101 protein-coding genes and 6 pseudogenes (1 of these 107 running past the window's edge) are annotated in these 109,891 nt (G+C 66.5%); 55 read left to right on the forward strand and 52 right to left on the reverse strand.

Going from position 1 to position 109,891, the window contains the following annotated elements:
* From ACQI5H_RS07500 to mrf, 4 genes are all read right to left on the reverse strand, one after another.
* Positions 1–457, reverse strand: partial view of a DUF4383 domain-containing protein gene (locus ACQI5H_RS07500; RefSeq protein WP_427078759.1) — the 5' portion only. Its footprint begins 299 nt before the window's first position; 457 of the gene's 756 nt are visible here — the first part of the coding sequence; it begins with the start codon at positions 455–457; its stop codon lies beyond the left edge, outside the window.
* 83 nt (positions 458–540) lie between these two features.
* Positions 541–2,100, reverse strand: a complete 1,560-nt coding sequence (locus ACQI5H_RS07505; RefSeq protein WP_427078760.1) for an AMP-binding protein — start codon at positions 2,098–2,100, stop codon at positions 541–543.
* On the reverse strand, positions 2,097–2,984 hold the full coding sequence (locus tag ACQI5H_RS07510; RefSeq protein ID WP_427078869.1) for an SDR family NAD(P)-dependent oxidoreductase: 888 nt from the start codon (positions 2,982–2,984) through the stop codon (positions 2,097–2,099). Before ACQI5H_RS07510 ends, ACQI5H_RS07505 begins: the two co-directional genes overlap by 4 nt.
* A 131-nt stretch (positions 2,985–3,115) precedes the next feature.
* On the reverse strand, positions 3,116–4,312 hold the full coding sequence (mrf, locus tag ACQI5H_RS07515; RefSeq protein WP_427078761.1) for a ribosome hibernation factor-recruiting GTPase MRF: 1,197 nt from the start codon (positions 4,310–4,312) through the stop codon (positions 3,116–3,118).
* Between the two features lie 112 nt (positions 4,313–4,424).
* Between mrf and rpmB the strand changes: the two genes are divergently transcribed.
* The 4 genes from rpmB to rpsR are packed head-to-tail and all read left to right on the forward strand — an operon-like array spanning position 4,425 to position 5,382.
* Positions 4,425–4,661: a 50S ribosomal protein L28 gene (gene rpmB / locus ACQI5H_RS07520; protein ID WP_427078762.1), complete on the forward strand. Its 237-nt coding sequence runs from the start codon at positions 4,425–4,427 to the stop codon at positions 4,659–4,661.
* Positions 4,661–4,825, forward strand: a complete 165-nt coding sequence (rpmG, locus tag ACQI5H_RS07525) for a 50S ribosomal protein L33 (RefSeq protein WP_427078763.1) — start codon at positions 4,661–4,663, stop codon at positions 4,823–4,825. Before rpmB ends, rpmG begins: the two co-directional genes overlap by 1 nt.
* The gene (gene rpsN, locus ACQI5H_RS07530) at positions 4,825–5,130 is read left to right on the forward strand and encodes a 30S ribosomal protein S14 (RefSeq protein WP_427078764.1); all 306 of its coding nucleotides are present in this window, start codon (positions 4,825–4,827) and stop codon (positions 5,128–5,130) included. Before rpmG ends, rpsN begins: the two co-directional genes overlap by 1 nt.
* A complete protein-coding gene (gene rpsR, locus ACQI5H_RS07535) occupies positions 5,131–5,382 on the forward strand; it encodes a 30S ribosomal protein S18 (RefSeq protein ID WP_427078765.1) in 252 nt (83 codons plus the stop codon).
* On the opposite strand, the pseudogene ACQI5H_RS07540 reads toward rpsR, so the two are convergent.
* Positions 5,379–6,431 (reverse strand): annotated as a pseudogene (locus ACQI5H_RS07540) (aldehyde dehydrogenase family protein); the annotation flags it as partial. The gene rpsR and the pseudogene ACQI5H_RS07540 overlap by 4 nt on opposite strands.
* Before the next feature lie 62 nt (positions 6,432–6,493).
* Positions 6,494–7,006, reverse strand: a pseudogene (locus ACQI5H_RS07545) (SDR family NAD(P)-dependent oxidoreductase); the annotation flags it as partial.
* 238 nt (positions 7,007–7,244) lie between these two features.
* Between ACQI5H_RS07545 and ACQI5H_RS07550 the strand changes: the two are divergent.
* Both ACQI5H_RS07550 and ACQI5H_RS07555 read left to right on the forward strand, forming a co-directional pair.
* Positions 7,245–7,589, forward strand: coding sequence for a hypothetical protein (locus tag ACQI5H_RS07550; RefSeq protein ID WP_427078766.1), 345 nt, complete (start codon positions 7,245–7,247; stop codon positions 7,587–7,589).
* Positions 7,583–8,221 (forward strand): annotated as a pseudogene (locus ACQI5H_RS07555) (amidohydrolase family protein); the annotation flags it as partial. The gene ACQI5H_RS07550 and the pseudogene ACQI5H_RS07555, both read left to right, overlap by 7 nt.
* On the opposite strand, the gene ACQI5H_RS07560 reads toward ACQI5H_RS07555, so the two are convergent.
* Entirely contained in the window at positions 8,218–9,147 is a 930-nt protein-coding gene (locus tag ACQI5H_RS07560; protein ID WP_427078767.1) for an oxygenase MpaB family protein, read from the reverse strand. The pseudogene ACQI5H_RS07555 and the gene ACQI5H_RS07560 sit on opposite strands and share 4 nt — an antisense overlap.
* 101 nt (positions 9,148–9,248) lie before the next feature.
* Here ACQI5H_RS07560 and ACQI5H_RS07565 point away from each other — a divergent pair, with 101 nt between their 5' ends.
* From ACQI5H_RS07565 to ACQI5H_RS07575, 3 genes are all read left to right on the forward strand, one after another.
* Positions 9,249–9,842, forward strand: a complete 594-nt coding sequence (locus tag ACQI5H_RS07565; protein WP_427078768.1) for a TetR/AcrR family transcriptional regulator — start codon at positions 9,249–9,251, stop codon at positions 9,840–9,842.
* A gap of 42 nt (positions 9,843–9,884) precedes the next feature.
* A complete protein-coding gene (locus ACQI5H_RS07570) occupies positions 9,885–11,270 on the forward strand; it encodes an adenylate/guanylate cyclase domain-containing protein (protein WP_427078769.1) in 1,386 nt (461 codons plus the stop codon).
* Positions 11,271–11,412: 142 nt separating this feature from the next.
* Complete coding sequence (locus ACQI5H_RS07575) at positions 11,413–12,153, forward strand: methyltransferase domain-containing protein (RefSeq protein ID WP_427078770.1); 741 nt, start codon at positions 11,413–11,415, stop codon at positions 12,151–12,153.
* A 3-nt stretch (positions 12,154–12,156) separates the two neighbouring features.
* Here ACQI5H_RS07575 and ACQI5H_RS07580 read toward each other — a convergent pair whose 3' ends face one another.
* The 6 genes from ACQI5H_RS07580 to ACQI5H_RS07605 all read right to left on the reverse strand — a co-directional run bounded on the left by ACQI5H_RS07580 (position 12,157) and on the right by ACQI5H_RS07605 (position 16,674).
* Complete coding sequence (locus ACQI5H_RS07580; protein WP_427078771.1) at positions 12,157–12,963, reverse strand: SDR family NAD(P)-dependent oxidoreductase; 807 nt, start codon at positions 12,961–12,963, stop codon at positions 12,157–12,159.
* Positions 12,963–13,421: an SRPBCC family protein gene (locus ACQI5H_RS07585; protein WP_427078772.1), complete on the reverse strand. Its 459-nt coding sequence runs from the start codon at positions 13,419–13,421 to the stop codon at positions 12,963–12,965. Before ACQI5H_RS07585 ends, ACQI5H_RS07580 begins: the two co-directional genes overlap by 1 nt.
* A 135-nt stretch (positions 13,422–13,556) precedes the next feature.
* Positions 13,557–13,814, reverse strand: coding sequence for a hypothetical protein (locus tag ACQI5H_RS07590; RefSeq protein WP_427078773.1), 258 nt, complete (start codon positions 13,812–13,814; stop codon positions 13,557–13,559).
* Positions 13,815–13,865: 51 nt separating this feature from the next.
* The gene (locus ACQI5H_RS07595) at positions 13,866–14,726 is read right to left on the reverse strand and encodes an SDR family oxidoreductase (protein WP_427078774.1); all 861 of its coding nucleotides are present in this window, start codon (positions 14,724–14,726) and stop codon (positions 13,866–13,868) included.
* A gap of 11 nt (positions 14,727–14,737) precedes the next feature.
* Positions 14,738–15,502 (reverse strand): DUF2127 domain-containing protein, encoded by a 765-nt coding sequence (locus ACQI5H_RS07600; protein WP_427078775.1) that lies wholly within the window; start codon positions 15,500–15,502, stop codon positions 14,738–14,740.
* Positions 15,503–15,729: 227 nt separating this feature from the next.
* Positions 15,730–16,674 carry an IclR family transcriptional regulator gene (locus tag ACQI5H_RS07605; RefSeq protein ID WP_427078776.1) on the reverse strand — a complete coding sequence of 315 codons (945 nt, stop codon included), beginning with the start codon at positions 16,672–16,674 and terminating at the stop codon, positions 15,730–15,732.
* 44 nt (positions 16,675–16,718) lie between these two features.
* On the opposite strand from ACQI5H_RS07605, the gene ACQI5H_RS07610 reads away from it, so the two are divergent.
* The 5 genes from ACQI5H_RS07610 to ACQI5H_RS07630 all read left to right on the forward strand — a co-directional run bounded on the left by ACQI5H_RS07610 (position 16,719) and on the right by ACQI5H_RS07630 (position 21,416).
* On the forward strand, positions 16,719–17,771 hold the full coding sequence (locus ACQI5H_RS07610; RefSeq protein WP_427078777.1) for a zinc-binding dehydrogenase: 1,053 nt from the start codon (positions 16,719–16,721) through the stop codon (positions 17,769–17,771).
* A complete protein-coding gene (locus ACQI5H_RS07615) occupies positions 17,768–18,181 on the forward strand; it encodes a nuclear transport factor 2 family protein (RefSeq protein WP_427078778.1) in 414 nt (137 codons plus the stop codon). Before ACQI5H_RS07610 ends, ACQI5H_RS07615 begins: the two co-directional genes overlap by 4 nt.
* Complete coding sequence (locus tag ACQI5H_RS07620; protein WP_427078779.1) at positions 18,182–18,997, forward strand: SDR family NAD(P)-dependent oxidoreductase; 816 nt, start codon at positions 18,182–18,184, stop codon at positions 18,995–18,997.
* 241 nt (positions 18,998–19,238) lie between these two features.
* Positions 19,239–20,537, forward strand: coding sequence for a sodium:proton exchanger (locus ACQI5H_RS07625; RefSeq protein WP_427078870.1), 1,299 nt, complete (start codon positions 19,239–19,241; stop codon positions 20,535–20,537).
* Positions 20,538–20,597: 60 nt separating this feature from the next.
* Positions 20,598–21,416 carry an SDR family oxidoreductase gene (locus ACQI5H_RS07630; RefSeq protein WP_427078780.1) on the forward strand — a complete coding sequence of 273 codons (819 nt, stop codon included), beginning with the start codon at positions 20,598–20,600 and terminating at the stop codon, positions 21,414–21,416.
* Positions 21,417–21,429: 13 nt separating this feature from the next.
* On the opposite strand, the gene ACQI5H_RS07635 is transcribed toward ACQI5H_RS07630, so the two are convergent.
* The 3 genes from ACQI5H_RS07635 to ACQI5H_RS07645 form a co-directional block, all read right to left on the reverse strand.
* Positions 21,430–22,968, reverse strand: coding sequence for a flavin-containing monooxygenase (locus ACQI5H_RS07635; RefSeq protein WP_427078871.1), 1,539 nt, complete (start codon positions 22,966–22,968; stop codon positions 21,430–21,432).
* A 29-nt stretch (positions 22,969–22,997) separates the two neighbouring features.
* Positions 22,998–24,797, reverse strand: coding sequence for a flavin-containing monooxygenase (locus ACQI5H_RS07640; protein ID WP_427078781.1), 1,800 nt, complete (start codon positions 24,795–24,797; stop codon positions 22,998–23,000).
* Between the two features lie 66 nt (positions 24,798–24,863).
* Complete coding sequence (locus tag ACQI5H_RS07645; protein WP_427078782.1) at positions 24,864–25,484, reverse strand: TetR/AcrR family transcriptional regulator; 621 nt, start codon at positions 25,482–25,484, stop codon at positions 24,864–24,866.
* Positions 25,485–25,559: 75 nt separating this feature from the next.
* Here ACQI5H_RS07645 and ACQI5H_RS07650 point away from each other — a divergent pair, with 75 nt between their 5' ends.
* Positions 25,560–26,183, forward strand: coding sequence for a TetR/AcrR family transcriptional regulator (locus ACQI5H_RS07650; RefSeq protein WP_427078783.1), 624 nt, complete (start codon positions 25,560–25,562; stop codon positions 26,181–26,183).
* Here ACQI5H_RS07650 and ACQI5H_RS07655 read toward each other — a convergent pair.
* Positions 26,173–26,688, reverse strand: coding sequence for a YkgB family protein (locus ACQI5H_RS07655; protein ID WP_427078784.1), 516 nt, complete (start codon positions 26,686–26,688; stop codon positions 26,173–26,175). The two genes, ACQI5H_RS07650 and ACQI5H_RS07655, sit on opposite strands and share 11 nt — an antisense overlap.
* A gap of 135 nt (positions 26,689–26,823) precedes the next feature.
* Positions 26,824–27,294 (reverse strand): SRPBCC family protein, encoded by a 471-nt coding sequence (locus ACQI5H_RS07660; protein ID WP_427078785.1) that lies wholly within the window; start codon positions 27,292–27,294, stop codon positions 26,824–26,826.
* Positions 27,295–27,349: 55 nt separating this feature from the next.
* Between ACQI5H_RS07660 and ACQI5H_RS07665 the strand changes: the two genes are divergently transcribed.
* The 5 genes from ACQI5H_RS07665 to ACQI5H_RS07685 all read left to right on the forward strand — a co-directional run bounded on the left by ACQI5H_RS07665 (position 27,350) and on the right by ACQI5H_RS07685 (position 34,522).
* Complete coding sequence (locus ACQI5H_RS07665; protein ID WP_427078786.1) at positions 27,350–28,135, forward strand: mycofactocin-coupled SDR family oxidoreductase; 786 nt, start codon at positions 27,350–27,352, stop codon at positions 28,133–28,135.
* Between the two features lie 154 nt (positions 28,136–28,289).
* Positions 28,290–30,575, forward strand: a complete 2,286-nt coding sequence (locus ACQI5H_RS07670) for a heavy metal translocating P-type ATPase (RefSeq protein ID WP_427078787.1) — start codon at positions 28,290–28,292, stop codon at positions 30,573–30,575.
* 41 nt (positions 30,576–30,616) lie between these two features.
* Complete coding sequence (locus ACQI5H_RS07675) at positions 30,617–32,008, forward strand: alpha/beta hydrolase (RefSeq protein ID WP_427078788.1); 1,392 nt, start codon at positions 30,617–30,619, stop codon at positions 32,006–32,008.
* A gap of 230 nt (positions 32,009–32,238) precedes the next feature.
* The gene (locus ACQI5H_RS07680; RefSeq protein ID WP_427078789.1) at positions 32,239–33,048 is read left to right on the forward strand and encodes a polysaccharide deacetylase family protein; all 810 of its coding nucleotides are present in this window, start codon (positions 32,239–32,241) and stop codon (positions 33,046–33,048) included.
* Positions 33,049–33,235: 187 nt separating this feature from the next.
* Positions 33,236–34,522 (forward strand): lipase family protein, encoded by a 1,287-nt coding sequence (locus ACQI5H_RS07685; RefSeq protein WP_427078790.1) that lies wholly within the window; start codon positions 33,236–33,238, stop codon positions 34,520–34,522.
* 3 nt (positions 34,523–34,525) lie between these two features.
* Here ACQI5H_RS07685 and ACQI5H_RS07690 read toward each other — a convergent pair whose 3' ends face one another.
* Positions 34,526–35,134 (reverse strand): TetR/AcrR family transcriptional regulator, encoded by a 609-nt coding sequence (locus ACQI5H_RS07690; protein WP_076060095.1) that lies wholly within the window; start codon positions 35,132–35,134, stop codon positions 34,526–34,528.
* A gap of 68 nt (positions 35,135–35,202) precedes the next feature.
* Here ACQI5H_RS07690 and ACQI5H_RS07695 point away from each other — a divergent pair, with 68 nt between their 5' ends.
* Genes ACQI5H_RS07695 through fadD1 form a run of 3 tightly spaced genes read left to right on the forward strand, consistent with a single transcriptional unit; the run spans position 35,203 to position 38,485 of the window.
* Positions 35,203–36,033 (forward strand): alpha/beta fold hydrolase, encoded by an 831-nt coding sequence (locus ACQI5H_RS07695; protein ID WP_427078791.1) that lies wholly within the window; start codon positions 35,203–35,205, stop codon positions 36,031–36,033.
* A 32-nt stretch (positions 36,034–36,065) separates the two neighbouring features.
* A complete protein-coding gene (locus tag ACQI5H_RS07700) occupies positions 36,066–36,836 on the forward strand; it encodes an SDR family NAD(P)-dependent oxidoreductase (RefSeq protein ID WP_427078792.1) in 771 nt (256 codons plus the stop codon).
* 5 nt (positions 36,837–36,841) lie between these two features.
* Positions 36,842–38,485, forward strand: a complete 1,644-nt coding sequence (gene fadD1 / locus ACQI5H_RS07705; RefSeq protein ID WP_427078793.1) for a fatty-acid--CoA ligase FadD1 — start codon at positions 36,842–36,844, stop codon at positions 38,483–38,485.
* Here fadD1 and ACQI5H_RS07710 read toward each other — a convergent pair.
* The 6 genes from ACQI5H_RS07710 to ACQI5H_RS07735 are packed head-to-tail and all read right to left on the reverse strand — an operon-like array spanning position 38,430 to position 44,686.
* A complete protein-coding gene (locus ACQI5H_RS07710) occupies positions 38,430–39,077 on the reverse strand; it encodes a PadR family transcriptional regulator (protein ID WP_427078794.1) in 648 nt (215 codons plus the stop codon). The two genes, fadD1 and ACQI5H_RS07710, sit on opposite strands and share 56 nt — an antisense overlap.
* A complete protein-coding gene (locus tag ACQI5H_RS07715) occupies positions 39,074–39,499 on the reverse strand; it encodes a Zn-ribbon domain-containing OB-fold protein (RefSeq protein WP_427078795.1) in 426 nt (141 codons plus the stop codon). The genes ACQI5H_RS07710 and ACQI5H_RS07715 overlap by 4 nt, the downstream gene beginning before the upstream one ends.
* Positions 39,496–40,674: a thiolase family protein gene (locus ACQI5H_RS07720; protein WP_427078796.1), complete on the reverse strand. Its 1,179-nt coding sequence runs from the start codon at positions 40,672–40,674 to the stop codon at positions 39,496–39,498. Before ACQI5H_RS07720 ends, ACQI5H_RS07715 begins: the two co-directional genes overlap by 4 nt.
* Complete coding sequence (locus ACQI5H_RS07725; RefSeq protein ID WP_427078797.1) at positions 40,664–40,993, reverse strand: hypothetical protein; 330 nt, start codon at positions 40,991–40,993, stop codon at positions 40,664–40,666. The genes ACQI5H_RS07720 and ACQI5H_RS07725 overlap by 11 nt, the downstream gene beginning before the upstream one ends.
* A 1-nt stretch (position 40,994) precedes the next feature.
* Positions 40,995–43,334, reverse strand: coding sequence for a CoA transferase (locus ACQI5H_RS07730; RefSeq protein WP_427078798.1), 2,340 nt, complete (start codon positions 43,332–43,334; stop codon positions 40,995–40,997).
* Between the two features lie 2 nt (positions 43,335–43,336).
* Positions 43,337–44,686: an amidohydrolase family protein gene (locus tag ACQI5H_RS07735; RefSeq protein ID WP_427078799.1), complete on the reverse strand. Its 1,350-nt coding sequence runs from the start codon at positions 44,684–44,686 to the stop codon at positions 43,337–43,339.
* Between the two features lie 206 nt (positions 44,687–44,892).
* Here ACQI5H_RS07735 and ACQI5H_RS07740 point away from each other — a divergent pair, with 206 nt between their 5' ends.
* On the forward strand, positions 44,893–45,891 hold the full coding sequence (locus ACQI5H_RS07740) for a LacI family DNA-binding transcriptional regulator (protein ID WP_427078800.1): 999 nt from the start codon (positions 44,893–44,895) through the stop codon (positions 45,889–45,891).
* 141 nt (positions 45,892–46,032) lie between these two features.
* Positions 46,033–47,487 (forward strand): aldehyde dehydrogenase family protein, encoded by a 1,455-nt coding sequence (locus tag ACQI5H_RS07745; RefSeq protein WP_427078801.1) that lies wholly within the window; start codon positions 46,033–46,035, stop codon positions 47,485–47,487.
* Positions 47,488–47,505: 18 nt separating this feature from the next.
* Here the strand turns inward: ACQI5H_RS07745 and ACQI5H_RS07750 are convergent, their stop codons facing one another.
* From ACQI5H_RS07750 to ACQI5H_RS07760, 3 genes are read right to left on the reverse strand one after another with little or no spacing between them, the layout of a single operon-like run.
* Complete coding sequence (locus tag ACQI5H_RS07750) at positions 47,506–47,916, reverse strand: Zn-ribbon domain-containing OB-fold protein (RefSeq protein ID WP_427078802.1); 411 nt, start codon at positions 47,914–47,916, stop codon at positions 47,506–47,508.
* Between the two features lie 2 nt (positions 47,917–47,918).
* Complete coding sequence (locus ACQI5H_RS07755) at positions 47,919–49,127, reverse strand: thiolase family protein (RefSeq protein WP_427078803.1); 1,209 nt, start codon at positions 49,125–49,127, stop codon at positions 47,919–47,921.
* Between the two features lie 8 nt (positions 49,128–49,135).
* Positions 49,136–51,361, reverse strand: coding sequence for an acyl-CoA dehydrogenase (locus ACQI5H_RS07760; protein WP_427078804.1), 2,226 nt, complete (start codon positions 51,359–51,361; stop codon positions 49,136–49,138).
* A 123-nt stretch (positions 51,362–51,484) separates the two neighbouring features.
* Here ACQI5H_RS07760 and ACQI5H_RS07765 point away from each other — a divergent pair, with 123 nt between their 5' ends.
* The 3 genes from ACQI5H_RS07765 to ACQI5H_RS07775 are packed head-to-tail and all read left to right on the forward strand — an operon-like array spanning position 51,485 to position 54,383.
* On the forward strand, positions 51,485–52,063 hold the full coding sequence (locus ACQI5H_RS07765; protein ID WP_427078805.1) for a TetR/AcrR family transcriptional regulator: 579 nt from the start codon (positions 51,485–51,487) through the stop codon (positions 52,061–52,063).
* A gap of 50 nt (positions 52,064–52,113) precedes the next feature.
* Entirely contained in the window at positions 52,114–53,214 is a 1,101-nt protein-coding gene (locus tag ACQI5H_RS07770; protein ID WP_427078806.1) for a DUF1214 domain-containing protein, read from the forward strand.
* Positions 53,211–54,383 (forward strand): sulfotransferase family protein, encoded by a 1,173-nt coding sequence (locus ACQI5H_RS07775; RefSeq protein WP_427078807.1) that lies wholly within the window; start codon positions 53,211–53,213, stop codon positions 54,381–54,383. Before ACQI5H_RS07770 ends, ACQI5H_RS07775 begins: the two co-directional genes overlap by 4 nt.
* A 4-nt stretch (positions 54,384–54,387) precedes the next feature.
* Here ACQI5H_RS07775 and ACQI5H_RS07780 read toward each other — a convergent pair whose 3' ends face one another.
* The 5 genes from ACQI5H_RS07780 to ACQI5H_RS07800 all read right to left on the reverse strand — a co-directional run bounded on the left by ACQI5H_RS07780 (position 54,388) and on the right by ACQI5H_RS07800 (position 59,425).
* On the reverse strand, positions 54,388–55,281 hold the full coding sequence (locus ACQI5H_RS07780; protein WP_427078808.1) for a fructose bisphosphate aldolase: 894 nt from the start codon (positions 55,279–55,281) through the stop codon (positions 54,388–54,390).
* Between the two features lie 108 nt (positions 55,282–55,389).
* A complete protein-coding gene (locus ACQI5H_RS07785; RefSeq protein ID WP_427078809.1) occupies positions 55,390–55,983 on the reverse strand; it encodes a cytochrome b in 594 nt (197 codons plus the stop codon).
* Positions 55,980–57,110, reverse strand: coding sequence for a catalase family peroxidase (locus ACQI5H_RS07790; RefSeq protein WP_427078810.1), 1,131 nt, complete (start codon positions 57,108–57,110; stop codon positions 55,980–55,982). The genes ACQI5H_RS07785 and ACQI5H_RS07790 overlap by 4 nt, the downstream gene beginning before the upstream one ends.
* A gap of 99 nt (positions 57,111–57,209) precedes the next feature.
* Complete coding sequence (locus ACQI5H_RS07795; RefSeq protein ID WP_427078811.1) at positions 57,210–58,295, reverse strand: phosphotransferase family protein; 1,086 nt, start codon at positions 58,293–58,295, stop codon at positions 57,210–57,212.
* On the reverse strand, positions 58,292–59,425 hold the full coding sequence (locus ACQI5H_RS07800; protein WP_427078812.1) for a DUF7064 domain-containing protein: 1,134 nt from the start codon (positions 59,423–59,425) through the stop codon (positions 58,292–58,294). The genes ACQI5H_RS07795 and ACQI5H_RS07800 overlap by 4 nt, the downstream gene beginning before the upstream one ends.
* Before the next feature lie 124 nt (positions 59,426–59,549).
* On the opposite strand from ACQI5H_RS07800, the gene ACQI5H_RS07805 reads away from it, so the two are divergent.
* The 5 genes from ACQI5H_RS07805 (at position 59,550) to ACQI5H_RS07825 (ending at position 65,074) form a co-directional block, all read left to right on the forward strand.
* Positions 59,550–60,170, forward strand: a complete 621-nt coding sequence (locus ACQI5H_RS07805) for a TetR/AcrR family transcriptional regulator (RefSeq protein ID WP_427078813.1) — start codon at positions 59,550–59,552, stop codon at positions 60,168–60,170.
* 101 nt (positions 60,171–60,271) lie between these two features.
* Positions 60,272–61,408: a phosphotransferase gene (locus ACQI5H_RS07810; protein WP_427078814.1), complete on the forward strand. Its 1,137-nt coding sequence runs from the start codon at positions 60,272–60,274 to the stop codon at positions 61,406–61,408.
* Positions 61,409–61,526: 118 nt separating this feature from the next.
* Positions 61,527–63,287, forward strand: coding sequence for an N-acyl-D-amino-acid deacylase family protein (locus ACQI5H_RS07815; RefSeq protein ID WP_427078815.1), 1,761 nt, complete (start codon positions 61,527–61,529; stop codon positions 63,285–63,287).
* Positions 63,288–63,297: 10 nt separating this feature from the next.
* Positions 63,298–64,668: an aromatic ring-hydroxylating oxygenase subunit alpha gene (locus ACQI5H_RS07820; protein WP_427078816.1), complete on the forward strand. Its 1,371-nt coding sequence runs from the start codon at positions 63,298–63,300 to the stop codon at positions 64,666–64,668.
* Positions 64,669–64,693: 25 nt separating this feature from the next.
* Positions 64,694–65,074 (forward strand): hypothetical protein, encoded by a 381-nt coding sequence (locus ACQI5H_RS07825; RefSeq protein WP_427078817.1) that lies wholly within the window; start codon positions 64,694–64,696, stop codon positions 65,072–65,074.
* A 19-nt stretch (positions 65,075–65,093) separates the two neighbouring features.
* On the opposite strand, the gene ACQI5H_RS07830 is transcribed toward ACQI5H_RS07825, so the two are convergent.
* On the reverse strand, positions 65,094–65,750 hold the full coding sequence (locus ACQI5H_RS07830; protein WP_427078818.1) for a response regulator transcription factor: 657 nt from the start codon (positions 65,748–65,750) through the stop codon (positions 65,094–65,096).
* Positions 65,747–66,955, reverse strand: a complete 1,209-nt coding sequence (locus ACQI5H_RS07835) for a sensor histidine kinase (protein ID WP_427078819.1) — start codon at positions 66,953–66,955, stop codon at positions 65,747–65,749. The genes ACQI5H_RS07830 and ACQI5H_RS07835 overlap by 4 nt, the downstream gene beginning before the upstream one ends.
* A gap of 135 nt (positions 66,956–67,090) precedes the next feature.
* Between ACQI5H_RS07835 and ACQI5H_RS07840 the strand changes: the two genes are divergently transcribed.
* Both ACQI5H_RS07840 and ACQI5H_RS07845 read left to right on the forward strand, forming a co-directional pair.
* Positions 67,091–67,468 carry a hypothetical protein gene (locus ACQI5H_RS07840; protein ID WP_427078820.1) on the forward strand — a complete coding sequence of 126 codons (378 nt, stop codon included), beginning with the start codon at positions 67,091–67,093 and terminating at the stop codon, positions 67,466–67,468.
* The gene (locus ACQI5H_RS07845; protein WP_427078821.1) at positions 67,461–70,310 is read left to right on the forward strand and encodes an RND family transporter; all 2,850 of its coding nucleotides are present in this window, start codon (positions 67,461–67,463) and stop codon (positions 70,308–70,310) included. The genes ACQI5H_RS07840 and ACQI5H_RS07845 overlap by 8 nt, the downstream gene beginning before the upstream one ends.
* Here ACQI5H_RS07845 and ACQI5H_RS07850 read toward each other — a convergent pair.
* The 3 genes from ACQI5H_RS07850 to ACQI5H_RS07860 all read right to left on the reverse strand — a co-directional run bounded on the left by ACQI5H_RS07850 (position 70,291) and on the right by ACQI5H_RS07860 (position 73,952).
* Entirely contained in the window at positions 70,291–70,731 is a 441-nt protein-coding gene (locus ACQI5H_RS07850; protein WP_427078822.1) for a nitroreductase family deazaflavin-dependent oxidoreductase, read from the reverse strand. The two genes, ACQI5H_RS07845 and ACQI5H_RS07850, sit on opposite strands and share 20 nt — an antisense overlap.
* 32 nt (positions 70,732–70,763) lie before the next feature.
* Positions 70,764–72,371, reverse strand: a complete 1,608-nt coding sequence (locus ACQI5H_RS07855; protein WP_427078823.1) for a SulP family inorganic anion transporter — start codon at positions 72,369–72,371, stop codon at positions 70,764–70,766.
* 252 nt (positions 72,372–72,623) lie between these two features.
* On the reverse strand, positions 72,624–73,952 hold the full coding sequence (locus ACQI5H_RS07860; protein WP_427078824.1) for a sensor histidine kinase: 1,329 nt from the start codon (positions 73,950–73,952) through the stop codon (positions 72,624–72,626).
* 121 nt (positions 73,953–74,073) lie between these two features.
* On the opposite strand from ACQI5H_RS07860, the gene ACQI5H_RS07865 reads away from it, so the two are divergent.
* The 4 genes from ACQI5H_RS07865 to ACQI5H_RS07880 all read left to right on the forward strand — a co-directional run bounded on the left by ACQI5H_RS07865 (position 74,074) and on the right by ACQI5H_RS07880 (position 77,998).
* Entirely contained in the window at positions 74,074–74,841 is a 768-nt protein-coding gene (locus tag ACQI5H_RS07865) for an SDR family NAD(P)-dependent oxidoreductase (RefSeq protein WP_427078825.1), read from the forward strand.
* A gap of 64 nt (positions 74,842–74,905) precedes the next feature.
* The gene (locus ACQI5H_RS07870) at positions 74,906–75,517 is read left to right on the forward strand and encodes a TetR/AcrR family transcriptional regulator (RefSeq protein ID WP_427078826.1); all 612 of its coding nucleotides are present in this window, start codon (positions 74,906–74,908) and stop codon (positions 75,515–75,517) included.
* A 25-nt stretch (positions 75,518–75,542) separates the two neighbouring features.
* The gene (locus ACQI5H_RS07875) at positions 75,543–76,754 is read left to right on the forward strand and encodes an acyl-CoA dehydrogenase family protein (protein ID WP_427078827.1); all 1,212 of its coding nucleotides are present in this window, start codon (positions 75,543–75,545) and stop codon (positions 76,752–76,754) included.
* 26 nt (positions 76,755–76,780) lie between these two features.
* Entirely contained in the window at positions 76,781–77,998 is a 1,218-nt protein-coding gene (locus ACQI5H_RS07880; protein ID WP_427078828.1) for a GNAT family N-acetyltransferase, read from the forward strand.
* Here ACQI5H_RS07880 and ACQI5H_RS07885 read toward each other — a convergent pair.
* Positions 77,995–79,185, reverse strand: a complete 1,191-nt coding sequence (locus ACQI5H_RS07885; RefSeq protein ID WP_427078829.1) for a cytochrome P450 — start codon at positions 79,183–79,185, stop codon at positions 77,995–77,997. The two genes, ACQI5H_RS07880 and ACQI5H_RS07885, sit on opposite strands and share 4 nt — an antisense overlap.
* A gap of 16 nt (positions 79,186–79,201) precedes the next feature.
* On the opposite strand from ACQI5H_RS07885, the pseudogene ACQI5H_RS07890 reads away from it, so the two are divergent.
* Positions 79,202–79,297 (forward strand): annotated as a pseudogene (locus ACQI5H_RS07890) (FAD-dependent oxidoreductase); the annotation flags it as partial.
* Between the two features lie 9 nt (positions 79,298–79,306).
* On the opposite strand, the gene ACQI5H_RS07895 reads toward ACQI5H_RS07890, so the two are convergent.
* Positions 79,307–79,738: a winged helix-turn-helix transcriptional regulator gene (locus ACQI5H_RS07895; protein WP_427078830.1), complete on the reverse strand. Its 432-nt coding sequence runs from the start codon at positions 79,736–79,738 to the stop codon at positions 79,307–79,309.
* A 143-nt stretch (positions 79,739–79,881) separates the two neighbouring features.
* On the opposite strand from ACQI5H_RS07895, the gene ACQI5H_RS07900 reads away from it, so the two are divergent.
* The gene (locus ACQI5H_RS07900; RefSeq protein ID WP_427078831.1) at positions 79,882–80,367 is read left to right on the forward strand and encodes a tautomerase family protein; all 486 of its coding nucleotides are present in this window, start codon (positions 79,882–79,884) and stop codon (positions 80,365–80,367) included.
* A gap of 73 nt (positions 80,368–80,440) precedes the next feature.
* Here ACQI5H_RS07900 and ACQI5H_RS07905 read toward each other — a convergent pair whose 3' ends face one another.
* Entirely contained in the window at positions 80,441–80,722 is a 282-nt protein-coding gene (locus tag ACQI5H_RS07905; RefSeq protein ID WP_427078832.1) for a hypothetical protein, read from the reverse strand.
* A 250-nt stretch (positions 80,723–80,972) separates the two neighbouring features.
* Between ACQI5H_RS07905 and ACQI5H_RS07910 the strand changes: the two genes are divergently transcribed.
* On the forward strand, positions 80,973–82,199 hold the full coding sequence (locus tag ACQI5H_RS07910; RefSeq protein ID WP_427078872.1) for an MFS transporter: 1,227 nt from the start codon (positions 80,973–80,975) through the stop codon (positions 82,197–82,199).
* 1 nt (position 82,200) lies between these two features.
* On the opposite strand, the gene ACQI5H_RS07915 is transcribed toward ACQI5H_RS07910, so the two are convergent.
* Positions 82,201–82,596, reverse strand: coding sequence for a nuclear transport factor 2 family protein (locus tag ACQI5H_RS07915; protein ID WP_427078833.1), 396 nt, complete (start codon positions 82,594–82,596; stop codon positions 82,201–82,203).
* A 123-nt stretch (positions 82,597–82,719) separates the two neighbouring features.
* Here ACQI5H_RS07915 and ACQI5H_RS07920 point away from each other — a divergent pair, with 123 nt between their 5' ends.
* Both ACQI5H_RS07920 and ACQI5H_RS07925 read left to right on the forward strand, forming a co-directional pair.
* Positions 82,720–83,295 carry a hemerythrin domain-containing protein gene (locus ACQI5H_RS07920; RefSeq protein WP_427078834.1) on the forward strand — a complete coding sequence of 192 codons (576 nt, stop codon included), beginning with the start codon at positions 82,720–82,722 and terminating at the stop codon, positions 83,293–83,295.
* Positions 83,296–83,366: 71 nt separating this feature from the next.
* Positions 83,367–83,525, forward strand: coding sequence for a hypothetical protein (locus tag ACQI5H_RS07925; RefSeq protein ID WP_427078835.1), 159 nt, complete (start codon positions 83,367–83,369; stop codon positions 83,523–83,525).
* Here ACQI5H_RS07925 and ACQI5H_RS07930 read toward each other — a convergent pair.
* The 3 genes from ACQI5H_RS07930 to ACQI5H_RS07940 form a co-directional block, all read right to left on the reverse strand.
* Positions 83,522–85,006 carry an FAD-dependent monooxygenase gene (locus ACQI5H_RS07930; protein WP_427078836.1) on the reverse strand — a complete coding sequence of 495 codons (1,485 nt, stop codon included), beginning with the start codon at positions 85,004–85,006 and terminating at the stop codon, positions 83,522–83,524. The two genes, ACQI5H_RS07925 and ACQI5H_RS07930, sit on opposite strands and share 4 nt — an antisense overlap.
* A gap of 127 nt (positions 85,007–85,133) precedes the next feature.
* Positions 85,134–85,847 carry a PAQR family membrane homeostasis protein TrhA gene (gene trhA, locus ACQI5H_RS07935; RefSeq protein ID WP_427078873.1) on the reverse strand — a complete coding sequence of 238 codons (714 nt, stop codon included), beginning with the start codon at positions 85,845–85,847 and terminating at the stop codon, positions 85,134–85,136.
* A gap of 107 nt (positions 85,848–85,954) precedes the next feature.
* Positions 85,955–86,260 (reverse strand): hypothetical protein, encoded by a 306-nt coding sequence (locus ACQI5H_RS07940; protein ID WP_427078837.1) that lies wholly within the window; start codon positions 86,258–86,260, stop codon positions 85,955–85,957.
* A gap of 160 nt (positions 86,261–86,420) precedes the next feature.
* On the opposite strand from ACQI5H_RS07940, the gene ACQI5H_RS07945 reads away from it, so the two are divergent.
* Positions 86,421–87,827, forward strand: coding sequence for an ATP-binding protein (locus tag ACQI5H_RS07945; protein WP_427078838.1), 1,407 nt, complete (start codon positions 86,421–86,423; stop codon positions 87,825–87,827).
* Here ACQI5H_RS07945 and ACQI5H_RS07950 read toward each other — a convergent pair.
* The 4 genes from ACQI5H_RS07950 to ACQI5H_RS07965 form a co-directional block, all read right to left on the reverse strand.
* Complete coding sequence (locus ACQI5H_RS07950) at positions 87,809–88,477, reverse strand: response regulator transcription factor (protein ID WP_427078839.1); 669 nt, start codon at positions 88,475–88,477, stop codon at positions 87,809–87,811. The two genes, ACQI5H_RS07945 and ACQI5H_RS07950, sit on opposite strands and share 19 nt — an antisense overlap.
* Positions 88,478–88,481: 4 nt before the next feature.
* Positions 88,482–89,267, reverse strand: coding sequence for a hypothetical protein (locus tag ACQI5H_RS07955; protein WP_427078840.1), 786 nt, complete (start codon positions 89,265–89,267; stop codon positions 88,482–88,484).
* Positions 89,268–89,336: 69 nt separating this feature from the next.
* Positions 89,337–89,987: a TetR/AcrR family transcriptional regulator gene (locus ACQI5H_RS07960; RefSeq protein ID WP_427078841.1), complete on the reverse strand. Its 651-nt coding sequence runs from the start codon at positions 89,985–89,987 to the stop codon at positions 89,337–89,339.
* Complete coding sequence (locus tag ACQI5H_RS07965; RefSeq protein ID WP_427078842.1) at positions 89,977–92,217, reverse strand: MMPL family transporter; 2,241 nt, start codon at positions 92,215–92,217, stop codon at positions 89,977–89,979. Before ACQI5H_RS07965 ends, ACQI5H_RS07960 begins: the two co-directional genes overlap by 11 nt.
* Before the next feature lie 229 nt (positions 92,218–92,446).
* Here ACQI5H_RS07965 and ACQI5H_RS07970 point away from each other — a divergent pair, with 229 nt between their 5' ends.
* The 7 genes and pseudogenes from ACQI5H_RS07970 to ACQI5H_RS08000 all read left to right on the forward strand — a co-directional run bounded on the left by ACQI5H_RS07970 (position 92,447) and on the right by ACQI5H_RS08000 (position 104,262).
* Positions 92,447–92,902 carry a DUF6294 family protein gene (locus tag ACQI5H_RS07970; protein WP_427078843.1) on the forward strand — a complete coding sequence of 152 codons (456 nt, stop codon included), beginning with the start codon at positions 92,447–92,449 and terminating at the stop codon, positions 92,900–92,902.
* 288 nt (positions 92,903–93,190) lie between these two features.
* Positions 93,191–94,948 (forward strand): annotated as a pseudogene (locus tag ACQI5H_RS07975) (peroxidase family protein); the annotation flags it as partial.
* Positions 94,949–95,029: 81 nt separating this feature from the next.
* Positions 95,030–96,124, forward strand: a pseudogene (locus ACQI5H_RS07980) (catalase family protein); the annotation flags it as partial.
* 121 nt (positions 96,125–96,245) lie between these two features.
* Complete coding sequence (locus ACQI5H_RS07985; protein ID WP_427078844.1) at positions 96,246–98,843, forward strand: LuxR C-terminal-related transcriptional regulator; 2,598 nt, start codon at positions 96,246–96,248, stop codon at positions 98,841–98,843.
* A 405-nt stretch (positions 98,844–99,248) separates the two neighbouring features.
* Entirely contained in the window at positions 99,249–99,590 is a 342-nt protein-coding gene (locus ACQI5H_RS07990; protein ID WP_427078845.1) for a hypothetical protein, read from the forward strand.
* Between the two features lie 546 nt (positions 99,591–100,136).
* On the forward strand, positions 100,137–103,061 hold the full coding sequence (locus ACQI5H_RS07995; protein ID WP_427078846.1) for a hypothetical protein: 2,925 nt from the start codon (positions 100,137–100,139) through the stop codon (positions 103,059–103,061).
* A 115-nt stretch (positions 103,062–103,176) separates the two neighbouring features.
* A complete protein-coding gene (locus ACQI5H_RS08000) occupies positions 103,177–104,262 on the forward strand; it encodes a GGDEF domain-containing protein (protein WP_427078847.1) in 1,086 nt (361 codons plus the stop codon).
* 17 nt (positions 104,263–104,279) lie between these two features.
* Here ACQI5H_RS08000 and ACQI5H_RS08005 read toward each other — a convergent pair whose 3' ends face one another.
* From ACQI5H_RS08005 to ACQI5H_RS08015, 3 genes are read right to left on the reverse strand one after another with little or no spacing between them, the layout of a single operon-like run.
* Complete coding sequence (locus ACQI5H_RS08005) at positions 104,280–105,266, reverse strand: sigma-70 family RNA polymerase sigma factor (protein WP_427078848.1); 987 nt, start codon at positions 105,264–105,266, stop codon at positions 104,280–104,282.
* Positions 105,220–105,987 carry a DUF899 domain-containing protein gene (locus ACQI5H_RS08010; RefSeq protein ID WP_427078849.1) on the reverse strand — a complete coding sequence of 256 codons (768 nt, stop codon included), beginning with the start codon at positions 105,985–105,987 and terminating at the stop codon, positions 105,220–105,222. Before ACQI5H_RS08010 ends, ACQI5H_RS08005 begins: the two co-directional genes overlap by 47 nt.
* 60 nt (positions 105,988–106,047) lie before the next feature.
* Positions 106,048–106,353, reverse strand: a complete 306-nt coding sequence (locus tag ACQI5H_RS08015; RefSeq protein ID WP_427078850.1) for a hypothetical protein — start codon at positions 106,351–106,353, stop codon at positions 106,048–106,050.
* A 120-nt stretch (positions 106,354–106,473) separates the two neighbouring features.
* Here ACQI5H_RS08015 and ACQI5H_RS08020 point away from each other — a divergent pair, with 120 nt between their 5' ends.
* The 3 genes from ACQI5H_RS08020 to ACQI5H_RS08030 form a co-directional block, all read left to right on the forward strand.
* On the forward strand, positions 106,474–106,896 hold the full coding sequence (locus ACQI5H_RS08020) for a TIGR03618 family F420-dependent PPOX class oxidoreductase (RefSeq protein WP_427078851.1): 423 nt from the start codon (positions 106,474–106,476) through the stop codon (positions 106,894–106,896).
* Between the two features lie 119 nt (positions 106,897–107,015).
* Positions 107,016–108,956, forward strand: coding sequence for a serine/threonine-protein kinase (locus ACQI5H_RS08025; protein WP_427078852.1), 1,941 nt, complete (start codon positions 107,016–107,018; stop codon positions 108,954–108,956).
* A gap of 33 nt (positions 108,957–108,989) precedes the next feature.
* Positions 108,990–109,891, forward strand: a 902-nt coding sequence (locus tag ACQI5H_RS08030) for a serine/threonine-protein kinase (protein WP_427078853.1), incomplete at its 3' end; no start/stop codon positions are given.

The raw sequence follows: 109,891 nt of genomic DNA on the forward strand, positions 1-109,891 counted from the left end.
CCAACTCGTCGGGAATGAACCACATCAGCAGCCCGAGGTTGACCACCGCCAGCACACCGTGCAGCACGACGTCGGCGGCGTGGAACCCCACTGCCGTCGGCATGTCGCGCGACGTGGCGACGGCGCTGAAAAACAACAACACCATGTAGCCCACCGCGCTCAGCGCGGTCACCGCTACCGCCGCGCGGCGATGGCTGACCGCCGCAATCGCCGCCACCCCGAACGCCAGCAGGATCGCGCTGTGCGCCGGAGCCGTCGCCAGGCCGAGAACCGGGGCGCCGGTGGGCCCGGCATGCGGATGCAGGGCCGCCGAGACCAGCCCGGCAATGCCGAACGCGCTCACCAGCACGCCCTCGGCCAACAAGTACCAGCGCCCGTTACGGAAACGCTTCGGGTCCGTGCGGACCCGGCGCAACCCCGACGTCAACCCGGGAACGTGCCCCGCCGTAACCGGCATCGCACACCTCCACACGTGCACAGAAGTCTTGCGATGTCGGCTACCCACAAATGCGCGGCATTAACGCCGCTGGCGCGGCCCCGCTATGTCTCGAGCAGTTTGCTGCGGATGACCTTGCCGGCGGGATTGCGCGGAATGCTGCTCACGACCTGGATGTCCCGGGGCTGCTCGAAGCGAGAGACCTTGCCCTTCAAGTACTCCCGCAACCCTGCCTCGTCGATGTCGCGCCGCGCAACGATGAACGCCGCCAGTCGCCGGCCGAACTGCTCGTCGGGGACGCCGATGACCGCGGTCTCGGCGACGTCGGGATGGTCGGCCAGCGCGTTTTCCAGTGCGCGCGGATAGACATTCTCACCGCCGGAGACGATCATGTCGTCTTCGCGGCCGACGATGTAGAGCCGGCCCGAGTTGTCGAGGTAGCCCATGTCGCCGGTGCTGGTCATCCGGTCGATGACGGCCTTGGCGCCGCCGCCGGTGTAGCCTTCCGCGCCCAGTTCACCGCCCACGAAGATGCGACCGGTGACGCGCGGCCCAACCGGTCTTCCGTTCCGGTCGAATATCCGCACCGGGCATCCCGCGACGGGCCGACCCACCGTTTCCGGGGCGTGTCGCAGTTCGATCGGCGTGGCCAGAGCGCCGATGCCGACCTCGGTGGAACCGTAGCCGTTGTAGAGGACGTCGCCGTAGGCATCCATGAACCGACGGGCCAGGCCGGGATCGAGCCGGTCACCGCTGGATATCACTACCCGCAAGGACGACAACGGGTTTCGCGCCCGCACCCGTTGCGGCAGGTCGAGGATCCGCGCCAGCATGATCGGGACGACGCTCAACGCGTCGGCACGCTGCAGCGAGGCCCGCGCCAGGGTGGCTTCGGCGTCGAAGCGCCGATGGGTCAGCACGGTGCCGCCCAGGCTCACCGTCAGCATCAGCATGCCGAGCCCCAGGCCGTGAAACATCGGCACCGCCACCGCGATTCGCGATCCGACACGCAGCCCGGTGCGCTCGAGAATTGTCATGCCGACGCCGATGCCCGAGCTCATCCGCGGTACCCGCGGGACGCCCCTGGGCACCCCGGTGGTGCCAGACGTCAGCAGAACGAGCCGGCCCGAGTCGGCGACCTTGGGCCGGGATTCACCCGGCGCAGGCTCAACGGTTGCCGGGTCGATCGCTCTGATGGACTCGCCTGCGCCGCGTACTTGTTCGGCAAATTCGTTGTCGCAGAACACCGTTGCGATCTCGTGTGAGCTCAACGCGCCGGCCAGCGCATTGACGCGAAACTCCGTGTTCACCAGCACCACGTCGGCGCCGACCAGGGCGGCAGCGAAGGCCGCGGCGGCGAAGTTGCGTCCGTTGCGGCACATGATCCCCACCGCCTGGCCGGGCCCGACACCGTCGAGGGAGAGCCCGCGCGCCAGCGATTCGGTCTTCTCCTGCAGCTCGCGGTAGGTGATGGCGCCGTCGTCGTCGATCATCGCGGTGCGCGCCGGCCAGCGGGCCGCCGCGACGGCCAGCAGGGTATAGAGGTTCGTGCCGCCCCGATATACCTCGCGGGCCAGGCGCAGCACCCCGATCGGCGCGGGCGGGCTCAGCAGACCGGACGACAGCAGTGCCCGCGCCGTCGTGGCGACCACGCTGTCGGTCACGACCGGCCCTTGCCGCCGGTGTTGGCGAAGAACCGGCGGTGCCACAGCCGGGCGGCGCGCTCGGCGGGCCCGGCCAGCAGCACGGAGGCCAGCTCGGCGGGCCAGAGCCAGGGCGGTTCGTTGCTGCGGGGCCGCTCGATGATGGTTTTGGCGATCGCGTCGGCGGCCTCATCGGGGGACAGACCCGGAAGCCTGCCCAGGATCGGCGTGGGCGCGATCATCCGGGTGCGGACCAGCGCGAAGTAGACCGACGTCACGTCCACGCCGTCGGCGTGCAGTTCCGGCGCCACGCTGCGCAACCAGCGATCGAATGCCCCCTTGGACGCCTGGTAGGCGCCCCATTGCGGTCCGGGTACGACGCGCGCGGCGACGCTGGACACGTTCACGATGTGCCCGGCGCCGTTTTCGCGCATGGCCGGTAGCAGCCCGAGCAGCAACCAGATCGGCCCGAGGTAGTTGATGTCGATCGTGCGCTGGAAATCGTGCGGCCGGTCGTACTGGTGGTGCAGGGAGCGGCGCAGCGACTTGCCGGCATTGCTGACCACGATGTCGAGCGCGCCGTGGTCCTCGGTGACCTGTTTGGTCAACGCGCTGACGGCGGCCTCGTCGGTGAGGTCCGTCGGGTAAGCGACGGCCTTACCGCCGCCGGCGTTGATCGAGGCAGCGAGGTCGTCGAGCCGTTCCGCGGATCGTGCGACAACCAGCACGGTTGCTCCCGCCGCGGCCAGCCTGCGGGCCGTCGCCTCGCCGATTCCGTAGGAGGCGCCGGTCACCATCACGGTCTTGCCGCAGACAGCGGCGCGCAGCTTGTCGGGATCCGATATCCGCGCAGGATTGGCCAGTCGGTCGGTAGCTCTCTTAACGGCCTCTGCTATTACGTTCACCCTCACCGCATTCACCGAAATGGCTGACTAGTCCTGGTGGCGCGCTGTCGTCCCCACGCTACTCGACTCGTAACTACAGCTACCAGACCACATGTCGAGGCGGAATGCCCGGGCCGGGACGCGGTGTTATTTCACGGCTCTACGCGGCCGTCCCGATCTGAGGAGACTTCTTCGGACGCGCCAGGGGTGTCACCACACGGGTCCTCGTGCCAGTCACCGAACGGGTCGGGGTAACGGCTCCACTCCTGCGGTCTGGCCATCTCCTCGTCGGTCAGCAGCGCACCATTCAGGGCGTCGAGAATCTCGGCCTGTTCGGCCCCGCAGACCAGTACCGTCATCGCGGTGTGCCGATCGCCGAATCGGTACTCCCACTGCAGCTCGGCAAAGATGCGGCGCTCGGCGTCCACTCTGGCCGCCTCCTCAGTGGTCATGGCGGCCAGCCACTTGCCCGCGCAGGCGACCCGCAGACCACCACCGGCTGATTCCAGCCACATGACCTGGTCAGGTCGATTGGCCAGCCACAGTCGCCCACGGGTACGGACGACACCGGCGAGCAGCAGATCCACCGCGGCATGCAGGCGTTCGGCATGAAATGGGCGGCGCGCGTTGAACTCAACGATCCGGACCTGTCCATCGTTGCCCAGCGGAGGCAGGCCGGCCAACAACCACCCGTGCGGATGATCGCTGCGGCCGCGCCGGGAGTCGTCTTCCAGATTCGCCAGCGCCATCTCGATGCGGTCGAGCCCCACGGTGATCCGCGCTCGGGGAGCGAGCCGGCGCAGGACGGCCAGCGTCACGGGTTCCGGGCGGGTCAGCACGAGGAGGTCGGCGAACTCGGCTTGGCCGACTACGACCTGGGCCACCGTGCGCCCGTCCGGCAGATCGTCCTCCCCGAGGGCCCGGGTTAGCCAATTGCGGGAATCGACGCATGTCACCACCCCCGCGATTGCCACGTCCAGCGCGGCCGGGCCGTCGGGATAGCCGGGACCGATTCGGACGCGGACGTGATTGATCGCGACGCAGATGGGTTCGGGTTCGAGCCACGGGGCCAGATGTACGACGATGCGGTGGACACCGTCGCGGCGGTGCAGTGTGCGCAGCAGAAGCAGCAGGTCATTGCGCACGGTGCAGGCCACACACCCATGCGCCAGCTCGAGTGCGTAGTCGGTACTGGCTAATTCGCCAGCGCGCATCGTGATCGTGGTCCGCCGCACCACGTGCCCGTCGAAACGATGCTCGACGACCACCGTGCCCGGGCGGCGCAACAGCGCACCCGTCACCGCATCGGTATCGCCCTGGCCGGTCACCAACACCACGGGTGTCCGCATCACACCTCCATATTGAAAACGATTTTCAATAACGCCTAAATCACGGTACAGTTCCCGGGAGACCTTGTCGAAAATGATTTTCAATAACTGGGGTTCCGGAGGAGGTAGGGGTATGACGGCGCGCTGCCAAGTCACCGGCCGCGCAGTGGGATTTGGTAATTCGGTATCTCACTCGCACCGCAGAACACGGCGACGCTGGTCGCCCAACATCCAGACCAAGACGTATTACCTGCCGTCGGAGGGACGCCGCATAACGCTGCGGTTGAGCGCCAAGGGAATCAAGGTCATCGACCGTGACGGAATCGAGGCCGTCGTTGCCCGACTCCGCCGTTCGGGTCAGCGCATCTGATGGCGCGCAACGAGATTCGGCCCATCGTCAAGCTGCGCTCCACCGCCGGCACCGGGTACACGTACGTCACACGCAAGAACCGCCGCAACGATCCCGACCGGCTCACGCTGAAGAAGTATGACCCGGTGGCCCGCCGGCACGTCGAATTCCGGGAAGAGCGCTGATGGCCAAGAAATCAAAGATCATCAAGAACAACCGGCGCCGCGCGGTCGTCGCACGGTATGCGGAGCGGCGCGCCGAACTCAAGACGATCATCCGATCACCGGCAAGCAGCCCAGAACAACGATTGGCCGCGCAGCAAGCGCTTGCCCGCCAGCCGCGTGACGCCAGTCCGGTACGGCTGCGCAACCGCGACTCGATCGACGGCCGTCCCCGCGGGCACTTGCGCAAGTTCGGGTTGTCCCGCGTGCGGGTGCGGGAACTCGCTCACCGCGGCCAACTTCCCGGTGTGCGCAAAGCGAGTTGGTAGATGGCCGGCAGATCGAAGCGCCGCGCCCTGCAGCGGCCGCCGACGGACAAGAAGAAGAACCTGCTGCACAGCTTGGGCCTCGAGACTGTCGACTACAAGGACACCGGCACGCTGAGGGTGTTCATCTCCGAGCGCGGCAAGATCCGATCCCGGCGCGTCACCGGCCTCACGGTTCAGCAGCAACGCCAGGTGGCCACCGCGATCAAGAACGCTCGCGAAATGGCGCTCTTGCCGTACGTCAGTTCCCGCTAGTCCCCGATGAAACCCTTGTTGCGCATCAGGACGTCCGCCAAAAACCCGTCGTGCGGGATTTCGGGTGCCGAGTGGAAGGTCGGGTAACGGCCGCGGTACACGTTGGCCACCGTGGGTTCGGCGAGTAGGTCGTCGATCAGCTCGTCGTCACCCGTGATCGCGGTGACGACCAACGAATGCCGCAGCGGCTCCACACCGAACCCACGTGACCAGGGCGATACCCATACACACGGGAAGGGCAGCTCGACATTGAGCCTGTCGTCAAGCTTTCCCGAGCCGGGCCCGGCCAGCAGATGCACGGCCGGACGCAGTGCGGCAGCGCCGTCACGGAGGACGGCGACCACCTGATCGGCGCCGAGCAGTGGCGTCGTGCCCGCCGCCTTGGTCGCCAGGTAGCCCGCGATGGCTCGCGCCTTGTCGAGGGGTTGGGTGGGCAGAACGGCGCGTTCGTCGTCACTGGGCAGCGGCTCGATCGTCGCCAACTTCTCGGCGATCGCCCGGGCCAGTGGGCCGGGATCGCCCTCGTAGAGCACCGCGGTCGTGTTGACGCACGCCATCCCGCCCAGGTTGGCGATCGAGTCGGTGACCAGATCGATGTAGTCGCGCCAATCACGGTCGGCGGTGATCAGAATCTTCGCCCGCCCCGGCCCGTTGACGATGACACTCGGATCGTTGGCGTATTTGTCCGCCACGTCCCGGCCGCCGAACACCATGGCCAGGTCGGTCGCCCGGACGATCTCGTCCGCCCCGCCGTGGTCGGTGGGCAGATACGCGGCGTCTTCGGCGCGAAATCCCGCCTCGCGCAGGGCATTCACCAGCCGGTGCGCGGTCAGCGGCTCGCGGCGCGACGGGCGCACCGCGACCCGGTAACCCAGCGCGAGCGCCTGCGGCCACAGGCCGTGCACTCCCGGGCCGTTGCCGGCGGCGTGGACCGCGAACACTTCGCCGCGGCGCGCCCATACCGCGCCCCCGCTGTTGGCGGGCTCGTCGCGCCAGTCGAGGGCGGCACCGACGGGCCGACTCGGCCGCACCGCATCGAATGCCGAGGCGACCGCCGCGGCCACGCCGCGCGCTCCGGCGCAGTCGCTGCGTTTCCAACTGCGCGACACCTCTGCAACGCGGTCTGCACTTGCGGCGGAATGACTTCGATCACCTGTACGGAGGGCGAGCGCGGATTCGACCCGAACGCGATGCCGTTGGAGGAATACATCACCGAGACGATGTTGACTATCGCGGCGTGCGGTCTCCTCACCAGCGACGGCATCAGGGCCGAGGTCAGCCGGATGGGGCCCAGCAGATTGATGGCGATGGTCCGCTCGGCGGTGCCCACCTCGCCGTTGATGAGGTCCTCGACCCGCTGAATCCCGGCGTTGTTGATGACGACGTTCAGGTCGGGGTAGCGGTCGGTCAGCTCGATGGCGAATCGCCGGATGCCGGCCGGGTCGCTTTGGTCCAGCGACCAACTCTGCATGCCGGGGTTGGCCTGCGCGACAGCCTCCAGCAACTCGCGGCGCCGGGCCGCAATGATGACCTGGTTACCCAGCCGGTGGAATGATTCGGCCAGGCCGCGGCCGATCCCGCTGCCCCCGCCGGTGACCAGGACGGTATTGCCCGTCATCTGCATCGCGGTCTCCTCCTTCGGGTTTCGTCGCGGTCCGCTCACCCGACCGACGTTGCCGAATGCCCCAATGCGAAGCCGTCTAATCATCGACTTTTCCGCCTCGCCCAGCGCGGGTGCCAGACCGCGTGAAACTGCACCTCACCCAGCTCGCCGGGCGACGCGGCCGTCGATCATTTCACAAATTCTCGATCGTGACGCAGGCTCAACGGCGGAAGCATGCGACGCGCAGTAAGGAGTGCCGATGCGCTACATCGCCCTGGAGGAAGCGTTCTTCATTCCCGAGCTGGCCGATCTCCAGCCCGCCCATCAGCGGCTGATGCAGCATTTCCAGCCCGCGGTCCGCGAGGAATGTGAGCGCCGCCTGTCCGATTTCACCGAATACCGGCTACCGGACATGGACAGCGCCGGCATCGACATTCAGGTCTTATCCCTGACCTCCCCGGGGCTGCAAGTCGACCTGGACGCCGAGCGGGCGCGCGATAACGCGCGGTTCGCCAACGACTATCTGGCGAAAGTCATTGCCCGGCACCCCGATCGGTTCCAGGGGTTTGCCGCTTTGCCGTTGAGGATCCCGGCGCCGCGGTGACCGAGCTGGAGCGCGCCGTCACCCAGCACGGGCTGTGCGGAGCGCTGGTCAACGACTGCATCACCGGCCCCGGCGGACGTTATTTGGACGCACCCGAATACGACGAGCTGTGGTCGGCGCTGGAATCCCTTGGCGTACCGCTGTATTTGCATCCCGGCGCACCGCCGGCCGATCGCTGGCGTGTCATCGACGGGCGCCCGGAACTCTACGGTGCGACCTGGAGTTGGGCGGCCGAGGTCAGCGGGCACGCGCTGCGGCTGTTATTCGGCGGCGTGTTCGACCGCCATCCCGCGGCGACGCTGGTCCTGGGGCACATGGGCGAATTCCTGCCCTTTCAGCGCAGCCGGTTGGATTCCCGCTATGCCAGCGTCGCGACGACAAATCCGTTGCCACGCCCGCCGTCGGCCTACCTCGGCACCAACATCGTGTTCACCAACAGCGGGGTGTTCTCACCGGCGGTCATGCTGGGCGCGGTGCTCGAGGTCGGCGCGGACGCGATGATGTTCTCCATCGACTACCCCTACGAGTCCTCGCGGGAAGCGGTCGAGGGACTCGAGCGGACAACGCTGAGCGCGAGTGACCGGGAGAAGATCGCACACGGCAACGCCGAACGCCTGCTGCGCATCGGTTAGGCGGCGGGGCGGTTGTGCAGCCCGCGCGGGTCGACACCGGCGCGACGCCACGCCGCGGCCGCCCACGGCGTGTAGACGAACCAGAGCGGCAACCGGTTGACGACCGGGTTCAGCGCACGCACGACCGCCGCAAACCGCTGAAATCGCCTCTCCTTCTTGGCATCCCACTCCAGCGCGCATACCTCGCGCATTTGTGGCGGCATGGTTCCGACCAGAACGAGACGGGTGTAGGCGTTCAGCGGCGCGGACAAAGCCTGCCAAACCAGCTTGGGAATCCAGCGTGGCCCCGGTATCCCCTTCCGGATGTAGCCGGTGCCGTAGAGCACGGTCTTGTGCGGCACGAACCGCTCGAGCATGTCATCCCAATAGGCGACGAACTCGTCATAGGTCTGCGGCTGGTTGCGGGAACTGACTCCGTAGAGGCCGTACCAGACCTTGCCCTCGTTGAAGATCCGCTCCTTCTCCGCGCGCGACAGCCGGCGAATGAAGGTGTCGGTGTTGTAGATGACCTGGTCGACGAACGTGGCATGGGCCCAGTAGAACAACTCGGGATTGAGCGCGTGGTACCTCGAGCCGTCGCTGATGGTGCCCTTGATTGGCTTGTGGAAATCCCGGACCCTGCGGCCCCACTCGTGGGGCTCGTCGGAGTAGACGGTCTTCATCAGCGGCGGGGCGGTCCGCTTGGCCCGTCCCAGCGTGTCGCTGAAAACCACCGAGTGGTCGAGCACTCCCTGGGCGAGTTGCTCGATGCAGTTCTCGACGCCGGCCGTGCGCTGGAACCCGAAGAATTGGGTGCGGTGGTCGCCGTAGAACTTCCAGATCAGGGAATCGGGCCCCAGCCGCGGCAACGCGTCGGCGGTTTGGTCGTCAACGGGCATGGGCACCGCTTCGCGCACCCCGCTGTCGAAATCCTGTCCAGCGGTCATCGCAACCTCCTCACCCCGCGGTTGTGATACAGAGAAACAAACGAGTATCTTTGTGTCACGATAGCATCGACGCGCCGAGATTGCCCTGGAGGTCGTGATCCATGCAGAACCGCAGCCTTGACGGCAACCTCGATGAAATGACCGACCTCGAGCGCACCATCCTGGATACCGCGCGCGCGGTCTTCGAGACCTACGGCGTGCGTCGCGCGAACATCGAAGACGTCGCCGCGCGCGCCGGGGTCAGCCGCAGCACCGTCTATCGGCGGTTTCCCACCAAGGACGACCTGCTGGAACAGGTGGTACGGCGTGAGGCTGAACTGTTCTTCGCCACGCTGGACCGGGCCACCGCCGGCTGCGATCCGCGACAGGCCGTGATCGAGGCGTTCGCGCTCGGTGTGCGCCTGGTCCAGGACTCGCCGCTGTATTCGCGGATCGTCGACAGCGAACCGGAACTGCTCGGCATGTTCTCCCGATCGCACGCGTTTCCGATCCGCCAATTCGCCGACGGGATCGCCCATACCCTGCGCCGATGCGGGGCCGAGATTCCCGAGGCCGAACTGGCCGACATCGCCGACATCCTGCTGCGCGTCGCGCTGGGCATCATCGTCTTCCCCACCGACCGACTCGACATCTCCGACGACGCGGCCGTCCGCGGCTACGCCGCCCGCTATCTGGTCCCGATCATCGGCCGATGACGGGTGTTCGACTTGTCGGTGTGCTGATTTAGCCTTATAGCCGTGCCTGGGTTTTCTGGGACACCACGAACCCGATACGCCAGTTGCGGCGACACGGACATCGCCTACCAGGTGTTCGGCGATGGGCCGATCGACCTGGTGCTGCTACCCGGACCGTCGATTCCGATCGACTCGGTCGACGCCGAGCCGTCGATGTACCGCTTCCACCGCCGGTTGGCGTCCTTCGCCCGGGTGATCCGGCTCGACCAGCGCGGGATCGGGCTCTCGTCCCGCGTGCCCTCGATCGACATGATCGGGCCGAAATTCTGGGCGAAGGACGTCGTCTCCGTGATGAACGCCGTGGGATGCGAGCGGGCCACGATCGTGGCGCCGGGCTTCACCGGGATGACCGGGCTCGTGCTGGCGGCCGATTACCCCGAACGGGTCAGCAGCCTGGTGATCATCAACGGCGGGGCCCGCACCTTGTACGCACCCGACTACCCGATGGGCCAAGAACTCGACACCCTCGATCCCTACACGACGATCCTCACCGACCCCGACGCCGTCGAGCAGGGCTTCGACATGCTGCGCATCATCGCGCCAAGCGTCGCCGACGACGACGCGTTTCGCTCCTGGTGGGACACGGCCGGCAACCGCGCCGCCTCACCCAGCATGGCCCGCGCGATGATCACCACCATCCGGCATTCCGACGTGCGCGACACGCTGCCGCGCATCGCCGCGCCGACGCTGATCCTGCATCGCCGCGACTCCGACTTCACCCCGGTCACGCACGGTCAGTATCTGGCCGAGCACATCGCCGGATCGCGTTTCGTCGAGCTACCCGGCGAAGACACCCTGTACTGGGTCGGCAACACCGGGCCGATGCTGGACGAGATCGAGGAGTTCATCACCGGCATGCGCGGCGGCTCGGACGCCGAGCGCCTGCTCACCACGATCGTGTTCACCGACATCGTCGGCTCCACCGAACGCGCCGCGGAGCTGGGCGATAACCGGTGGCGCGACCTGCTGGACAACCACGACACCATCATTCGTCAGGAACTTCAGCGGTTCGGCGGGCGCGAGGTCAACACCGCCGGGGACGGATTCGTGGCGACCTTCAGCAGCCCCAGCGCCGCTCTCGCGTGCGCGGACGAAATCGTCGACGCAGTGCAGGTGCTCGGCATCGAGGTCCGGGTGGGTGTTCACGCCGGCGAGGTGGAGGTGCGCGGCGCGTTGAAAAACGACATCGCCGGCATGGCCGTGCACATCGCGGCGCGGGTGGGGGCGCTGGCCGGGGCCAGCGAAGTACTGGTGTCCTCGACGGTGCGAGACATCGTCACCGGGTCGCGCTACCGATTCGCCGACCGTGGCGAAAGCGCGCTCAAGGGCGTGCCGGGCCACTGGCAGTTGTGCGCGCTGGTGCGCGAGCACGCCGTCGTCAACCGTTAACGAACGTCACATTTTGAGCCGGTCGAAGCACCCGGCGCCCTCGGCGTAGGCTGCCAGTCAGGGGGCTGCGCCTAACTCGAAGTGCCGACGGCCCCCGGCTCGATTTTGGTGTCCGGCTTGGTATTTGAATGAAGGAAGACACATGACCGACGTGCACGTCTCGCTGCCCCCCGCGTTACGCCGAGCGCTTGAGCTACTTGCCGACCCGCCGGCGGAACCCGACGTGAGCAAGGGCTATCTCGATCTGCTTAGAGGGGCCAGCCACGAGGCCGTTCCGAAAAATACGGGTCCGATCCAGGCGGCGTGGGCATCACCGCTCGGCTCGGCGCTCTACGACAACGCCCAGGCCCTGTCGCGCCGGCTGATCAGCGCATGGCAACACCCGGTCGAGTGGCTGAACATTCCGCCGGGCGGAACCGCACTCGACGTGGGGTCCGGCCCCGGCAACGTCACCTCGTCGCTCGCAGCGGCCGCCGGGCCGGACGGGTTGGCCCTGGGCGTCGACATCTCCGAGCCGATGCTGACCCGGGCCGTCCGCAATGAAGCCGGCCCGCAAGTCGGATTCATCCGGGCCGACGCGCAGCGACTTCCCCTGCGGGACAACACCGTTGACGCGGTCGTCTCACTCGCCGTGCTGCAACTGATTCCGAATCCGGCGGCCGCCCTCGCTGAGATCGCGCGGGTGCTGCGACCGGGCGGGAGGTTGGCCATCATGGTCCCCACCGCGGGTCGCGCCGCGCGTCTGTGGCAGCTGCTGCCCAACGTCGGGGCGCACGCGTTCGGCGATGACGAAATCGCAGACATCCTGGAAGACAACGGATTCGCCAGCGTGCGGGTCAACACGTTCGGCACGTTCCAGTGGGTGCGCGGCAAAAACGGGTGAGGCTCAGTCGCGCTTCATGGCCGGGTGGCCGCGGGAGAGCAACGGCAGCAGCCACTCGGGGGGTGTGACCCGGAAAAGGGCCGAGGCGACCCGGTTGACGCGACCGGGGACGACGACGGCCTTGCCCGCTGCCAGCCCGTCGATGCCGGCTTGCGCCACCTTCTCGGCGGGAATCCACATGATGCGTGGCAGCGCCGCTTCGGCTTCTTCTTTGGAGAAACCGGCCGCCTCACCGAACCCGGTGTCCACCGGTCCCGGGCACAGCGCGGTCGCACCAACGCCGGTCCCGCGCAGCTCACCGCGCAGGCTGTGGGTGTAGGACAGCACGAAGGCCTTGGCGGCGCCGTATGCCGCTTGGCCGGGCAGGGGACCCAACCCGGCGATCGATGCCACATTCAGCACGGCGCCCCGGCGACGTTCGACCATTCCGGGCAGGAACCTGCTGCAGAGGTCGACCACGGCGGCCACGTCGACCTCGACGAGGTTGACTTCTTGCTCCGGAACGGATTTCGCGACCAGCCCGAGCGTGGAGAACCCCGCGTTGTTGATCAGGATGTCCGGAGTCAGGCCGAGCGCCGCGACCCGGTCGGGCAGGGCGGCGCGTGCGGAGCGGTCGGACAGGTCGGCGGGCAGCGGGTGCGCCTGCGGGCCCAACCGTCCGGCGAGCTCCTCGAGACGGCCGGCGCTGCGGGCGACCAGCACAACTTGGTGGCCGCGCCGCGAAAGGATCTCGGCGAAGTGCTCGCCGATGCCCGAGGAGGCGCCGGTCACGATGGCGGCGCGGTCGGTGGCCGGCGATGGAAGAGCCATTATTGCCCGGCCTGGGCGAGCACGGCGAGCTTGTCCATGGATTCGCGCAGCATCTCCGCCGTCATCGAACGGGCTTTCTCCAGCCGGGTCGGGTCGGTCAGCGCGCTCCAGTCATAGGTGTGGGTGACGTTGGTGAGGGTGGCGTTGATCTGATCGAGTTCCCAGCGCCACAGGTGACCGGGCGGCTGCTTTCCGGGTTCCGCTGGGCACCAGGCGATCTTGCTGCCTTCGATGAATTCGACCACGTGGTTCTCCCGCACCGCGCCATTGGTCAACGTCGTCTTGAACACGTCGCCGACCCCATGAACGCGCTGCCCCGGAGCGGAGGAGGCCAGGTTGTTGTTGCCGTCCCAGCTCGGCTGGCTGGACGGCTCGGCGATCAGCTCGAAAATTCTCTCCGCGCTGGCGGAAATTGCGCGGGTGGCTTTGACGATGGTTTCGGGTTCGGTGTCGGCCATGGGGCAATCCAAACACTTTGTGCGCGCCCGTGGGGGCCGGCCCGGTTTCCGGCCCGAACGTGCGTCCAGCCGCAGGCTCGGCGTCGAATGTGCGGCTGGCCGCACGCTCGGCTGTTAGTTAAAGGCGACTGGCGATCAGCAGCGCTCAGCGCCTCTGCGCATCAGCCTGAGCTCATCACCCGCCCGGCGCGACCTGCTTCCCAACACCGCGTGGAGCGCATCGCAGGCGCGCGCTTTGATGGGGGTGACGACGTCGAGGTTGGTAGGGCTCCGGTTGATCCGGCCCTGCACGGTTGCCACAATCTCGATCCTTTGTTTGTTCGGCCGGTGAGCCGACTGATCGAATTTGACCGCGGCTCTTTTACCAATGTGCCGCGAGCCGGTAAACGTCACGAGAAGCGTCGTTGTGGTGTCGGGCACAACGCAAGCGGCGCGCGTGGTCGGTCACACGTCATGCGTGCGGTTGCCGCTTCGGAAACGTCGGAGAAAGCCGAGCAGTCGATATGCCGGCACAGGTTTCGGCCAGTCGTCGGCCCGGAAATACGCGTCCGAACCTCCGTCGACGAAAACGACGCTGCCGCAAAGGAAGTCGGCGGCATCCGACAACATGAAGCACATCCAGTCGGCCATATGCCGGGCGTCGCCGAACCCGCCGACCGGAATCGGGAACGACCGGACCGCTTTGGCCTCGGTGGGATTCGACAGCTGCTCGGCCAGCAGCGGCGTCATGATGGCCCCGGGCGCAAGGGCGTTCAGTCGCACGCCCGAGCCCGCCCACTCCGGCAATACCGCATGCCGTCGAACCCAACGGCTGACAGCGATTTTCGAGGCCGCATACATCATGGCGGGCGCCGCCTTGCCGAACAGTTTCACCGAACGCACGGCCTTGTCGGCATCGTGCGCAAGCAACGCCCGCACGGCTCGGCGGGGAACCGCCGGGACCGTCGTCGTGGAGTTGCTGGCCACGACGACGGCCTTGGCGCGTTCCGCGGCGGCCAGCGCCGGCCGCCACGCGGCGAGCAACTCCACCACGCCGAGATAGTTGACCTGGGCGATCTGACGGGGACGATCCGGGCTCGGGCCGGGGCCCAGGCCGGCGGCCAGCACGGCACCTTCGAGCCTGCCGGCGGAAGCGGCCAGGACGGCCTGCGCGGCCTCGTGCCGCCCGTGTGGTGTGGAAAGGTCGGCGGTGACGTCGGCGTCTTTGATGTCGACGCCGATCACGGTGTGGCCCTCGCCCCGAAGCCGGTGCGCGGTCTCGCGGCCCATCCCGGAGGCCGACCCGGTGATCGCGTAGGTACCCATGCAGTCCCTCGTCAGCTCGTCATGGCGGCGCGTTCGACATCGAGGAGCTGCTCGCCGCGTCGCTCCTCGTCGTAGGCTTTGCGCCCGCCCCGCAGACCGAACAGCCGTTTGGAGATCAGCAGGTAGATCACCGCGAGGATGTTAATGGTGAAGGTCACCACGCGAGTCATCGTGATGCCCTTCGTCAGATCGTGTATCTCCAGCGGCAGGAAGACCGAAGTGGCTATCACCGCGAAGTATTCACCCCAGCGTTTCAGCAACCACAGGCCGACGCCTTCGATGACCTCGATCAGCGCGTAGACGGTCAGCATCAGCGTCAGCAGGGCCAGGGTGGACGGCTTGGCGGCCAACGCCTTTTCCAGTTCGTGCACGATGGTCATCTGATCGACCTTGAACCCCGCGGCGCGGAAAATGGGCAGGTCGCGATCGAGTGTGGCCTGGATGGCGCCGCGTGCCCCACGAAACTTCCACACCGCGTACGCCGCCAACACAATCACGACCGCGCGGAACAGGCGCTCCACCGCGAGCGTGCGAATGATGATGGCCTGGCGTAAGGCCTTGCCGCGCATGATCATCGGCGCATCTTCGGCATGGCCACGCCCGTGCGGCTCGCCGACGGTGAATTCACCGCAACGCAGGCAGCGCCACACCTCACCCAGTCCGGTGGTACCGCTCAGCCGGGCGGCGAGGGCCTCCTCGTCCGGCGCGTATGTGACGTGCCCCGCGAGCGCGCAGGTAACCAACTCCCACCGATTGATGCCGCGATCTTTGCGCATGGCCGATCATTCAATGCGGGCGGCGAGTCACGCAAGGGGGCACGCGGCGTCAGAAGCGGGGACGACTGCGCGGCCCCTGGGCCTGGGCGTGCACCGCACCCAGCAGTTCGGTGAGCCGCTCGCTCAGGTCCGCCTGCCCGGGCGCCGACGACAAAGCCGGCATGGTCATCCACAACGTAGTTATGTGCCATGACTTTTCACCTTCCGCGCGTCGGTACCTCCCTACGCTAGACGGCGCGATTCGCCACTGCCTCCTGCCGTTTGGATTCGCTGATTGCCGACGTTTCAGCGGTGAGCCTTTTCCCTATCGCTTCGATCTGCCGCGCCGTGAGGGGGCACAACGGATGCACGGCCACCATCAGGGCAGCGCGGCCGCGATGGTCGAAAACCGGTGCTGCGACGGTCACTACGGGCTGTTTACGCCGGCCCGGGTTGTCGTCGGAGAGAAAGCCGATGGTGGTGAACTCGACGAGCAACTGGTCCAGGATGTGTCGCACCGGTGTCGGCATTTCGTTGCTGTCCAACGTGCCCACCACCTGAACGGCCTGTGCCAGCGCCGGCGTCGTCCAGTCAACGTCGAATCCGCGGTTGCGGGTGTGCTCCAGTACGCGTTCCAGCCGCCGCGTGCGATCGGCGTTGCTGCCGGCGCCGCGACGGATCCACGCGCGCTGTTCCTCGTCGGTGTCCCAGGCCGCGAGCGCCACGCCGAACGGCGGTGCATACGGGATGCGATCGCCGGGTATGCCCGACGGCTGGGTGGCTGGGTCACCCTCGAAGGCGGTAACCACCAGTGAATCGCCGAATCGTTCGACCACAGAGCCGGCGTAGCCGACCTCGCCGGAGAGGCGTAGCGCCGCGGAACGCGCGGCGTGGGCGAGGGGCCGAGCGGTGTCCATCCGCGCGCTCACCACCGCCAGCGCGGGACCCAGCGTGAAGGTCTTGGTGACCGGATCGCGGCTGGCCCACCCACGATCACACAGCGTCTTGAGGATCGCGTGTGCCGTCGCCTGGGTGAGATCGAGTTCGCGCACGACGTCGGAGAATCGCAGCCGCGCGTTTCCGGACCGCGCCAGGAGCTCGACAACGTCGAGTACCCGGGCGGTCGGCGCCGAGGATGACCCGCGAATGCCTTGACTCCTTTGCGGCGGGATTCCTACAGTTGTAGCGAACATTCGAGATTATATATCGATTATTCGAGAAATGTGGAGAGTCTGCCTTGCGCGCTGCGGTGCTCAGAGACGGCCGGTTGGAGGTCCGCGAGACGCCGGACCCGCAGCCCGGCCCGGGCGAGTTACTGCTGCGGACGCTGAGCACCGCGATCTGTGCGTCGGACGTCCATTTCATGGACCACCCGGAACTCGCCATCGACGACCCGACCGGCCGCTCGCTGTATGACACGGACCGCGATATCGTGCTGGGCCACGAATTCGTCGGCGAGGTGATCGCGCACGGGGCCGGCTGCACCGACCAGTTCGAGGTCGGCTCGCGTGTGACGGCGATGCCGGTCCGCCTGGTGGACGGCGGCGCCGGCGGCATGCGGATCATCGGCCAGCATCCCGAGGCGCAAGGCAGTTTCGGTGAGCTCCTGGTGGTTTCGGAGGTGGCGGCCAAACCGGTCACCGGCGACGTGTCCAGCGATGCCGTCGCGCTGACCGATGCATTCGCCGTCGGCGAGTTCTATGTCAGGTCGGCGCAGATGCGGGAGGGCGAGATCGCCATCGTCATCGGCGCCGGAGCGATCGGGCTTTCGGCGGTCGCCGCATTGGCCAGTCGCGGTATCGCACCGATCATTGTGGCCGACTACAAAGCCGATCGCCGCGAGCTCGCCCGCGACCGCTTCGGTGCGCACGTGGTCGTCGATCCCGCCGAGAAGTCGCCATTCGACGCGTTCAGGGACGTTCGCGCCGAACGCGGCCTGCCCGGGCCGGCGGTCGTGTTCGAATGCGTCGGCGCGGCCGGGCTCATCCAGAAGATCGTCGAGTCCGCCGAGATGGCGACCCGCATCTATTGCGCGGGCGGTTGGTACACCGGTGACACGCTGGACATCACCACCGCGACGCGTCAGGGCGTCACCATTCAATTCGGCGGCGGGCCGCACCCACAGGATTGGTACGGAACGCTGGATGCCATCGCCTCCGGACGGCTGGACCCGCTGCCCAGCATCGGCAAGATCATCGGCCTCGACGACGTCCCGGCGGCGCTCGACCTGGCCCGTAAGTCCGACGGCCCACCGCGCATCGTGGTCCACCCGAACGGAGACATCGCATGACCGAACGTGAGGACCGCCAAGACATTTCGGATCTGCTGGTGCGCTATGCCACCGGGATCGACCGTCGTGACTGGCCGCTGTTTCGCACGGTGTTCACCGACGACTGCGAACTCGACTACGGCGAGATCGGCGTGTGGAACGGCGTCGACGCCGTCACGGAGTTCATGGACACGACCCACGCGATGGCGGGTCATACCCTTCATCGCTTGACGAACCAGGTCATCGCGGTCGATGGCGACAAGGCCACGGCCCGCACCTATGTCGATGCGGTAATCATGTTCGGCGACAACCAATCCGGCGTCAACGCGTGGGGTTTCTACGACGACGAGATCGTCCGGACCGCCGATGGCTGGCGCATCGCGCGACGCCGCTTCACCTCGGTACGTGTCGCCGCAGTGGGGAGCAACTAGATGACATTCGCAACCAAGTACGGGCCGTGGGCGCTCGTCGCCGGTGCCTCCGACGGTGTCGGCGCGGCGTTCGCTGCCGGCCTCGCCGAGCGCGGCGTCAACGTCGTGCTGCTGGCGCGGCGCCAAGCGGTGCTCGAGCAGGTAGCGGCCGAGATCAGCTCGCGGACGTCCGTCCAAACTCGGACCCTCGCAGTCGATCTTGCGCAACCCGGCACAGCATCGGCGATCGCGGCCGCCACCGCCGACCTGGAGATCGGCTTCCTCGTGTACTGCGCGGGTGCCGACCCGAATTTCCAACCGTTCCTTGCTAATCCGATCGAGGCCGCCGAGGCGATGGTGCATCGCAACTGCATGATGCCGATGCGGCTCTGCCACCACTTCGCGCCCGCCATGGTCGAGCGAGGCAGCGGGGGAATCGTGATCTTCGGGTCCGGCGCCGGATTCGCCGGCGGACCGAACATGGTTGCCTACGGCGCCTCCAAGGCGTTCGACATGGTCTTCGCCGAAGCGCTCTGGGCCGAACTGCACGACAAGGGTGTCGACGTCCTCGGCCTCATCCTGGGCAAGACCAACACCCCGGCACTGCGGCAACTCGAACACAGCCGCGGTCAGATCGACTCACCTGACGCCCTCCCGCCGGGCGCGGCCGCCGTGGAAGACGTCATCGCCGAGGCGTTCGACAACCTCACCAATGGCCCCACCTGGATCGTGGGCGAGGACATGCGCGCCGCCCAGCAGATGATGGCCTCGCTGACGCGCAACCAGCTCGTCGAGCTCTTCACCCAAGCCGCCGCCGCGGCGATGGGACCCGGATAACAAGCTGCCCGTGGCAAAACCGCACCCCAACCCCCGAGCAGGTTTGCCAAAATTTCGGATCAGCGTCGCCGAACTTTTTGATTAGCCAACTGGCCAGCAAAGACGTCCTATGGCGAGGCCTCGCCTTGCTCGTCCGCGACGTTGCTGGCGCGGACACCGTCGGGTAACTTTGGAAAGCAGTTCGCCCGGCCCGCGAGCCGAAGTAAAACCGATGATCGGCACCCCCGGACCGAAGGATGACATGCTCGCAACAGGCAGGCCGCCTGCCCGCGCCGCGACGGCGGCACACTCGCCGCGCCGCACGCTGACCCGCTCGGCGGTCTTCACCACGGCCCTCGTCATTCCAGCAGTGGTGGTGCGAATCGTCGGCCTGCATCCGGACCCCGTCGCCGCCCTACTGATTTTCGGGACCGCGGTTGTGGCGGCCAGCTTCGTGCTGGCGTGGGCGGCCGAAGCGGCGCAGATCGATGTTTCCGGCGGGCTTGCGATCGCGTTGCTGGCGTTGATCGCGGTGCTGCCCGAGTACGCCGTCGACCTCTACTACGCGTACGTCTCCGGCCACAATCCGGACTACACCCAGTACGCGGCGGCCAACATGACGGGATCGAACCGGCTGCTGATGGGCCTGGGCTGGCCGGTCGTGGTGCTGGTCAGCATCGCGGTGGCGCGAAAGGCCGGCGCCGCCAAGCCTGCCGCCTTGCGGCTGGCACCGGCCAACCGCGTCGAACTCGGCTTCCTGCTCATTGCCGGTGTGATCGCGTTCGCGATACCCGCGATCGGCCAGATCCATCTGGCGCTCGGGCTGACGCTGCTGGCCTGGTTTGGCTTCTACCTTTACAAGGTCAGCCACGGCGAGGTGGAAGAGCCGGACCTGATCGGTACCGCCGCCGCGCTCGGTGAGCTACCCGACCGCCGTCGGCGGATCGCCGTCGTCGGCCTCTTCGTGGCGTCCGGCGCGGTAATTCTGCTGTGCGCCAAGCCATTCGCCGACAATCTGGTCGCGGCGGGCACCGAGTTGGGCGTCGACCGCTTCCTGCTTGTTCAGTGGCTCGCCCCGTTGGCCTCCGAGGCGCCCGAGTTCATCATCGCGACGATCTTCGCGGCGCGCGGCAAGGGCACGGCGGCCATCGCCACGCTGATCTCGTCCAAGGTCAACCAATGGACGCTGTTGATTGGATCCTTGCCGGTGTCGCACCTGCTCGGGGGCGGCGGATTCTCCCTGGAGCTCGACTCCCGCCAAATCGAAGAGGTGCTCCTCACCGCCACCCAAACCCTGATGGGCGTCGCCCTGATCCTGGCGCTGCGCTTCCACCGGGCGGCGGCCTGGGCGCTGCTGGGGTTGTTCGTTGTCCAGTTCCCGATCGCCTCGACCCACGGGCGGCTGTTGCTTTGCGTTGTCTACACGGTGGTGGCCATCGCAGGGCTGATCATCAACCGCCACCACCTGGCCGCCACCATTCGGGCGGCGTTCGTCGGGAAGGCCATCCGTCATAGTGGTCACCCCCACCACTCGCTGGAGGGTTCCGGAGCCCCGACCTAGCGGGCGCGATGCCTTGTATAACATCGCGAGCTGACTAGCAACGACTCGGATGGAGTGGCCGTGGCTCGAGAAGTGTTGACCGTCATCGGCGTGGGAGGCATGGGCCAAGCGATTGCGCGCCGTCTGGGTGCCGGCAAGACCGTGCTGCTTGCCGACTACAACGAGGAAACGCTGGCGGCGGTGGCCGAATCGCTGACCGCGGACGGCCATCACGTCGAAAGCCGGGGCGTCGATGTCGCGTCGGCGGAATCGGTGCACGGGCTCGCCGAGTACGCGGCATCGCTCGGCAGCGTCACGCAAGTGGCGCACACCGCCGGGCTGTCCCCGTCACAGGCGCCCGCCGAAGCGATCCTGGCCGTCGACCTGCTCGGTGTCGCACTGGTTCTCGACGAGTTCGGTGAAGTCGTCGCACCGGGCGGCGCGGGTGTCGTGATCGCCAGCATGGCCGGGCACATGTTCCCGCCGATGGGCGCCGAGCAAGAGCGCGCGCTCGCCCACAACCCGCCCGGCGAGTTGCTGCAGCTGGACTTCATCAGCGGCATCACTGATCCGAATCTCGCCTATCCGATCGCCAAGCAGGCCAACCACATTCGGGTCCGCGCCGCCAGCGCCCACTGGGGACGGCGCGGCGCCCGCATCAACTCGATCAGTCCCGGCGTCATTTCCACGCCCATGGGGCAGCAGGAGCTGGCCTCCCCCGTCGGTGACGGCATGCGAGCGATGGTCGCCATGTCCGCGACCGGTCGCCTGGGTACTCCGGAGGACATCGCCGCCGCCACCGCGTTTTTGCTGGGGCCCGACGCCTCCTTCATCACCGGCACCGACCTGCTCGTCGACGGCGGGGTCATCGCGGCGATCAAGGCGGGCAGCGCGAGCTAGGAAGCCACCGATCTCAGTCAGCCGCGCCGGCAAGCGCGCGCTGTCCCGTGTCGGCCTGCCGGTCATTTGGGGCCGGCCCGATGCGGTGCACCCAGTCCCGCGGCCGCATCCGCCAGGTCCGCCGGGCGTATTCCAGCTCCGTGTACGGCCATTGGGTCACGATGCGCCCCGTGGGCGAACGAAAGTAGCTGTCGCACTGCGTCCAGATGGTGCGCTCGAGATCGGCGGAAAGCCGGTCGTTGTAGCGTTTTTCGGCCTCCGGGTGCACATCGACGTAGCCGCCTCGACGCGCCACCCTGCTCATCGCGCTGGCCACCAGGCGCGCTGCCGCCTCCAGGATGTAGACGATCGAGTTGCCGCCCTGGTTGGTGTTGGGGCCATAGAGCATGAAGAAGTTCGGGAATCCGCCGACGGCCACACCCAAGTAGGCGCTGGGATCGGGTCCCCACCGTTCGTGCAGGCTCTGCCCGCCGACCCCGATCACGTCGATGCCCGCGAGGTAACTCAACGTCTCGAATCCGGTGGCCAGCACGATCATATCGACGTCGACGGCGTGTCCGGCCGCGGTGATAACCGACGTCGCGGTGATGCGCTCGATGGGGTCGGTGACGAGCTCGACGTTGGGCTCCTGCAACGCCCGGTAGTAGTCGTCGCCCAGCAGCACCCGCTTGCAGCGGAAGGGATAATCCGGTGTCAGCGCGCCGCGCAACCGCGCGTCGTCCACGGTGCGCTCCAGGAACGATGTCGCGACGTGCGAGCGGGCGGCCACAATCGGGTCGTCGGCAAACGTGGCGGTGTTGTCGTGCTGGAATTTCCAGATCTGCCACCGGGTGCGGCGCATCGCCACTGGGTTGCGCCGAAACCGCGCCAATTCGCTTGCGCTGTATGGGCGGTCCTCCTTGGGCACCATCCAGGGCGGCGTGCGCTGAAACACAACGAGGCGATCGGCAACCTTGGCCAGTTCGGGAACGACCTGCACTCCGCTGGCGCCGGTGCCGATCACCGCGACCTTCTTGCCCGCCAGCTCGATGCCGTGATCCCACTGCGCGGTGTGCATGAGCACACCGTTGAAGTCGGCCACCCCTTCGATGTCGGGAAGCTTGACGCAGCCGAACAGGCCGACCGCGCAGACCACGGCGTCGGCCGACAGCGTTGCGGTCTGTCCGGCGCGGTCCACCAGGCAGTCCCACCGCCAGGTGTCGGCATTCCAGCGCACCGTGCGCACCCGGGTGCCGAGCATGAGGTGGCGCCGCAGGTCGAAGTCGTCGGCGACCGACTCCAGGTAGGCAAGAATCTCCGGCTGCCGGGCGTAGGTGCGGCTCCAGGATTTGTTGGGCGCGAACGAAAAAGAATACAAGTGGCTCTGGATATCGCAGGCGGCGCCGGGGTAGGTGTTACGGCGCCAGGTCCCTCCGATGCCGTCGTCGGCCTCGATGATCACCAGGTCGTCGATGCCGGCACGGCGCAACGCCACCGCCGTGGCGATGCCGCCGAAACCCGCGCCGATGATCGCGACCCTCGGAGAGCGCCGACGCCGGGTCGCCGCCCTCATCCGCCCGACGACGTACCGCCGGCGACGCGTCACGGCGCGGCCTGTCGGTCGCGGATCTCGAGGCCGTCCAAATCCCCTGCGGCACGCCACTTCTCCAAGATGTCGGCGTACTCCGTGGGTGCGCCGAAGAAGAAGCTGCCCTGCCGGGTCTTGGCGTCCGCTTTTCCTTCGCGGTTGTAGTAGCCGGGAGTGCACGTCTTGGCGCGCTCGGCGCTCGCGACCGACCGGGCGACGACGGTGTCGACCCAGGCGGCCTCGGCGCCGGGTGACGCCTCGACTTCGATGGCGTCGTGTTCCAGGGCCCACGCGATGATCCATGCGACGTGAGTCGCCTGCACGTCGAGCAAGTATGGAAAGTTCACCGTAAGGCCCGACTGGGCGATGCTTTCGATGAAGCAGTTCGGAAAACCGTTGGCGCACAGTCCCTGGAACGTGCGGACGCCGTCGTCCCACCGTTGGGTCAGCGTGACGCCGTCACGGCCGATCAGCTCGAACCCGGTGCGGCGGCAGTAGTCGGTGCCCACCTCGAAACCCGTTGCGAAGATGAGGCAGTCGAGGTCGTACGCCACGCCGTCGACGACGACGCCGGACTCGGTGATGCGTTCCACTCCGCGGCCCCGGGTGTCCACCAAGGCGACGTTGTCGCGGTTGAACGCTTGCAGATATTCGTCGTGAAAGCAGGGCCGTTTGCAGAAGTAGCCGTACCAGGGTTTGAGCGCCTCGGCGGTGGCGCGGTCGACCACGATGTCATCGACCCGCGCCCGGATCTCCTCCATCTTGGCGAAGTCGGCGATCTCGATGTCACGGGTCCGTTGTTCGGGGTTCGCAGTGCCGTCGGTGTCGTGGCGCATTACCGGAAGTTTGCGGGTGATGCTCGTCCAGGCATCGGCGACGAGATCTTCGGATGCCTGCCCGCCGGCCGTCAGGATCTGGAAGTTCTGTATCCGCTCGCGCTGCCAGCCCGGCTGTAATGTGCTGGCCCACTGCGGATCCGTGGGTTGGTTGGCTCGCACGTCCACCGACGAGGGTGTGCGCTGGAAGACGTAGAGCCGCTGTGCGGCCGCGGCCAAGTGCGGCACACACTGGATCGCCGTCGCGCCCGTACCGATGATCCCGACACGCTTACCGGCCAGGTTTTCCAGCTTCGCGCCGGTGTAGTCGTAGTCCCACCTGCTGGTGTGAAACGCCTTCCCGTGGAAGGCGCTGATTCCCGCAATGCCGGGCAGCTTGGGTTTCGCCTGATACCCGTTGGCCATGGAGACGAACCGGGCCCGTATCTCGTCGCCCCGGTCGGTGCGGATGATCCATCGTGAACTTGCCGCATCCCAACGGATCTCGTGTACATCCGTCTGCAGGCAGGCGCCGCGGTACAGGTCGTAGCGCTCGGCGATGCGCTGGCAGTGCGCGAAGATCTCGGCGCCCTTGGCGTATTTTTCGGTGGGGACGTAGCCGAGCTCCTCCAGCAGCGGCATGTACACATAGGACTCGACGTCGCAGGTGATCCCGGGATAGCGGTTCCAATACCAGGTGCCGCCCACGTCGGCCGCCCTGTCGATCAACCGCACACTTTCCACGCCGAGTTGACGCAGCCGCGCGCCGGTCAGCAGCCCTCCGAAACCCGCACCGATGATCGCCACATCAACCTGGTCGCGCAGCGGCTCGCGCGCGAATTTGCCGTCCACCCAGGGGTCGTCGCCGAACCGGGCGAACTCACCGGCGATCTCCACATACTGGGCGATCCCGTCGGGCCGTATTCGCCGGGCCCGCTCCGCGGCGTACTTCTGCCGCAGGGCATCGACGTCGAAGGCGCACCCCACGGTATCGGTCAAGGTCTCGGCTCCGCTCTACGTGAGCCCGACTCTATAATCAATCGCTTGATCATATCAAGCAGATCGCTACGATTGACCGAACAGCGCGCCCCTGACCAGCATCTTGGCCGAACTCAGAGCGGCCTGGTACTCCTCGGCGGGAAGGGTGGCGGCCAGCTCCGTCAGCCCGTAGATGAGCGCATGAATCGCCTCGACGGTGGCTCGCGGATCCGGCCGGTCGGCGAGCTCGCCACGCCGGTCTGCCTCGTCGATCACACCCCGGATAATCTCGCGGAAGGTCTCGAAGCCAGTATTCTGCGCTTCCCGCTCGCCCGAAGCCATGACGTTTTCCGCGCGGATCGCCCATTCGAACGCGGCGAGGTCCGGGTACTCGCGCATCAACTGTCCGCATTCGTCGAGCACCGCTTCGATTCGATCGATGACGTTGCCCGGGCGTTGTGCGGCCTGCCGCAAGCGGGGCATCGACGCGTCGGCCCGGGCCGAGATCGTCGCCTTGATCAGTTCCGACTTGTTGGGAAAGTAGTTGTACAAGCTGGAGCTCGTCACGTTCGCCATACGGGCTATCTCACGGATCGTGGCCTTCGAGTAGCCGACCTCGGCCACACACCTCATGGTTGCGACGATGATCCGCCGGCGAGTTTCCTCGCCACTGGCGCCCACGGGGCGGCCCAGCTGCGTTCGGGTCATGGTGGGTCGGGTCCTCGCTGATATGTGGTCGAATATATTCGACCGACCAACGACTTCCGGCTCCTGCGGAGGTGCATGACCGCCACGCCGTCGCAGCTCGGGCGTCCGGTGGGCGCGAATGCTGAGCAGACTCGCCGACGAATCATCACCGCGGCAATGCGCTGCGTGGCCGAAGTCGGCTATTCGCAAGCGACGATCCGCGAAATCGCCCGCGCGGCCGACATGACCAGCGGCAGTCTGTATCACTACTTCCCGAACAAGTCCGAACTGCTCAATGCGACGGGCGAGGAAATCGAGGAGATCGTGTCGCACCGCCTGCGCGCCGCCGCCGCAGACCGCGATGACGTCGTAGATCGACTCGATGCGGTGCTCGACGAATGCGGACAGTTGATGCGCGACTATCCGTACCTGACCCCGTTCCTGCGCGCGATGCGAGCCCAGAGCAATGCACAGTTGCGGCGTGGCAGCCCAAGATATCCGGGTTCCGAGGCCCTACGCGGCGTTGTCACCGAGATCATCGAGGATGCCCGGGCGCATGGGATGCTCGCCCCGAGCATCGGCACGGCGGCCACGGCGGAGACCATCTGCGCGCTGACGCGTGGTCTGTCGGAGCAAGCGGGCACTTTGCCGCCAACGGGCTACCACGCGATGGTGAGCTCGGCGAAAAAACTAATCAGGGGAACGCTTTTCACGCGCTGATCGGGGCGCGCTTGGCGTGCGAAGCGGCCACGGCCGCAAGCGAATCCCCCAGGGTCCACACGGCCACTCCGATCAGCACAAGATCCTTGAGCAGGAACTGGCCGGGTAGCGCCGATAGGACGGGAAGGCCCGCCGCGTGGTTCGCGACCACGCCCGGGGTGGTGAACAAAAAGCTCAGCGTCCCCAAGAACAGCACCATCGCCAGTGTGCTGCCGGCCGCCGACGCCCGGGGCCATACGGGCCGCAGCGCAATCAGAAGCGCGGCAACGATTTCCATCGTTCCGAGGCCGCGCGCGACGGTGGTGCCGCTGAGGAAGTCATAGATCCAGCTCATCAGTGGGCTGTGTTCGATCAGCACCCGGGATTCCATCTTCACGAACTTTCCGAACCCGATCCACGCCAAGACGACCACCAGGCCGTAACGGCTGATGAGCTGTCCCCAGCTGGTCAGCGATTGCGCCACCGGGCGAGACGTTACGCGAGGGGTCGGGCTGTTGTCGGTCATCGAGGGGCGTCCTTCCGGGACAAAGTGCTGAGGGCAATTGTTCCTAGAGGACACGACTGACGGCACGATTGGGTTCAGCGACCCAATCGCTCGAGTTCAGCGACGACCAGTTGCAGCCCGGAGATCCCGCCTGACCTAGCCGGCGTAGCGGTCGCGCAGGTTGGCCAGCGTCTTCTCTATTCCCGTCGCATTGGCCTTCCGGAAACCCATCCGTTCGTAATACTTCAGCTTGTTCTTGAGCGAGCCGGCGTCGCGATAGTCGAAGGTCTCGGTCACCTGGGTCAGGGTCGGCGAAAGTGCCTCGAATTCCCAGCGCCAGCGGTGTCCGAGCGGATGCCGCCATTCGACAACTTCGTTGGGTTTGAGTTCGGTGATCGTGCTGGTGATGCGGTAGGGCAGGCCGTACATCCGCATCTTCGTCGAAAACTTCGATCCCTCAACGAGTTGCGGCGGCACTTCTATGTTGTCGCGCACCGTGCCCGAGCCGTCCAGTTCGGGGTGGCGCCGGGGATCCGCGGCGAGCGCGTACAGGTCGGCGGCCGGCGCGGCGACTTCGACTCTGCGGCTCACCTGTCGGGGTCCTCGCTCAACGATCGTGACGGTCATGACGTCCTCCTTCCGGCTGTCCGGCAGCGCGAGGTCGAGGCTACGCTTCGGACCGATGAGCCAGTCACTCTCGGGGAAAGTCGCGCTGATCACCGGCGCCGCGCGCGGACAAGGGCGGGCCCACGCCGCGCGTCTCAGCGCCGAAGGCGCCGACGTCATCGCCCTCGATATCGCCGGACCCCTGCCCCCAAGCGTTCCCTACGATTCGGCGACTCCCGATGATCTGGCCGAAACGGCGCGGCTGGTAAGCGCCAACGGCCCACGCGTCATCACCGCGGCCGTCGACAACGCGGTCGGCGAGCTCGGCCGGCTCGATATCGTCGTCGCGAACGCCGGTATCTGCAGCCCGGCGCCGTGGGATCACATCACCCCCGACGCCTTCCGCGACACCATCGACACGAACGTGACCGGTACGTGGAACACGGTGATGGCGAGCGCTCGTCACATCATCGACGGGGGCCGCGGCGGCTCGATCGTCCTCATCGGCTCGGCAGCCGGCATCAAAATGGAGCCGTTCATGGTGCACTACGTGGTGAGCAAACACGCGGTCACCGGGATGGCGCGCGCCTTTGCCGCCGAACTCGGCCGCCACGGCATCCGCGTCAACAGCGTGCACCCCGGCGCCGTCGCCACACCCATGGGCGGGGGCCGGATGCGCGACGCAATCCGATCCGCCGCCGACACCTATCCGTACCTGCGGGGACTGAACAGGCCACTGCTGCCCGAAGGCACCGCCGAGCCCGAGGACATCGCCGACGCGGTCGCCTGGTTGGCGTCCGACCAATCCCGATTCGTCACCGGCACCCAGGTGTCGGTAGACATGGGCGTTTCCTACTGCTGAACCCTCACCAGGCACAATCGTGGTTGACCTCATGGGTGTCGCCGACCGACGCACCATTGGGCGCTTGCGCGCCGCGGACGGGCCGGTCCTGACGGGAATACCTCTCAGAGGCTTTTAGGTTATACCCCTATGGGGTATATGCGGAAGGAGCTTCATGACCACCAGCGACTACCGGCTGACCGGGCGCAGCGGCGGGCGGGCGCGCGATATCGAGCTGGAAATCGCAGGAATGACCTGCGCCTCGTGCGCCATGCGCATCGAAAAGAGACTGAACTCTCTCGACGGCGTCACCGCGTCGGTCAACTACGCGACCGAGAAGGCCGCCGTCACCGTCCCCGCCGGGTTCGACCCGCGGGCACTGATCGCCGAGGTCGCGAAGGCTGGCTACCGCGCGGCCCTGCCGTCACGGCACGATGAACCCGCCACCCGGCCGGCGAGTGACGACGCGGAGCTGGCCTCGCTCCGCAACCGCCTGATCGTCGCGACGGTGCTCGCCACCCCGGTGATCGCCATGGCGATGATCCCGGCGTTGGAGTTCCGCTACTGGCAATGGGCATCCCTGGCGCTGGCGGCGCCGGTCGTCGTCTGGGCGGGCCGGCCCTTCCACGCGGCCGCGTGGGCCAACCTCAAACACGGCGCCGCCACGATGGACACCCTCGTGTCCATCGGCACCCTGTCGGCGTTCGTTTGGTCGCTGTATGCCTTGTTCCTGGGTGCCGCCGGGGAACCGGGCATGCGCCACGGCTTCGAACTGACCGTCAGCCGTGGCGACGGCGCCGGCAACATCTACCTCGAAGTGGCTGCGGGTGTGACGTTGTTCGTGCTGGCGGGCCGCTACTTCGAAAAGCGCTCCAAGCGGCGCGCAGGGGCGGCGCTGCGCGCCCTGCTGGAGCTCGGCGCCAAGGACGTCGCGGTGCTGCGCGACGGGACCGAAATCCGCATCCCCGTAGACCAACTCGTCGTCGGCGACGTGTTCGTGGTGCGGCCCGGCGAGAAGATCGCCACGGACGGGACCGTCGTCTCGGGCTCCTCGGCCGTCGACGCCTCGATGCTCACCGGCGAGTCCGTCCCCGTCGAGGTCGGCCCCGGCGACACCGTCACCGGCGCAACCGTGAACGCCGGCGGACGCGTTGCCGTGCGCGCCACCCGGGTCGGCGACGACACCCAGCTCGCGCAGATGGCCCGGCTGGTCGAGGCGGCCCAATCGGGCAAGGCCGAGGTCCAGCGGCTCGCCGACCGGATCTCCGGCGTATTCGTCCCGATCGTCATCGCCATCGCCGTGTCCACCCTCGCGGTATGGCTCGTCGCCGGCTACCCGCTGAGCGCGGCGTTGACCGCCGCCGTCGCGGTGCTCATCATCGCCTGCCCGTGCGCGCTCGGGCTGGCGACACCGACCGCGCTGCTGGTCGGAACCGGTCGCGCCGCCCAATTCGGCGTCCTGATCAAAGGACCCGAAATGCTGGAGTCCACCCGCAGGGTCGACACGATCGTGCTCGACAAGACCGGCACCGTGACCGCCGGCAAGATGACCCTCGTCGACGTGATCGCCGAATCCCAGACAGACCGCCCGACGCTGTTGGCCTACGCCGGCGCCCTGGAAGACGCGTCCGAGCACCCCATCGCACGGGCGATTGCCGACGCGGCAAAGGCGGAACTCGGCACCCTCCCGGCAGCCGAAGACTTCGCGGGTGTCGAGGGCATGGGGGTCCAGGGAGTGGTCGACGGCCATGAGGTCGTCGTCGGGCGGGAAAGCCTGCTGGCCGATCGAGCCCAGCGCCTCGACGCGACGTTGTCGGCGGCGAAGGCCCAGGCCGAGGCCGAGGGTAAGACCGCCGTCGCCGTCGGCTGGGACGGCCAGACCCGCGGCATCCTGGTGGTCGCCGACACAGTCAAACCGACCAGCGGCGAAGCGGTCCGGCAGTTCAAACGCCTGGGGCTGACGCCGGTGCTGCTGACCGGTGACAACCAGGCGGTCGCCGAGCGCATCGCCGACGAGGTCGGCATCACCCACGTCATCGCCGACACGATGCCCGCCGACAAGGTCGCCGCCGTCAAGCGCCTGCAATCGGAGGGCAGGGTTGTCGCGATGGTCGGCGACGGAGTCAACGACGCCGCCGCGCTGGCCGCCGCGGATCTGGGGCTGGCGATGGGCACCGGCACGGATGTGGCGATCGAGGCCGCCGACCTCACGCTGGTGCGCGGCGACCTGCGCGTTGCCGCGGACGCGATCCGGCTTTCCCGCCGGACGCTGGCCACGATCAAGAGCAACCTGTGGTGGGCCTTCGGCTACAACGTCGCCGCGATCCCACTGGCCGCGCTCGGACTGCTCAATCCGATGTTCGCCGGCGCCGCGATGGCGTTCTCCAGCGTCTTCGTCGTCGGCAACAGCCTGCGGCTGCGCGCCTTCGCTACCACGATCGACGACGCTGATATGGGATAGTTGGTGTCCTCAACCTCCGGATCTAGCGAAGGTCGCGACTGTTGAGTCACTTCTTCGGACAGCTGTCCCTGCTGCGCGGCTGGTTCCCGATCGCTGCGCAGGCGATCGCGTTGCTCGTTGCCGTCACCGCCATCGGAGTGCGCAGGCGACGCTGGCGTAGCTGGGCATTGCCGGTGGCGCTGGGCGTCGCGGCCGCGGCGACGGCGCTGTCCTACTGGTACATCACGTCGCTGGGCGTGGCCGGCGATCCCGCGCCCGTGTCGCTGTGGCTGTGGCTGGCCATGAGTGGACTCGCGCTGGCGGTGCTTCTGCTGGGCTGGCCCGGCGCCCGTTGGTGGCGACGCGCGCTGGCGCTGCTGGCCGTTCCCCTCTGCATGTTGTGCGCGGCGCTGGCCGTCAACGGATGGGTCGGCTATTTCCCCACCGTGCTCGCCGCATGGAATCAACTCACCTCGGAGCCGCTGCCCGATCAGATCGATCGGCTCAGGGTCACCGAGATGCAAGTCGCGGGAACCAAGCCGGCCAAAGGCGTTGTCGTGCCGGTGAATATCAGCGCCGACGCGTCGCACTTCCCCCACCGCGAGGAACTGGTGTATCTGCCCCCGGCGTGGTTCAACAGCAATCCGCCGCCACGGCTGCCGACGGTGATGATGGTCAGCTCGGCTTTCAACACGCCCGCCGACTGGCTGCGCCCGGGCGGCGCCTTCACCACCATCGACGACTTCGCCGCGCGCCATCACGGCTTCGCCCCGGTGCTGGTGTTCGTTGATCCCACGGGTTCCTTCGATAACGACACCGAGTGCGTCAACGGCACCCGCGGCAACGCCGCCGACCATCTGACGAAGGACGTCGTGCCGTTCATGGTCTCGAACTTCGGCGTCAGCGCCGACCGGGCCAACTGGGGCGTCGCCGGGTGGTCGATGGGTGGCACCTGCGCGGTGGACTTGACCGTCATGCATCCGGACATCTTCAGCGCGTTTGTGGATATCGCCGGCGACCGCGGTCCCAGCGTTGGCAGCAAGGACCTCACGGTCGCCAAGCTGTTCGGCGGCAACACCGCCGCCTGGGCCGCGTACGACCCCATCACCGTCATGAACAAACACGGGCACTACACCGGGGTGTCGGGGTGGTTCGACATCCCGTCATCCTCGGATGCGCAAAACATGGCCGAGGCGACCAATCCCGCGCTCGCCACCGCCCGCACCGACCCGTCTGCCAACCCCGAAGGCCAGGACGCCGCCGCCAAGGCGCTGTGCGATGCCGCCTCCGCACACGGCATTAGCTGCGCGGTGGTGACACAACCGGGCAAGCACGACTGGCCGTTCGCCGCGCAAGCGTTCGCCGCGGCGCTGCCCTGGCTGGCCTCGACGCTGGGCACCCCCGGTGTCGAGCCCGTGCAGCTACCACAACGCGGCGCCGGGGAGCCGCATTAATCCGCGCTGCGAGCCCCGCCGCCGACAATTCACAGCTGACTCTCCCGTAACGAATCCGACATATTGGTGCTGGCAGTGGTACGGTTCGCTGCTGTGGTGGCTGCGCAGTTCGGCAAGACGGGCGTCTCGCGCGCCCGCGTGCCCGCCACAAACGACCTGCAAAGAATCGGGTCGGGTTACCAACCTCGAAAGCTGCGCGGCCGTGTGGGTGAGACCGTGCCATGTTTGAGATGAATCGCCGTCGTTTCCTGGGGTCGCTCGCCGCAGCGACCGTAGCGGGCGTGGGCGCGGCCCGGCTGGTGGTCGATCCGCAGCCGCGAACATTTGCTCAGGCGCCCGCGGCGTCCGTGGCGACGTCGGGTCCGACCGCCCCGGCGGCCCTGTTGCCGCCCCCGCCACCCGGCGCTCGCATCCCGCTGCCCGGCGGAGGAGCGCTGATGAAGCTTCCCGGCGAGGGCGACTTGCTCGCGCTGACGCTGGACGACGGGGTCAGCAGCGAAGTGGTCCGCGCCTACACGCAGCTCGCCAAGGACACCGGCGCGCGAATGACCTTTTTCGTCAACGGCGTGTACGACTCGTGGACCGAGAACCTGAAGATGCTGCGGCCGCTGGTGGATTCGGGGCAGATACAGCTCGGCAACCACACCTGGTCGCATCCGGATTTGACGACGCTGACCCAAAGCCAGATCGCGGAACAGCTCACTCGCAACGACGAGTTCCTGAAGAAGACCTACGGGGTCGGCGCGAAACCGTACTACCGGCCGCCCTATGCGAAGCGCAACGCCACCGTCGACGCCGTGGCCGCCGGGCTCGGCTACTCCGTTCCGACCTTATGGTCGGGTTCGTTGTCGGATTCCACGCTGATCACCGAGGAATACATCCTGAAGATGGCCGACGAGTACTTCACGCCGCAGTCCATCGTCATCGGTCACCTCAACCACTTGCCGGTCACGCACGTCTATCCGCAATTGATCGACATCATCCGCGATCGAAACCTTCGCACCGTGACGCTCAACGACGTTTTCCTCAGGACTCCGTAGCGGACAGCAACGTCAGCAACGTCGAGTTCGATTGCGCTGGAACGCATCACACGCAGCGCCTGCCGACCTCGCGGCGCCAGCTCGATGATTCGGGTCAATTCGTTGCCAAAGCCATCGCGGATGACTGCTCTCGGATATCTGGAGGGCCTGCCTTCCCCCGGCGCCGCCGCGTTGTTACCGTTTCGTGATGCGTCGGGTAGGGGGAGTCCTCGCTGTCCTGCTGTTGATCGGTTTCGCATTTTTCAGCCCCGGAATCGCGCGGGCCGACGGCGACGAACCGCAGTACGCGGAGTTCTACACCCCACCGGATCCGCTGCCGCCGGGCGAGCCGGGTGACCTGATCCGCACCGAGCCGTCGCGGCTGGTGTTGGAGCCGTCGGGTCAACTGGGCGCGATCATGGCCACCGGCACCCGAATCATGTACCGCAGCAACGACACCCATGGCAATCCGATCGCCGTGACCGGCACCTACTTCGAGCCCTACAATCCGTGGCCGGGCAACGGTCCGCGGCCGTTGATCAGCTACGCGCCCGGCACCCAAGGTCAGGGCAACCAGTGCGCGCCGTCGCGAATGTTCAACCAGGGCATCCACTATTCGGGTGGCTGGGACATCATGTTCAACTACGAGGAGCTATTTGTCGCCACGATGGTCGCCCGCGGCTTCGCGATCGTGATGACCGACTACGAGGGCTTGGGCACCCCCTCGATGCACACCTATGTGGGCCGGGTCGCCGAGGGGCAGGCCGTGCTCGACGCCGCGCGGGCGGCCATGCGTCTACCGGGAACATCATTGGATCCGCATGGGCCCGTGGCCTTTTGGGGCTATTCACAGGGTGGCGGCGCGGTCGCGTCGGCGGCCGAACTGGCACCGTCCTACGCCCCGGAACTCCATATCGTGGGCACCTACGCCGGCGCCCCGGTGGCCGACCTCAAGGAACTGCTGCCCTACGCAGATGGCAGCGCCCTGGTCGGCGTGGTGGGCTATGCAATCAACGGCGCCATCGCCACCTACCCGGAGAATGCCGACGTGATCCGCTCTAAGCTCACCCCGCGAGGTTTGGCCATGCTCGAGTCGGCCTCACGCCAATGTGTCGGACAAACGATCCTCGATTTCATGTTTCGCCACCTGCAGCCGTACTTCAACGACAACGTCTGGAAGGTCATCAACGAGGAGCCGTTTAGCAGCATGTTGGACGAGCAGCACGTCGGACGCTACAAACCCAATGCGCCCGTATTGATCGACAGCAACCGCTACGATCCGCTGGTGCCGTGGACCGCGGCCAACCAGCTTGGCCGCGACTGGTGTGCCCAGGGCGCCGACGTCGAATTTCGCACCAACGAGGAACCGCCGTTCCTCAACAAGCTCGTCGTCAACCACGCCCTGCCAATGCTCGTCGATGGCGAACCGGCGATGCAGTGGATCGCGGCCCGCTTCAACGGAGAACCCACCGCGCCCAACTGCGGGCAGTTCTAACCGTCAACGCTCGTCCAGCATCGCGTCGATGAGCCGGTGCAGCACCTGACCGGTTTCCCGTCGCGCGCGTTTCGGATCGTCGGCGGTGGCGATGACCATGGCGGCCTCGTCGAGGGCGCCGATCAGTATGTGGGCCAACGGCCGCATCGGTTGCCGGGCCAACTGCCCCGCCCGGACGGCCTCGGTGAGCAGCTGCTCGGTCATGCCCAGGCTGTAGCGCTGGGCGACGTCGCGAAAGGCGGGCCAGCCGAGCACGCTCGGCGCATCGAGCAGGATCAGCTGGCGCACCTCGGGATCACCGGAGACGTCAAGCCAGGCGTCGACCGCGGCCCGGATCGCGTCAGCGGGCGTCGCCGCCCCCGATTCGGCGACCAGCGTGGCCATCCGGGCCATCACGTCCTGCTCCACGGCCTCGACGACCTCGCCGAAAAGCGTTGCCTTGTCGGCGAATTGATGGTACATCGCGCCCCGGGTGACCCCAGCGGCCGCGGCGATCTCCGGCGTCCCCACCTCCGCGTAACCGCGCAGGCCCCACAGCTTGCGGGCGGCCGAGATCAGCGCGTCGCGGGTCGCCGCGGAGCGCTCCTCCTGGGTGCGTCTCTTGATTTCCATACAGTCTGTTGGTAACTTACGAACAGACAGCCTGTTTGTAAGTGTACCGTTCGAGGTAGGAGTTATCCATGTCGACGATCGACATTAGTGCGGGAACCATCCACTACGAAGCAACCGGACCCGAGAATGGCCGGCCCGTCGTGTTCGTGCACGGGTACATGATGGGCGGCGATTTGTGGCGCCGGGTCAGCGAACGATTGGGTGATCGCGGCCTGCGCTGCATCGCCCCCACCTGGCCGCTGGGCGCGCACCCCGAGCCCCTGGGCCCCGGAGCCGATCGGACGATCAACGGTGTCGCTGGCATCGTCGCCGAGGTGCTGGCCGCCCTCGAACTCGAGGATGTGGTGCTGGTCGGCAACGACACGGGCGGCGTCGTCACCCAACTCGTCGCCGTGCACCACCCCGAGCGGCTCGGCGCGCTGGTGCTCACGAGTTGCGATGCGTTCGAACACTTTCCGCCGCCGATCCTCAAGCCGGTGATCCTGGCGGCCAAGTCCAAGACGACGTTTAGGACCGTCGCCCAGGCCATGCGCGTGCCGGCGGCACGCAAGCGCGCGTTCGACGGCCTGGCGCACCGCAACATCGACAAGCTCACGGAGGCGTGGGTGCGCCCGGGGCTCTCCGACCCAGCCGTCGCCGAGGACCTGCGCCAGCTCACCCTGTCGCTGCGCACGGAAGTCACTACCGGCGTGGCCGCGCGGCTGCATGAGTTCGACAAGCCCGCGCTGATCGCCTGGTCGGCCGATGACATGTTCTTCGAGCTCGGCGACGGCGAACGACTGGCGGCGACCATCCCCAACGCGCGGCTCGAGGTGATCGAGGGCGCGCGGACGTTCTCGATGGTGGACCAGCCGGATCAGTTGGCCGACCTGCTGTCGTCGATCGCGGTGCGCGCCTAGCGGGTCGGCACGCGTCGGCTAGCGTCTTCGCTATGCCAGACGCGACACCACCACTGCATGGCCGGCGGATCCTGGTGACCGGCGGCGCTACCGGTATCGGTGCGGCCGCCGTCGGAGTCCTCACCGAGGCGGGGGCCAAGGTCGTCGCCACCTATCACCAAACTCCGCCGCCGGAAGGTCTCGCGGCCGCGTGGCTGCAGTGCGATGTGCGTGACGCCGGCGCCGTTTCGGCGATGGTGCAACAAGCCACCGACCGCCTCGGCGGACTCGATGTCCTGGTGAACGCGGCCGGGCTGTGGCAGGCCGGGGTTCCGGGATACATCGGGGACGACGAGATCTCGTTCCTGTTGGACACCAACGTGAAGGCGACCATCCTCACCAACCAGGCCGTGTACGCGGTGATGAGGGACCAAGATCCCAAAGGCGGCCGGATCATCAACTTCGGATCCTCCGAAGCCGTTATGGGCAGCCCGATCTCGGCCGTCTATGCCGCAACCAAGGGCGCGGTGCAGGCGTGGACGCGATCGGCCGCCAAAGCCTGGGGCGCCGACAAGGTCACCGTCAACGCTTTGGCTCCCGCCGTGCAGACACCCGGCTCGGACCGGTTCCGGGATTTCCTCGGCCCGGAAGCGAGCGCCCTCATCGACCAGCAGATGCAGATGATGATTCCGGTCGGCGGGGCGCTCGGGGATCCGGCGCGCGACGTCGGGCCGATGCTGGTCTTCCTGGCCGGCCCCGGTTCGGGCTTCATTACGGGCCAACTGCTTGCGGTGGACGGCGGCCTGATGATGGTGGGCGGATAAGCCCGATGGCCGACGACACGATGCAAGCGCTGCTGCGCAAGCGCCTGTCGGACTCGGCGGTTGCCGTGAAACACGGTGATTTGCAATGGAGTTGGAGCGAGTACCTCGGCAAGTCCGCGGCCCGGGCCGCGGCCCTGCTCGGCGCCGCCGATCCGCAACGGCCGATGCACATCGGCGTCCTGCTGGGAAACACGCCCGAGATGCTGGCCCAGATGGCGGCGGCCGGTCTCGGCGGATACGTGCTGTGCGGACTGAACACGACGCGGCGCGGCGCGGCGCTGGCCGCGGACATCCGGCGGGCCGACTGCCAATTCGTTGTCACCGACGCCGAACACCGGCCATTGCTGGACGGTTTGGACCTCGGGGGAACGCGCATCTTCGATAGCTCGACGCCGCAGTGGGAGGAATTCGTCCGCGGCGCCGGGGACCTGGTGCCCCATCGAAACGTCACCGCGATGGACGCGTTCATGATGATCTTCACGTCGGGAACCAGTGGAAATCCCAAGGCGGTGCCGGTATCCCATATGATGGCCGCCGTCGCGGGTCTGAGCCTGACCGACCGCTTCGGGCTTACCGAGCGGGACACGTGCTACGTGTCGATGCCGCTGTTTCACTCCAACGCGGTCGTGGCCGGGTGGGCGCCCGGAGTGGTCTCCGGCGCCGCGATCGTGCCGGCGAAGTTCTCGGCGCGCAGCTTCCTCGACGACATCCGCCGTTACGGCGCCACGTACATGAACTACGTCGGCAAGCCGTTGGCTTACATACTGGCCACCGCCGAACGCGGCGACGACGCCGACAACCCGCTGCGGGTGGCGTTCGGCAACGAGGCCAATGACAAAGACATCGAGGAGTTCTCGCGCCGCTTCGGCGTCCAGGTGGAGGACGGGTTCGGCTCAACCGAGAACGCCGTCATCGTGATCCGTGAGCCCGGCACGCCGACGGGCTCGATCGGCAGGGGCGTCGACGGGGTCGCGGTGTACGACAGCGAGACCGTCACCGAATGCGCCGTCGCGCGTTTCGATGCGCACGGGGCGCTCGCCAACGCCGACGAGGCCGTGGGTGAGTTGGTCAACACGACGGGATCGGGCTTCTTCACCGGCTACTACAACGACCCGGAAGCCAACGCCGAACGCATGCGCCACGGCATGTACTGGTCGGGGGACCTCGCCTACCGGGACGCGGAAGGCTGGATCTACCTCGCCGGCCGCACCGCCGATTGGATGCGGGTGGACGGCGAGAATCTGGCCGCGGCACCGATCGAGCGACTCCTGTTGCGGCACAGCGCCATCAATCGCGTCGCGGTGTACGCCGTTCCGGATGGGCGGGTCGGCGACCAGGTGATGGCCGCGATCGTCCTCAACGAGGGCCACGTCATCGACCCCGACGAATTCGAGGCATTCCTCGATGCACAACCCGACCTGTCCCCCAAGGCCCGGCCACGATTCGTCCGCATCGCCGCCGACCTGCCCAGCACCGCGACCCACAAGGTGCTCAAGCGCCAGCTGATCGCCCAGGGAACGGCCACGGGCGAGGGCGAAATCCTTTGGGAGCGCGAACCGCGTGGCACGGCCTACCGGGTCGCGTCGGACACGCCTAGTCCTCGGGTGCCCGGCGGCGGATCTGCCCCTTCGAACGTCGCACCCGCTTGATCGGATCGCGGGTTGTGCCGCTGGCGATCTCGTCACGCAGCTGCGCAATGTTGGAGATCTCCGCGTACAACCCGCGGATCGCGTAGTCGAGGACGGCGAAAGAGAAACGCTGCTCCGGATCGTCGGCGATGCCGAGTTCACGGGATCGCTGGCGCGACCACAGCGCCTCGTCCAACCTGGCCCGAGTCGCCTCGAGATGCCGCTCCAGCGCATCGATTACGTGCTCGGGATCGTCGCCGCGGGCAAGCCAGGTCTTGAGAATGACGGGATGCTTGATGACGACTTGGTCCTGGCCCGGAAAGTGCTGGACCCACCGGCGCAGCGCGTCGAGCCCGGCATCCGTCGTCGCGTACAACGTGATGGCGCGCTTGCCGGATTGCGCGGGGGACTCGCTGACCATGCCCCGAGCCAGCAACCGGGTCAGTTCGCGCCGCACGTGGCTGACCGACGGCGACCAATAGAAGTGCCCGACCGACAGCTCGGCGCGCATCTTGATCTCGCCGGCGGTGAGCTGCTCGTCGTTGGCCGCCAGCACGCCCAGGACGAGGTAGGCGGTTACCGGCAGTCCGTTGCTGGTGCGGGCGGGGCTCATGGAATCCCGGTGAAGTAGGGGAGGGTCACATCCGCCCCGACTGCGTGAAACTGCACCCGCACCCGCATGCCGACGACCAGCTCCTCGGGCGCGACACCGACGATGTTCGTCAGCATCTGGTAACCCTCATCCAGGGTGACGATCGCGGGTGCATAGGGCGGGGCGAACTCCGCGGTGACCGGCCTGTGCACCACCGTCCAGCTGTAGATCTCGCCGACGCCGCCGCTGTGCTCCCACCGCAATTCGTGTGAAAGGCATTCGCGGCAGTGCTCGGTGGGCGGGAAATTCGACTGGCCGCAGTCCTCGCAGCGTTGATATCGAAGCTCCCCCGTCTGGCATCCCTGCCAGAACGGGGAACTGACCGGACTGCTGGCATGCGGCACCGGACCGGTCTGCGGCCGCAGGGAATTTTCGGAAGTCATCGCGGTTCGTCTCCGAGGATCAGGACAGTGGTGAACAGCGCTCCCGCTCCCCCGTTGCTGCACAACGCGATACGCGCGTCGGGCACCTGCAGGTCGCCAGCGTCGCCGCGCAGTTGTTCAACGGCTCGAATGGCCCGCTGCATCATTTGTGGATTGGAACCCGCGTGGCTGAAGGACATGGTTCCTCCGTCGGTGGTGATCGGATGGCTGCCGTCGATGGCGATGTGGCCGTCGGCAACAAACGGTCCCCCCTCGCCCTCACCGCAGAATCCGAATGCCTCTAGCTGCCGGATGATTTCGAACGAGAATGGGTCGTAGAGCTCGAGCACATCCACGTCGTCGGGTCGAAGGCCGGCGTGGCTGAACGCACGCTCGGCGGCGCGCCGGCCGACAACGCCGTTAACGTGATCGCCCCGCCGGCCGACGAGGTCCCACGCGGGTGGGTGCTGATACGACGGGCCGTGGAAGTCCGCGCCGCTGCCCAACACGTAGATCGCTCGGGCCGCGGCGTCCACCTTGTCTGCTACTTTCTCCAAGTTGGCCACAACCAGCGCGCACCCGCCTTCGGACGTGGTGGCGCAATCGAGAAGGTGAAACGGATCGGCGACCGGCCGCGACGCGGTGATGTCATCGGTGGTGAACGGGCCACGTTGGTAATAAACGGCTTCGGGGTTTCGCGATCCGTTGTTGCGTATGGTCGCCGCCACCATGGACAGGTGTTCGCGGGTTGTCCCGTAGACATGCATGTGCCGTCGAGCGATGAGCGCGAACTCGGCGGCGGTGAACATCCCCCAGGGCGCGACGAATTCGTTCTCCGGCCTGGTCCATGGTGCGGTGGCCTCGTGATCGCGGTATTCACCGGCTTGGGCGGCGACGAGCAGCACCACGTCGGCCATGCCGTGCTCGATGGCCGCGGCCGCCTCGGTGATCATGCTCACCCCGAAGCCCAACCCCTGCCAGGCGGGGCCGAGGCGCAAGTCGTAGATCAGCGTCGCCGACAGCGGGCCGGCGCTGATTCCGTCGACGTCGTCGAGGCTCAGCCCCGCGTCATCGAGGGCACCGCGAATAGCCTTGAGCGCCAGGCTGCGTGACGTCTCACCCTCCAGCCGGCGGCCCTGCCGGGTGTTGTGCACCCCGACGATCGCCGCCGTGCGCTTCGAGGGGCTAGTTTTCATCCGCGACAACTCCCAGGTAGGTGCCCACGACGTCGTATTGCCGGCCGTCGCGCACGATGGTTCCGATCGTCCTCGTCCGTGTGTCGGCGTGCGCCACGCCCGCCTCGACGACGTCGATCCGCACGTCGACCGGCCGCGCCGTTTGCGGGTCCGTGATGTCCACCACCATTGCCACCGCACGCTCACGCTCGTCCCACTCGACACTGGTGATCCGGTGCCGCGCAGTCAATTCCATCACCACGGAGTCCTGCCGTACCAGAAAGCGCACCGGTGCGCACAGCTCGCCGGCGCGCGGCGGCACGCACAGCGTGACTGCCATGTCACAAGCCCGCCGGCCGCGCGCTGGTGGCCCCGGCTGCCCGCAGCTCGGCAACCTCTCCTTCGCTGCGCCCCAGCAGGCCCGTCAGGACTTCGGCGGTGTGCTGGCCGTACAACGGCGGCACGCGGCGGATCCAGCGCCGTGGCTTCCCGACGAATGCGAAGGGCATCCCGGTGCACAGGAACGAGCCGGCCACCGGGTGGTCGACCGTTTCCCAAAAACCCCGGGCCAGCAGTTGCGGATCGCTAAGCAGTGCCCCCGCTGGCGTGACCGGTGCCGCGGCCACCCCACCGGCACGCAGCGCGCCGACCGCCTCGGCCACCGTACGTCGCGCGCTCCAATCCGAGATCAGCTTGTCGATGTCGTCGGCCTGCGCCCGCCACCCGGCCTCATCCGGCCCGAAGTCGGACCGATTGATGAGTTTCGCCAGGGACACGCGGGCGTCGTCGTCGGTCGCGGCGAGCGCGACCCACTCGTCGTCACCCGCACAGCGATACACGCCTTGCGGAGTCGCTCCAGGGCCGCGATTTCCGTTCCGCCGCAGCTCGATTCCATTGCGTGAGTACTCCACGACCACCTCGGCGGCCACGTTCAGCGCCGACTCCACCATCGTGGACTCGACGTGCATGCCGGTTCCGTCCCGGTCACGGACGACGAGCGCCACGATCGCGGCGAAGGCCGCGTGCAGGCCCGCGATGGGATCGCACACCCCGCGCGGAATCACGGGCGGCCCGTCGGCATGTCCGGTCATCCACGCCATGCCCGTCGCCTGTTCCATGGTTTGCGCGAAGCCGACGCGGTCGCGCCACGGGCCGTCGAGGCCGAACGCCGGCATCCGCACCATGATTGCGCGCGGGTTGGCGCCGCGCACCGTATCCCATTGCAGGCCGAAGTTTTCCATCACCCGCGGCGAGAAGTTCTCGATGACGAGATCGCTGGCGGCGATGAGATCCAGGGCAATGCCGCGCCCCGCGTCGGTGCTGAGCTCGACGCTGACGCCGCGCTTGTTGTTGTTGCTGCACAGGAACACCGGGCCCGTTTCCCACCACTGGTCCCAGTCGGGGGGGCGGCCCGCGGAGAGCCGCATGCCGTCGGGCCGGCGGACGCCCTCGAGCTTGATGATGTCGGCGCCGAGGGCACCGAGAAATTGGGTGGCGACGGGTCCCGCCCAGAAGGCGGTGAAGTCGGTTACCCGTATGCCGGACAACGGAAGTGCGTCGGGTTCGGCGGTGCTGGACCGACCGGGTCGGGGTGGCCACCGCACGCGGCCATTGTCGGCACCCAGTTCGGGAGGGCGCCGCGGCGGCACGGTCACGATGACGTCGCTGCGGTAGGGCACCCGCGGCTGCAGCCCCCCGGGCTCCGACTCGACGAACACGCCGCGTTCGACGAAGTGGTCGACCTTGGGCAGTGTGGCCGGGGTGCCGATGGGGGCCACCGGGATTCGGAAGGCAACCGCGAGATCGATGATCTCTTGGGTGGTACGCGTTTCCGTCCACTGCGTGACCATGCCGAGGAATTCGTCGCGGCGCTCGACTCGCCCTACGAACGATGCCAGCTCGGCGTCGTCGACCAGATCGGCGCGATCGATCATCACCAGAAAGTCTTGGAACTGTTGCGCGGTGATGGTGCAGAAGCCGACCATGCCGTCGGCCGTGGGGACGATCGACGGCAGCTCCAGACTGCGTTGTTGCTGAAGGGAATCCGGCCCCAGTACGCTGGCCGACATGGCGGACAGGCCGCCCATCGCGAGGGCCATCGCCTCGTAGGTCGAGACGTCGACGATCTCACCGCTTCCGCCCCGGGCGGCATGGCGTGCCGCTGCCGCGGCCACCGCCGCGGCGAACGAGCCCGCCAGCCACTCGCCCAGCCGGCCGCCCGCCTGCACGGGTTCGTCGCCCGGCCAGCCACGGCCGGCGGTCGAGCCGCACAGCGCTTGCAGGATGAACTCGTTGGCGACCACGCGGTCGTCGACGTAAGGACCCGTCAGCCCGAACGGTGTCACGGCGACCACGACGGCCGACGGCCCGGTGTGCGCCGTGATGTCGTCGAGCGTCCAGCCGTCGGTCAGGTCGGTGAGCGCGACGTCGGCGCCGGCCAGCAGCGCGGCGGTCTCGGCGTCGTCGCGACGGACCACCGACCTCTTGCCCGCCGCCAGGTAGCCGAACAGCGCACCGGGTGCGCCCCCGGCCGACCAGCCGCGCACCGAATCACCTTGCGGCGATTCGATCTTCACGACGTCGGCGCCCGCGTCGGCGAACATCTTCGCGCAGTACGACACCGCGATCCCGTTGGACAACTCCAGCACACGCCAGTCCGCGAACGGCGCCTCGGCGGCCACGCTCAGTTGCCCAGGGTGGTGGCGCGCCCGGCGATGCCGGTGACCTCCGCAGTCACCGGCCCGGATCCCTGGGCCTGCAGCGCGAACTGCGTCATCCGCGTCCACGTGTCGAGGTCACGCTGGCTGGCGCGATGGCCGACATGGGTCACCACGTCGACGTCGGTGGCCTGGGCGCGCAGGTAGCCGGCCCGGGCCTGGTCTTTCGGGATGTGCCGGAAGGGGTCGAATGAGTATGCGGCCATGGCGTTTTCGTGGGTGATCTTGTTGACGACCGCGTCGTCGAGGTGGCCCATGGTCTCGATGACGTCCTCGGGCGCGAACGGCCAATTGCTGTCGGAGTGCGGAAAGTCGGATTCCCAGCACAGCATGTCCTCGTTGAACCAGTCCATGTTCTTGACGCCGACTTTGTCGCTGATGAAGCAGGTGTAGAAATGCCGCTTGAACACGTCGGTCGGCCCGCCGTAGCCGGGCGGGAACTTCGCCTGCGTCCAGCCCGAGTGCCGGTTGTAGACGTGCTCGGCGCGCCAGAGGAAATACGGTATCCAGCCGACGTCGCCCTCGGTGAGGGAGAATTTGAGTTGTGGGAAGTCAGCCCAGAATTCGGCCCAGATCAGCTCGGTGAAGGTGAACATGCTCATCATCGACGATGCCGTCATCTGCACGCTGGGCGGGGCGTCGGTCGACACTTGTGCGGATCGCGACGCGGAGCCGACGTGGGTGCATAGCACGGTGCTGTTCTCACAGACGGCCTCGAACAACGGGTACCAGTACTTGGTGTGAATGCTCGGCATTTCCAAGGCCTCTGGATTCTCCGAAAACGTCACCGCGTGACAGCCCTTGTCCGCGAGCCGCTTGACTTCCTTGGCCGCTTCGGCCACGTCGTACAGCGGCAGGATGCCGCAAGGGATGAAGCGCCCCGGATACGCCGCGCACCATTCGTCGACGTGCCAGTCGTTGTACGCCTTGATCATCAGCAGGTTGACGTCGCGGTCGGGGCCCTGGTTGAGCACCTGGCCCGAGAAGCCGGTGAAGTTCGGGAAGTTCAAGCCGGCCAGTTGCCCGCCGGCGTTCATGTCGCGAATCCGTTCGTCGACGTTGAAGCATCCCGGACGCATCTCGTCGTAGCTGCAGGCGTCGACGTTGTACATCTCGCGGGGTTTGCCCGCGACGGCGTTGAGGCCCATGTTCCGTCCGCGAATGTCGCCGTAGTACCACTGCTGGACGCCGTCGGGCTCGAGGACCACGCGCGGGGCCCGGTCCTTGTACTTCGCGGGAACGTGCGCGTCGAACATGTCGGCCGGCTCAGCGATGTGGTCGTCCACGCTGATCAGGATCAGATCGTCCTTATTCATGCCGCACTCCTCGCGCATCGAGATGTGACTAGTAGACAATGGTGTCGGTCACAGTGTCAACGGCGACCGCCCGTCGTCCTACGATCCGACAAGACCTGTCCCACAATGGCAAACGTCTCGGAATGCGGCGGCGTACGGCAACGTAGCGCCAGCTATCCATTTGGACTATTAGTCCATATTGTTTGCGCGGCGTGCCACCATGAGGCATGGCCGGCCCGAGAGGTGATGCATTGGTCGACAAGCCCGTGCGGCCCACCACCGCCGATGTGGCCCGACTGGCCGGCGTGTCGACCGCGACGGTCAGTTACGTGCTGAACAACGCCGAGGGCCGCAGAATCTCCGAGCCGACGCGCGATGCGGTCTACCGCGCTGCCGAACTACTCGGTTATCGACCCAACCTCGCCGCGCGCAACCTCGCTCGCGGTAAGAGCGGCGTGGTGCTCTACGTGCTGCCGCACGTGGCGGTCGGCGACATGCCGATGCAGGCCGGCAGCCGGATGACCACCGAGCTGGCACGCGTCGGACTGCTTCAGCTCCAGATCTTCGAGGCCGAAGACGATCGCCATGTCGTCGAGGCCATCGAGAACCTCGACCCGGCCGCGGTCACGAGCCTGTTCCCGCTGAGCGAGGCGGCCGCGCACGCCGTGAAGGCGGCGGGCGTCCCGCACATCGACGTCGGGACGCTGCCCGCCCTGGGAGACCCGCACCTGTCCGTTGGCGAGCTACGGGTCGAGCACCTCGTTTCCCGGGGCCACCGGCGGATCGCCTTCGCTTACACCGGCAACCGCAGATGGCGACTCCTGGGTGATTACTGGCTCGAGGGCGTGGCCGGCGCGGCCCTGGCCCGCGACCTTCCGTCGGTCTCCGTCGCTGAAGTCACCCAGGACAATGCCGTCGAGGTGGTGACCGGCTGGGTGCGCGACGGCATCACCGCGGTGTGCGCGCAGAGCGACGAGATCGCGTGCCTGGTGCTGCACGGGATCCGCGCCGCCGGCCTACGCTGCCCGGCCGACCTCGCGGTGATGGGCGTCGACGCCACGCCGATGGCGGCGCTGAGCTCTCCGCCGCTGACCACGGTGGAGTTCAACCCGACCGCCGTCGCCGACGCCGCGATCGCCGCCGTGCTGACCGAATTGGGATACGCCGCCCCGGCACCCCCGCAGCCGACAGACGTCGCCCGCCTGATCGTGCGCGACTCCACGTGAGCAGCGAGTTTCGCAAGGATTCCGTGACGCGAAGCGTTGCCAGAGCGGGGCTGGACATCCGGAGGTTAAGCGCGTAACTTCCGGTAGGTCCCGTGTGTGGATCCATGGGGCTTCAGGTCGCAAAGACGCGAGGGGATAGCTATGAAGGTGCAGTCGGTTCTCGACGAGATCCGCGAACGACCCGGCACCGGTGAGACGATCGCGGTCGTCGATCCCGCCACCGAAGAGCAGGTCACCGAGTTCAAGGATTGCGGGCCGGAAGCCGTCGACGACGCGGTTGCCCGGGCCAAGGCGTCATTCGAGGCGGGCGTCTGGCGGGACAAGGCGCCCAGCGAGCGCGCCAAAATCCTGTGGCGCGTCGGCGAGCTGATCGATCAGAACGCGGAGCTGCTGGCCGAACTCGAATCGCTCAACGCGGGCATGACCCCGCTCCAAGCGCAGGGCACCGTGACAGTCGGCTCAGAGTTTTTCCGCTACTACGCCGGCTGGTGCACCAAGATCGAGGGCATCGCCGCCGACGTGCACACCGGCGGCCTCACCGGCATCGACTCGCACCAGCACGCCTACACCCTCAAGGAACCGTACGGCGTGGTGGGGCTGATATTTCCCTGGAACGGACCGGTTTTCAATTTCTGCGCCAAGCTTGCACCGGCGCTGGCGGCGGGCTGCAGCAGCGTCGTCAAGCCGGCCGAGGAGACGCCACTGTCGGCACTGGTGCTGGACAACATCCTCACCGAGGCCGGCGTGCCCGACGGGGTGGCGAACCTGCTGCTGGGCTACGGGCACACCGCCGGCGCGGCGATCACCGCGCACCCCGACGTCGAAAAGGTCGCGTTCACCGGATCGACCGAGGTCGGCCGGGAAATCGTGCACGCGGCGGGTGCGAGCAATCTGAAAAAGGTGACGCTGGAGCTCGGCGGCAAGTCGCCGGTCGTGGTCTTCGATGACGCCGACCTGTCGAAGGCCGTCCCGATGGCGGCGTTCGGCACCTTCATCCACTCCGGCCAGGCGTGTGTGTGCGGGTCGCGCATTTTCGTCCAGCGCGGTATCTACGAGCAGTTCCTGGAGCAATTGGCGAACGTCGCGAACGGACTGCCGCAGGGCGGCCCCAAGGACGAGGGCAGCCTGATCGGCCCGCTGATCAGCCAGAAGCAGCTCACCCGCGTCCTGGGCTATCTCGACCAGGGCCGCTCCGACGGCGTTGAGGTCGTTACCGGGGGCGAGCGAGTGGACCGGAAGGGATACTTCGTCCGTCCCACCGTGCTGACCAATGTCGCCACTACGAGCCGGCTGTTCCAGGAGGAGATCTTCGGCCCGGTCGTCGCGGTCATCCCGTTCGACGACGAGGACGAGGCCGTCGCCCTGGCCAACGACAGCACCTACGGCCTGGCCGCCACCGCCTGGACCCGCGATCTGGGCCGCGCACACCGAATTGCCAAGCGGCTCAAGGCCGGAACCGTGGGGCTGAACTGCCAGATGCAGTTCGACCACTCCATGCCCTTCGGCGGGTACAAGCAATCCGGTTGGGGCTATGAGTCCGGCAAAGCGGGGCTGGAGACCTACCTGCAGACGAAGATCGTCTGGGCGCAGATGTGATCACCTCGGCGTGAGGCGTCAGGCGGCGGGTTCGTAACGCAGCATCGTCACGTCGTGTTCGGGGTAGTCGAAGAACACCGGCCGCACCCGCATTCCGACCCGAAGATCGGCCGGATTGACATTGACCATCTCGGTGGAAAACCTTGGGCCCTCGTCCCATTCGACGATGGCGAGCAGCTGCGGCACGGCGTCGGCGAAGTGCGGGCTGACGGGCCGATGGGCCACGGTGTAGGAGTACAAGGTGCCCATGCCCGAGATCTCGCGCCATTCCAGGTCGTCGGCCAGCGTGCGGGGCGCACGCACCCGCGGGTAGAACACATAAGACCGCAGCGACGGCGAATACTGGATGACGATGCGATGTTCGGCGAGCGCATCCCAAAACGGCGCGGTGGTAGGCGTTTTGACGGGCATCGGGCGTTCGAATTTCATCGTCAGTCCCCTTGCAGTATGAGCGTCGTCTGCTCGGACAGGATGCCGCCGTTGCCGGACACGAAGGCGCGGTTGCAGTCGGCGACCTGCGCCGCACCCGCACGGCCCATGATCTGGCGGGTGGCGTCGCAGACGTGGTGCATCCCGCCGGCCAATCCCGCTTGGCCGAAGCCGAGCTGGCCTCCCGCGGTGTTGAGCGGAAAGTCGCCGCGGAAGGTCAGGTCGTGGTTGGCGACGAACTCCATGCCCTTGCCCTTTTCGCAGAAGCCCGCGTCCTCCAGCGACAGCAACACGGTGATGGTGTAGCAGTCATAGATCGACACCATGTCCATCTGCTCACGCTTCAGCTCGGTCATGGCGAAGGCGGTGTCGGCGGCCGCGGCGATCGGCGTGGTCAGCAGGTCCGCGGCATACGTCGGGGTCTTGAACGGCACGTGCTCACCGAAGCCCTTGACCCACACCGGGCGATGCCGCGCCCGGCGGGCAAGGTCGGCGTTGGCCACCACGACGGCGGCACCCCCGACGCACGGCATCACGATTTCCAGCATGTGCAAGGGGTCGGCGATCACCGGGCTGGCGAGCACGTCGTCGATGGTGAGAGGCTTGTCCTTCCAGATCGCGCCTTCGGTGTGGTTGGCGTTCACCCGGGTGTCAACGACGAGCTTGGCCATCGCGCGCTCGTCGTAGCCGTAGATTGCCGCGTAGCGTTGAGCCACCTGACCGTAGGGGCCGTTCTGGCCGAGATTGCCGTACGGTATTTCGAATTCCGCTTGCGGAGAGCCGTATTGGTTGCTGGACGAGCCGAAGAACATCGCGTCGATAATGGGCCTGGGCTTCTTCTTCGACGACGGCGTGATGTAGCGGGCGGGTAGCGCGCATAGGACGGCATCGCAAATGCCGAGTTCGACGGCAGCGGCCGCCCGCCACACCATGGCCGCGGCGCTGGCACCCCCGAGGTCGACGTGCTCGGCGAATCGCGCTCCCACGCCCAGGTATTCGGCGATGGTAGAGGGCACGAAGATCTCCGACTCGGCCAGGTGTGATGCGACGATCCCGTTGACGGCCTCGCCGGGCACACCGGCATCCTCGAGCGCGGCGGCGGCGAGTTCGGCCCATTGTTCGAGGACGAACGGCGCTGGTGAAGCCTTGTTCAGGCGTTCCGGCGAGAGTTCGACATACCCGACGATCGCCGCATCTCCACGTAATCCCATGTGCTGTCCTACTTTCGGGGCAGGCCGAGAATCATTTGGGCGATAATGTTCAGCTGGATCTCCCGGGTGCCGCCGCCGATCAATTCGGCGGGCAGGTGCAGATACGGCTGCACCACGGCGGGTTCCGAATCGGCGACCATCGCCGTCTGTCCGGTCAGCTGCAGCGTGGCCTGAAACGTGCGCCGCAGCAGCACGTTCATCGCCACCTTGGCGATGCTGGACGCCGGGCCTGAGGCTTGGCCGTCAAGCAGCCGGATTGTTTCCCGAACCCCGAGGGCCTTGATGGCGTTGGTGTACGCGTCGAGCTCGCCGAGGTCTCGCAGTGCGTCGTCGCGGTCCGGTCCGGGCTGAGCCGCGAGCACCCGCAGCGCGGCCGCCCTGTCGAACTTGACGTAACCGCTGATGGCCGAACGCTCTTCGGCCATCGTGGCGATCGCGAGATTCCAGCCGTCGGTCGGATCCCCGAGCAGCATGTCGTCGGGCACGAAGACGTCGTTGAGGAAGACCTCGTTGAAGTGCGCATCGCCGGTAGCCGTCTTGATCGGCTGGACTTCTATCCCGGGCGATCGCATGTCGAGAATGAAGTAGCCGATGCCGCGGTGCTTGCTCGCGGCCGGATCGGTGCGCGCCAGCAGAGCCCCGAAATCCGCGCGGTGCGCCGCCGACGTCCAGATCTTGTGCCCGCTGACGCTCCAGCCGCCGTCGACCTTGGTCGCCCGCGTCGCCAGTGCGGCCAGGTCGGACCCGGCCCCCGGCTCGCTGAACAGCTGGCACCAGGCGATCTCACCGCGCTGGGTCGGTGGGATCAGCTTCTCCTGCAAGTCTTTTGGTGCGGCCTGCAGCACCGACGGAAGGATCCACTCGGCGATGCCCAACGAAGGCCGGACCAGGTCGCGTCGTTTGTCGAATTCCTCGTCGATGATCAACTGCTGCAGGGGGCTGGCGTCGACCCCCCAGGGTGGCGGCCAGTGCGGCGCGATCAGACCGGCCTCGGCGATCGTGGTGCGCTGCGGACCGGTTTCGAACTCCGGGTAGTCGCCCTGCCGCCCCGGCTGGTCGTTGCGCAGTTGCAAAGCGGCGTCTAGGGTTTCGGCCACCCGAGAACGGAACTCCGATTCCGCGTCGCCGAGGTTGACGGACATGTCGCGCTGCTGGGCACACGTCAGCTCGCCCAGGCGCCGCGCCCAACGATTCGCCGGCCCGATCGATGCGGCCAGACTGGTGGCCCGTCGCCAATACAGGTGCAGGTCGTGTTCCCAGGTGAAGCCGATGGCGCCGAACATCGTCAACGAATCGAGCACCAGGTCCGGCGCCGGCGAGATCGCCATCACGGCGGCGCCGGCCGCGGCGAGTCGGTGCTGGTCGAGCGATTCGTCGACGGCGCGCACCGCGTCCCAGGCCGCCGCGGTGGCGAGTTCGCTGTTGACCAACAACATCGCGGCGTGGTGTTGCAACGCCTGGAAGGTTCCGATCAACTTGCCGAACTGCTCCCGGGTGCGCAGGTGCGCGGTGACCACCTCGACGCACCATTGCGCGATACCCGCCGTCACACTGGCGACGAGGCCCAGGGCGACACATGCCGCACGGTCGACGTCGATGCCGGTGAGCAGGTCGGCCTCGCCCACGCGATGCTCGGCCAGCCGCAGCATCCCGATGTCGGCGACCAGGTCGGTGCCGTGCACGGATTCGACTGTCGCGGTTGGCTGTCCGGTATCGACGAGAACCCACACGACGCCGTCGTCCTGGCGGCGGGCGCCGATCAGGATCCGTTGTGCCGCACACGCGCCCATCGTGACGCCCGATGCTCCGCTGACCACCCATTGCGGGCCGTCGGCGCGCGCGACAAAGTCACCGTTGTCGGGCAGGATGAGCGCGGCGGGCGTTCCGGATGCGAGATCGCGCAGCAGCGATTCCGCCTGCGGCATGCGGTCTGCCAGCATCGCGACGGCTGCCGCCGTCACCGTCGGAAGCAGTGGTCCGGGCAGCAGCGCCTTGCCCGCCGACTCCAGGACACAGGCGGCGTCGATCAGCCGTCCACCCTGGCCGCCGAGGTGCTCCGGAAGGTGAACCGCGTGGAAGCCGTTGGCGACCAAAGCATCCCACCATGGGGGAAGCTTGCCGGCGGCCAGCGCATCGAACTCGTCGCGCGTCGAAGAGATCGGGGCGTGCCGGCCGGCGAACCGCCCGACCGCGTCGCTGAGTTCCTGCTGTTCCGGGGAGAGGCCAAGCGGCATCGAAGACTGCTACCCTTCCCCTTACAAGACGAACCGTCTCGTCTTGTGGCAAGATTACGGGCCGGGTCGGGATATGTAAAGCGGGCCCGATCCCGAGGGACTGTGAGAGGTGAGGATCACCGCATGCCAAGCGATCTCGCGCCGCGACGCCGCAGCGAGAAATCCCGCACGGCGATCGTCACCGCCACGCGCGAACTGCTTCTCGAGCGCGGCTTCGACGGATTGACCATCGAAGCGGTCGCCGCACGCGCCGGTGTGGGAAAGCAGACGATCTACCGCTGGTGGCCCAGCCGCCCCGCGCTGGTCGCCGACGTCATGCTCGAAGACGCCGACAGGATCCTGGCGTCGGTGAACCACACCGACGATCTGGCGGACGACCTCGTGGGATGGGTGCGCAAACTTGTCACGAGCCTGACCACGGCCCGCGGCTCGGCCATGCTGCGCACCCTGACCGCCGCCGGCATGGAGCACGAGGAGACGGCGGTCAAACTGCGCGCCGGATTCTCCTCGCCGCTGCACGAAAGCGTCCGCAACCGGCTTCTTGCCGATGGCCTCGACGAGGCCATGGCCGATTCCGCCGCCGATGCCATCGTGGGCGGCGTGGTGTATCCGATACTCTCTGGCGCACAACCCTATTCGCGGCGGCGGGCCGAAACGACCACCCGGATAGTCGTCGAGGCCCTCGGCCGCCGGCCCCGATAACCCACCCGAATCGGCAGCGCGAGCGCGAGACATGGTCTAGGTATGAAGCTATGACGCTAAATCAGGGGCCGGAGCCGTCCAACCTTGCCCCGAAGACGCTCGCCGCGTGGCAGTTCTTTCAGCAGATGCTCGCCGACGTCACCAAGGTGGTGACCCAGGACGCCGAGTCCGAGCGAGAACTTCTCGAGGGGCTGCGCGTCATTGCCCGGGTGTCGTCGCTGTGCTCGCAACTATCGGTCGAGGCCGACCTCGACCGGCCTTCGTTCTTCGACATGTGCTCGGACAACCGAATGATCGGCGGGCCCAATCCCGACGGCAACTACTACCTGGCGATGATCCGCGGCGACCGGCGCTACCGGATCACCGGCGCCCGGGGCACAAGCGCCTATCTCGGATTCCAGGTCCTGGCCGGCACCGGGCTGACCCCGCGCCGGATGTCCAACTACGTCAGCGACACCGACCTGGCCATGACGTCGGGAGAATTCTCGCTCGTCCTGTCGGCCGACGAACCGTCCGATCTCGACGGCGCGCGGTGGGTGCAGATTCCCGACGACGCGTCATCGGTCGTCGTGCGGGAGTATCTCGCCGACCGCGGGTCCGAGGAGCTGGCCACCCTGCGGATCGAAGCGCCCGATCCCGGTCCACTCGCTCCGCTGACGGACGACGAACTCGCCGAGCAATTCACCGCCATGGCATGGACACTCATGAAGCTCGTCACGCTGCACCGCACGATCAAGCCCGAGCTGCTGGAGCGCCCCAACACGCTGCTGACGGCCGAGGCCGCCGATCTGGGTGCGGCCGACACCACCCCGGACAACCTGTACATGATGGGCACGTTTCGGCTCGACCCCGGCGAGGCGCTCGTGCTCGACATTCAGCCGCCTGACACGCGGTACTGGAACGTCACGCTCGAGAACATCTGGCACGAGTGCCTGGAGCCGCGCCGCCGACACAGCTCGGTAACCAACCGCGGAGCGCGGCCGGACGCGGACGGGCGCGTGCGCATCGCGATCTCCGCACAGGACTTCGGTTTTGGCCACTGGCTCGACACCGGGGGGCGACATCGCGGATTCGTGGTGCTGCGCTGGCTCGACAACCCCAATCCGCCCGACGTCACGGTGACGGTCCGCCGGCAGGGGGAACGGGCATGACGCTGAACGAGAAGTTCGACCCGGATCGGCTCATCGCCGCCGCCTGCGAAGAAGCGGGCAGCGACGACTTCGGCGCGGACGGCTGGCGGCCCGGGCTGGAGCGTCTCACCGACGCGCTGATCAACGAGGCGCGGCTGTCGGACCTCGGAGTCGAGATCGCCTGCCTGGATGTGATGCGCGCCCTGAAGAACCGGCTCGGCGTGATCGCGTGGCGCACGAAAAACCCCGAGATCGCCCGCGAGCCAATCACCCAGCCGATCTTCATCGTCGGCCAACCCCGCTCCGGAACCACGATCCTGTACGACTTGCTCGCCCAGGATCCGGAGCTGCGCGCCCCGCTGACCTGGGAGGTCGACGAGCCCTGCCCGGTCCCGCGGCTCGAGACGTATCACACCGATCCGCGTATCGCGCAGGTGCAGGCCAGCATCGAGCTCTCCGAGCAGATCGTTCCCGGCTTCCTCGCATTTCACCCGATGGGCGCCCTCGTCGGGCAGGAGTGCGTCCGGATCACGGCGAGCGAATTCACCAGCATGATCTTTCCGGTGCAGTACCGCCTGCCGAGCTACTCGCACTGGCTTCTATATGACGCCGACTACGCCGGTGCGTACCGCTTCCATCGAATCTTCCTGCAGCACCTACAATCTGGCGTGCCCGGCCAGTGGCTGCTGAAATCGCCGGCGCATCTGTGGCAGCTGGATGCGCTGCTGACCGAATATCCCGACGCGCTGATTGTGCAGACGCACCGCGATCCACTCAACGTCATCTCGTCGATCGCCGCGCTGACCCACCACCTGCGACGGATGTGCAGCGACGAGTCCAACATCGCCGAGTGCGCGGCGCAGTCCTACGAGGAGATCGTCGTCGGCCTCGATCGCGGGATGACGCTGCGCGACGGCGGCGCGGTGCCCGCCGGCCGCGTGATCGACGTGCTGTTCACCGAGTTCATGAACGACCCCTGGACCACGATCAACGACATCTATCGGAGGCTGGGGCGCGAGCTGAAACCCGAGGCCGCACAAAAGATGCGCGATTTCCTCACCGCCCATCCCGGGGACGGCGGACGGGGTCGCTACACCTGGTCGGACACCGGCCTGGACGCCGGCGAGGTGCGCGAACGGGTGAGCGCCTACCAGGAGCGCTACGGGGTGCCGACCGAACAGCTGCGGTAGCGGATCAGCCGGCGACCGAGGCGTCGTAGATCGATTGGATCGCCGCGTCCAGCGTGGCGTTGAACTGCTCGTCGGACTGGTCGGCGGTGAGCCCCTCGGTCAGCGCGCGGCTGAAGCTGGCGATCACCCCGCTGTTCTGCGCCAGCAGCTTGTTGGCCTCCTCGCGGGAGTAGCCGCCCGAGAGCGCCAGCACCCGCATCACCCGCGGATGTTCGACCAGCGGACGGTAGTGGTTGACCGCGCTGGGCAGGCTGAGCTTGAGCATCACCCGCTGTCCGTCGGGAACGGTTTCGAGCTGCTTGGTGATTTCGTCGCGCAGGATGTCCTCGGCCTGCGCCTTGTCCGCGATCGAGATGGTGACTTCGGGTTCGATGATGGGCACCAGTCCGTGCGACAGCACCTGGTGGGCCACCTCGAATTGCTGGGCGACCACCGCGGCGATGCCCTCGGCGTTGGCGCCGCCAATCACCGAGCGCTCTTTGGTGCCGAAGACACCCTTGCCCACGGCCCGCTCCAGCAGCTCGTCCAGCCCCGGCATCGGCTTCATCAGCTGCACCTCGTCGGAGGCCTCGGCCAGCCCCTTGTCGATCTTGAGGATAGGCACCACGCCCTTGGTCTCCCACAGGTAGGTGGTCGACGGCTTCCCCTCGATCTCGCGGTCCATCGTCTGCTCGAACAGAATCGCCGCCAGCACCCGGTCACCGGTGAACGCCGGGGAGGTGATGATCCGCGAGCGCATCTCGTGGATGAGGTCGAACATCTCTTTCTCGGAGGAATAGGCGTCCTCCTCGATGCCATACAGGCGCAACGCCTTCGGCGTCGACCCACCGCTCTGGTCGAGCGCTGCGACGAATCCCTTGCCCGACGTCATCCTGTCTGCTTGCTTTTCGTTCGGCATGGAATTCTCCACTCCCTTGTGGTCGTCGCACCCCTTTCGTCACGGTGCGCAATCAGCCTCGAATCGTGTCGATCATATTCGGCGGGCCACGGCCCGGACAGGCGGTGGTCAGGCCTCGGTGGCGTCCCGCTCCGGGGACGCGGCCTTGCCGGGCCACAGCGCCATGCGGTCAAGCAGCCCGTCGCGGAGAACGAGCGTGTGAAACAGCACCGCGCAGACGTGAGTCGTGAAGGTCAGGAAAAGCAGGAGGGCGACGACGTTGTGGGCCTGCCGAAGCACGGCATAGACGTCGATGTTGTGTGGCGCGATGCCGGGCAGCTGAAACGGCCCAACCATGCCGACGGCAAACCGCGCCGCGGAGAGCATCGCCCAGCCGATCAGGGGCTGGATGAGTAGCAGGGCGTAGAGCAGGTACTCCGACCACGACGCGATGCGGCGCTCGGTGGCGCCCATGGTGGCCAGGAAGGGTGGCAGCCGGTGGGTCAGCCGGTTCGCCAGGCGCACCGCGGCGAAGATCAGGATCAGCAGCCCCAGCGGCCGGTGTATGGCCAGGAGCAGCGGGTAGTAGCTCAGCGATGCGATCATGGTCACCCCGATGAGCAGCTGCGCGATGACCATGGGCGCCATCAGCCAGTGCAAGATTCGTGAAGAGAGGGCGAAACGCGTACGGGCGGCGGTTGTTTCGTTCGTCTCGCCGGTCATGGGAGGACCCGACCCACGTTGAGCTCACTGGCCGACTTGGGTTCCTCGGCGCGGCGGGTGAACGAGCGCGCGTAAACCGCCGATCTTGCGGCGAGCAACGGGTCGTCGGAGGCCGCGATGCCGTCGGGCAACACCAGTGGGTCGAAGTTGATATCGCGCGCGTTGCCCGCCTCCTCGGTCGCCACCGCGGTGATCGTGATGGTGCCGGCGTCGATGGAGCGGCGCGATTGCGGCCACGGTTTGGTGGCGTCGTTCGTCGGATCCCCGGGCTCGCCGATCGTGAGCACCAGCCGCCAGTTCAATGGCCGCACCGCCAACGCCCCGATGAGGTCGTCGAACAGGTAGTCCTTTCCGACCGACGACGCCGGGGCATTCGCCACGCCCACACCCAGCGGAACGGCGGACCAACGCACGGGAACGGTCGCTCCCGCGCTGTTGGTGAAGTGAAAGGCATTCAGACCGTAGAACGTGCTGTCCGCGAATCCCGCGCTCGGCGGCGACTGCTTGATGATCTTCATGGCCGCGACGGTCTCGGGGTGGCGGTCGAGGAATGCGGCCATCGCCTGCGGGTCGGGCTTGCCGGTGCCGGGCATGGGCCTGGACGCGAGCAACCGCTCGTAAAACCCCTGCGGGGTGCTGTCGGCGAAGACGGGAATGTTGATCATCGCCGTGCGCCACTGCTGGCCGTTGGGAGTCTGGAAAAGCAGCCCCAGTCCGCGGACCGTGTCGGGCTTGTCGGCCTGATCCGGCAGACCGCCGGACAGCGAAAACCGACCGATCACCGGAACGCTGCCCGGCGCGAAGACCGCCGCCCGGCAGATGGCCGCGCCGGCGCCGGTGCTCGCGAAAGACCCTGCGGCGGATAGCCCTTTGGCATGGTTGCGCCGAAACCCGTCGTGGTGGCCGTAGACATGTTCGAAGCGGTCAGCGAAACCTGAAGGCGTGAGTTGCGCGCCCGGCCGCAGCCAGCCACCGGCATAGGCAAAACCGCCGACGTCCACCGCGGCGAAACCGGCGACCGCACCCATCCCGAGCAGCGCGCTCCGCCGGGTCAGCGGGCCGAGGTGGGTGGGCTTGGCTTCGGCGGGGTTGTCGGCCCGCTCGCCTCCCTGGTCACCGGGTTCCATGCCCACCGTCCTTTCGGCGCTTTTCCGGTGGAGGCTACGGCGCGGGGCCGGACTTCGTTCAACGTGCGGGTGCTCGGCGCGACAAAGTTCAGCTAGATGTCATCTAGCCTGCGCGAGAACCTGCTGGATGCGTTCTTCGCGCGGAAGCACCGGCCCGTCGTCGAGGGATTCTTCGATGCCGAGCTCGGCCAGCCCGGCTCTGGTCATCAGCGCGGTGCCGTACGCGGCGAGCACGAGTTTTTGGTCATCGCTGTGGCCGTCCTCGACGAGCATCGCGCCGATCAGGCAGATGACCGCCATCTTGTAGGCGTTGAACGCGCGATACCAGGCGCGGTTTTGCACCTTGATCCCGCTGATCGCCTGGTAATGGGTCAGCAGGGCGTCGATCGTGAGCGCCGCCGGGTGGCTGTTGATGCCGACGGGCTGCATCCACAGCATCTCCAGCCAACCGATGTCGGTCAAAGGATCCCCGACGGTCGTCATCTCCCAGTCGAAGACCGCGCTGACCTCGCCGTCGATGAAGGCGAAGTTTCCCGGCTTGGCGTCACCATGCACCAGCGTGATCCACGGGAACGGCTCCGGCTTTCGCTCGAGCAGCGCCCGGTGGAGGCGTTCCAGCGCGGGCAGGGAATCGCGCTTGACCCGGTCCATCTCCGCGGCCCAATGGCCGAGTTCGCGGTCGAGGTGGTCGCTTCCGTCGTCGAGGACGTACAGGCCGGTCTCCTTGAGGTCGACCGAATGGATCGCCGCGAGCTGCTCGGCCAGGCTCTCGCACATCCGCGCCACCGTCTGGTCGGCGACGTCGGCCGGTGCGTCCATCTCGTAGACGTCCCCGGCGGCTCGCTCCATGACGAAGAAGGGGCGGCCGAGAACGTCGCCGGTGTCCTCGAACCACAGCGCCCGGGGCGCGCGTACCGCGGTGTCCTCCAACGCGCGCAGGATCGTGAACTGGCGCATGAGGTCATAGGGCTCCAGCAGCGCGGGCGGTTTGGGGCGCAGCCGCACCACCACGTCTTGGCGGGCGTCTCGCTCACCGTGTCGCGCCACGATGCTCAGCGTCAGCATCTCGGCGGAGTGCCCGAAGTTCACGCGATCGAGGCCCTCGATGCGGACCTCGTCGGAATCGGGCAGTTGCGTGCGCAGCCAGGCGGTCAAACGCTCAGCGACGGTGGCGTCCAGCGTCATTGACGGATTCCGTCGCTATCACCAAGGCGCTCGACCGGCGTCTTGTCCTGCGTGAAGGCCGACATGTCCATGGCCGTCCAGTTCGGGTAGCGGCGGTAGCCCTGGCCGCCGAGCAGGAGCTCGAATATGCCCCAGCCGACGTCGCCGTCGAGCTCGAAGCGCATCAGCTGGTCGAGCGCCATCGACTTGCCCTCCGCTTCGGCGAGGTGAGCGGGATCGGTGCTGTCCCAAAGGAAATGGATGAAGTAGGCGCCGTCACCTAGGTCCTCGTACTGGCAGTGCGTCATCGGCAGCCCGTAGTAGGCGTTGACGTCCTGGTATGGGGCCGCGGCGGTGACGCGGTAGGTCTGGCCGTCCTCGTCGGTGAAGACCAGCACCGCACGCGCGGGCCGCTTGCGCTCACCGTCGAATTCGACGTCATGCTCGATCGTGACGAATCGCTTCGACAGGGTACCGTCGGCATTGGTGATGCCGCCGTCGACGTAATTGACTGTACCGTCGGATGATTCGATGATCCAGGCTTCGATAGCGCGGTCGGCGAATCCGGCGTCAAGCCACAGCCAGAAATCGATCTTGTCGGAAACACGCACGCCGAAGGTGCGGTCCCGACCACCGTGGAAGCCGTCGACGCTGATGCGCTCACCGTCGATCCGCACCCAGCCGGTCCATCGTCCCGGCTCCTTCATGTGATACATGTCGGCCAACATCTGGCCGTCGGCGCCCCGCACCTTCATCGGCAGTAGTTCCCACATCGGGGCGGTGGGCTCGTAGTAGAGCTCCCACTCGATCCCCGACCCATTGGGGTCGACGTCGAGTCTCCACTTCTTCAGCGGCTCGACGCAGGTAAAGCGCATCGGCCCGGCACTCAGCTCACCGCGGTCGTCGCCGGTCACCGGCCGGCCCGCCAACAGATCCCAGTGCCGACCGTCGGCGAGGCTGACCTTGACATAACCCAGCCCGCTCGCGGTGTTCGGATTGTTGCCGTAGCCGGCCGCTAACAGCATCGTGCCGTCCGGCGACGCGGCGAAGAAGTAGCAGCGATCCGACCACGTGGGATCGGCGTCGTGCACTTGGTCGAAGGTGGTCGGGAGCTGGTGGGTGAAGGTTTCGTCCGCGGCGGAATAGCCCATTAGTCCCCTCTCCGGTTGGATAATCGCCAGCGCCCCAACATAATTCGGTATCGCGGAGGCCGGCGGCGATGGCCTTGCTCATCAGATACTGAAGTAACACAACGCATCCCGTAACATCGGCGCCATGGAACCGAGCCGCTGGTGGGGCGACGACCGTGCGATCCTCGATGACGAGGAGGCCCGCCGGCGCATCCTGGACGCCGCCGGCCGCTGCATCGTGCGCCGCGGCAGCACTCAGTTCCGGGTGGGCGAGGTGGCGGACGAAGCCGGGGTGTCGCGGTCGACGGTGTACCGGTACTTCCCGGGCCGCGACGACGTCCTGCTGGGCCTGCTGCTGATGCGCATCGACAACGCGCTTGGTGAACTCGTGCGCTCGCTGCCCGCTCCCGACGACCCGGTTCGGTCGGTGCCCGAGATGGTTCTGGCCCGCGTCGAGTCAGTGGATGGCAATCCGCTGAACGAAGCGCTGTTCGCGGCCGAGAGCACCGCCGTGGCCACCGCCCTGGAGAAGGGGTCGGAACCGATCGTGGAGTTGCTGCTGCGGCACTACGAGCCGTTGCTGACTCGATGGAAGCTGGCGGGCCGCCTCTACGACGATCTCGAGCCCCGGTCGATCGTCCAGTGGCTGCACACGGCGACGTTGTTTCTGCTGGCGCCCTCGTGGCGGCGCCGTCCTGCGGCCGACAAACGTGAATTCGTCGAGCAGTTCGTGGTGCGCGCCCTGGTTCCACCAATCAGACAATAATCGGGTATTGTCTGATGTCCAGACGTTCAGTTATTTTTGTCTGACGACGCCGCTCAAGCGGCCCGCGACACTGCTCGGTGCCCGTATCAGGACGGAACGACATGAAAAACGCTGTGGGACAGGCGCTCTCCGCCATGGGCCTGGCCGCCCATCTGGGCCGCGGGGTGGGCCGGGTGGCCGCGGACGCCGTGGTTGGAGGCCGGTTGGGGTTGCCCCGCACGGTCGACGACGTCGACGCCTCCGTCCTGTCCAGCATCATGGGCAAGACCGTCAGGTCGGTGCGTGTCCTCGGCAGCGACGCGGGGACGTCGACCCGGGCGCGGTTGGTGCTGACCGGAAAAGATGTTCCCGAATCGGTGTTCGTCAAGCTCGCGGCCCAATCCGCCGCGACCCGTCTGATGGGTGAACTCGGCAGGCTCGGGCACACCGAGGTGCGCTTCTACAGCCAACTCGCACCGGAACTGACCGGCGTCCCCGACTGCTACGGGGCGGCATTCGACCCCGTGACGGGCCGCTACCTGTTGGTCCTCGAAGACCTGCCCGCCGAGTCGTGCGAATTCCCCGACACGTTGCACCCGCTCTCCCCCGACCAGGCCAGCCTCATCGTCGAATTGCTGGCCGAGTTGCACGCCACGTTCTGGCATCGCCTGCCCCGCGACGGGCGCGGCCCGCTGGGATGGCTCTACACGCCATCGGGCGACGTGACGTCCCTGCTGACCGGTTCGCTGATGCACGCGTCGATCAAGCGCCTCGCCGATCGCACCGCCATCCCGGTCGAGAACGGCCGCTTCATCGCCGACAACTACCGCGCCGTCGCCGCGGTGATCGACACTCCCCCGCATACGGTCATGCATGGCGACGCGCATCCGGGCAACATGTACTTCTACGGCGGCAAGGCGGGACTGCTGGACTGGCAGGCGGTGCGGCGCGGACACCCCGCGCGCGAGCTGGCCTACACCCTGATCACCAGCCTGACGCCGGAAGACCGCCGCGCGACCCAGCGCGAGCTGCTCGACGACTACCGTCGCGCGCTCGCGGCCGCCGGCGGGCCCGGCCTGGACCGCGACGACCTGTGGCTGCGCTACCGCCAGGGCGCGCTGTACGGCTATGTCGCCCCTCTGATCACCGCCGGAATGGGCGGAATGCAGGTCGAGGGCATTGCGATGGAAGGCCTGCGGCGCGGGGTCGCGGCGCTCGACGACCTGGACACCGTCGCGGCGCTGCAGAGTTCCCTGTAGCCGAGGCGAAATTCGGCCGAACCTATTGCCATCGCCGCCGCAGGAGTTACGCTACTTCGAGTAGCGAAATACCCGTACATCTCACTCGGCAACGCATGGCGACGAGAAGGAGAGTTTCGTGTTCGACCTCAAGATCACCGGTGGCACCGTCGTCGATGGCACCGGCGCGGATCGCTTTCGCGCCGACATCGGCATCAAGGATGGCGTGATCGTCGACGTCGTCCGGCGCGGACCCGGCGACGCCGAAATGGGCGGGGAGGCCGCCGAAACCATCGACGCGACAGGTCATGTCGTGGCCCCCGGATTCGTCGACATCCACACTCACTACGACGGCCAGGTGAGTTGGGACAGCCTGCTGGAGCCGTCCAGCGGCCACGGCGTCACCACGATTGTGACCGGCAACTGCGGCGTCGGCTTCGCGCCGGTGCGGCCCGGCAGCGAGCAGTGGTTGATCGAGTTGATGGAGGGCGTGGAAGACATCCCCGGCACCGCGCTGACCGAGGGCATCACCTGGGGCTGGGAGACCTACCCCGAATATCTCGACGCGATCGGCAAGCAGAAGTTCGCGATCGACGTGGGGAGCCAAGTCGCCCACGGCGCCATCCGCGCCTACGCGATGGGCGAGCGGGGCGCCCGCAACGAGCCGGCCACCCCCGACGACATCGAGGCGATGGGCCGGCTGGTCACCGAGGCGATCGAAGCCGGCGCGCTGGGATTCTCCACGTCGCGCACGATGGGCCACCGTGCGATGGACGGCGAACCGGTGCCCGGAACGTTCGCGGCCGAGGAAGAACTGTTCGGCCTGGGCCGCGCCATGGCCGCCGGCGGTCAGGCGGTGTTCGAGCTGGCGCCGCAGGGATCCGCGGGTGAGGACATCGTCGCCCCGAAGAAGGAACTGGACTGGATGCGGCGGTTGGGCGCCGAGATCGACCGGCCGGTGTCGTTCGCCCTGATCCAGGTGGACGCCGATCCGAAATTGTGGCGCGAGATGCTGGATCTCTCCGCGGACGCGCACGCCGCCGGCAGCCGGTTGTACCCACAGGTCGCGGCGCGCCCGTTCGGCATGATGATCGGTTTCCAGGGCCACCACGGTTTCAGCCACCGGCCCACCTACCGCCGGCTGCAGGCCGAGTGCGGCCGCGAGGAACTGGCGCAGCGGCTGGCCGATCCCGCGGTGAAGGCCGCGATCCTGTCGGAGGACGACATGCCCTCCGACCCCACGTTGCTGTTCGACGGCATGTTCGCCCTGGTGCAGCACTCCCTGCACCGGCTCTACGCGCTCGGCGACCCGCCCGACTACGAGCCCACCCCCGACCGAACCGTCGCGGCGATCGCCAAGGCGCGCGGCGAGGACCCGCTGTCGACCCTCTACGACCTGATGCTCGAGCGGAACGCGACGGCCATGCTGATGCTGCCGCTGTTCAACTACGCAGAGGGCAACTGCGAGGCGATCCGGGAGATGCTGTTGCATCCCGCCGGAGTGCTGGGGCTCTCCGACGGCGGCGCGCACTGCGGCATGATCTGCGACGCCTCCTACCCGACCTTCCTGCTAACGCACTGGGCCCGTGACCGCAGCCGGGGCGAGAGGTTGCCGTTGGAATACGTGATCCGCAAGCAATCCCGCGACACCGCACACCTTTTCGGGCTCACCGATCGCGGCACGATCGAGCCCGGCAAGAAGGCCGACATCAACGTGATCGACCTGGACGCGCTGAGGCTGCACCCCGCCGCGATGGCCTTCGACCTGCCCGCCGGCGGGCACCGGATCCTGCAGGGCGCGAGCGGATACGCGGCGACGATCGTCAGCGGAACGGTGACCCGGCGCCACGACGTCGACACCGGCGCCCGTCCCGGTCGCCTGGTTCGGGGAGCGCGTTAGGGCCCGGCACATGAAGGTGGCCGCCGGCAACCCGGCCCGTACCCGCGACGAGGATGCGATCGGCACCCCGCCGGAAGGCCCGACCCTGGTGCCGGCCGAGCGGTACTACTCTCCGGCCTTCGCCGCGCTCGAGATCGAGCGGATGTGGCCGAAAGTGTGGCAGGTCGCCTGCATGCTCGACCACGTCGCGGAGCCGGGCGACTATTTCGAGTACCGCTGCGGGCCGTACGGGGTACTGATCGTCCGCGGTGACGATGGTGTGCTGCGCGCGTTTCAGAACGTCTGTCGCCATCGCGGCAACTCGATCTGCGTCGGCTCGGGTTCCGGACTGCACGAGCTGAAGTGCGGCTATCACGGCTGGACGTGGGACCTCGCCGGCGTGCTCAAGCGGGTGCCCAACCGCAAGGGATTCGGCGCGCTGCGCATGTCGGACTTCCCGTTGGTGCCGGCCAGGGTCGATACCTGGGAGGGCCTCGTCTTCGTCAACCTCGACGTCAACGCGATGCCGCTGAGCGATTACCTGGAGTCGGTGCCCGACGACATCGCGTGGTGCAACCTGGGCGACTTCCGCTGCTACGCCACCCTCACCGTCGAGGTCGACGCCAACTGGAAGACGATCGCCGACGGCTACAGCGAGACCTACCACATTCAGACGCTGCATCCCGAACTGTTGCGCTGCGTCGACGACATCCATGCGCCACAGCAGATCTGGGGTCACACCGGCAAGTCCGATCAGCCCTACGGTGTGCAAAGCCCACGCTTCGACGGCACATTGAGCGATGAAGAGGTTTGGGACGCCTACGTTTACACGCAGGGCGCCCTCATGGGCGCGGCCGAAGGCACGCCCTTCCCCGCCGATGAGCGCCGGCCCGGGCAGACGGTGCAGGACCTGATCGCGGCACGCACGCGCGCGTTCGCGGCCTCGCGCGGTGTCGATCTCGACTGGGCCGACACCGACCGGATCACCCGGCTACACCAGTACAACGTGTTCCCCAACATGACGCTGCTGGCCAACGCCGACCACCTGACCATCATGTGCTCGCGACCCGGGCCGGACCCCGATCACGGTGAGTTCGTCATTTTCTTGATGACGCGGATGCCGCCGGGCGCGGCGCGCAACAAGCCGACGGACGTCCGCATGAGCGCCGGGGAGGCCGAGCCCGGCCTGGTACTAACGCAGGACATCCGCGTGCTGCCGGGCTTGCAGCGCGGCATGCACCAACCCGGCTTCACCCACTTGGCACTCTCCGGCGAAGAGCGGCGGGTGATCAACATGCATCGCAACCTCGAGCGCTACCTCGACCTACCCGCGGCCGAGCGCGTCGGCGGGCCGACGTCCGCGGATCGCGATGAAGTAATTGGCGCGGAGCCTTCGAAATAGCCCCCGAGCGAATTAGAATCCGGCTGTGGCGATCCCGTCGAACCCGTGCGGTGGCGAGTGGGGGCGGCTATCACATCGGCTAGAGATGCAGTACCAGATTGTCGGCCGCAGGGGGGCGCGGCGGCTGTGCAAGCGCTTTGCGCAGGTTGGCGTTAGAACGCGGCCGGACCGGCTTCAGCAGATGCTGGCCGGCATGCCCGGCTCGGACGACGAAGTGACCGACGTCAGGTTTGCCTTGATCGCGTCACAGCTGAATCGTCAAACGCGGGCCGCGAGGCTGAAGCGTCTGCAACGACACGGCACCCGCTCGTTGTTGTTCGCCGGCCTGGTTCTGGTCGTATTGAACTTCCTTTTCTGCGTCGCCTACGTCATGTTGAACCTGGCCCAACAGGCCACGCCGCTGTAAGGCGGTCCGCCGCCGATCGTCACCGCGGGGCGACGACGCCGTTGTCGTACGCGTAGACGATCGCCGCCGCCCGGTCGCGCAGGTCGAGCTTCCCGAAGATCCGCCCGATGTGGCTTTTGACCGTGACGCCGGAGATGCACAGTTCGTCAGCGATCTCTTTGTTCGACAACCCTTTTCCGATCAGTGTCAGAACGTCCAGTTCGCGGCTGGTCAGCTCGGCGATGTCGTTCCCGCGTGGCCCGTCGGCGGCCTTGCGGTAGGTGGTGAGGACGCGCGAGGTGACCGCCGGGTCGAGGTAGCTGTCTCCCCGGGCGACCGCCCGCACCGCGCGGATCAGCTCCTCGGCGGACGAGTCCTTGAGGACGAAGCCCGCCGCGCCGGCGCGCAACGCGCCCGAGAGCAGTTCGTCCTCGTTGAACGTCGTCAGCGCAAGCACCGGCGGCCCGCCGGCCAGTAAGCGGGTCGCCTCGATGCCGTCGACACGTCGCATCCGCAGATCCATCACGACCACGTCCGGCCGATACTGGGCCACCGCGGCGGGCACCTCGTCGCCGTCGGCGCATTCGGCGACCACAACGAAACCGTCCTTGCGGCGCAGGATCCGACGCAGCCCGGAACGGACCAGATCCTGGTCGTCGACCAGGAGCACGAAAATCTCGGGTGCTTCGTCGATCACAGCTTGCACCACCAGGGGCGCCAACCGCCGTCTTCGGCGTGCAGCGGTATCTCGGCGCGCACCGACCACCCGTCGTGCGTCGGCCCGACATCGATGGCCCCGCCCAGCAGTTCGATGCGCTGGCGCATGCCGCGCACTCCACGCCCCACCGCGGACGGGGCGGCGGCCACCGCGGCCGGCAGCCGATTGGTGACGGAGAGCCGCGCGGACGCGGCCGAAATGCTCAATCCCACAGTAGATTTGGAGTCGGGCGCGTGTTTGGCGATGTTGGCCAGCGACTCCTGGGCGATGCGATACAGCGCAAGGCCGACCCCGGCCGAGACGCGCTGAGTGGCTCCTTCGATGCCCAGTGTGACGTCGAGACCGGCCCGCTCGAAATCCGCCACGAGAACACCGATGTCGTCGATGCCCGGTTCGGGCGTCGTCTTCATCGGAGAGCTGTCGAGCAACCCGACGGTGCGACGGATGTCGGCCATGGCCTGCCGGCCAAGCCGCTCCGCGTGTTCGAGTGCCTCGACCGCGTCATCGACGTCGCGATCCTGCTGCAGCACCCGCCGCGCACCGGTCACGTGCAACAGCGTGACGCTGAGCGAGTGGGCGATGACGTCGTGCACTTCTCGGGCGATGCGCCGCCGCTCGTCGGCCGCGGCATGCTCGGCCAGCGCCTCCTGTGCCCGAATTTGTTCGGCCAGCAGCCGCCGCTGGGTCCGCATGAGATAGCCGATTAGCCAGCCCCCGGCGACGAAACCCAGGTACAGGGCTACCGCGTCGAGGCGATGGAGTGCGGAAGCGGCGAGCAGCAGCGCGGCCGCCGACATCGCGGCCACAAAGCTGACAGCAGCGGACGTCAGCGCCCCAACCGCTCCGACCATTAACACCAGCAATGCCGGTGCGAAGTCGGCGCGGACGGGTGTTGATGTTGCGAATAGCATCACCGCGGTGGCGGCCGACCAAGCCAGCCATAACAGCGCCGGGCTGAGCTTTATGTTGAAGACGAAAAATGTCACCGCGGGCGAGATGGCGATCGCAAGCGCGGCCAGCACGATGGGTAAGTCGGCAGTCGGTCGCTGCAGACTCGAGATCAGCGCGCCCAGTATGACGATGGCATCGGTGACGATAACGAACGACCACGTGATGCCGACGGGAATCAGCTCGCCACGTTGGCGCAGCCTTTCCCGCACATAGCCCGCTGCGGCGCCCAACATCGTCCAATCGTAAAAGAGCCGGTCACCCGCTCACATCATGCCGGGGTCGGCAGCGGGCTCCTCCCCTGGTAGGAGGCAAAGACCGAACTTCGGCACGACGCGCGGTAGGGCTCTGTCTTCCTAGCGTTTGGAGGTATGACATGGACACTGCTGCACGACCGCATGACCTTCATGACCGAATTGATCCAAGCCGCCGAGACCGACCCCGAAGCGGCGCTGGAGTTGGGCGACCGGGAATCCGAGGTCTCTCGGCTGTTCGGCGACGAGGAGGGGTTGCTGCTTTCGCTGCGGCACCGGTGGATGACGAGGTTGGTCGCCAAACTGGATCAGGCGGCCCACGACGGCGCTCCCGCGCAGCAGGCCCGGGTCGACCTCGCGGCCGCGCAGCCGGGCCTGCATGCGCTGGTCGAGCTGGCGTCCCGGCGATCGCTGCGGGTGCGGGCACTGTCCGGCAGCGAGCAACGGGCCGTCGACGAGTTCGGTGGAACGGCGGATCGGCAGACCGTTGCATGACAGCACGGGAACAGTTGCGCGCCTGACGGGTCGGTACGCGATCCTGATTGTCGGCGTGTGGGTGCTGGCGGCGGCCGTCGCCAACGTGGCGTTCCCGCAATTGGAGCGCGTCGTCGGCTCCCACGCTCGATCCTTCATGCCGCCCGACGCGCCGAGCGCAGTCGCCGCCGACCACGCCGCCCGGTTGTTCAACCAGAAGCCGAGCAACAACTTCGTTTACGTTGTGCTGGAACGAGTTCAGCGGCTGACCCCGCGTGATCGTCAGTTCTACGACGCGTTGACGTCAGCGCTGGGCTCCGATCAGCGGCACGTGTACGCGGTGACCGATCTGTGGTCACAGCCCGCCACGGCCGCTGGCGCGCAGAGTTCCGACGGGCGGGCCGTCAGCGTCATGGTGCGGCTCGCCGGAATGCTCGGCACCGGCCAGGCGCGGGATTCGGTGAATTTCGTGCGCACCACCGTCCAGAGGCTGGCACCGCCGACGGGCCTGGAAGTCCATGTCACGGGACCCGGCGCCACCATCGTCGACGAATTCTCCGCGATCGATCGGCAGATGCTCGGCATCACGGCCGCCACCATCGGTCTGATTCTGCTGTTGCTGCTGGCGGTGTATCGATCGCCGATCGCCGCCGCAATTCCGCTGATCTCGGTCGGGCTCGCCCTGGCCCTGGCGCGCGCAATCGTCGCCGCATTGGGCCAAGCCGATGTGGTTGAAGTGTCGCTGTTTTCGATAGCCCTCATGGCGGCCATGACGCTTGGCGCCGGAACTGACTACGCGATCTTTCTTGTCGGCCGCTACCACGAGGGTCGCCGCCGCGGTGTCCCCCCGGCACAGGCGTTGACCCAGGCTTACCGTTCCATCGCCCCCGTGGTGATCGGATCGGCGCTGACGGTGTCGGTGGCGCTGGCATGTCTGGTCTTCGCCAACGTGGGCTCGTTCCGAAGCGCCGGATTACCCTGCGCCATCGGCATTCTGGCGACGATGGTCGCGGCGCTGACGCTGACGCCCGCGCTGATGAGCCTGGCTGTGCGACGCGGATACCTCGAACCGCGGCCGTCGAGGACGGCGCGGCGTTGGCGCCGCGTCGGAACCGCCGTGGCGCGCTGGCCCGGGCCGATCGTGGTCACTGCGGGCGGACTGACGCTGTTGGTCGCGCTACCGCTGGCCGGCATGCGGGTCGGCTTCAACGAGCCCGCCGCCACGCCCTCCTCCACCGACTCCAGCCGCGGCTACGTCAGCGCCGACCGGCATTTCGCCGCCAACTCGCTGTTGCCCGACGTCGTCACCATCCAGGCCGACCACGACCTGCGCAACCCGGCCGGGCTGATAGCCATCGAGCGGATCACCCGCCACATCATGGCCGTTCCGGGTGTGCGCGCAGTGCAATCCGCCAGCCGCCCCGACGGCAAGGTTCCCGATCAGGCGACGCTGAGCTATCAGGCCGGCGTGCTCGGCCGCCAGTTCGGGAACACGGTGGACTCGCTTTCGCAACGCTTGAAGCGAGTCGCCGAGCTGGACGCCGCGCTGGCCCAGACCGAGCTGGCGGTCGACGGCCTCGGCAATGGATTACGCGGAGGCAGTTCGGGATTGGCCGACATGTCACTGGCCGCAGACGACATGCGCGCCGGCATGGATGGGCTGCAACGCAACGTCACGACCGTCTCGGGTTACCTCGACCCGCTGCGGGACTTCGTTGGGCGAACCCCCGATTGCGCCGTCAACCCGATCTGCTCGACGGTGGACCGCGTGCTGCAACCCGTCGATAGCCTCGTCCAGACCTCGACGCGATTGGGTGCCGGTACCGCGAAACTGACCAGCGGCTCGACGACCGCCGCCGCAGCGATGGCCGGCCTGCCCCAAAGCGTGGGGTCGATGAAAGACGCCTTGGGACAGGCGCGTTCGGCCACGCACGACTTGCTGAGCCTGAGCGAGACGCTCGGTCCGCAGATGCATCAGTTGACCGACTATTTGAACGAGATTGCCACACAATTCCAGGGCAGTGCCGCCGCCGACTTCTACATGCCGCAGCGGGCGCTGTCCGACCCGCGGTACACCGCCGCGCTGGGGCACTTGCTCTCGGAGAACGGCCGTGCGGCCTACCTGTTGGTCTATGGCGATGGCTCGGAATGGGGTGGCGACGGCGCCAAGCGGGCGGGCGAGGTACGCGCCGCCGTGAAGGAGGCGACCAAAGAGGGCACCTTGACGCCCACGGAGGTCGACCTGGCCGGCGTCGGACCGGTGACCGGCGATCTGCAGCGCTTCGTCGCCCGCGACACCACGCTGCTCGTGGGCGCCGCGTTGGTCCTCATCTTCTTGATCGTCACCACGATGTTGCGCAGCCCGGTCGCCGGACTGGTCGTCGTCGGTACGGTCGTCACGTCCTACGCATCGGCCGTTGGCGCCAGCGTGCTGATTTGGCAGGACCTGCTGCATCAGGACCTGCACTGGGCCGTCGCACCCATCGCGTTCATCGCGCTGATCGCCGTCGGCGCCGACTACAACCTGCTACTGGCGCTGCGGATCAAGCAGGAGGCAACCGCGGGGCTGCGAACGGGCATCATCCGCGCCTTCGGCGGCACGGGTGGTGTGGTCACCACCGCCGGCATCGTCTTCGGAATCACCATGCTGGCGTTGCTGGGCAGCAGCGTGCTCAGCATCGCCCAGATCGGCACCACCATTGCGGTCGGGCTCTTGATAGACACCCTCGTCGTGCGGGCGCTGGTCGTGCCGTCCATCGTGGCGCTGTTGGGACGGTGGTTCTGGTGGCCGCAGCGCCTACCGCGCACCGCGGTAGTGCGGAGCGAAAACGCCCGCACCGGAGCTAGTTTGGCTCGAGTCTGAAAACCGCGCATCGACCGGCGAGGGCCTCGAACTCGTCGGCGGATCCCCGGCTGACTAATCCTGCGCGCTTAAAGAAGCCGACGCCCCTGGGTACCTTGTCCGGAAACGCGCGCAATACCGGGCGGGCCTGCTCGGCACTGAGTTCGACGAAGCTGACGCGCTGCGCCCTGCGGCCCCGGGTGACGGTCCCTGCGCCGGCGGCGCGGGCATTGAGCACCCAATCCGCGTTCGCATATCCACCGACGACGTAGAGGCCGTCGTGCAGAGTGAACGGAGTCGCTGGCGTGCTGCGCGGCTCACCCGATTTACGGCCCGGGACGGTCAGCACCCGCACCGGCCCAGGCGCGATTCCGGCTCTGTGCATGGCCATCATGACCTTGTTCATCGGCTTGAGCCAGGCGGGCGGTTTCGGATCGGACATCGCTCCATTCGTATCAACTAGGCTGATACATGTCAAGGTAGCTGACACCTATCCTGCTCCACCAAGCTCAGGTGGATGCCGTCGCGCCCACGCTTCATTGGCTTGGCTTCGCGCGATTCGCGATTGTGGAAGTTGTCCGGCACGCGATGGGCACGACGGCCGGTCGCGACGTCCCCGTCGATCTGGACCGTTCCGCCCGTGGCGTGATGCTGTCGCTGCCAGTCGGAGATCGCCTGATGCGCAGCGTGATCGAGGTAGTTGACCAACAGATGGACGGTGACCGTGGTGCGCTCGGGAACGGACGCCAGGACACCGGTCAGCCGCGGCAGTGTCAGGAAGGTGCATGCTCCCTCGATGACCACGCGCCACTCTTCGCCCACCGGCTCGGCCTCCACCCGCGCCCGTATCACCCGCCAACCGGTCAGGACGATGGCCACAATCAGCCCGATCAGCACGCCGTGCAACAGGTTGAGAAAGACGACGCACACCGCGGTCACGAGGTAGACGGCGATGTCCCCGTTGCGAAGGGCGTTCTCGACGTGCGCGGGCTTGAGCAGCTCGATCCCGATGACGATGAGCAAGCCGGCCAGCGCCGCGGTGGGAATCTGCTCGACCAACTCCGCGAATGGCAAGGCGAACAGCAGGACCCAGAATCCGTGCAGGATCGTCGAGGCGCGGGTCTTCGCGCCCGCGTTGACATTGGCCGCGCTACGGACGATTACCCCGGCGATAGCGAGACCGCCGATTGCGCCCGACACGGCGTTCGCCGCGCCCTGCCCGATCAGCTCGCGATCGAAGTCGGTGCGCGGCCCATTGTGCATCCTGTCGATCGAAACGGCGGTGAGCAGGCTCTGCACACTGGTGATGAGCGTGACGGTGAGGACGCCGATTGCGACGGCTCCCCAGTTTCCGTGCGGCAGTGTCGGGAGTTGCAATGCCTCCAAGACCGAACCCTCGAGTTCGATTCGGGGCACGTCGAAGGGAAAAACCACCGAGACAATGGTCACCGTCACGATGGCGACCAGCGGCCCGGGGATTCGGGCCAGTCGGGGTGGAGCCCAACGCCATGCGATCAGGATTGCGATCACGAGTACGCCCAGAATGACGCCCGGCCGGTGCGCGCCGAGAATCTGCGACGGTAGGCCACTGACGTTGGCCCATGCCGAGCTTTTGGATTCGCCGCCGAGTAGCACGTGGGTTTGTTGCAGCGCGATCGTGATTCCGATACCGGCGAGCATCGCGTGCACGACAACCGGCGAGATCGCGAGCGCGGCACGCGCAATGCGGCTGAGCCCCAACAACACCTGCAAGACGCCGGCCGCGGCGGTGATCAGACACGTGACGCCCCAGCCGAACTCAGAGATCAGGTCCGCTACGATGACCGTCAGCCCGGCGGCTGGACCGCTGACCTGAAGCGCGGACCCGCCGATAGCCCCGGCCACGATTCCCCCTACTATCGCGGCGATCAAACCGGCAAGCACCGGCGCGTTGGAAGCAATCGCGATACCCAATGACAGCGGCAGCGCTACGAGGAAAACCACCAGCGACGCGGGCACGTCGTAGCGGATTACCTCTCTCAACCGGCGCCCTACGGGTTCGTCCTCGACGGCCCGTTGGGCGACCTTGTCGGTGTGCTGCATCGGTCCTTCCTGGCGCGAGCTGACTGTAAGTGCTTGGCGCACTGGCGATTACAAACAGCCGCGCAGAGTTCGTGCTCATCCCGAAACGGCTGTCTCCCGGGTTCGAAGGTAGGTGGCATGTCGATCGGGCCGCAACTCGGCAAGCCGTGCGCATAGCGAATGCAAATGTTTTGCTTCGCCTATCGCGGCGATTCGCCGAACTCAAATGCGCTGTTACATAGCCGTAACCATTGCGCCCGAAGCACATTCGCGTCAGGCCGGACCCCGCCCGTCACCCGCCAACGCGACGAGAAGTCGTGTCCCACCCAGCGGGCTCGCGTGCAAAGACGCCTTGCCGCCATGTAATTCGGCCTGCTGGGCGACCAGCGCCAGCCCCAATCCGGACCCCGAGCGCGACGCCGTCGACCCGCGGGAGAAGCGTTCGAAGACCGCGGCGCGCTCATCTTCGGGAACGCCGGTGCCGTTGTCGTCGACGGCGATTTCCACGCCGTCGCTGGAACTGGTTAGGCTGAGCCGGATTTCGGTGGCGCTACCGTGCTTGACGGCGTTGGCGATGGCGTTGTCGATCACCAGTCGCAGGCCCGTGGGCAACCCGATCATCAGCACCGTGGGCGACGGCACCAGAGATACCTGCAGGCCCGGGTAGATGCGCAGCGCGTCGTGGGCGGCACGGTCCAGGAGCTCGGTGATGTCGAACGGAACGAAGTCATCGACGGTGGTCAGATCGCCCTGGGCCAGTCGTTCGAGCGCCGTCAGGGTGGCCTCGATCCGGCTCTGGGTGCGGATGACGTCGCTGATCACCTCTTTGCGCTGCTCGGCGCCCAACTCCAACGTGGACAGCACCTCGAGGTTGGTGCGCATGGCGGTCAGGGGAGTGCGCAGTTCGTGGGAGGCGACGGCGGCGAAATCGCGGGCCGATTCGAGCGCCGCCTTCGTGCGCTGCTGCTCGTTGCCGATGCGGGCCAGCATGCCCTCGACCGCTTCGGCGATCTCCACGGCCTCCCGCACACCGCGGACCTGCACCTCGTCGGGGCTGGACTGGGCATTGATGGCGCGGGCCTGCTGCGCCAGCAACAGAAACGGGTTGACCATGATCAACGAGATCACCCAGCCGACCAGGATCGTCCCGCCGATGACGCCGGAACAGATCAACAACACCCGCAGATGCAGTTCGTCGATGCGATGTTGAGCTTCGGCCAATGGCGCCGCCAACGCGATCGATGCCGGGCCCGCGGTGAAGGTGCGGACCCGGTATTGCACGCCGTTGATGGTCGTGTTGGCGTAGCCGTTCGGGAGCTGGGGCAGGACGATATTGCCCGGCACCGATACCGTCGTATCCCCGATGCGAGCGGTGCGCACCAGGTTTCCATCCGGCATGGGCCGATCGGGGTTGGTGAGCTGCGCGCTGTTGAGCAGCGAATTGATATCACCGAGGCTGGTCACCGAATCCAGCCGGCGGTCGAGCTGGCTGTACTGATCGTTCGTGACGCCGATCCACACCCACAGGCCCAGGAGGACGACGAGGGTCATCACCGATAGTGCGGCCACGATGACGATCGTGCGCAGCGACAGCACGCGCATCGGGAGCCGTATATGAGAAAACACGCGAATATCAGGCTCCCTGTATTGCCCGCGAAGTGCCCGGTCGATGTCGTGGACGATAGTAACGACGACGGTACGGCGCGAAAGGATGGCGTGGCTGATGGCAAACACCGCACTCTTCGACCTGGATGGACGGGTGGCCGTCGTCACCGGCGGCGCCAAGGGCATCGGGGCCGGGATTGCCGAGGTGCTGGCCGAAGCGGGAGCGACGGTGGTGATCGCCGACGCCGATCGCGAGAGCGCGGACGCGCGCGCCGACGCCCTGACAAAAGCCGGCCACCAAGCGGTCGCGGTCATCGTCGACCTTGCCGACGAGGACTCGGTGGTCGCGGCGGGCGCGGCGATCGCGGAGGCCGTCGGCGCCCCATGGCTGCTCGTGAACAACGCCGCACTGCAGGATCGCGAACTGCTGCTCGAGGCCAGCGCTTCGCACTGGGACACGATCCACACCGTCAACGCCCGCGGTGCGTTCTTGATGACGCGCGAAATCGCCAAGCAGATGGTCGCCGCCGGACGGGGTGGGCGGATCGTGAACATCGCCTCCAACGCGCTGCGGGGCGGACTCATCAAGGGTCTTGCGGCCTACACCTCGTCGAAGGGCGCCATGCTCGAATTGAGTCACGTGAGTGCCTTCGAACTTGCCGAACACCAGATCACGGTGAACACGATCCTGCCCGGCGCGGTCATCACCCCGGGGGCCATCAACGCCACGGGGCCGCTCACCGACGGGCCCGCGACGAGGCCTACTCCGTTCGGCTTCCAGGAGCCGCGCGAGATCGGCGCCGCGGTCGTTTTTTTCGCCTCGGATTCGGCCCGGGCCATCACCAATCAGGCGCTCGCGGTCGACGGTGGTTTCTCGGTCAGCTAGCGGCCGCCGGCCTGGGTGAGCAGGCAATTTGCTTCCATATGTGGTGAGTGAGTACTCTCTCACCATGCCTCCATCGGGACGCGACCGGCTGCTGGGCGAGGCGCTGAAGCTCTTTGCCGCCAAGGGGTACGCGGCGACCTCGGTGGCCGACATTCAGCGGGCGTCCGGGCTCGCCCCGGGATCGGGCGCGCTCTACAAGCACTTCGGCTCCAAGCGTGAGCTGCTGGAGGCCGCGGTCGCGTACCGGATCGACAGCATCGTGGCCGCGCGAGAGCAGTACGACTCCGGGCAGGCGGGCAGCGTCGAGGAGGCGGTGCGCACGGCGGGCGAGCTGATCTGGAGCAACCTGCGCGAAAGCGAGGATCTGCTCAAGGTCATGTTGCGCGAGCCCGCCGAGGCCGGCGATCTCGAGAAGAAGACGTGGCAGGTCATCACCGACAACGCCTACCAGCGGTTCGCCGACGAATTGGCGGCGTCCAATCGCTCCGGGCGCACCAGCATCCCCGACCCCGAGGCCGCCGCGGCGGTGGCAATCGGGTCGCTTTCCTACGCCGCAACGCTGCAGGCCCTGACCGGCCGCTCTCCCGGAAACATCGACGACGACCGTTACTTCGAGGCCTGGGTCAACCAGACGGTCAGCGTCCTGGCGCAATACACCAACCGCAAAAACCGTTGACCACAACAAATCTCAGGAGCAAGCTGTGACCTTTTCACTACAACTGAGCGACGACGTCATCGAGGTCCGAGACTGGGTGCACAAGTTCGCCAGCGAAGTCATCCGGCCCGCCGCGGCCGAGTGGGACGAACGCGAAGAGACTCCGTGGCCCGTGATCCAGGAGGCCGCCAAGGTGGGCCTCTACTCGCCCGATTTCTTCGCGCAGCAGGCGGCCGAGCCGACCGGGCTGGGCTTTCTGACCACTTTCGAGGAAATGTTCTGGGGCGATGCCGGCATCGCGCTGTCCATCCTCGGCACCGGGCTGGCCGCGGCGGCCTTGGCGGGCAACGGAACTCCCGAACAGCTGGGACGCTGGCTGCCCGAGATGTTCGGCACGCCTGAGGATCCCAAGCTCGGCGCTTTCTGCTCGTCGGAACCCGACGCCGGGTCCGACGTCGGCGCCATCCGGACTCGTGCGCATTACGACGAGGCGGCCGGTGAGTGGGTCCTCAACGGCACCAAGACCTGGGCGACCAACGGCGGCATCGCCAACGTGCACATCGTGGTGGCGTCGGTCTACCCCGAGCTCGGCACGCGCGGCCAGGCCACCTTCGTCATCGGGCCGGACACCGCGGGTCTGGCCCAGGGGCAGAAGTTCAAAAAGCACGGGATCCGCGCTTCGCATACCGCCGAGGTGGTGCTCGACAACGTGCGTCTGCCCGAGGACGCCATCCTCGGCGGCCGCGAGAAGTTCGAGGCGCGCATCGCGCGGGTCAAGTCCGGCGCCTCCGCGGGTGGCCAGGCCGCGATGAAGACCTTCGAGCGGACTCGGCCCACCGTCGGCGCGATGGCCATCGGTGTGGCCCGGGCCGCCTACGAGTACGCCCTCGAATATTCCTGCCAGCGTGAACAATTCGGGCGCAAGATCGGCGAGTTCCAGGCGGTGGCGTTCAAGCTGGCGGACATGAAGAGCCGCATCGACGCGTCTCGCCTGCTGGTGTGGCGGGCCGGCTGGATGGCGCGCAACAACCAGAACTTCGACTCGGCCGAGGGCTCGATGGCCAAGCTGGTGGCAAGCGAGACTGCGGTCTACGTCACCGACGAGGCCATCCAGATCCTCGGCGGCAACGGATACACCCGCGACTACCCGGTGGAACGGATGCACCGCGACGCGAAGATCTTCACCATTTTCGAGGGAACCAGCGAGATCCAGCGACTGGTGATCTCGCGGGCGCTGACGGGGCTGCCGATCCGCTAACCCGGGCTGCGAGACATGATGGCCGGATGACCCACGAGATCCGCGTCCTCGACAGTGAGGAGGACCTCGTCGCCGCGGCCAACCTATTTCGCACCGCAATGGTCGGCTTCCCTCCGCTGGCGAACCTGCAGCCCGGCCAGATCAGCAAGCTGCTCGAGCCCGGGCGTACCGTCGGAGCGTTCGCCGCAGGACAACTGGTCGGCACCGCGGACTCCGTGACGAGCGGACTGACGCTTCCGGGCGGCGCCGTCGTCGAGCACGCCGCCGTGTCCCACATCGGGGTGCTGCCGTCGTTCACGCGCCAAGGTATCGCCACCGCGCTCATGGATCACCAGCTGCGCGACATCGCGGCGCGGGGCGAGGTGGTCGCAACGTTGCGCGCATCGGAGGCGACGATCTACGAGCGCTACGGCTACGGCGTGGCGAGTTCATCGCAAACCGTCGAGGTTCAGACCGCGCGGGCGGCGCTACGGCCGGGCGTCGGCGCCGGCGACCCGGCGCGGCTTCTCGACGTTGCGCAGACATTTGAGGTCCTGCCGCGGATCTATGCCGAGAATCGCCCGACGCGGGCGGGAACCATCGATCGCCCGGACGTGTGGTGGGAGGGTTTGCGGCTGCGGACCGAATCATCCTCGGGCCCCGCGTATGTCGCGGTATCGGGCGATCCGGGAGCCGAATCCGGTTTCGTCCGTTACCGCCCCGTCGACACCGAAAGGTGGTTCGTCAGCGATCAGCGCACCGTCGTGGTCGAGGATTTCTTCGCGCCCACCCCCGACGCGTACCTGGGGCTGCTGCGTTTCCTGCTGAGCCTCGATCTCGTCGACCGAGTGATGTTCTGGATGCTGCCGCTCGACGATCCGCTGCCCTGGCTACTGGTCGACCGGCGGGCCATGCGGATTTCCGCGGTGCATGACGAGACGTGGTTGCGCGTCGTCCATGCCGAGAAGGCGCTGACAGCCCGCCGATACGCGGGCGACGGCTCTGTCACCATTGCCGTCAATGACTTGCTGCTGCAGCATAATTCGGCCAGCTTCACCATCGCGGGCCACGGCGCGGAGCCGACTGATCGGCCCGCCCAAGTGCGCGTCGGTGTCGAGGGTCTCGCCGCCGTTCTGCTGGGCGGCGCCACCTGGAGCGGTCTGGCCGTCGCCGGGCTGGCACGGGCCGACGATCCCGCGGTGCTCGCGGTCGCCGATCGGCTTTTCGCGGTGGCCGAAGCGCCGTACGCCGGATTCTTCTTCTAAGCCGCGCACCGACTGAAGCTCGCGCGCAGCGATTGAAAGCCCTGCAGCGTGTTGTTCAAGAGTCGGACGGGCCGGTCAACCTGGATCCGAGTGACCTTGGGAATCATCGCGCGTAGCAGCGCGTGCATCTCCATCTTGGATAAATACATGCCGACGCAGGCGTGGGCGCCGAAGCCCCATCCGAGGTTGGCCCCTTTGCGGTGCAAGGAGAAGACCTCGGGTTGTTCGAATTGTGTCTCGTCCATGTTGGCCGACGCGTAGAGCAGCGCGACTCGTTGACCACGACCCAATGGGATGCCGTCGATCTCGGTGTCTTTCTTCAGCATTCGCGTGAAGCCGCGCACCGGCGAGCCGAGGCGAACGGCTTCGACCGCGGCGGCGGGCACCAGCTCGGGGTGGTGCCGCAGCTCCTCCCACACGTCGAGTTGGGTGCCCAGGCTCCACAGCAGTTGCGCGGACGCCAGGATCGTGGTGTCCAGGCTCGGACCGATGAAGTCGATCACCATGGCCTTGGCTTCCGACGGGCTCAACGTGCCGGCGTGTCCTGCCGCGAGAACCGAGTCCGCCCATCCGCCTTGCTTGACGCTCTCGGAGCGGATAGATCGCGCATAGCGCCAGAAACTCAGCCCCACCGGCGCTGCCTTGACGGTGCGGGTGTTGGTCGGGCCCAATACGTCGAATCCGCCGCGGCCGTATTTCAGCATGCGGTGATGGTCGAGGTCGACGCCGACGAGATCCGCGACCACCCGGATCGGCAGATAAGCCGCGAAATCGGATACCCCGTCGAACTCCGGGCTATCGCATAGCCGGCCGATGATCGCCGTCGCCTCGGCTTGCAGGACCGGCTCAATGTCGGAAAGCGCCTTGGCCGAGAGGGATTGCAGCAACACGCGCCGCCGGTTGGAGTGAGCTTCGCCGTCGCTGGCGAGCGTGGTGCCAGCAGTCAGCACATTGGTCAATGGATTGGCGGCCACCCCGTTGCCGCTGCAGTAAGTCTCGTCATCGCTAAGCGCCTGGCGCACATCGCGATAGCGGCCCATGACCCAGAGCCGGTGCTTCGGCAGCCATACCACCGCACCCGCGTCGCGGATCTGGCGATAGGTTTCAGCCGGCTTGAGCAGCGTCTCTTTGCCGTATAGGTCGATCGGCAAGGTCGGAGCCCCCGCCGCAGCGCCGCGACGCAACATGGTCAACATTGAACACGTGATCGTCGGGATCGGCGCGGGAATATGCGGACTTGCGGCCGCCTACGAGCTCGCGCGGCGCGGGGAACGGGCGATCGTCTTCGAGCGCGGTGAACTCGGCTGATCAGCGTCCCGGGCGGGCGCCGGGCCCGGGCCTGGGCCGTAAGTCTCGCGCGGTGACCGGTACGCCGTCATGGCTGCATCGCATAACCAGCTCGACCGGGTACCCGCAATCGCGGTGGATGATCTCGACGGGCGGGCCGTCGGGGTCCGCCTCCCAGCGATCGCCCCACTGCATCAACGCGATGATGGCCGCCTGCAGATCAAGGCCCTTGTCGGTGAGGCGGTATTCGTGGCGTTCGCGTTGCCCGGGTTCTCGGTAGGGCACGCGCTCCATCACTCCCGATTCGACCAGGGTGTTGAGGCGTTCGCTGAGCAGATTGCGGGCGCACCCAACGTGGGCCTGAAACTGTTCGAAACGCCGCGCTCCGTAGAAGGCTTCCCGCAACACCAGGAGCGTCCACTTCTCTCCGACAATGTCGAGCGCTCGTTTCACTGAGCAGTTTTCGGCGCTATAGCTATCTCGGATCGCAGACACGAGAGCAGCATAGCAGGGTTTGACTTTGCAACTCAGGGTCCACTATGCTGCGTTGTGAAAGTAAATCCAGAGCTTTGCTCACGAAACCGGAGGCTTGCGATATGCCCATGCTGGATGTGTACATTCCCGACGGTGCGTTGCCTGCCCACGTGGAGAACGCGCTATTGGCCACGCTGACCGACGTCCTGCTCGAACACGAGGGCGCAGACCCCGCCAATCCGGCAGCTCGGGACTTGGCCAAGGTGTGGTTGCATCGCCCCGCGGCCGTACTGCACGCCGGCGAACGGCCCGCGATGCCGCACTACCGAGTGATCGCGTCGGTGCCAGAAGGCCAGTTCGACGACGACCGCCGAGCGAGCATGGTCGCCGCGGTCACCGCGGCAATTCTGGATGCCGAGGACGGGCGTTACGACCGCGACCCGTTGCGTATCTGGGTGTTCGCCAACGAGATTCCCGACGGCACGTGGGGTGGTGGTGGACGCATCGCAAGGCTGGCGGACATTGCCGGCATCGTGATGGGTGATCGGGACAAGGGCCGTGTCTACGCCGACCGGCGACTGGCCGGGCGCCGGTCAGTGCCGGCTTGACAATGTTGAGCTAGCTGCGCCGTCGCACCATCCGACGCTCGAGAATGCCCAACGCGAGCCGCGCTGCCACAACTCAGCCGTGCGGCGCCTCCGAGATCTTGGTGTCCGGCTTGCCCACCGTCTGGCAGTAGGTCAACGCCGACAGCCGAGTCGCCGAGATCTCGATATTGCTCGGGTCAGTCCCGTTCTTGTCCTTGAGCATCTTGGTGACTTCGTCGTTCTGTTTCTTCTCGTCCTGAGTGGTGAAATCTTTGCACTTCGTGTCGCCGCCGGTGTTGATGATTTGTGAGGCTGAACACGCACCGGACGCCAGGGCAGCGAGCGCGATCATGGCGGCCGCAATTTGCTTCATCATTTGCCCTCCCGGATTGCCAGTAGTGGTATCTGTACACCAATTTGGCCGGTTTCAAACTCGGCGCCCGAGTTTGCGTCGCCCGGTGTGTGCGTTTGCGGGCGAGTGCCGGACGGGCCGACCCAAAGCGTCTGACTCAGTGGCGCGGCCTGTGGAACTTTCGGCTCGGTGGGAATACCTGCCGGGGCGGCCTCGTCTTTTACCGTTTGTCAGCCCGGCCAGTTAGCGCACGACCATGGGGGAGGAAAAATCGGTGATCTCGTCGGATGTGCGCACCGGCCGGCCTCCGCCGATCCCAGTCAGTGACCAGCGGGGCGGGTCCGACGGAACCCGGGCCGTGTTCACCGGCGTGCTGGTCCTCTTGCTGTCCACCGGGTGGGTGGCCAACCACTTCGTGGCGGTGATGCCGTTGATCGGCGAACGCCAACACCTCGACGCGGCCAAACTCGACGCGATCTTCGGAATCTACGCGCTGGGGCTGCTGCCCGGACTGCTCGTCGGCGGCCGGGTATCCGACGCGCTCGGGCGTCAGTCGGTGGCGTTGGCGGGCTCGACCACCGCTATCGCGGGCACAGTGGCGATGCTGGTTTCCCAGCACCCGGACGTATTGCTGGTGGGACGGTTGATCGTCGGGATCGGTGTGGGTCTGTTGATGAGTTCCTGCACCGCATGGGCGTCCGACCTCAAGGGGCCCGCGGGTGCGGCCACAGCCGGTGCGGTGTTGCTCGGGGGTTTCGCCATCGGGCCGTTCGCCGCGGGTGTGATCGCGCGGGCCGGACAGCCCGGAGTGCGGGTGTCCTTCGGGCTCGCCGCCGCGATTGTCGTGCTGGCGATGGCCATCACCGTCGTGGCGGTGCGGCGCACGGGCGCGACGACGCCGGCAACGGCACACGGCTGGGAGCCACCGCCGGCGGCACGGCAGGGGACCGCGTGGGCGCTGAGTTGGGCCATGCCCCTCGCGCCGTGGGTGTTCGCCTCCGCGACGTTGGGGTTCATCGCGATCCCTACCCGGGTACACACCGGGCTCGCCGCTCCGATGGCCGTGGGCGCCGCGACGCTGATCGTCAACGGCGTCAGCGGGCTAATTCAGGTGTTGGCGCGGGTGTTTCGCTGGGGTCCACACGCCGGCACCACCGGTGCGGTGCTGGCGGCGCTCGGTTACGCGGTCACGGCGGCCGCCCCGCCGACCATATCGCTGGCATTGGCCCTGCCGCTGTTCGTCGTGCTGGGGTGCGCGTCCGGACTTTGCTTGCGCGAGGGTTTGATCGATCTGGAAGCCGCGGCACCGCAACGCATCCGGGGTGCTCTCGTCGGGGTGTTCTATGTGCTGACGTACGTCGGCTTTGGCCTGCCCTTGATCTTGGCGACGGTCGGGCCGGGGCTCTCGGCGACGATTCTCGCCGTGATGGCCGTGCTGGCGCTGGCAACGGCGGTGAGTCGGGCGGTGCGGCTGCGCCGAGATGCTCACCGCCCGAGCTGATTCAGGCCAGTTCGACGGCCTCCTGTTGGATCCGTTCGAACTGAGCGCCCATCGCCTCGGACAACGCTGTCGCACCGGACAGTGGCCGCACCATCACCATGAAGTCGTCGATGAGACCGTCCTCGTTGAAGTGCAGGAAATCGCAACCGGTGATCTTCTTGCCCGCCACCGTCGTCTCGAACACGAACGCGTGGTCGCGGCCGTTGGCGTCGTTGATTTCCCGGATGTAGTGAAAGTCCTCGAAGACCCGCAACACTCCGCGCAGCAGTGCCGCGGTTATCGGCTTGCCGACATACGGCTTGAAGGCCACCGGGCTGGTGAACACCACGTTATCGGCCAGCATCGAGTGGATGGCCGCCTCGTCGCGCTCCTCTACCGCCTTGCGGAACGGATGCATCAGGACACCTCGCATGGTCAATTGTTGGGTCCGCTCGATTGACGCTAGAACGGATTGACTGCTTCTGCCAGCATGGGTCACGATGGCCCGAGGCGCACGGTCGCGACAGGCTTGGGGGTCGGAGTGGCTGACATCACCGAATTGATCCTCGCCGACCACAATTGGTTCCGCGAACAATTCGCCAGGCTGGACGATCTGCAGGCGCAGACGCCGGAAGACCACCGCGCACTCGAACGGGTGTGGCGTCCGCTCGCCGACAAGCTCGACGTGCATGCCTACATCGAGGAGAAGATCTTCTACCCGCAATTGCTCAAGCGGGGCGCCGAGGATCCCGAAGGCGAGACGCTTGATGCCATCGGCGACCACAACGACATTCGTGACGGCGTGCGCGATGCGAAGGCGGCCCGGATCGGGAGCGATGCATGGTGGGCCGCCGTGGGCCGCACCCGGATTGCCAACGACGACCACATGGGCGAAGAGGAACGCGAAGGCCTGTCGGACTTTCGTCGACACGCCCCCATCGGACTTCGGGAAGCGCTCGGGCAGCAATATGGCGAGTTCATGGCACGGCATCCCACGACCAAGGGATTGCCGATCACCGATCGCGATCCCGCAAGCTACGTCGAGAACGTCGAGGACAGTGCGCCGCCCAAACGCACCGACTATTCGCTCCGGATCGGCAGCCTGAAAGGCCAATGAGCTTTGGGTTTCGAACCAGGTGATGTGGAGATCCTTCCTGAAGACGTCCGCTAGCTCGAAGGAGATCTCGCATGGACCACGAAACCGATGTGACCCCACCCAACGATGCCAGGAAGGCGACCGAGGAGCAGCGTGATCTGCAGGAGAAGCTGGACCATCCGGACGAGGATCCGGATGCCCCGGGTTTGCATCAGTCGCGACACGACCTCCCCGACGAAAGCACACGTTAGATCGGTGCAGCGGGCGCGCCGAACCAGGTGGTGAGCGCGTCGGCGAGCTCGGGCCCGGCCCGGTCATCACCCACCCAGGCGACATGCCCGTCGGGCCGGATCAACACTGCGGGAGCGGCGGGAACCGCGCCGAGCGCCGGAAGCTCCCAATCCCCAACGTATTTCGCGTCGACCAATAGGACTCGATCGGCCCATGGCGCGATGTCAACACCACCGGACTCGCCGAGGTTGAGTAGCACCGGACGGGCGTCGTGCAGCAGGGTGAAAACCCGGGTCGAGCCGTTGGCGGTCACGATGTCGAGATCGGGCATGCGGCGCCCGAGCAGCGGGTGGCCCTCGCCGAGGTCGTAGTGGATGTCCAGGCCGGACATCATCGCTGCGAATCGTCGGCGGGGCTCGTCGAGGCTGAGGAGTTCGGAAACGACGTCGCGCAAGGCCTTGGTCCGGTCATCGAGGAGGCGAAGAAGCGCGATTTGCGCCATGGTGTTGCGCAGCACGCGCGCCGCGACCGGGTGCCGTTCGGCATGGTAGGTGTCCAGCAGACCATCGGGAGCCGTCTGATTGATCACCCGCGCCAGCTTCCATCCCAGATTCACCGCATCCTGCACACCGGTGTTCAGTCCCTGTCCCCCTACCGGGTGATGCACATGCGCGGCGTCGCCGGCCAGCAGGACCCGCCCGTTGCGGTAGGCCGCGGCCTGACGTGTCGCATCGGTGAACCTGGAAATCCAAGTGGGACTGTGGATCCCGTAGTCCGTTCCGTAAACCGCGACGAGCGCCTCACTGAGATCGCGTAAGGTGGGCTCGCCGCTGGGTACGAGGTGCCGCTCGGTCACCATGACCCGGGCCGGGCTCCCATCCGCCACTGTGCTCAGCGCATGAACGCCGAGGGCGTCGTGGCGGATGCCCCATTCCGGCGGTTGGTCTGCCTCGAAGGCCATTTCGACCTCGGCGATCAGATAGCTCGTCGTCGGATCCCAACCCGGAAAGTCGATGCCGGCCGCTTTACGCGTCACGCTGCGCCCTCCGTCGCAGCCGACGAGATACTCCGCGTGCAGAAACTGGCCGTTCGCCATCTCGACGTCGACACCGGTGCCGTGTTGGGCGATGCTCGTCACCTCGCGTCCGCGATAAATCGGCACGGCCAGCTCCTCGACCCAGGCCGCCAGTATCCGCTCGATGTCGTTCTGCCACAGCGCGAGCCCGTAGGGGTGCCGGGTGGGAAAGTCGCTGATATCCAAACGAATTTGGGCGAACCCGGCGACCTGCGCTGTCTGACCCTCGGAAAGGAATCGGTCGGCGATTCCCCGCTGATCGAGGACCTCGATCGTGCGCGAATGCAGACCGCCCGAACGCGAGCCGATCACGTTTTGGCTGGCGCGCCGCTCGACAACGGCGACGTCAATACCCGCCAATGCCAATTCACCCGCCAGCATGAGTCCTGTCGGGCCTGCCCCGACAACCACTACCGAAACATGCACGTCGCAACCCCCGACCGAGTGAGTTCTGGCTTCGGCCAACGATTTTGCGACATGACCCCGGTCTTGCCGCAAGCCCCGGGGTGCGCTATATGTTGAAAGTGAGGGGTTAAATTCGCCCGAAGCGCTTCTAGAAAACCGCGAGCCAGATGGCGATGTACTGGCAGATCGCCGCCACCGCGGTGCACGCGTGGAAGAGCTCGTGATACCCGAAGGTCGTCGGCCAGAGCTGGGGCCAGCGCAGTCCGTAAAACAGCGCACCGATGCTGTACAACGCGCCACCCACAGCCAGCAGCACCGTCGCGGGTAATCCGGCGTTGTGCACGATCATCCCCGCGTACCACACCGCGACCCAGCCCAGCAGCAGGTAGAGCATCAAGCTCAACCAGCGAGGGGCGGTCGGCCAGAACAATGTCAGCGCGATTCCGGCTGCCGCGCCGCCCCACACAATCGCCAGCACGACATCGCCGGTCCCGCGCGGCATGTCCAGCCGCGCGAACGGTGTATAGCTGCCGGCGATGAGAACGAAGATCATCGAGTGGTCGAGCCGTCTCATCCAGTTCCGGACGACTGCCGACTCCCAGTTGACGCGGTGATAGACGGCGCTGACGGCAAACAATGCCACTATCGCGAGGGTGTATGTCAGGGTCGAGTGCCCGGCACGCTTCGATACCTCCGCCCAAGACACCGCCACCAGCGGCATACCGGCAATGACAAACGCGATGGCGCAGTACTGGTGGATCCAACCGCGCAACCGTGGCTTCGTCAGCACGCCCGGGGGTCCGGCATCGTCGGCGACTACCGCGATCGGCCCGAGGGACTCGGGCCGGGAGATCCGATCGATCTGATAGCTCACTAGTCCCCCTCCGACAGGATTGTGCGGTTCAGTTGCTTTGTCCCCCGGCAACCTGGGCTCCTCCCTATATCGTTTCGCCGGGCTTTTCGTTACGGCTATGTGCCACCTATGAATTGGCTGACCGTGGGCACGTCGATCACCGTCGGCCGCGACGGCTGTGGGGTGATTTCGAGGAGGCCTTCGTCGGACTGACCGAAGCCGCTGATCAACAGGGCCTCACAGTTGTCGGCGCCGTCCTCATAGCGCGCGTAGAGATAGTTGCCGGAGACGCGGTGGTCGATGTGGGCAGGCGCCAGATACAGCGCCGCATTCTCCATCCAGCCCATCTTGGAATCCTCGACAATGATCGGCATATCGCCGGGAAGCTCGGCGAGCACCCGCCGGAGTTGCTCGACGTTCATCGACCGCTGCCCTCCCTCGCCGCGTGACCTGCCGTTGACGGCCTTGGCGCAGATGTCCTCAACATGGAGCGCCAGGCTAGGAGCGGGCCGCTGAGAACCCGCTGAGAACGTCCCTGAGCTCGAAACCGGCCGACCGGCGCTGCAGAATCAGACTGTGTGGATGTCTGCGGTCCGCCCGTTTCGGCGCATGGGGTTGCTGCGAGCGGTGCACCCCCGTAACTTGGGCATCCCCGCTCGCTCGGCCGCGGTATCGGCGATCGTCGTGCTGGTGGGACTTGCTGTTGCGGGCGCGGGATTGGACGCGATCCTGTACCGCTCGTTGTTGGCAGGTGTTGACGATGCCAGCGCCGGCAGAGTTCGCGACATTGCGCAAGTCCTGCAGACCAATTCGCTCAACGAGCTCGACAGCGACCTTTTGACCACCGACCAGCGCGTGGTAGCAATCCAAGTGATCGCTCCCGACGGCAAGGTGGCGAGGCGATCCGGATCTGCACCGCAAACACCACTGCTGCCCGTCAGCGGGTTCGACTCCAATTTGCGCCGTGGCATGCCCGACGATGCGGTGCCCCATGACGACATGCGCATCAGCGGTCAACGGGTCGACACTCCATCCGGTCAATACACCGTGCTCGTCGGAGGTGGCAGCGAGGCGGTCGAGGCGACCGCACGGGTGGTCGCGCTGCTGTTGGCTTGCGGCGCCCCGATCATCATCGCGGTAGCAGCAGCCGCGACCTACTGGCTCGTCCGCCGCTCACTGCAGTCGGTGGACGCGATCCGAAGTAGGGTGGCCGAGATCTCGACCTCCGATTTGGCCGAACGGGTACCGGTACCCAGCAGTCGCGACGAGATCGCGGCCCTGGCCCTCACGATGAACGAGATGCTGTCGCGCATCGAAGCCGGCCACCGCGCGCAGAAACGGTTCCTGGGCGACGCCTCGCATGAACTGCGCAGCCCGCTGGCCACCATCATCTCCGGATTGGAGGTCGCCGAGGCTCATCCCGAACTGCTCAATGCCGAGTTGGCCGTCCACACCCTGCTTCCCGAGGCGCAACGGATGAGGATGCTGATCGACGATCTGCTGTTGCTGGCCCGAGCCGACGAGCACAGCCTGGTGCTGCGCAGGGAAGAGACGGCCCTTGACGACCTCGCCGAGGCCGAAGCGGCTCGTCTGCGGCGCGAAACGCCATGCAGGATCGACACCGACATCCGCCCCGCGCGTCTGACCGGCGACCCCGCCGCACTGTCCCGGATGATCCGCAACCTCGTGGATAACGCTGTCCGCCACGCGAACTCGAAAATCGCCATCGAGGTCGGCAGCCAAAACGGAAGCGCGACACTGATTGTCAGCGACGACGGCCCCGGCATCGCTCCGGCCGAACGGACCCGGGTGTTCGAACGCTTTGTGCGCCTGGATTCGGACCGCTCACGCAGTGCGGGCGGGACCGGGCTTGGCCTGGCGATCGTCGCCGAGGTTGTCGCCGCGCACCGCGGCACGGTTACCATCGACGACAGGCCCGGCGGCGGGACCAAGATGGTCGTGTCGCTGCCTCAGCACAACAACCGGTAACCGACGCCTCGGACCGTCTCGATGGTGTTGGTGCCGAAGGGGACGTCGATCTTGCGACGCACATACCCCACATAGACCTCGACAACGTTGTCGGGACCTTGGTAGTGCGCGTCCCACACGTTGCGCAATATCTCGGCCTTCGTCACCACCGTGTCCTTGTTCCGCATGAGGAATTCCAGCACTCCGTACTCCCGGGGGGTCAGCGTGATCGGAGTCGAATCACGTACCACGGTGTGCCGCGCGGGATCCAAGGACAGCGATCCGGCGGTCAACACCGCGGGCCGTTCGGGTGCGCCGCGACGCACCAATGCGCGCAGGCGCGCGACGAGAACCCTGAATGAAAACGGTTTTGTCAGATAGTCATCCGCTCCCAGATCGAGCGCATCGGTCTCGTCGTACTCGCCATCCTTGGCGGTCAGCATCAGCACCGGTGTCCACACATCCTGTGCCCGCATGCGACGCAGCACCTCGTATCCGCTGTAGCCGGGGAGCATGATGTCGAGGACCACGACATCGAAGCTGTTTTCGACGGCCTCCTGCAGGCCCTCGACACCGTTACCGACCGCCACCACGACGAAGCCCTCGGCCTTGAGCCCCATAGCCAGAGTCGCCGACAGACGTGGCTCGTCCTCGACAAGCAGGACTCTCATGCCGTCACGCTACTTCGCGCGCGGCTTCCGCCTGGCCCGGGTGACGTCCTGGGCGTTGCGGCAAAACGATGAGCAACGCGACGATGATCACCGCGATGACTGCCGACGCCAGCGGACGGCTCAAGGCCAACCCGCCGTCGGCGACCGGCTTGTCGAGGAAGTCGCCGACGGTCGCACCCAGCGGCCGCGTCAGGATGAATGCCACCCAGAACAAGGTCACCCGCGACACGCTGGTCCAGTAATAGAGGGCGACGACCACGAGGAGAGCCGTGGTGAATACCAACGCCCCGCGCTCGTAACCGAATCCGCGGGTATCGGCGAGCCAATCGCCGAGCGCGGTGCCCAGCGTCTGCGAAAACGTGATCGTCGCCCAATAGAACGCCTCCACCTTCGGCGTCGAAACGGTGCTCACGGAGACCGTTCCCTGCGTCCACCGCCACAACCCCAGGGTGGCCAGAAGGCAGGCAAGGAGCAGAAGCGATCCGCCCGTGTAGCCGATCCCCAACTGTCGGTCGGCGAAGTCGGCCAGCGTCGTGCCGAAAGTCGTCGAGGCGACGATCGTCGCCCAGTAGAGACTCGCGTGGAAGCGCTTGGCGAAGATCTGCGCCGCAACCAGGACAACGAGGGCGATGCCGAAGAGGACGACACCCGCGACGTAGCCCCAGTTCAGCGTCATCGTCACGGTGTCGCCGCCGGTCTCACCCAGCGTCGTCGCCAAGATCTTGATGACCCAGAACCCCAGAGTGACCGCCGGGACCTTGGTCAGCGCCTCTTTCGTCATGTCGCTCATCTGGCAGTGACCTTCCGGCCTCGGTGTTTCCTGCATGCCTACGATAACCGCGCCGAGAGAACGCTGAGATCATTCCCCACGCGGAAGCAGCACGGACAGATCGAGGCCGTCGACCGCCTGTCCGATACACACGGCACGCAGGACGTTGTTCGTGAACGCTTCGGCGTCCCCCCACGGGAGGTACGGCTTGGTGATGAGTAGAGACGCAACCCCGTGTGCCGCCGCCCAGAGCTGCAGGGCGGGTGTCACGGAATCACCTGGCGGGAAGAACTTTTGGTCGATGAGTTCTTGCACAGTGTCTTGCAGGTGGACAAAGGCCGAGCTGATGAGCGTTTCGTCGAAGTCGCTACCCCGCCGTGGCGGAGCGCCCGTAGCCACCCGATACATCAGCGGTGTCGCGACCGCGAATTGCACGTAGGCGATGCCCAGGGCATGCAATCGTTCCAGTGGTGTCGGTAGGTCGCGCGCGGCCTCTTGCATGACCTCGCCGAGCCGGCGGTAGTACTTCGCGCACACGGCATCGAGCAGCTCGTCTTTGTCGGCGAAATGCCGATAGAGCGAAGGGGCGGAAATGTTCAGCGCCCGGGTTACTTCTCGCGTCGAAGGCGCTTTGATGTCTCCGGATGCGATGATGAGTTCCGTTGCCGTGTCGATGATTTGCTCACGCAGCTGCCCGCCGGATCCCCGGGGCAGGCGTTGCCGACGCGTTTCAGGATGCATAAGCCTTTTCTTCGAGCGGCTCCTCGGTGATCCCCCAGCGTGCATGCCAGCGCACTAATGCCGGGGGTGCCCACCAGTTGAGGCGGCCCATGATTCGCATGAAGGCGGGCACCAGCAGCATTCGTATGATGGTGGCGTCCATCAGGATTGCGATCGTCAGCCCGGTTCCAAACATTCTCATGAATGACACTTGCGCGGCGATGAGCGCGGCGAACGAGATCGACATGATCACGGCGGCGGCGGTGATCACGCGGCCGGTGCGGGCCACACCCAGCGCGACCGATTCGTCGTTGTCGGCCCGGGTGCGGCCCGAGTTCATCCAATACTCCCGAATGCGGGACATCAGAAATACCTCGTAGTCCATCGAAAGTCCGAAGGCGATACAGAACATCAGAACCGGCATGTTGGAGGTGATCGTCCCGGTGGGCGCGGTGCCCAACGCGCCCAGGTGGCCTTGCTGGAAAATCCACACCAGGGCCCCGAACGTCGCCGTCAGGGATATGACGTTGAGAACCAACGCTTTCAGCGGGAGCACCACCGAGCCGGTGAGCATGAACAGCAGCGCGAAGGTTACGACGGCAATGATGCCAAGCACCCACGGAAGCCGAGAGAGTATGCCGTTAACGGCATCGCGGTCCAGTTGCGCTCCACCGCCGAACATCGGATGCGCGCCGCCGGGCGCCGGTATTGCGCGCAGGGCGTCGAGCTGGTGTTCGGCGGCCGCCGTGTACGGTTCGAGCTTGGTCTGCACCGTGAAAAGCGCCGTGTCGTTTTTGATTCCGGTTTGCATCGCCGGCGGGCCAGCCTTGTTTCCGTTGACGAAGGCGCCGGTTGGCCCCGACACGGTGGTAACCCCTTGCACACGCGAGAGCTCGGCGGCGTAGCCGTCTAGCTGTTGGGGCGCGGGCCCTGTCACATGCTCGACGATGACGGAGAGGTTCGTGGCATCGTCGTTGTTGTAATTGGTCCGCAACTGGTCGCCCACCTGGCGGGCCGACGCCGACGCAGGCAGCGTCCGGTCGTCGGGGAATCCGAGCTTTAGGTTGAGAAACGGCAGCCCTAGAAAGAGCAGCGCGGCGACGATGGCCACGACTGTCGGAACGGCGTGTGCCATAACGCGTTTGGCGATCCGGTACCAAAATGTCGCAGTGATATCCCGGCAGACGGGTTCTGGACGGCGAGTGATCCGTCGCAGGAGCCTACGGATGTCAAGGGCATCGATGCGGTCGCCGAGCAGCGTGATGACCGCGGGAACGATCACCAGCGCCGCCACCGCGCCCACACTCACTACCGCTACCCCGGCATAGGCGAACGACCTGAGGAAATACATCGGGAAAAGCACCAGCGAAACGAGCGCAAGGGCAACGGTCAAGGCGGCGAACAACACGGTCCGTCCCGAGGTGCGCATCGTCAATACCAGCGCCTCGTCTCGAGTCATCCCGGCGGTGACCTCTTCTCGATATCGGTTGATGATCAGCAGTGAATAGTCGATGGCCAACCCGAGGCCCATCGCGATGGTCAGGTTGAGGGAGAAGATCGAAACGTCGGTGACATAGGTCAGGGCCCGCAGGACCGACATTGCCCCAAAGATGGAGAACAGGCCCACCACCAGCGGAAGGAGGGCCGCGTTGAGACCACCGAAAATCGACACCAGCGCAACGAAAGTCACTGGGATAGCGATCATTTCCATGGTCATCAGGTCGCGCTCGGTCTGCTTGGTGATCTGGCCGTAGACGGTGGCCATCCCGCCGGCGCGCACCGAGACCCCGTCGCGATCGTGTCCGAGGCTTTTGATCAGCGTGCCGGCATGTTTTTGTGCGTCGTTCTCACCGCCGATCAGGCCGGCCACAATCATTCCGGACTTGCCGTCCTTGCTGAACAACTCGGCCGCGGCCGAGGGCGGCGCGCTCCATGCGGAAGTCAAATTCAGCACCACACCGGAGCGACGCAGCTCGGCTTCCAACTCGCCGGCGACCTTGGCCACGGCTGGAGTCTTTGCGCCCTGGTCACTTCTGAGCATCAACACCAGAGACTGGTCACTGATACCAAACTTTTCGACGAGGATCTGGGCCGCCCGCGCCGACTCGGACGTCGGGTCCTGCTGCCCACCCGCGGCAAGGTGCCTGGCGACCGGGAGACCGAACACCGCGGCGGCGATCGCCACCAACAATGCCGCCCCCAAGACCAGCCGCGGTGCACCGACAACAAACCTCGTCAACCGTTCCAGCATCAGCGTCCTTCACAATAAGGTAGCGATGCTACCGTAGCGACGCTACTTCGACGCGGTCAAGACCAATGAGCCGACCCGCTGACCCGCGCCCGGGAAGCACCTGACGGCGCCGGCGTGGTTGTCGGGCCGAGTTCGCGTAGTCCACTACGCGTGTTTCGCGTCCATCGAACGACGGAATGTGGGAGTGGCCGCACCAGTCGGTGCCGACGATCCTCGTTAGGAGCATGAAATGACCATTGACAATGGCGCCGTCAACGTCGAGCCGACAGTGGACAAGAGCCCAGAGCCGGCGTGCAAGCGCATATCACCGGTGGACCTTCTCAGCGACGTACGCGACCGCCCCGAACCGACCCCATTCGACGCCGCGAAAAAGTGGTGGGTTTGGTCGGGTGTCACGCATATCGGTGACTGTGTCCTGCAGGACGAGATGCTAACGATTCGAGCTGACGGGACTGCGAACTTCTTCGCACACGTGAAGTCCAGTGACGATGACGACCGATGGGTGTTCTACGGTGGCATCTCTTTGCTCGACGTGCACGGTGTCGTGTTGTGGACCAGCCCCAAGCTGATCGGCCCGCCGATGATTTGGGAGGACGAATGGGCGACCTGGGACGAGAATTTCGCGTTCCCCGCCGTGTGGTTCGACTCCGCCGCCGGCGCACAGATTAACCAGGCGCACTGCTGATCCCGTGGGCCGTTCCGTTGCCCGCCCGGCCGCCGCACCGACGCCATCGTTGACGCGGTGGCCGCGGGGGTCGGCGCGGGCGCGGATCCACCGCCCGATGCCCGACGAACTGTTAGTGTCCACCTCAGCTTCAGCTATCAGCGGCGAACGACGACCTGGAGCAACCGTGTGCACGGTTAGCAACGACACCGCCGGACCGGCTCGCAAATGGCCGGTGCGCGATGCCTATTCGGCCCCGCGCGGTGGTTCCCGCGGCGGGCCAGTCAAACCCATTGAGCGGAGGCAATCATGACGCTCGCCGAGCGGCTGGCGCGAGTTGCAGAGTTGACAGACCGGTGGGTCGGATGGTCCCGACTTCCCAAACCGTTGGGCCTAGCCGTCCTCGTCGGATTGCGTGAGCAACTGCGCGCAGACAATCTTTACGACACCGGTCGCGGAGCCGACGACCGTCCGCCCGCGGGTGACGGCGTTGCTTCCGTGCGCGACGCCCGCACGTTGGACGGCACGAACAACGACCTGCAAAACCCGCTGATGGGATCGCTGGGTAGCCGATTCGGCCGAAACGTCGCCACCGAGTTGACCTATCCCGAAGAACACGACCGCATCCTGGAACCCAATCCCCGTTTGATCAGCCAGCGACTGCTCAGGCGCGACAGCTTCAAGCCGGCGACCACGCTTAACCTGCTGGCCGCCGCCTGGATCCAATTCGAGGTCCACGACTGGTTCAGCCACGGCACCATCGACGACAACCCCTGGCAGATCCCCGTCGAGCCGCCCGATCCTTGGCCCGACCCGATCATGACCATCAAACGGACTCCACCCGACCCCAGCCCCGATCCATCGGGACCGCCCACCTTCGTCACCCGGGACACCCATTGGTGGGACGGATCCCAGATCTACGGCAACACAGCAGGATTCGCCGACGGGCTACGCACCGGCGAGCTGGGGCAGGTCAAGATCGACGGCGTCGGCCTGCACCCGGAGGATCTCGAGACCTACCTTGACCCCCACGGGGCGATAAGGGCCAACTTTTGGCTTGGGTTAGCGCTCCTGCACTCCCTGTTCTTGCGTGAGCACAACGCGATCTGCCGCGAACTGCACCTGCGCAATCCCAAGATGAAGGACCAGCAGCTCTACGACAAAGCCTGCCTGGTCAACTCGGCGCTGATGGCCAAGATTCACACCCTGGAGTGGACCCCGGCGATCATCGCCCACCCCACCACCGAGTCCGCCATGCGGGCCAACTGGTTCGGGGTGCTCGGGCAGCGCTTTGATGGGCGCTACGGCCGCCTCACCCCGAGTGAGGTTCTGCAGGGCATCCCCGGATCACCCACCAACCACGACGGTGTGCCGTATTCGCTGACCGAGGAATTCGTCGCCGTTTACCGCATGCATCCCCTGATCCCCGACGACTACGTCGTGCGCTCATTGCGCGACGACAAGGAGCTGGCGCACTACGAACTGCCCGACCTGGCGTTGCCCCACGTCCGAGAGCGCTTGGCGCAGTGGGAAACCGACGACCTGTTCTACTCGATGGGGGTCGCGAACCCCGGCCAGATTACGCTGCACAACTTCCCGATCCACCTACAGGACTTCCACCGGGTAGACGACATTCCCATCGACCTGGCGGCCGCAGATATCCTGCGGATCCGGGAACGTGGTGTGCCGCGCTACAACGCTTTTCGGCGGATGCTTCGACTCAAGCCCGCCGCCACCTTCGAAGAACTCACCGACAATCCGGCGTGGGCCGAGGAGCTGCGCCAGATCTACGGCGACGTCGAGCGCGTCGATCTCATGATCGGCCTGTACGCCGAGCCCAAGCCACCGGGTTTTGGGTTCAGCGACACCGCTTTTCGTATCTTCATCCTGATGGCCTCCCGGCGGCTGCGAAGCGACCGCTTCTTCACCACCGACTTCACCCCGGCGATGTACACCGAAGCCGGCATGGACTGGGTGCACACCAACTCCATGCGCACCGTGCTGCTGCGGCATTTCCCCGCCCTGGAGCCCACCCTGCGCTCGGTCACCAATCCGTTCGCCCCATGGCCAAGAACACCCGCGCGTGCGTGGACCCGCACGTCCCCGCCGCCAACGGATGCACGCCGCTATCCCCCGCCACCGGGCCCGCAGCCCACGTATGTCCCCTACAGCGACGCCCTCGAGCAGCCCGGCCCCGAGGAAGACAGCGAGATCGACGAAATCGTCAAGGCGTTGCACGGCAACAACGAATGGGCCTACAAGAAGTTTCATCACGGCATGCGCGATGCCCATGCCAAGACGTTGGCCGTGCTGCGCGGCGAGCTCATCGTCTATCCCGATCTGGCGCCCGAGCTGGCTCAAGGCCTGTTCGCGCAGCCACGCAGCTATCCGGTGATCACCCGGCTGTCGACCACCTCCGGCACGATCCGAAGCGACCAGATACGCGGGGTACACGGCCTGGCGATCAAGGTGCTCCTAGACGAGCCCGGCGACCGCATCCTGGCCGACGACCACGCCAAGACTCAGGACTTCCTGCTGGTGACCCATCGGGAATTCCCCTTTGCCGACGTGCGCGCTTACCTGCGGCGCGGCATGCCCCTGGCGTGGCTGTTGGCTCGCCTGTCCGATCCCGGGCTGAGCGCCGTCGGCGCGGTGCTCACGCGGGCCAAAACCATCCTGTCCCGGGTTGGCGCGGCACTGCCCAGCGCCGTGGAGATCTTCATCGAGCCCAACACCCATATCCTGGGCCAGAACTTCTATTCGTCGGCTCCCATCCGGTGGGGCGACAATGTCGCCAAATTCGAGGTCGTGCCGCTGTCGGAGTCGGTGACGACACTGGCCGGTCAGCTGCTGCCGGCTGACAGCGGTTACGACGCCTACCGCAGCCAGGTATTCGACTTCTTCGCCACCAATAGCGCCGAATTCGAGCTGCGCGCCCAACTGTGCACCGATCTGGCCCGGATGCCCATCGAGGACGCGACGGTGCCGTGGCCGGAAGAAGTCAGTCGCCATATCGGGGTCGCCAAGCTCCGCTATGAGCAACAGAATCCGGACTCTCCAGACCGGCGCCGGTTCGGCGACGACATGCTGTCCTACAACTCCTGGCGCGGGCTCGCCGCACACCGGCCGCTAGGCCCGATCAACCGCCTCAAACTGAAGGTCTACGAAGCCTCCAGCAACTTCCGCCACGACAAGAACAATGTCCGCCCCTTCGAGCCGACCGTCGCTGACCTGCCCCAGTGAGCGCGTCGACTCACGCACCGGCTCGACCCGAGCCCGGGCGGCGCGCCTGCGCACCCAAAACTTAGGTTCGCGGGCGATTTCATTCGGCACCGACCCGCGGACGGTCCTAGACTTCCCATACATGAGCAGCCGGTGGCAGTTGCTCGAACGGCCGGTGGAGCAACAAACGATCCGCGCCGCGCTCACCGGTGACGAGCAGCGCGGCGTGGTACTCATCGGGCCCGCCGGCGTCGGTAAGACAACACTGGCCCGTACCGTCACCGACACGCTGCCCTCGGCCGTGCACTGGGCCGCATGCACCGAGTCCTCCCAGGCGATTCCGCTCGGAGCGTTCATGCAGTGGGTGGGTGCCTCGAGCGCCCGTGACCCCATCGCGCTGCTGGCCGCGGCGCGCGAAAATATGCTCGCCGGCGCGGAGCCCGTGGTCGGCGTGGACGACGCGCATCTGCTTGACCAGCTTTCGGCGACGCTGTTGCACCACATTGCCGTCGAGCGGAGCGGGCGCATCGTCGCCACCGTCCGCAGCGGCGAAGCCGTCCCGGATGCGGTCACCTCGCTGTGGAAGGACGGCTACCTGCAGCGGTTCGATTTGGAGCCACTGACGAAGGAGCAGAGCATCGCGCTGGTCGAATCGGTGCTCGGCGGCATCCTGGAAGGTCTGTCGGCCGATGTCATGTGGTCGGCGTCCGGCGGTAATCCGTTGTTTCTGCGGCACATGGTCGAGGGCGCAGTAGAAGCCCGCACCCTGACCGAGGTCGACGGGGTCTGGCAGTTGCGCGGACCTACGGCCGTGTCCTCCGGCCTGGCCGAACTACTGGAGAGCCGGCTTGATCATGCCGGTGCCGAGGCGCTCGGCGCGCTGAAGTTCCTGGCATTCTGCGAGCCGCTGGATCTCGATGCGCTCGTCGAGCTGGCCGGTGAAGAAGCCGTCGACGCCGCCGAACTGCAAGGGCTGATTCGCATCGTGCGTGACGGTCATATGCTCAACGCCCGCATCACCCACCCGCTGTACGGGGATGTGATGCGCCGCCGCACCGGCACCGCTTCCGCGCGGAAACTGCGCGGCAATATCGTGTCGGTGCTCGCCGCCCGGGACATCACCTCTCCGGCGGATCGCATCCGCCTGGCGCAACTGTCCGTCGACAGCGACCAGGTAGCAGACAACGCTCTGCTAGTCGCCGCCGCTAAGGACGCCGTCTTCCTGGCCAATCTTCCCCTTGGGGAACGGTTGGCGCGCAGCGCATTTGAGCATGGCGATGGGCTGCGCGCCGGCGAGTTGCTCTCGCGGGCGGTGCTGTGGCAGGGAAGACCGGGTGAAGCCGATTCGATCCTGGCGCAATTCAACCCTGACGAACTCGACGAGCTGCAGCTCGTGCTTTGGGGCATCCCGCGGCTGTCCACGCTGTTCTGGTCGATGGGCGAAATAGACCAAGCCCACGACATCCTTTCGCTGATGCGTCAGCGGGTCACCCATCACGCGCTGCGCCTCGTCGTCGAGGCCACCGGCGCGGCGATGGCGGTGCACCAGAACAAGCTTGAGGAAGGCATCGCGGCCGCCGAGGCCGTCCTGGCCGACCCCGCGGCGCCGGAGCAGGCCGCCGACTTCGCGGCCTTCGCTGCCGGCCTGGCTATGCCCGTCGCCGGCCGCGGTGCCGGCTTCGAACCGATCGCGGCGCGGTGTCGCGTCGAGCACAAACCCACCGACGGGATGATCCGGTGGATGATCCGCTACGGCGACATCCTGGCGCTAACCCACACCGGCAGCCTGGATCTGGCTGACCGTCGGGTGGCCGACTACAGCCGGTTCTCCTCACAGGGGCAGTTCGTCGGCTGGGCTATCGCGAAAATCATGGCCGGGCTAGTCGCCACGTACCGCGGCAAATTCCCCCAGGCCATCACGGCATTCGAGCAGGCGCTGGCCGCGCTGAATGCCGAAAACTCGCTGCCGTGGCGGCTGCCCGGCCGGCTGCTGCTGGCCAGGGCGTATGCCGGGTTGGGCCGCACCGCGGACGCGGAGAGAGTTCTTGCCGACGCCAAGGAGCACGCCGGCCCGCACCTGGACTTGCACGAGCCGATGGCGATGATCGCCAGGGCATGGCTGGCTGCCGGCCGTGGCGGCGAACGCACCGGCGTCGATCTGGCGCGCGCCGCCGCCGACACCGCCCACCGGGCCGGCCAATATGCCGTCGAAGCGGAGGCACTGCACCATGCCGCCCGTTTCGGCGACCGCACCGTCGCGAGCCGGCTGAGCGCGTTGGCCAAACGGGTCGACGGCACGGTGGCCGGGCTCTACGCTCGCCACGCCGCGGCGGTGGCCGGCTCCGATCCGCACGCCCTCGATGCGCTGAGCGCCGACTTCGAGAAGGCGGGGTTGCTGCTCTCGGCCGCAGACGCCGCCGCGCAGGCCGTCGTGCTCTACGAACGCAGCGGCCACAACCGGCACACCACCGAATCCGCGGCACGGGCGCTTCGACTAGCCGCGTTGTGCGGCGGAGCGATCACACCGGCGATCCGGGCCGCGGCCCAACCTCTGCCGATCAGCTCTCGGGAACGCGAGATCGCGGCGCTGATCGCCGAAGGCCTGTCCAACCGCGAGATCGCCGACAAGCTCACGGTGTCCGTACGCACCGTCGAAGGCCACATTTACCGCGCCTGTATCAAACTCGACATCTCCGACCGCGAAGAACTGGCGGCCGTCGTCGCACGTAATGCCACCTGAACCGGGCCGCTGGCGGCAAACCCGCAGGCCACGGGCGTGACTACCCCACCCCGACGGCTCTCGGCCACGCCTTCTCGAGTAGTCCCGCCGCTCACCTGACCGCTTTTTCCGATAAATCTGGCTAATCACACCCCCGCCGGCATGGGGCCGACCCGCTCATCGGACCCGAGAAAATAGTGAATTAGACACGCGCGCAATGTGTTTGGCTGTCGCCATCACCGCCGGATAGCAAAAATGAGCGCTGCGGCGGCCTCGGCGATCGCTGCCGGAGACTCGACCGGCGCCGCAAGGTCCTGCAGTGCAACACAGGTAGTCCGTTACGCGTGCCGTCGAGACCGGTGACTTCATAAATTCTCCTCACAGCCGGACCAACCGGAACCGAACCCCGCCCCCCAGGGAGTCGAAATGTTAACTACCGCGAAGACAGTGGTGCCAGACGAGGACGCCGCTGCAACGTTTGCACCGGACCGCAGCGCGGCCGCTACCGAAGCGCAGCGCACTATCGCCGCTTCGCCGTCGCCCGTCCTCATCAGCGAACGCGAAGTCATGTTCGCAACCGCCGCTGCCGGCGCCACATCGCAGACAGTCGCCACCCGGCGGCCCTGGATCGCCCAGCTGTGGCAACGGCTGTCCGCGGCGCTGGACTCGCTGGACTCGTACGTCGAGCGTGAGCCGCGTCGCTACTATGCACGTCGCCCGCTCTACATCGAGAACGCAGCAATGGCCCGCGAAATGGAACGGCTATGAATGAGCTGCTCATGGCCATGGAAGCGGTCATGCTGATAATGGTCAGCGTCGGAATTCATCGCCTCTCCACATGGTTAGAGCAGTGGGATTACGAACGCCACCGCGAGGATTGAAGTGGCACGCCCACCGAGCCGGCCGCCGATGTCGGCAGCTACTCGAATTCGGATGCCGCTTAGTAGCGGCCGGCGTCTCGCAGCAATCAACGCGGTACCCCGTCACCGCTGAGTACGCCTTGCAATTGCCATTGAATAGCTTCTCGGCAATGTGCGTCACACGAATTTGTACGCAATAACGATGCCATCCAGCAAAACGTGACAAGCTATCCGATAGCCGCGGTAGCCAACGACAAACTGTCGAGCCCGGGAGGCGAAATTGTCCAAACGTCTGTCGACATGGGTATCGATTATCGCGCTGGGAATGATCGCTGCGGGCGTGGTGATCGGTTGCATTAGGGCACGTGGCGCTTCCACATCGCAACTGCTCCACTACACGTTCGGAGACCACGGCCCCGGCGCCGACGAAATTAGATCGCAATTACCCACAACCATGCATAGTGACCTGTGGTTGATCGCCGCTGGCGTGTTGGTGCTGGCGGGATGCGCCGCGTTCTATCGCGTTCGCGCGAGTTCGCTATTGGGTGGTCGAATCGCCGATTTCGTTATCGCCGCTGTTGTCGTCGCGGTGGCGGCCAACCTGATCGAAGACCGCCTAGTGTCGCTCACGTTGACCCACGGCGGAACCGGTTGGCGCACCGCGGCCGAAGCCGCAGCGGCGACCAAATTTTGCGCGATCTCGGTGGCGGCGGTCGGGCTGATTGCGTCCATAGGCATCGTCCTGCGTGGCCTAATGGGCACGTACCAGGCATACACATGGCACCGCATCCAGAAAATGTCGCGGCTCCAAATCCTGCGACAGCTCAAGGTATTCCAGCGGCTGGGGGTCGGTGCACGCGACGCATCCCGGCCGAAGACGTGGTGGGAGGAGGTGCTGGTGCCACCGCGGCCGGTGGCGGCGGCACCCGGCGAGGCCGCTCAACCTCTCACCGAAGATCAGCAGAGTTGGGTACGGGCCTATGACGTGCCGGGGGTCGCCGACGAATCGAAAGATCGCCCAAAAGCTCTTTGCCTATCCGGCGGCGGAGTGCGGTCGGCGTGCGTGGCGATGGGTGCCATGCAAGTGTTCTCCGAATCGTCGGCCGCACCCGGAGCCGCGACGAAGCCGGGCGCCGAGCAAGGCACTGCCCCACCGCTGTTGGACGACCTGGACTACGTGATCTCGGTATCGGGGGGTGGATACGCGGCCGGTGCGCGGCTGCTGGCGGTGCAACGCCAACAAGTCGCCCTCAAGCAAAAGCCGATGCAAGAACCCCCCAGCGGCGACCAGCCCCTGCCGAACGTCGCGCCGATCTCCGGAAGATTCGAAGACGGATCAGCCGAGTTTGATCACATTCGCCGCGGATCAAGCTACATCGCTGACTCGCCCTTGGAATTGGTCATCGCCCTTGGGCAGGTTCTCAAGAATTTGCTCGCATCCCTGGTGACTATCTTTACGATCCCGGTTATCGCGGGGTGGGCGGTCGGCTGGCTGCTCGCCCAAGTCCCGATCGCAGCGTTTCCTCCGGTGCCGGCCACGCGTCCCGCCTCGGACCTGAAATTGGACCCACAACTACCGGCGATGTATACCGAGGACGAATTGAAGGGCCACAGCGGCTATTTTCTGTCACTCGTCAACCACCCCGGTGCCTATTGGGCGCTGGGATTGTTCGCATCCGCGGCCGTCCTGTTCACCATGGCCGCTCTCTTCATCGAATGGATCTCGAATAGTCAGTGCAGCGAATGCGTGCGGACGTGGATGTCACGCCTTGCCCGCGTGAGCGCCGGATTCGCATTGGTGGTCTTCACGCTAACGATCGCGGTGCCCGGACTGATGCGGCTCTGTTGGTGGGCCAGTAGCCAGACGCCACCCACCCCGGGTGGTGCGCTCGGGGCGCTGTCGGGCGTCATCGGACTCAACTACGTCGCCGCGTTGATCGCGATGATCTGGCGCGACACCAACAAGCTCGCCAAAACGGCTGGCACACAACCGTCCCCATCGTTGCTGAAACGCGTCCTGCCGCCCGCCGTCATCTCTCTGCTATTGACCGTGGCCACCCTTGCTGTGCTCCTGGTGGTATGGCTGGTGCTGCTCGGCAGCTTCGCCGCCGGTGTCTTCCACTACGCCACCCAAAAAGGGTGGGACCAGCACCTCACCTGTGTTCCCAACGCAGTCTGGTGGCTGACGGGTTTATTGCTCACGGCAGCGTTCATCGGCTTCGCCGACGTCACTTCCCTGAGCCTGCACCCCTTCTATCGGCGCCGCCTGGCCCGCACCTTCGCGGTGCGCCGACAGCCCGACAAAGGCCAGCCCAACAGAGCCGCGCGATATCCCGACAACGAACCCACCTGGTTAGACCTCTACGGTCGGACCACAAAGGGTCCGAAGTTCGTGTTCGCGTGCTCGGCCACCATCAGTGGCCCCGGCAAACCCGCGCCCGGCCTCAACGCGGTGTCCTACGTGATGAGCGCGGATTACGTCGGCGGGCCGGATCTCGGGTGGTTCGACACCAAAAAGCTGATGAAAGCAGCCCCACCCCGGATCCGCCGGGACCTGACCGTGGAAGCCGCGGTTGCGATAAGCGGCGCGGCGTTCGCCTCCGCGATGGGACGCCAGGACAAGGGCGTCGAGAAGTTGCTCGCAGTTTCCGGTGCGCGCCTGGGCACCTGGCTACCTAACCCACACTTCGTTTCGCAACTCAGCAACGGCGTTCACCGGCGCACATCAGAAGCCGACGACCTCCCTCGGGTATGGCCGAAGTCGCTGCCCACCATCCGCGGGGCGGGATACCTGTATCGAGAAATCCTCGGCATCAACAGCAAGGACGCGCGCCTGGTACAGATCACCGATGGCGGTCACTACGACAACTCGGGTCTCGTGGAGGCGCTGCGGCGCCGATGCCGACTGATCATTGTCATCGACGGGGGTGGTGATCCGCCACCACTGCCCATCGGACTCACCGACGCACTTCGGCTGGCGAGATATGAACTGGGCGTGGAGATCACGCTGAAGCGCACCGGTCCATACTCCGTCGACGACATCTCGCCGGGCTCCGGAAAACAGTTCCGCAAAGACGACGCGCTGGCCATCCTCAATAGTCGTATCACTCGCGGCGCGGTAGTCCGGGGCGACATCGCCTATCCGGCGGCGGCCGGGCTCGAAGACAGCACCGGCACCCTGATTTTCGCGAAAGCAGTACTGTGCCAAGCCTGCCCGTACTGGCTCCTGTCATACGGGGCGTCCAGCGAAATCTTTCCCCACGATCCGACGTCCGACCAATGGTTCAGCGAAGGACAGTTCGCCGCCTACACCGAGCTTGGCCGTGTCATCGCCGCCGAAGTCGTCGAATGCATCGAATCGCTACCACCGTCGAACTAGTGCACTGAATTCTCAACGGGTCCTAATTTTCGTCGGTTACAAGTAGCATGCGAACGAAGGTTCGGTCGTCCGCGCCGTTTATCTGCGATGCGAAAGAGGCCAGGGGCGTCGAAAAATGCAGTGGATCGGCGCTTGGTGGCGTCAACCCGACCACTACGAATGGTTGTCGGACTACCTCTCCGTGCGTGGACTCAAGCCATTTGTGCGCTACTTGATGGTCGCCATCCTGGCAACGCTGGCCGCCGCCACGTTGCTCATGCTGAGCAGCCCATCGGGTCCGCAGACGCACGCGCAGTGGGCCGTAGCCTTGGTGTTCGTTGTCAGCCTGGTGGCAATGGCGCTCGTCTGGCTGCTCAGTTGGCCGACGCCGGCGCAATCTCGGGTGTTTTCGATAGTGGGGGCACTATCCATCGCCGCGACGTGCCTGGTCGAGGGCGATCCGCGCAGCGGAATGCTCGGGTGCGCGGCATTCGGTGGCCTTGCGGGTTACGTCGCGTTTTTCCATTCCGCTCGCCTCCTGGTTTTCACGCTGGTCACCGCTTTCGGCACTGCGGCGGTGTGCGCCGCCCGCATCGCGGCGGCGGGCGACGCATCGATGGCCACGGCCAAGCTGCTGGTGCTCAGCGCCGGAATCCTGGCCGTGCCGTTCTGCGGACAGATACTCGTGCACTGGCTGTCGGTAGATGCCTTGAAATCCTCGACCGATCCGCTCACCGGCTTGCGCAACCGGCGCGGCTTTTATCGGTCGGCGTCCAAGCTGCTAACCGTGGAAAAGCGCGGCCTGTATTTGAGTGTCTTGATGCTCGATCTTGATAATTTCAAGCGCATCAACGACACCCACGGTCACGCTGCCGGTGACCGGATCTTGGTGGCCGTAGCCGACAACCTGCGTCGGATCAGCAACAGTGGAACGGTCGTCGCCCGGGTCGGCGGAGAGGAGTTCCTGGTCGCCGAAACCATCGGAGCGCAAGACGCACTTCAGACCGCCGAGGCGATGCGACTGGCAATCGCTGCCACCCCCTGGGGCGTGACAGCCAGCTTTGGTGTCAGCAGCATCCGACTGCCGTCGGATGGTGAAGCCCCGAACCGCCAGGTTGTCGAACGCCTAGTCGAGGCCGCCGATGGCGCGATGTACGACGCGAAACGCGCTGGCGGAAACCAAGTTCGGCATGCCGACATTCCGGTACCACCCAGCCGCTGAGGGTGGCCGAGAGGCATTCAGCCCCGCGGTGATTCCGTCGGTAGTAGGTGCGGAAGGCCGAAGTGCCGCAACGCATCGACGTTCTGGAACGACACGACGTGATCGATACCGTTCGGCGCAAAAGTGAGCACATGTAGGGCGTGCAGGCGATGCTGTCCATCGGCGGTCGCCGGGTACAGCGCCACTGCGGGTTGTCCATTGGCCGCCGTTTGCACGACCGGGGTATTGCCGAAAGCGCGCATGCGCGCACCGAGAAAGGCGCCGATCATGGCGTTGCCCCTAAACCAGGTGAGGAATGGCGGCATCTCGAAGAGGGCGTCCTCGGTCAACACCGCGACCAGTTCGTCCACGTCGGCGTTTTGAAACGCGGCCACATACCGGTCGAGCAGTTCACGCTGCCGCTCTTCTAATGGCTGCGCCCGCGAGTCGACATCCGCGGGCAGATGCGTGCGTGCCCGCTGCAGTGCGCTGTTCACCGCGGCGACACTCAAATCGAGTAGTGCCGCGACTTCGGTTGCGGGCCAACCTAATACCTCCCTCAGAATCAGCACCGCTCGCTGCCGTGGGGGAAGCAGCTGCAGCGCGGCCACGAAGGCCAGGCGCATGGATTCCCGCGCGGCGACCACCGCGGCAGGGTCGCTCGTCGTGGCCGCCAACAGCGAATCGGGGGCCGGCTGCAGCCATGTCACCTCCGGGCTAGCGGCCATGACGCGCGCGGTGGGGTCGTTGGCCGGCGCGTGCAGGTCCGACGGCAGAGGGCGGCGCTTTGCACGCTCGAGCGCCTTGATGAACGCCCGGGTGGCGATGCGGTACAACCATGTGCGCAGCGACGAGCGGCCCTCGAAATGCTCGTAGGCGCGCCATGCGTCCAGGTAGACGTCCTGCACGACGTCTTCGGCGTCGTCGACGGAACCGAGCATCCGGTAGCCGTAGGCGATCAGCTCGGCCCGAAACGGCTCAGCCAGCCGCGCGAAGTCGTCCCCGTTGCCAGTGGTGATGCTCATGTTGATCCGGTGCCCCATACGTGTCATGCCAAGGCCATTCGTTGATGTAGCGCTGCCGGCCCAACGGGGTCAGATCGAGGAACCGGTAGGTGCTCAGCATGACATCGGCACCGACACCGTAGGCCGAATAGGTGTGAAACACCTTGCCGCCGTCCTGGACGAAGACGCTGATGCCTTGCCCGTCGGCACCATTGGTCGCCACGTACTCCAATCCTTCGCGGACCAGCGTCGCCTTGTCCTTGTAGTTGTATTCGACTGGCGCGATCGACTCGTCGGTGCTGACGTGGAAGTCGTAGTTGAAGTCGCTGCCGTGCGACGAGTACCAAGGCAGGCGCCATCCCATGCGGGCCTTGAATCGGCTGAGCCGTGCGTACGGCACCCGTGACACCAGCGCCAGCGTCGTGTCTGCGCCCTCGTTGAGATGGATCGGATCCGGCATGTTGTCCACGGCGAATGAGCAACTCGGACAGCCGTCGTCGATGTCGTGCAGCCACATGAAGTGGTAGACGATCAACTGGCCGCGGCCCTCGAAGAGGTCGATCAGCGCGACCTCGCCGTCGGGTCCCTCGAAGACATAGTGCTTGTCGATGGCCACTGCGGGAAGTGCGCGGCGCTGCTCGGCCAGCATCGCGAGCTGCCGGCTGGCGGCCTTTTCCTTGGCTAGCAGGTCCAGGCGCTGCGCCAGCCACTCCTCGCGCGTGGCCGTACGGGTGATTTTCATTGTTGGCTCCTTTCCTCAGCGGTACTGAGGCGTCCACCGGTCGAAACTCATCGGCGTAGCTCAAGGTCGGCGGCCGTGATAGGAGCCGATCAACGCCGCGTACATCACGACAGGCGGCGTGGCCAGGCGCTTGGCCAGCTCCCGGTGGAATTCTCGGTAGGCGCCGCAATCCCCGAACGGGTCGGTGGTGCCGTCGAATGCGACGACGTGCATGAAGCCGACTCCGTCATCGAACATCAGTACCTGGTACTCAACTCCCCCAGGATCTCGGGCAGCCAGCTCGCGTAGCACGTCCTCGATCAGCTCACGGTTCCGTTGCGCGGCATCGTTCGTCGTGAAGTACTGCACCACGGCGGCTCTCTTCACCCGCATCACCTCCATCAGTACAGAGGTCGGCAGGCTGCCGAATTCACCGGCTGCGATGCGATGAGTTTCAGCGGCTCGTCTCCTCCATATAGGCAACCCGACTAGAAACCAGGAGCAGAAATGAAACTCGACAACGACACGCGGCAACTGATCGCTTCCAACCCCGCGACGCTGGTCACGAACAATCGCGACGGCACTCCGCAAGTGAGCGTGGTCTGGATGGTGGTGCAGAGCACCGACGACGGCGCTGATGAGCTGGTCGTCGCCCACCTGGAGGAGCATCAGAAGGTCCGCAACATTCGTCGTGATCCCCGCGTGGCCGTGACCATCGTGTCCAGCGACCGCAGCGGCCTGCAGACGCCCTACTTGTCGATCAAGGGCACGGCGCGCATCGAGGAGGGCGGCGCGCCCGAACTGCTGGGCGAGATCGCCACGGCGCTCCTAGGACCGGGCACCGGTTTTCCGCCACCCGGCTCACCGCCCGGATACCTGACTCGCATCACGATCGACAGGGTGGGCGGCGTCGGGCCCTGGGCGGCCTGACGGCGGACGGCGTCGCTTCCGCAGAACTTCAGGAGTGAGCCCAGGAGGTGCGTTAGGGTCGGGTTTGTAGCCGACCGCGGGCGAGGTAAGCAACGACTGCGAGATCCACCAGGGACGCGATGCCGCTAAGTGAAGGTGCACAGTTCGCCGGCTATACCCTGGTGCGGCTGCTGGGCACCGGTGGGATGGGCGAGGTGTATTTGGCCCGCCATCCTCGATTCCCGCGGCACGAAGCGCTCAAGGTGTTGCGCGCGGACGTCTCGGCCGATCCCGATTTCCAGCAGCGCTTCAATCGGGAGGCCGAGTTAGCCTCCCGGCTGTGGCACCCGCACATCGTCGGCGTGCATGACCGCGGCGAATTTGAAGGCCAACTGTGGATCACGATGGACTACGTCGACGGCACCGACCTCGGCGCACTCGTCGGCACGCACTATCACTCGGGAATGCCCGTGGAGGCAGCGCTGTCGGTGGTCAATGCCGTTAGCGACGCCTTGGACTACGCCCATCACCGCGGCTTGCTACACCGCGACGTCAAGCCCGCCAACATCATGGTGAGCCGACCCGATGACGGCAGCACATCGCGAATCTTATTGAGCGACTTCGGTATCGCACGCCCGATCGATGACACTACCGGTCTGACTGTGACCAACATGGCGGTGGGAACCGTTAACTACAGCGCGCCCGAGCAGCTCATGGGCGCGGCCCTCGATGGCCGTGCCGACCAATACGCGCTGGCGGCTACCGCCTACTACTTGTTGACCGGTACCAAGATGTTCTGCAACCTTCCCGCGGTAGCCGTGATCAGCGCTCACCTGACGGCGCCGCCGCCGCTGCCGGGAGCCATACGCCCCGACCTTGCCAGCACAGATGCGGTGTTCGCCCGCGCCTTAGCCAAAGATCCTCGACAGCGCTTCGAGCGGTGTGCCGACTTTGCGGCGGCCTTGGCCGACCGGCTGCGGATCGGCCATTACCCGCGCAGCCCATACGCCGCGGTTCAGACGGCCGGTCCCGGGGATCCGCAGTCCTGGACAATGGTCAGGCCGGGGCCGGCCCCGGCGCCGCATTACGACGCTCCTTCGCAGCCGCGACCGCGAACATGGTCGCGGCGGTGGGTCGCCATTGCAGCGGCGGCCGTGATCTGCGTGGCTGCAGTGGCCGCATATTTGGTCGTTTCGCATGGCGCTGATCGCCATTCCCCAGCGAGTTCGGCCACAGCTGAAGGCGCTCGGCTAGCCGCACAGAACTATCTCGAGGCACTCTCGCGCGGGGACGCCGCCACCGCATTGTCGTTGAGCGCCAATCCGCCGGCCACCAGGGAATGGGTCAGCGCCGATGCACTGCGCGCTCAATTGGCGTCGGCACCGATCACCGACATCACGGTCACTTCGGCTCCCCCGGCGTCCGGCGATGACCCCACTAGCGTCCAGCACGTGATTTTGTCGGCTCGCTTCGGTTCGGCGCTGTCGCAGGCGCGGATCGCGGTGCGCCGCAACGGCAACGACTGGAAACTGGACACCGCTACCGTGCCCGTCGATATTGGTACACCGGGAACCACGAACGCTTCCTTCAAGGCTGTCGCGCTGTTCGGAATCGCCACGAACGGAACGACGCCTGTCTCGGTTTTTCCTGGCGCACTCGTCGTCTCATCGTCGAACCGATTTGTCGATATCAGTGCGCAGGCGGCACCGGTGCTACTGAATGCGCTGGCCGCGAACGCCACCCACCCGAGCATCCAACCCGTAGCGACCCTCAACGATACCGGCCTGCAAGCCGCCAAAGCGGCGGTCGATAACTGGGAAAAATATTGCTATCACGGCGTCGCCCCGCCCCCGGAGTGCGGCCACGGCTATTCCTCCAACAACACCGGGACCGTCACCAGCGCGGGGGACTTCTCCCAGGCCAAGCTCACTTTTGATCCCACGACCATGGTGGTCGCGGTGTCGGGCACCATCAAATACACGGGGACCACATCGACGGGCAACCCCTTCGATGTGACCTATAACCCGGGTGGCACGGTCGATTTGACCAAAGACCCTCCGACATACACCGTCCACAACTGAGCCAACCACACGTGAGAAAAGGAAGGTGAAGTCATGCCGTTGAGCGAAGGCGCATCGTTTGCCGGCTATACGGTGGTGCGGCTGCTGGGCGCCGGCGAGATGGGCGAGGTGTATTTGGTCCAGCATCCCCGGTTGCCGAGATTGGAAGCGCTCAAGGTTCTGCGTGCTGACCTGTCGGGCGACCGAAACTTCCAACAGCGGTTCATCCGCGAGGCGGATCGGGCCTCCGAGCTTTGGCATCCCCAAATCGTCGGAGTACATGACCGAGGCGAATTCAACGGCCAGCTCTGGATCGCGATGGACTATGTCAATGGCCCCAACTTGCGCACAGTGCTGTCCCAGCACCCGGCAGGGCTCACTCCCGCTGAGCTGATCGCGGTGGTGAGCAGCGTCGGTGGCGCGTTAGACCACGCCCATCACCGTGGTCTGCTACACCGCGACGTCAAGCCGGCCAACATCATGATCAGCCATCCCGACGATGGTAGTGCACCACGAATCTTGTTGAGCGACTTCGGCATCGCCCGCCCAGCCGAGGACGACGACGTGACCACTAGCGTGGTCACAGACACCATCAAATCGATGGGAACCTTCAACTACGCCGCACCCGAACTGCTGCGCGGAGCCGCCCTCGATGGCCGTGCCGACCAGTACGCACTGGCCGCCACGGCCTACCACCTACTGACCGGCGTTCAACCTTTCTCCGACGCCAACCCCGTCTCCGTGATCCGCGCGCATTTGACCGCGCCCCCTCCGCGGCCAGGAGCCACGCGGCCCAGTCTGGCCAGCACCGACGCGGTATTCGCGCAGGCATTGGCCAAAGACCCCGCCCAACGCTTCGCCCGCTGCAGCGACTTCGCCGCCGCCCTCGCGGGCCAACTCCAAACGCCGGCCACCCTGGCCGGCCCGACGCCGCCGCCCACCCCTACCGCAAGCAC

The organism is Mycobacterium heidelbergense, assembly GCF_050205645.1.
Lineage (GTDB): Bacteria > Actinomycetota > Actinomycetes > Mycobacteriales > Mycobacteriaceae > Mycobacterium > Mycobacterium heidelbergense_A.

What these genes read in the sequence shown, in the direction of transcription:
- mrf (WP_427078761.1), bottom strand. Translation starts at nt 4,312, where the DNA reads ATGCGGACACCCGTGGTGTTGGTGACCGGCCAGGGCGATACCGATGCG.
- rpmB (WP_427078762.1), top strand. Translation starts at nt 4,425, where the DNA reads ATGACGGCGCGCTGCCAAGTCACCGGCCGCGCAGTGGGATTTGGTAAT.
- rpmG (WP_427078763.1), top strand. Translation starts at nt 4,661, where the DNA reads ATGGCGCGCAACGAGATTCGGCCCATCGTCAAGCTGCGCTCCACCGCC.
- rpsN (WP_427078764.1), top strand. Translation starts at nt 4,825, where the DNA reads ATGGCCAAGAAATCAAAGATCATCAAGAACAACCGGCGCCGCGCGGTC.
- rpsR (WP_427078765.1), top strand. Translation starts at nt 5,131, where the DNA reads ATGGCCGGCAGATCGAAGCGCCGCGCCCTGCAGCGGCCGCCGACGGAC.
- ACQI5H_RS07550 (WP_427078766.1), top strand. Translation starts at nt 7,245, where the DNA reads ATGCGCTACATCGCCCTGGAGGAAGCGTTCTTCATTCCCGAGCTGGCC.
- ACQI5H_RS07560 (WP_427078767.1), bottom strand. Translation starts at nt 9,147, where the DNA reads ATGACCGCTGGACAGGATTTCGACAGCGGGGTGCGCGAAGCGGTGCCC.
- ACQI5H_RS07565 (WP_427078768.1), top strand. Translation starts at nt 9,249, where the DNA reads ATGCAGAACCGCAGCCTTGACGGCAACCTCGATGAAATGACCGACCTC.
- ACQI5H_RS07575 (WP_427078770.1), top strand. Translation starts at nt 11,413, where the DNA reads ATGACCGACGTGCACGTCTCGCTGCCCCCCGCGTTACGCCGAGCGCTT.
- ACQI5H_RS07580 (WP_427078771.1), bottom strand. Translation starts at nt 12,963, where the DNA reads ATGGCTCTTCCATCGCCGGCCACCGACCGCGCCGCCATCGTGACCGGC.
- ACQI5H_RS07585 (WP_427078772.1), bottom strand. Translation starts at nt 13,421, where the DNA reads ATGGCCGACACCGAACCCGAAACCATCGTCAAAGCCACCCGCGCAATT.
- ACQI5H_RS07595 (WP_427078774.1), bottom strand. Translation starts at nt 14,726, where the DNA reads ATGGGTACCTACGCGATCACCGGGTCGGCCTCCGGGATGGGCCGCGAG.
- ACQI5H_RS07600 (WP_427078775.1), bottom strand. Translation starts at nt 15,502, where the DNA reads ATGCGCAAAGATCGCGGCATCAATCGGTGGGAGTTGGTTACCTGCGCG.
- ACQI5H_RS07605 (WP_427078776.1), bottom strand. Translation starts at nt 16,674, where the DNA reads ATGTTCGCTACAACTGTAGGAATCCCGCCGCAAAGGAGTCAAGGCATT.
- ACQI5H_RS07615 (WP_427078778.1), top strand. Translation starts at nt 17,768, where the DNA reads ATGACCGAACGTGAGGACCGCCAAGACATTTCGGATCTGCTGGTGCGC.
- ACQI5H_RS07620 (WP_427078779.1), top strand. Translation starts at nt 18,182, where the DNA reads ATGACATTCGCAACCAAGTACGGGCCGTGGGCGCTCGTCGCCGGTGCC.
- ACQI5H_RS07625 (WP_427078870.1), top strand. Translation starts at nt 19,239, where the DNA reads ATGCTCGCAACAGGCAGGCCGCCTGCCCGCGCCGCGACGGCGGCACAC.
- ACQI5H_RS07635 (WP_427078871.1), bottom strand. Translation starts at nt 22,968, where the DNA reads ATGAGGGCGGCGACCCGGCGTCGGCGCTCTCCGAGGGTCGCGATCATC.
- ACQI5H_RS07645 (WP_427078782.1), bottom strand. Translation starts at nt 25,484, where the DNA reads ATGACCCGAACGCAGCTGGGCCGCCCCGTGGGCGCCAGTGGCGAGGAA.
- ACQI5H_RS07650 (WP_427078783.1), top strand. Translation starts at nt 25,560, where the DNA reads ATGACCGCCACGCCGTCGCAGCTCGGGCGTCCGGTGGGCGCGAATGCT.
- ACQI5H_RS07655 (WP_427078784.1), bottom strand. Translation starts at nt 26,688, where the DNA reads ATGACCGACAACAGCCCGACCCCTCGCGTAACGTCTCGCCCGGTGGCG.
- ACQI5H_RS07660 (WP_427078785.1), bottom strand. Translation starts at nt 27,294, where the DNA reads ATGACCGTCACGATCGTTGAGCGAGGACCCCGACAGGTGAGCCGCAGA.
- ACQI5H_RS07665 (WP_427078786.1), top strand. Translation starts at nt 27,350, where the DNA reads ATGAGCCAGTCACTCTCGGGGAAAGTCGCGCTGATCACCGGCGCCGCG.
- ACQI5H_RS07670 (WP_427078787.1), top strand. Translation starts at nt 28,290, where the DNA reads ATGACCACCAGCGACTACCGGCTGACCGGGCGCAGCGGCGGGCGGGCG.
- ACQI5H_RS07680 (WP_427078789.1), top strand. Translation starts at nt 32,239, where the DNA reads ATGAATCGCCGTCGTTTCCTGGGGTCGCTCGCCGCAGCGACCGTAGCG.
- ACQI5H_RS07685 (WP_427078790.1), top strand. Translation starts at nt 33,236, where the DNA reads ATGCGTCGGGTAGGGGGAGTCCTCGCTGTCCTGCTGTTGATCGGTTTC.
- ACQI5H_RS07690 (WP_076060095.1), bottom strand. Translation starts at nt 35,134, where the DNA reads ATGGAAATCAAGAGACGCACCCAGGAGGAGCGCTCCGCGGCGACCCGC.
- ACQI5H_RS07695 (WP_427078791.1), top strand. Translation starts at nt 35,203, where the DNA reads ATGTCGACGATCGACATTAGTGCGGGAACCATCCACTACGAAGCAACC.
- ACQI5H_RS07700 (WP_427078792.1), top strand. Translation starts at nt 36,066, where the DNA reads ATGCCAGACGCGACACCACCACTGCATGGCCGGCGGATCCTGGTGACC.
- fadD1 (WP_427078793.1), top strand. Translation starts at nt 36,842, where the DNA reads ATGGCCGACGACACGATGCAAGCGCTGCTGCGCAAGCGCCTGTCGGAC.
- ACQI5H_RS07710 (WP_427078794.1), bottom strand. Translation starts at nt 39,077, where the DNA reads ATGAGCCCCGCCCGCACCAGCAACGGACTGCCGGTAACCGCCTACCTC.
- ACQI5H_RS07715 (WP_427078795.1), bottom strand. Translation starts at nt 39,499, where the DNA reads ATGACTTCCGAAAATTCCCTGCGGCCGCAGACCGGTCCGGTGCCGCAT.
- ACQI5H_RS07720 (WP_427078796.1), bottom strand. Translation starts at nt 40,674, where the DNA reads ATGAAAACTAGCCCCTCGAAGCGCACGGCGGCGATCGTCGGGGTGCAC.
- ACQI5H_RS07725 (WP_427078797.1), bottom strand. Translation starts at nt 40,993, where the DNA reads ATGGCAGTCACGCTGTGCGTGCCGCCGCGCGCCGGCGAGCTGTGCGCA.
- ACQI5H_RS07735 (WP_427078799.1), bottom strand. Translation starts at nt 44,686, where the DNA reads ATGAATAAGGACGATCTGATCCTGATCAGCGTGGACGACCACATCGCT.
- ACQI5H_RS07740 (WP_427078800.1), top strand. Translation starts at nt 44,893, where the DNA reads ATGGCCGGCCCGAGAGGTGATGCATTGGTCGACAAGCCCGTGCGGCCC.
- ACQI5H_RS07745 (WP_427078801.1), top strand. Translation starts at nt 46,033, where the DNA reads ATGAAGGTGCAGTCGGTTCTCGACGAGATCCGCGAACGACCCGGCACC.
- ACQI5H_RS07750 (WP_427078802.1), bottom strand. Translation starts at nt 47,916, where the DNA reads ATGAAATTCGAACGCCCGATGCCCGTCAAAACGCCTACCACCGCGCCG.
- ACQI5H_RS07755 (WP_427078803.1), bottom strand. Translation starts at nt 49,127, where the DNA reads ATGGGATTACGTGGAGATGCGGCGATCGTCGGGTATGTCGAACTCTCG.
- ACQI5H_RS07760 (WP_427078804.1), bottom strand. Translation starts at nt 51,361, where the DNA reads ATGCCGCTTGGCCTCTCCCCGGAACAGCAGGAACTCAGCGACGCGGTC.
- ACQI5H_RS07765 (WP_427078805.1), top strand. Translation starts at nt 51,485, where the DNA reads ATGCCAAGCGATCTCGCGCCGCGACGCCGCAGCGAGAAATCCCGCACG.
- ACQI5H_RS07770 (WP_427078806.1), top strand. Translation starts at nt 52,114, where the DNA reads ATGACGCTAAATCAGGGGCCGGAGCCGTCCAACCTTGCCCCGAAGACG.
- ACQI5H_RS07775 (WP_427078807.1), top strand. Translation starts at nt 53,211, where the DNA reads ATGACGCTGAACGAGAAGTTCGACCCGGATCGGCTCATCGCCGCCGCC.
- ACQI5H_RS07780 (WP_427078808.1), bottom strand. Translation starts at nt 55,281, where the DNA reads ATGCCGAACGAAAAGCAAGCAGACAGGATGACGTCGGGCAAGGGATTC.
- ACQI5H_RS07785 (WP_427078809.1), bottom strand. Translation starts at nt 55,983, where the DNA reads ATGACCGGCGAGACGAACGAAACAACCGCCGCCCGTACGCGTTTCGCC.
- ACQI5H_RS07790 (WP_427078810.1), bottom strand. Translation starts at nt 57,110, where the DNA reads ATGGAACCCGGTGACCAGGGAGGCGAGCGGGCCGACAACCCCGCCGAA.
- ACQI5H_RS07795 (WP_427078811.1), bottom strand. Translation starts at nt 58,295, where the DNA reads ATGACGCTGGACGCCACCGTCGCTGAGCGTTTGACCGCCTGGCTGCGC.
- ACQI5H_RS07800 (WP_427078812.1), bottom strand. Translation starts at nt 59,425, where the DNA reads ATGGGCTATTCCGCCGCGGACGAAACCTTCACCCACCAGCTCCCGACC.
- ACQI5H_RS07805 (WP_427078813.1), top strand. Translation starts at nt 59,550, where the DNA reads ATGGAACCGAGCCGCTGGTGGGGCGACGACCGTGCGATCCTCGATGAC.
- ACQI5H_RS07810 (WP_427078814.1), top strand. Translation starts at nt 60,272, where the DNA reads ATGAAAAACGCTGTGGGACAGGCGCTCTCCGCCATGGGCCTGGCCGCC.
- ACQI5H_RS07820 (WP_427078816.1), top strand. Translation starts at nt 63,298, where the DNA reads ATGAAGGTGGCCGCCGGCAACCCGGCCCGTACCCGCGACGAGGATGCG.
- ACQI5H_RS07835 (WP_427078819.1), bottom strand. Translation starts at nt 66,955, where the DNA reads ATGTTGGGCGCCGCAGCGGGCTATGTGCGGGAAAGGCTGCGCCAACGT.
- ACQI5H_RS07840 (WP_427078820.1), top strand. Translation starts at nt 67,091, where the DNA reads ATGACATGGACACTGCTGCACGACCGCATGACCTTCATGACCGAATTG.
- ACQI5H_RS07850 (WP_427078822.1), bottom strand. Translation starts at nt 70,731, where the DNA reads ATGTCCGATCCGAAACCGCCCGCCTGGCTCAAGCCGATGAACAAGGTC.
- ACQI5H_RS07855 (WP_427078823.1), bottom strand. Translation starts at nt 72,371, where the DNA reads ATGCAGCACACCGACAAGGTCGCCCAACGGGCCGTCGAGGACGAACCC.
- ACQI5H_RS07860 (WP_427078824.1), bottom strand. Translation starts at nt 73,952, where the DNA reads ATGCGCGTGCTGTCGCTGCGCACGATCGTCATCGTGGCCGCACTATCG.
- ACQI5H_RS07865 (WP_427078825.1), top strand. Translation starts at nt 74,074, where the DNA reads ATGGCAAACACCGCACTCTTCGACCTGGATGGACGGGTGGCCGTCGTC.
- ACQI5H_RS07870 (WP_427078826.1), top strand. Translation starts at nt 74,906, where the DNA reads ATGCCTCCATCGGGACGCGACCGGCTGCTGGGCGAGGCGCTGAAGCTC.
- ACQI5H_RS07880 (WP_427078828.1), top strand. Translation starts at nt 76,781, where the DNA reads ATGACCCACGAGATCCGCGTCCTCGACAGTGAGGAGGACCTCGTCGCC.
- ACQI5H_RS07885 (WP_427078829.1), bottom strand. Translation starts at nt 79,185, where the DNA reads ATGTTGCGTCGCGGCGCTGCGGCGGGGGCTCCGACCTTGCCGATCGAC.
- ACQI5H_RS07900 (WP_427078831.1), top strand. Translation starts at nt 79,882, where the DNA reads ATGCCCATGCTGGATGTGTACATTCCCGACGGTGCGTTGCCTGCCCAC.
- ACQI5H_RS07905 (WP_427078832.1), bottom strand. Translation starts at nt 80,722, where the DNA reads ATGATGAAGCAAATTGCGGCCGCCATGATCGCGCTCGCTGCCCTGGCG.
- ACQI5H_RS07915 (WP_427078833.1), bottom strand. Translation starts at nt 82,596, where the DNA reads ATGCATCCGTTCCGCAAGGCGGTAGAGGAGCGCGACGAGGCGGCCATC.
- ACQI5H_RS07925 (WP_427078835.1), top strand. Translation starts at nt 83,367, where the DNA reads ATGGACCACGAAACCGATGTGACCCCACCCAACGATGCCAGGAAGGCG.
- ACQI5H_RS07940 (WP_427078837.1), bottom strand. Translation starts at nt 86,260, where the DNA reads ATGAACGTCGAGCAACTCCGGCGGGTGCTCGCCGAGCTTCCCGGCGAT.
- ACQI5H_RS07945 (WP_427078838.1), top strand. Translation starts at nt 86,421, where the DNA reads ATGTCTGCGGTCCGCCCGTTTCGGCGCATGGGGTTGCTGCGAGCGGTG.
- ACQI5H_RS07950 (WP_427078839.1), bottom strand. Translation starts at nt 88,477, where the DNA reads ATGAGAGTCCTGCTTGTCGAGGACGAGCCACGTCTGTCGGCGACTCTG.
- ACQI5H_RS07955 (WP_427078840.1), bottom strand. Translation starts at nt 89,267, where the DNA reads ATGAGCGACATGACGAAAGAGGCGCTGACCAAGGTCCCGGCGGTCACT.
- ACQI5H_RS07960 (WP_427078841.1), bottom strand. Translation starts at nt 89,987, where the DNA reads ATGCATCCTGAAACGCGTCGGCAACGCCTGCCCCGGGGATCCGGCGGG.
- ACQI5H_RS07965 (WP_427078842.1), bottom strand. Translation starts at nt 92,217, where the DNA reads ATGCTGGAACGGTTGACGAGGTTTGTTGTCGGTGCACCGCGGCTGGTC.
- ACQI5H_RS07970 (WP_427078843.1), top strand. Translation starts at nt 92,447, where the DNA reads ATGACCATTGACAATGGCGCCGTCAACGTCGAGCCGACAGTGGACAAG.
- ACQI5H_RS07985 (WP_427078844.1), top strand. Translation starts at nt 96,246, where the DNA reads ATGAGCAGCCGGTGGCAGTTGCTCGAACGGCCGGTGGAGCAACAAACG.
- ACQI5H_RS07990 (WP_427078845.1), top strand. Translation starts at nt 99,249, where the DNA reads ATGTTAACTACCGCGAAGACAGTGGTGCCAGACGAGGACGCCGCTGCA.
- ACQI5H_RS07995 (WP_427078846.1), top strand. Translation starts at nt 100,137, where the DNA reads ATGCATAGTGACCTGTGGTTGATCGCCGCTGGCGTGTTGGTGCTGGCG.
- ACQI5H_RS08000 (WP_427078847.1), top strand. Translation starts at nt 103,177, where the DNA reads ATGCAGTGGATCGGCGCTTGGTGGCGTCAACCCGACCACTACGAATGG.
- ACQI5H_RS08005 (WP_427078848.1), bottom strand. Translation starts at nt 105,266, where the DNA reads ATGAGCATCACCACTGGCAACGGGGACGACTTCGCGCGGCTGGCTGAG.
- ACQI5H_RS08010 (WP_427078849.1), bottom strand. Translation starts at nt 105,987, where the DNA reads ATGAAAATCACCCGTACGGCCACGCGCGAGGAGTGGCTGGCGCAGCGC.
- ACQI5H_RS08020 (WP_427078851.1), top strand. Translation starts at nt 106,474, where the DNA reads ATGAAACTCGACAACGACACGCGGCAACTGATCGCTTCCAACCCCGCG.
- ACQI5H_RS08025 (WP_427078852.1), top strand. Translation starts at nt 107,016, where the DNA reads ATGCCGCTAAGTGAAGGTGCACAGTTCGCCGGCTATACCCTGGTGCGG.